Here is a 115343-nt window from a genome sequence, read left to right on the forward strand (position 1 = left end):
TGTCCTAAAATGTCATCACCTTTCCTTTCATCTTAACTCCGAACCTTACTTTTAATCTTTGAAGGGATTTACCCTCTGACGGAATACCCCTCAATAGATTATCCCTAACATATCTTCTTACTCTCGTGCTTGCATATCTACCGTTGCTCTTCCTACTATTAATCTCTTATTCTTATCCTTCTTTATTACTCCTCTCCGGCTAACTTATCGAGCAACGAATTGGATAAAGCTAGTTTAGCACTTACCGATCAGCCTTAATAAAGAGGTCAATATCTTGCCAGATCTTCTTGAACTCATTTCAGTTATCCCTATTTGTAGAAGAGTTCACTTTTTGATTCTTCAGGGTGAATTTTGCTTTCTTAGAGGGGCTTACTATAGTATTTATATGGCTGTAGGGGGGATTTATTTTATCTGACCGGAGGGAGTAACCTTCACTGCTTATCTCGGGATAAGAATTAATAGTAAATATTTGAGAGGAGGTTAATACGAAATACTGATTCTTACTTACTTACGCCCTTCTAGTTGGATTTAGCGTAAAAGCTATGGATTATTCGCCTGGTAAGGAGTGTGCCTATACGCATATGAATAACACGGATGTTAACTCACTTTATACATTAGTACAGCACGCAATTCTAAGAAGCCAACCTGAAGGGCTACCACTGTTATACCACGCGGGGCACCAGCTTATACGGTGGGTAAACCCAGGAGAGAAAAAGATTTTATATCTTCAATGTGGCATTTAATTTCCTTAAATGGACTCTTAACTCTAAAGACAATAAAAGAATTGAAGTAGCTCTCGATTTAACTCACTTCATAATTAAAGACAGAGAAAACTTCAATACTGACAAGGGGGCGGATCCGGCCACTTCATATATGTACGTTAACTCTTTAACGTAACAAATAGCCAAATTAGAAGAGAGAGCTAGAATATATAAGGAATATTATCAGCAAAGAGATGAAGAAGCTCAAAGAATGTCAGCCCTCTTATAGCTGCTGAAGGCGGAAGAGCAGCGTATTCAAGCCATTGAAAGATCTCAGCAATATGGGTTGCAAAAACATCAACAAGAAAGAGAAGAACAGGAAAATAAGCAACAGGCGAAGAATTATTCTCACAGTTATGCGTGCTCTTAATAACACAGCCGAGCAGGTCACCTTAAAATAAGGCTCTCAAAGACAAAGAAAGTCATGTGATGGGGCCTCAACAGAAGAACTAAAACAAAATTTAAGATGGCTCGGTTTGGAGGTGATATAGTAAACATTGAGTCGTCGAGTGCTTGCTTGGATCAAGCCAACTCAACGCCTACAGATCATTTTCCCTAAAAATGCCAGCGTTTAACGCGCTTTCCTTGATCTGTTTTCCGCTATCACTATTTCCCGTAAGTTCCCTTTATAATTTTGGATAGGGTCAATATAGCTAACTATATCTTTCAGGGGGGGCGCACTATGATCTATATAGTGAATAGACTTAACAGCCTTATTTCAGTAAAGTAAACATACGTAACCTAAATATGTTGGCAGTATGATAGTTGTTGATTTCTTAGCCTCCATTGGGCAAGTGTTTATTAATTTTGTCCAGTCAACTGGTCGAGTAGGGTTATTTATCCTGGAAGCCGCCGCACGTCTGTTTCAGCGACCGCTTTATTTTCACCAGATTTTAAAGCAATTTCTCCATATTGGCTATTTTTCATTGCCGGTCGTAGGGTTAACAGCAATTTCTTCAGGGATGGTTTTAGCCTTGCAAAGCTATACCGGCTTTTCTCGTTTCTCTGCCGAAGGAGCTGTGGCGACGGTTGTGGTTCTGTCGATGACTCGTGAATTAGGTCCCGTCTTAGCAGGCTTAATGGTTGCTGGCAGAATGGGAGCCTCTATGGCAGCTGAGATCGCCACCATGCGGGTGACAGAGCAGCTCGATGCCTTAACCACACTTTCTACTAATCCTCTAAAATACTTGGTAGCTCCGCGTATTATTGCTGGCTTATTAATGTTGCCTATTTTAGTGCTGGTGGCCGATGTTATTGGCGTAATGGGCGGTTATCTGGTGTCAGTCTATCAATTAAATTTTAATGCCAGCAATTACTTACAGCAGACCTTAAAGTATCTCGAAGTAAAAGATGTGATTTCAGGGCTGGTTAAAGCGTCAGTTTTTGGGGGAATTATCTCAATAATGGGGTGTTATCACGGATACTATTCTGGACGCGGAGCTGAAGGAGTAGGGCGGGCGACAACAAATGCCGTTGTCTCAGCGTCCATTTTAATTCTCTTCATGAACTATTTATTAACAGCCCTATTATTTGATAAATGAGATGACACTTATGGATCAACCTAAAATTCAAATCCGTAATCTTAAGAAAGCTTTTGGTAGTAAAGTTGTTCTCAGCAATATTAATCTTGATATTAATGCTGGGGAATCTTTTGTCGTCATTGGCGGATCCGGCACCGGCAAATCGGTGCTTATCAAATGCATTCTAGGCTTACTAACTCCGGATGCTGGCCAGATTTTAATTGATGGCGAAGATGTCACCCATGTTCCAGCAAAAAAACGCCAAGATATGATGAAACGATTTGGTATGCTATTCCAAGGTGGCGCTTTATTTGATAGCTTGACCGTGTGGCGCAACATTGCTTTTGGTTTAATGAATGCTCAGGGAGTTAAGGCTGATATTGCCCGTCAGATAGCCCTTGAAAAGTTGCGAGAGGTTGATCTTCCTGAAACTGTTGCGAATATTTACCCAGCTGAATTGTCGGGCGGGATGCAAAAGCGAGTTGCTTTGGCACGCGCTATTGCCGGTAAACCTGAAATGATCTTTTTTGATGAACCCACCACTGGCTTGGATCCCATTGTCAGCAGTACGATTAATCAACTTATTGTGCGAAACGTCCGACATTTAGGGGCGACTGCTTTAACCATTACCCATGACATTAACTCTTTGCGACATATCGCCGATCGCGTCGGCTTGTTATTTAAAGGGGAATTTATCTGGGTCGGGAGTGTTGCTGAAATGGACCAGACTGATAATCCATATGTGAAACAATTTATTCAGGGCCTGCCCGAGGGGCCTTTTACTAGTCTCCAATAATATTCTTAAGAAGAAAAGCTTAAGAGGCATAACTGCCATAAGTTTTAACAGTAAGATTATGGATTTGAGAGTAAGAAAAATATATAAACTTATCTATCTTAAAATCTTGAAACTCTTCTAGTAAATGACCATATTATATTTGCTTACTTGTATTATTGTGCTCCTGATATCTACTCCTGCTCGCTATTAGTAAGTCTCAATATAATATAGCTAAAAATTTTAATGAGAGGCTATAAACAAGATCAAAGATAAGGTGATAAAAAATGACTAAAAAATTAATCAATATTGCTCACACCGTAAAATTTAAATTATTATTAGGGCTATTCTCTTCAGTTTTGGCTATGGAAATGGATAAAGAGAAGAGTGAAAGTTCATCTCCTATCATTTCACAAGAAAGCTCCAGTCCTTTTCCAAACTGGGAACAAAGACCAGCTGACCTTGTAAACTTTATTGATGAGAGCTTTTATAAAGTGTTGCAAAGGTCAAGGAAGTGGGGATTGTATCCTGGAAGTGAAGAAAATGGTTCAGACTATTGCCTTATGGGGATGCCCGATCCTTTACTAATTGAATCCTTAATCTACCATCGGTCACAGCAAAAAACATGGATTTTTATGGATCTCGGGGCAGGTAACGGCGCTTGGGGCAGAACACTTGCCAGCTATTTAACGCGTACTTTTGAAAAAGAGTTAGCAAGCGGCACAAAAGCTTTCCATATTATTAGCCTTAGTGGCGATATGGGGTGTTTGCAAGCAGGTCCTTTAAGAGAGCAGCCATCATTATATAATGTTAAGCTTGTAGACGAAGAGGCTAAAATTAATTTTTCAGCAAACGGCTGTCAAGTTTATGAGTGGAGTTTTTTTAAAATTGAGAACTTAATGCAGAGGGTACCTTCGTTAAAAAGTAAGGTAGATGCAATATTCTCGTTTGCCACTTTCAGACATCTTGCTGATCCGTTAGGTACCTATGCCCAAGCTTACATGTTATTAAAGCCTCAGGGCTTATTGATAACTGACCAACATGTAGTTGCTCAAGTCAACGATAAGTATATGGAAATTGACCAGATTCTTAATCATCTGGGCCTACCTTATGTTACCTTTGCCAGCCCCCTTAAAGGGATAACTACGTGGAAAGAGGACACCAAAACAGATCTTATCTCTTGGCAATATAATAAAATTATGGAGACGCCAGGACGATGTGATACATATTCTACGATCACCTCACCATGTCACGTGCACTTCAGCGCAAAATTAAATGACTTTATAAGTGAAGATACGACGACACTGATTGGATGTAATTTTCCAGGCATGGTTCAGAGAAGACAGCCTCTAACTAATGCGACTTTTAGCTACAATGCTTCAGGATATCATCTATTTGAAACGCTTCTACAACCAGCGGCAGCAAAAGTTTCAAGTTATTTATCGGATGAATCAAATACTACATATGAATATTTTATGTGCGGGATAGAAGTATTCGTTAAATCATATAAATACCTTGTCCCTTATAAATATAAAGTAGAGTGCTGATAGGTAAGGATTATATTTACTATCGAGAAGTTCGCTATTATTTGCGTGCAGTAACCCCTGCTTGTTTTACTGCACCATCTCGATAGTTGAGTCTGAAGAAAAGCTCGTTGCTGCGCTCAGTGAGGTTTTCTCCAATCTATGTCGAGTTTGTCAGGCTTGAAGCGGTTCTGCGCCTTACAAACAGATCAATAAACTCTTTAGAGATAGTATTTTTTCAGGATTCGCCTAATTTACCTCCCACCCTTGGAAATCTATAGGGAAAATAACTACGATGTAATCTGCTTCTTTATCTGTTTTGAAAATACTTCAGAGACTACTATTTTAAGAAACTACGATCGTTTTATCTCTCTTGCTTATTTGCCAAATAGAGATTAAAGAGATAACTGAGCACGCTATAATCCACACGGTCGGGGACGTAGCGCCTAGTCTATTAGCCATTGTCGCACAGATAATAGGAGATAAGCCGCCAAAGGTGGCATTGGCGATATTATAGGTCACTGAGACGCCGGTATAGCGATGGGACGTGGGGAACTGCTGCGTAATAAAGGCTGACCGTGGTCCAAAACAAGCTCCTAGACTCCAGGCAAATAAGATATGGACAACAGCGATCGGCCATAAGCTGGTGGCGGTGGTTGTGATCAGCATAATCGGATAGGCCAGGATCATGCTGCTCAAATACCCCAAAGTAAGGATAGGTGCGCGCCCAATTTTATCTGACCAGCAGGCTGTTAGAAAGGTCGCAGGGAGCATTGCCGTAATGCTGAGGAGTGGGAGTAATGTCACGGCATAAGGGGGTAAACTATCAACAAGAATCTGCTTGGGCAAGTAAATGATTAGAAAGTAATACCCTGCAGAATTAATGGCGAGAAAGGTGGTGCTCGCGAGGAAGATGCGGGGCGATAAACGGTAGCAGTCACTCACCAAAGAGCCAAAGGTTTTTTTTTCTCTAGTCGGGCGGAATTGTGGCGTTTCTGTTAAATCTCTACGCAAGTAATATCCTAAAACACCAAAGATAATTCCGGCCAAAAACGGAAGGCGCCAGCCAAAACTGAGCATTTGTTCATGGGTAAAATTTAGGCTCAGGACAAGAGAAGTTAAAGAAGCGGCAATCATCCCGATCGAACTCCCCATATCGGCCCAGGAACCATAAAATCCTTGCCGCTCTTGAGGGGAATGTTCAATTAAATAAACCACCGAACCACTAAATTCTCCCCCCAAGGAAATGCCTTGCACCATCCGCAAAATTAATAGAAGGCAGGGCGCCCATATACCAATCTGCTCATAAGTGGGCAAACACCCGATAGCAAAAGTGGGTAGCGCCATTAAAGCAATTGATAACAGTAATCCTTCACGCCGTCCGTGACGATCGCCAATATGGCCACTTAAAATAGCCCCTAAAGGTCGCATAATAAAGCCCGTGGCAAATACAGCGTAGGTCATTAGGGTGGCTAAGTATGGATTGGATGATGGAAAGAACTGTTGGGAAATATAATGAGTCAGAAATCCAAAGACGGCAAATTCATACCATTCTAACATATTTCCCGCAAAGCAACTGATCACTATTTTCTTTAGATGGGCGGACATTTTCATAGTGCTATTCCTCAGATGGATATCCGTGCGGGATGTATTGGTGCATAGTATGACATCAATATCAATAAACGGCAAAGTTTTTTGCCCGTTCGCCCTGTTTCTTGCCTCTCTTATCATCGAGAAGGGGAAAACACCTTGTTCCCGTTCGCAATATTTTGCGAATTTACGTCTCATTAATTTTTAGGGAGAAAGTATAGGCAACTTACCGTTAGCACCGCTCTAAGAACACTTAACAATGATCGAGGGGGAAGTTTTTTTGGCCCTGACCCCTTCGGGATAAGGAAGAGATTGTAATAAAGGGATATCGCTAGACCAGTTCTGTCTTTCGACATCTTTAAAGTGAGGTATGGTTACCCTCTAAACCTTATCAACCGAGTAAGCATCCACTCATTTTATTTAAGAGAAGATACAGTGGAACCATAAAACCTTGTATATTTCCCTTCGAACCCATTCCCCTAGCACTTTTATTGAGTTATACTATATCTAACTTTATGGATTTTTTATGTTTATGAGTTTGAGTTTAAAAAGAAGTCTTCCCAATATTTTAACGGCTTTAAGGTTTATAGCTGTTCCCTATGTCCTTTTTCATATTCTCCAAGATAATCTAACAGCTGCTTTTTATTTGTTTGCCTTTGCAGCCATAACAGATTACGTCGATGGATATCTGGCCAGGCATTGGGAGGTAGAGACAAAGTTTGGGCGTATCTTTGATCCGATTGCGGATAAAGCCTTGCTAATGGGATCGTATATTGCGTTAGCTTATACGGGACATATCCCTGAATGGTTAATGTATTTAATTGTCGGGCGGGATGTCCTAATTATAGGCGGTGCTATAATAATCTATCTGTTTAACTTGCCCGTCAGATTAATTCCATTTTTCATTAGTAAAGTTAATACTTTTCTGCAATTAATCTTAGTTGTGAGTATACTAATGGCTGACTTTAATTTGTATGAAGTTTTGTCATCCGAGCTTTATTCGCAATTTATGGAGGGCTTGCTGTATATTACAGCCTTGACAACAATTTTATCAGGTATTGAGTACATTTTTTATTTTGTACGACAGAACTTGCGCGCTGTAAAACGGAGAGGATCATGAACCGTAATTTGTGGCTTTGGACCTTGGCTGCTGCCTTAGTGGCTAGTTTCTATTTTATCAAGAGCTTGAGCGCCATTTTCTTCCCTTTTTTGATGGGAGTTATTGGAGCCTATGCGTTCAATGGTACGGTGACTCGCTTAGGAAAGTATAGGATAAAGCGGGGTGTTGCCAGTGCTTTGACGGTGTTGGCAGTACTGATGACCTTTGTTGTCCTAATTATGGTTTTCATTCCATTTGTGCAGCAGCAGATAGTGACTCTGGCCATTAAAGCACCGCAGCTAGCGGGAAGCTGGTGGCAAGACCTTAAGCCGTTACTTTCTTCCGTTAATGAGCGTATAGGTGCTGCGGCTTCTCCTGATGAATTAAAAGCCAAAGTATCTGAACATGTCGGCGACATTTTTACTTGGTCTTTATCTCTTATCACCAATTTGTTGACCAATGGTATGGCTTTGGCCAACATCATTTCTTTAGTCATCTTGACGCCAATCATTATGTTTTACTTATTGAAGGATTGGCCGCGAATGGTTAAAAGTGTTCACGATTTGATTCCATTTAAATACAGACCCAACGTTATGCTTTATGCTAGCCGCATTGATCAAACCTTATCAGATTATGCCAGGGGCCAGCTTCTTGTCTGTTTGGCGCTAATGGTATTGTACTCAGTTAGTCTGTCACTGATTGGTGTAAATCAACCGATCTTTTTAGGGGTGATGACAGGGTTCTTATCATTTATTCCTTATATTGGTGCCTTTTTAGGTCTGCTCGCAACTTTAGCCAATGGTTTGGCACATTTTGAAGGGTGGAATCAAATTATCTTAATTTTAGTTGTCTTTATTGCTGTGGGCTTAGTGGAAGGTAATCTATTGTCACCCCGGCTTATTGGCGAAAGGGTGGGCCTACATCCGGTATGGATCATCTTTGCATTACTGGCGAGTGCTACCTGGTTTGGCTTTGGCGGCGTTTTGATAGCTCTTCCTGTATCAGCGATTATTGGAGTTATTGTTAGAACCGCTCTCGAATGGTATAAAACAACAAAATATTATACGAACTAGGACGCCAATGCAGCAATTAGCCATACCCTTACCGGATCAGCTGGTTACCGATTCTTCAACCTTGATTATTGAGGCGGCTAATCGGGATGTGTGGGCCTGGTTATCCGCTTGGCCCAGTTGGCCATTGCCGCAGGTAGTAATTGTTGGGGCAAAAGGTTCTGGCAAAACCCACATGGCCAAAGCTTTATCTGCTCAACAGAGAGCGAGCTTAATCAGTCCCAGTGCTGTGATTCATCCGCCTTTGGCGCTGATACAGTCAGCAGATTTAATTCTTATTGATAATTATGAGCAGTACGGCGAAGACTGGTTATTTCATCTCTATAACCTAGCGAAGGAACATCATCGTCAAGTGGTCTATTTTGGCCATACCACGCCTGCCAGTTATTCTTTTAAGATTCATGATCTTGCTTCACGATTGCGCAGTTTGCCATGCTTGGAAATCCAAGAGCCTGATGATTCCCTGTTTCGTAAGCTTTTCCGCAAAGAATTACTCAACCGAGGTATGGTATGCGGTGATGATATTTTAGAGTATATTTATCGCCGCTTTGATCGGTCTTACGCTACGATTCACCATCTGGTAAAATTAATTGATACCTTGACGCTTGTTCAGCAGCGCTCCTTAACCCTCCCTTTGTTAAAAGAGGGTATTGGCGACGTAGAGTAAATTGATTTGATGGTGGAGACTTTAATTAGACTTACTTCAGGAGAGCGGACAGATCCGAGAAACGTCTACAACCGTTATGAGTGTCTCTTTCGTCGGAAAGAATTATTCTGCTCAAAGAATGATTCCTTCTTGCTTAATTTCTTTTAGTTTTTCTAGTTAATGGCGTTCGCGCCTTTTTCCAACTTTAACGGTGGTTAGCCACTCATCCACATTAGGCAACCGCCAGCCCAATGATAAAGCTCTGCTTCGGGATCATTCTCATCCTCAACCGATAAGAGGGGAGTTATGGAGCTTAAAAACCTCGTCAAAGCATTTACTGCTGGCGCTTCTTCGTCGATCGGTGTATCTCTACGACAGGGGTGAGAAGAAGTGGCGGACAATTCAATAAAGTCTTCAACTTGATCGAAAGCTTCTGAATGCGAGATGATGCAGTTCAATAATAAGCATTTAATTGATAAGGCTGTAAAAACGCTCCTTGGCATTATCAAATCCTTTCCTTGAATAATTATTTATAATTTTCAAAAAATTTTAACAGTTTAAGGATAGGAAATACAAGGCGGTAATATTCTTTTCTCGAGTCATTAACCAGCGTTAGCAAAAGCCTATAGGGTAGGAATCGTAAAATTAATACCTTAGTGATTCCTCCGTTATTTACAATGGATACCAGATAAAATGCTGCGCTAAATCTGTTTAGTTGCATTGTTAAGCAACAATCCCTACATTAGAGGTGGAAAACATTTTAAAAGGAAGCTATGACGATGACATTATTAGTAGGAAAACCCGCACCTTCATTTAAGTCTACTGCTGTATTTGGATCTGAATTTAAGCAGATTGAATTAAATGATTATAAGGGACAATACGTAGTCCTATTTTTCTATCCACTTGACTTTACCTTTGTTTGCCCAACCGAGCTCCACGCTTTTCAAGAAAAACTATCAGAATTCAAAAAGCTTGGGGCAACTTTACTAGCTTGCAGTGTTGATAGCCACTTCTCTCATAAGGCATGGTTAGACACGCCGCGGGAAAAAGGCGGGATTCAAGGGATTGAATATGGGATTATCTCTGACATCGGTGGTAAAATTGCTCAAGAGTATGATGTGTTGCATGCTGATAATATTGCTTACCGGGCTCTGTTCTTGATCGACAAAGATGGTATTGTGCGTCATCAAAGCATTAATGATCTGCCGTTGGGCCGCAGCGTTGATGAAGCATTAAGATTGTTAGAAGCTTTACAACATGTGGAAGCTCATGGCGAAGTCTGCCCTGCTAACTGGAATAAGAATAAGCCGGCCATCAAAACCACTCAAGAAAGTGTTGGAGATTATCTAGCGCGTCAGGCTTCTTAATTTGCTTTCTTAAGATGATCAATAAAGAAAGACAGCCCTTAAGCTTAATAATTTTAAGGCTTAGTGGCTGTCTTAAATTTTAGGCAAACCGCAAGATAACCTGATCACGACTGAGATTTTCACCATTTTGGACGCAGATCTCACTAATCACCCCTTCTTGCTGCGATCTTAATATGTTCTCCATTTTCATGGCCTCTATAATGGCTAAAGGCTCCCCTTTTTTAATCTGCTGGCCGACTCGGGCGGGTAAGGCAATAATTGTTCCCGGCATAGGAGCCTTAACCGTTTTATTATCCTGAGAGGAACTTTCAAATTTTAAATGCTTAACAGCAGGCCAGTGCTGGGCATTCACCACATTAACCTCCTGGGTTAACCCGTTAATAGTAAGGAGATGTTTTCCATTTGTGGTAGCATAGCGGCCGATAACCTGCTGCCCTTCGAAAGAAAGGCTGAAAAGCTTTCGCTGATATTTCCATTTAAAGGTTGCCTGATAAGTGCATTCCTCAACTGTTTGGGTGCCGATTATAACCACGTAACGGCTATCAGTTGTTAATTCTTGCCCCAAAATAGCGATAGCGGCCTGAATAAACTGCTTTTGCTCGGCGTCTGTGATGGCCACTTTATCACCGACTAATTCTTCAATCACTTCCTGAATAAAATGGGTGTGATAGTGACCTTCTCGAACTTCCGGGGTTGACAGTAAGCGTAGGAGAAAGTCTTGGTTGGTGGTAATACCACTGATGAGCATTTCTTGTAGATATTGGCTGAGCTTATGGAGAGCTTGCGGCCGAGAGGGTGCATGCGTAATAATCTTTGCCAGCATCGGATCATAGTAAATAGGAACCGTATCTCCTTCCGTGAAACCGCAATCAAAGCGCACCGCCTCAGTTATAGACGGACGAAAGTGAACCAGCTTGCCGGCACTGGGAAGGAAATTAGCACTGGGGTCCTCGGCATAAAGTCTGACCTCTATAGCATGCCCCCAGGGCTTCACATCTTTTTGCTGAATTGTCAGATGTTCACCTCGGGCAATCCGGATCATCCATTCCACAAGATCCAATCCATAAATAGATTCTGTGACTGGATGTTCGACTTGAAGACGGGTGTTCATCTCAAGGAAAAAAAACTCACCGCGCGGTGAGACAATAAATTCCACTGTTCCAGCCGATGTGTAACCCACGGCTTTGGCTAAAGCCACGGCTTGGGTCGCCATAGCTTGGCGCAGCTCTTCTGTAATAAAGGGGCTGGGCGATTCTTCGACAACTTTTTGATGGCGGCGTTGCAAGGAGCAGTCCCGTTCCCCTAAGTGGATGACGTGACCATGGTGATCAGCTAAAATCTGAATTTCAATATGGCGTGGCGTCTCAATATACTTTTCAATAAAAATGCGGTCATCATTAAACGCCGATAAAGCCTCACTGCGGGCGCGGTCAAACCCTTCTTGAAGTTCCGAGTCATCCCGAACAATCCGCATTCCTTTGCCACCGCCGCCAGCAGCAGCTTTTAATAGAATAGGGTAGCCATGGTCGCGGACAAACTCCTGGACTTCAGTTATCGCAGTTAAAGAAGTGGCGCTGCCGGGCACTAAATTCACATCTGCTGCCTTGGCCAGAGCCTTTGCCTCCAGCTTATCACCCATTTTATGGATCACCTCGGCAGAGGGACCAATAAAGATTAATCCTGCCTCACTTACGGCCTGAGCAAACTCTGCTTTCTCTGAGAGAAAGCCATAACCGGGATGGATGGCATCAGCCCCTGACTGTTTGGCAATACTAATAATTTTACCGATATTGAGATAGCTTTCTCGTGACGGAGCCTCTCCTACACAATAAGATTCATCGGCTAAATCTACATGCGGCAGTAAACGATCAACTGTGCTGTAAATTGCAACCGTTTGCAGTCCCATGGCTTTGGCCGTCTGAATAATTCGGCAGGCAATCTCACCGCGGTTAGCTATTAAAATCTTCTTCATGGGGGGAGCTCCTTTGAAAGAAAAGAGGCGAAAAGTCCGCCGTATGCTTCGTGCTTGAAGGTAAGGCGTTAATCAAACTTAAGTCCTAGTCTCTGCCATCGAAAGAGAGAACTGTGTCTTCGGCGTTGAGAGAGACGAGGGATACTAAAAAAGAGGATTGTTACTCCCCTTTTTTCTCCTGCTGTATCCGTTCCTTTTCCTCTAAGGCCGCTTTAATTTGCACCTCTTCCCAGTCTGGGCGTAAGAAAGGAAACAGTTCACTCATTTTAGGGAATAGCCCTAACCGTATTCCTTTGAGCAGGGCGACGGAGCCTAAAGCGACCATTACCCAAATTGGCCAAAAGGCGCCGCCGGTGGTTAGCCATATAATAAGGCAAGCAAAGATAACGACGCCATAGATAATCAGGTTGGTATAATATTCTTTTAATTCACGGATTCTTTCACGGATGTTGTCTTCAGATTCAAACATTTTGGTTGCCTCACTTTAATTATAAAGGAATATTATCATGTTTTTTCCACGGATTATGAAGACTCTTACCCCGAAGCATATCTAGCGAGCGAATTAGCTTTCGCCGAGTGTCACGCGGTAAGATAACCTCATCTATGTAACCTAGTTTAGCAGCAACATAAGGATTTGCAAACTTCTCACGGTAATTTTCCGTAAGCTGGTGAATTTTATCAGCATCTTCCAGCTCTTTGCGGAAAATAATTTCTACCGCCCCCTTGGACCCCATAACAGCAATTTCAGCGGTTGGCCAAGCATAATTAACATCAGCACGAATATGCTTAGAGCTCATAACATCATAAGCCCCCCCATAAGCCTTGCGGGTGATAAGGGTGATCTTTGGAACAGTGGCTTCAGCATAAGCGAAAAGTAGTTTAGAGCCATGGGCAATAATGCCATTTTTTTCCTGGTCAACGCCCGGCAGAAATCCGGGCACATCGACAAATGTGATAATAGGGATATTAAAGCAATCACAAAACCTAACGAATCTGGCTGCTTTACGTGAAGCATTAATATCTAAACAGCCCGCAAGCACTAATGGCTGATTCGCAACAATTCCAACGTTTTGGCCATTAATATGGCAAAAGCCAATAATGATATTTTCTGCCCAATCAGCATGAATTTCAAAAAACTCACCATTATCGGCGACTTTATGGATCAGTTCTTTTATGTCGTAGGGATGCTGAGCATTCTCTGGGATTAACTTATCTAAGGAAGGAATTGTCTCCTCACTTGCTGCTGAAAAGGGCAGTGATGGCAAGGTGTCGCGATTGTTCTGCGGCAGATACTTAAGTAATTGGCGCACTTGGAGGAGGGCCTCATAATCATTGGTATAGCTGGCATGGGCGACCCCCGATTCCTTCGTATGAATACTGGCGCCGCCGAGATTTTCGGCTGTCACCACTTCTCCAGTAACAGTTTTTACAACTTCTGGCCCAGTGACAAACATATAAGAAGTATCTTTAACCATAAAGATGAAATCTGTCATTGCCGGAGAGTAAACAGCGCCCCCAGCACACGGGCCCATCACGACAGATATTTGTGGAATCACGCCAGACGCCAGAACGTTGCGTTTAAAAACCTCAGCATAGCCGCCAAGTGACACTACGCCTTCTTGAATACGAGCGCCGCCCGAATCATTGAGCCCAATAATTGGCGCCCCAACTTCCATCGCTTTGTCCATAATCTTACAAATTTTCTGCGCGTGCATCTCACTCAGGCTGCCCCCCATGACTGTGAAGTCCTGGGAGAAAACAAAAACAAGGCGGCCATTAATTTGTCCATGACCGGTAATAACACCGTCTCCGAGAAAATGTTGCTGATCCAGGCCGAAATCCGTTGATCGGTGCTCAACAAAGCGATCCCATTCTTCAAATGAGCCCGGGTCCAAGAGTATGTGGAGTCTCTCTCGGGCGGTAAGTTTGCAACGTTTGTGTTGCGCGGCAATGCGATCGGCGCCGCCTCCTAATTCTGATTCGGTAAGCTTGGCGGCTAATTGGGCTATTGTTTCACGCATCTCGGATTTCCTCCTGCAATAAGAAAACTTTACCAAAAAACCGACTTATTAAAATTTAAATAAAATGTTTTAAATGTCGCTGAGCGTCGTTCTTTATTCTGTAAAAGCACTAACTCAAAGTTTGGAGGGTGGCTAGAGGAGAAAATGATAAAAAATGATGAAGGAGCAAGGCTGAATTCTGTAACCTTACTCGCGATTAAGGGAACGCTAAATTAGATGTTCCATAATCTGAATGGCGTTAAGAGCTGCCCCTTTGCGCACATTGTCACTTACTATCCATAAATCCAAACCGTGATTAACTGTTGTGTCTTGGCGAATGCGGCTGACAAAGACATCGTTTTCACCCACACTATCCAAGGGAGTGGCATAAATTAAATCCTCAGGATTATCCATCACCGTAATCCCTTTTGCTTTGCGTAGTGCTTGGCGGGCGCTTTCTGGCAAAAGCTCTGACTCAAATTCCACGTTCGCCGCCACACTATGGCCTATATAAACGGGGACCCGCACACAAGTTGCAGTCAGTTTAATGGATGGATCAAGAATTTTTTGGGTTTCAACCCGCATTTTCCATTCTTCTTTGGTGTAATTATCCTCTTGGAAGGGATCAATATGGGGAATGACATTAAAAGCAATTGGTTTGGTGAAGCGTTCAGGCGGAACATTCATGCCGGTGAACAGACCCTTTGTTTGTTGGGTCAATTCATCCATAGCCTCTTGGCCGCCTCCGGACACAGACTGATAAGTGCTGACCACCACCCGTTTTATTTTCGCGATATCATGCAACGGCTTAAGCGCCATTAATAGCTGTATTGTCGAGCAATTCGGATTGGCAATAATGTTGCGCTGCTGGTAAGTTTCCAATGTATGAGCATTAATCTCTGGAATAACCAAGGGAATATCAGAATGCATGCGAAAATGCGACGTATTATCAATTACGACGCACCCTTGAGCAGCGGCCTTAGGAGCATAGTCAGCAGAGATTGCCGCTCCTGGCGAAAAGAGGGCAAAGTCATAGCCTGAAAAGTCAAAGTTTTCTAAGGCTTGGACGGTCAATATATCATTGTCCCCATAGGAGATAGGGCGATTAGCTGAGCGGTTAGAGGCTATAGCTGTAATATTTTTAGCGGGATAGCCGCGTTCAGCTAAGATTTGTAAAAAGGTGCGACCAACATTTCCGGTCGCCCCAACCACAGCAATTTTTATAGAAGATTTTTTCGACATAAGCTTTATATTTCTTGGAGTTTTACCTTCCTTTTATACCTAAATGTTAGTCACTTCTCAAGGGAGAACAAAGGCCTCAATCCCAATGATTCCTTTTAAGATGTTAATATAAAGTTGCTTGTAATTTATTCTTTACTACAGAGTGCTTAGCAATAATAGAGATAAGGAATATAAAATTTTTGTATATTTATACCATTTCGTAATAAAAAACATTAAGAAAAATATTGCCTCAGGTTTATTATTGAAAAATCTTTAAGGTAGGCCAAAAAAACCCAAAAAGGGATCTTTAAATTATTTTTTTACTTCTTAGATGAGAAGCATACAACGAAACATAAGGGAAGTAAATATGAAGAAAGTTTGGAATGCAACAGAAATTGAGTACATTAAAGAAGCCTATGCCCAGGGGAAAAGAGAAAAACTTATTGCGCATGAGCTAGGTCGTACAGAATCTAGCGTAAGTAAAGCAATAACTCGGTACAAGATTCGCACCAAAAGAGATTACTCTATCCTTAGCCGACAAAGCACCTCTAAAGCGAGCGCGGGACGCAAAGTAAAGCCGACAAAGGTCGTTCGTCCGCAGATGACGTTTAATGGTACAGCATGTAATTGGACGTCTGCTGACGAAGTTTTAAGATATCTGGGAGAAAAAAGCTCCCAGTTTGAAATTAGATACCGGAATTTTACCCCTGTTTACATTTTTCAAAACCGTGAGGTTTCTTTAGCCAAGGTTTTAATGGAAGCCAACAAAATTCGCCTCGAAGAAAATCAGCCCATCTTCCACTTAGAGGAGGTAACTGAATAAATAAAGGCAAATCGGATGGCAAATCAGAGTTATAATTCATGGTTGCATCAAAAACGACGAGATTTAATAGGGAGTGACGATTTTACGCCTAAGAATTATGGGCATCTTTTGTGGTATTGGGGAGTAATAGATGATAAGTTTAGGCTGTTCCTTAAAAAGTATGGCCGCTTAAGAGGGCTGGTCCTGGCCAGCCAAGGCCGAGTGGTGGTCTGGACAAACAATCGCCATCTTTATCCGGGTAAAGGAAGTAGCATCAGCGAGAAAGATGCTGTTAAGCTTGAACAGCAATGGCGCCAGCTTATAGAAAGATGGGACGTTAAAACGATTGCTTTTTTAGATTGGTTAACGCAGGAACCAATTGATTATAATGCAACCAAGCAGGAAATAGTAAAGAGATTTCATTCCTATTCCCGCAAAAAACTTCCTTCGGGAAGACAGTAAATATGCTATTATATATAAAGCATGAGATAAATGTCGGAGAAAGCGATGAGATTTTATACTGGTTTCATCACATTTTCACTAATATGGTGGATTGTCTTGTTTATGATTTTACCGATTGGCGTACGAGTGCTGGAAAATACAGATACTGGTTTTGCGGCTAGTGCTCCTGAGAATCCCATGATTGGTCGTAAGATCATAATTACCACAGCGATAACAATTCCTTTATTCTTTATTGTAAAATGGCTAATCGATACAAATATATTAGGTATATAAAGATTAAGCATTTATCCACTAATTTGCTAGTACAGTGGAAAAAAAGGATTAGCATCATTTTTACATGAGACCCCATGAGATTATTTATACTTTTGATGAGCGTCCTGCAGCTGTCGTGGGGCCAAGTAAATTTTCAGCCTTCCTGGATTGTTGGTTTTAATCCCATTCAGCCCATTGATGACTTTATTCTTGCTCCGAATGATATTATTTTTGATTCAAGTAAAGGTGCTGTGATGCCCCGAATGTATCGCAGTCCAATTTTTTTCCAGAATGCACGTCCGCAAGAGTTTAACCTTGCAGGCTTTAATCAGCTCCACATCTCAGGCAGTGCTCAGTATTCTTGGTTAGAATTAAAGGAGCTGTTAAACCATATCCATAAGCGTCACAAGATTCCCTTTAATAAAATATACATCATTGATCTGCGTGAAGAACCCCATGCTTTTATTAACGGATCAGCTGTTAGCTGGTTTTATGGTCCTCTTCATGTTCAACAGAATCGTGCCTCCCAAGAGATCATTGACTCTGAATTAAAGCGGATTAATCAAGTCCGGGCCTTTCCGATGGTTTTCATTAACTCTATTCAAAAATCAGAGCGCGGCGTGCCAAGTGCTAAGAAAACGGAGATCTTTCCTGTTGAGGTCGTGATGCGTGAGCAAGAGGCTGTTAAGAGTTTTGGAGCTCATTATATTCGCCTGCCTGTCACCGATCACTTTAGACCCGAAGAAAGGGATATTGATGATTTTATTACCATGGTTAAGGCATTGCCTGCGGGCGTGTGGCTTCACTTTAAATGCCGAGGGGGAAAAGGGCGGACGACCACCTTTATGACCCTATATGATATCATTCAGAATCCCAAAGTGAGTCTTGAGCACATCCTAGCTCGGCAAAAAGCTCTGGGCGGAACGGATTTATCACACAATAAACTATCAGTGGGTAAAGAATGGAAATATAGGCTCGCTCAAGATCGAATTAATATAATCCGTGTTTTCTTCGAGTATCGGCATGCGGCCGACGGCTGGGAGCATATGAGATTTTCTGATTGGGTTAAAAAACATGCAAAGTATTTAGGCTATTTAGGTGACCAGTTTGAGGTGGAATAGGCCGTCGGTGTAGCCTCGAAAGAGAGCAGAGATAGGACAATTAATCACTAAAGAGTTTATGGAAATCTGTATCCCCACTCGTGACAATAATACCCATAAATACAAAAATGGTTCTATGATTACTTTGGTGTGATCCTCTCAATATCTTAGGGCCGCGCCTTTAAGTACCAAAGCAGTGATGCAAGGGGGGTGCAGCGATGTTTTAGCGAGGATGATTGCAGAGGATCTGGCTTATGGCCTATCACCTCTTAAAACGGCCGGTAGGAAAAGATTTTATGCTGGACAAGTTGCAAATGCTTTAGTCCTAGATAGGCATTGCCATTCTCAGAAGACAAGAAATATCCTTTTGGCGTTATAAAATTGGTGAAATATCCTGTTGCTCTTTAAAGTATTGGTCTAGTATTGTATCTATCTACCTGTAGTTCTAAATGTAAAACATTTTATTAAGGAGGGCCGCTTTCCTCTATGATTGATATTTCTTAAAGCCGGAGACGGCATTAAATAAACTATTTTAAATTGAATTAGATTGTATAACGGAGAACTACTATGGTTGTAATTACGGCCAAGCATGTGTTTGCCTGTATTTTCGATGCTGCTCGCAGCTTTAAGAGAGCTATCGCATTTATGGTATTCTTGGCTATCTGCTGGGCAATTGATTTCTCTCTTCACCCTTACTTACAAAAGTTACTGTTAGATGGGATCGCTAATCCCCAGGGAAGCGTTTTTGAAGCCGTGGGTGTGCCGGCAGCATTATATGTCTTATTATCCTTTACGATGTCGACAATTTATAGAGGCTATGACTATCTAGTAACAATAAAAATGATTCCAGAGATGCGTAAGTCTGTGTCGCAGCGATATATCTCCAATCTGTTAGGACAGAGCCATACATTTTTTCAAAATCAGTTTGCGGGTAGTATGGCAAACAGAATCAATGACTTATCTTCTTATGTGCCTGAGGTTATTCAAATTCTAATTGATCGCTTTTTAAGTCAATTTTTAATGTTAGGAATCGCTACCTATACTTTGTGGACAGTAGCTCCCATTTTTGCTGCATTAATGCTGGGATGGACAATATTTTTTATTTGTGTCTCAGGGTTATTGTCGAGCAAGCTAACGCGCCTTTCTGATGCGTGGTCGGAATGCGGCTCTATGATTACTGGGCGTATGGTGGATGTTCTCTCCAATGTTATGGCTTTACGATTGTTTGCTCGTAAAAGATATGAATACGACTATGTGTCCCAAAGTTTTGAGGCAGCCAGACAAGCTGAAAAGCGTTTGAACTGGAGCTATTTTTGGGTGTGGTTTGCTTATGGATACTCCTTTGTTATCACCTTAGCCTTTAACATGTATTTCTTGTTAAAGAAGAGAGAGCTGGGAGAAATTACCGTTGGCGATTTTGCTTTAGTGCTCGGGCTAAATGTTGCGATTGTCGATATTTTGTGGCAGTTAACGCGAGACTTTTCTTATTTTACAAAGTTTTATGGTAAGATCTCACAAGCCTTACGCGTGGTGTTGACTCCAGTTTCAATTCAGGATACTCCGCAGGCCAAACCTTTGCTTGTTCAGCAAGGAAAGATTGAGTTTAGAGATGTTGTCTTTTGCTATAAACGGACCGATCCCTTGTTTAACCATTTATCGGTTACCATTCCAGGGGGACAAAAAGTGGGGCTGGTTGGATATTCGGGTAGTGGTAAAACGACGTTCGTAAATTTAATCTTACGGTTATATGATGTCACCACTGGAGAGGTCCAACTCGATGGCCAGTCTTTAAAAGAAGTAACATTAGAATCCTTATATCAATCCATAGCCATGATTCCGCAGGAGCCGTCTTTATTTCATCGCAGTGTCATTGAGAATATTCGGTATGGTAAGTTAGATGCCTCCGATGACGATGTTATGGAAGCGGCTAAAAAGGCGCACGCTCATGATTTTATCATGCGCATGACCGAAGGTTATCAAACCATGGTAGGTGAGCGGGGAATAAAGTTATCCGGCGGTCAACGTCAACGTATTGCCATCGCCCGTGCCATCTTAAAAGATGCTCCCATTTTGATTCTTGATGAGGCCACCTCCCAGCTTGACTCGGTCACTGAGACATATATCCAGGAATCACTCTTGCAAGCAATGCAAGGCAAGACAACTCTGGTAGTAGCCCACCGTTTATCAACGCTGCTGCAGATGGATCGCATTTTGGTTTTCGATAAAGGCCGCCTCATTCAGGACGGGTCTCATGCTCAGCTTCTCACCCAAGAAGGGCTGTATAAGCAGCTGTGGGAGAAACAAAGTGGGGGGTTTTTACCAGACAAAGAGGGGCAATAAGGAGAAAGGGATCCTTTCTCCTCTAACGATATAAGGATGTTAGTCTCTGCTTAACAGTGGAAATAATGCTAAGGTTTCCAAGGCGGGCTTTATTTCTTTAAGAGCGGCAGCGGAAAGCAATTTAAAGGCCTCGCCTTTATCTTCCTGAGAAAGAGGAGATTTGTTTAGGATAAAAATTGCCAGAGCCGTCTGACCACAGGGATCGCCAAGGTCACTTGCAAATTTTATGTATTTTGAACTTTTTTCTTGGTCAAGAGGGAGCCCGTCTCCTGTGTTGTAGGCTTTGCCGAGGACAGTGTAAGCAAAAGGTAAACCATTTTCCGCAGCTTGGGTCATCCATTCAACGGCTTTTTGTTCACTGTGCGCCACGCCACGGCCCCGCAAGTAGCATCTCCCTAGGGCAAGTTGGGCGTCTGCTAATCCTTGGGCTGCTGCTTGTTGATAACAGGTGGCGGCTGCCGCAAGATCCTGAGAGATGATATTATTATTGCTTTGTTCGTATAGTCTACCCAGTGTGTATAAGGCTTCCCGATGGCCTTGTGCTGCTGCCTTTTTTAAATTATCAACAGCTTTAATCTGATCTGAATAGGGTAGATAACCTCTAAAATGGAGTAAGGCTAAGTGATATTGAGCAATGCTGTCGCCTTGGTCGGCTGCAATTTGCAGATGCTTTTCGCCATTAACAAGATCTCGATTTAAGCTGTCGGCATGGCTATAATAATATCCCAGAATCTGGTGCGCAGGAATATGGTCTTGATCTGCGGCCCATTGTAATAGTTTAATTCCTTCCTCTTGCATCTCAGAGATTTCTTCCTCCGATAAGTCTTGTAGGTGCTCTGATGATGAAAGAGATAAAGTTAACAGATTCTCGCCCATCTCAGTAATGGTGTTGAGTGAGAGTCCTTCCAAGCTCTCAGGAAAGTCTAAAGGAGTTATGTCAGCACCAGGATGCTCAGATCCACTCATAAGCTTTTGCTCGCTATTACTTTCCATTGCTAAGGCGATAGGCTTGGTGAGAAGAGTTAAGGAGAGTAAGAAGGCAATTTTTATCGTTTTCATTTATAGTAAATCCTCAGTGGTTTAGGTTAACGGAATAACCGCTATTATTATCACTAATTAAAGACAATTTTTACTAAAAAATTTTAGAGAGAGGAAGTTTAATTTCATACGGATGGGGGCAGGACTGCTCATTGTTGTTTGTAGTGCTGAGTAATTATAAGAAAATTAATTTATTAAGAATGACATACTTCCTCGCCGCATCAGAAAACCTAAGGAAGATACAGAGTCTAGAGTTGCTCAGAATCACGTAAGAAAACAGCTATCAGGGAGAACTTAGTTCAAGATTTCTTAGGCAGTTTAAAAACTAGAAAATTTATGATGGATTTTTAAGGGCAGATGGCTTAAAAAATACAAAAGGGATTCTGTATTGCAGAATCCCTTAGGTTTTGAATGAGCTCTGAGGAGGAGTAGCTCATTCAGGCTTCGTAAAAGCAGTTCTTGGAGGAGGAATAAGAACCACTTTCATCTACGCAGATCCGCGGAGGGTTTCGGAGGATTATGATCTCGGACCTGCGGTATCATCGGATACAAAAGTTATATAGGGATAACATTTTGATTATGCAATACTTTTTTTATTTAAGAGTTACTTTTTGTTGTATGAGAAGAATTTTGTGATGGATTGCTAATAAGTTAAAGATAGCATTTTCATCTAATTAATACTTGGTAATTAATCTTCTTCAACGGGAAAGTAAAGACTCTATGAATAAATGGGTACGGTGTATTGCGCTGTGTTTAGCGCTGGCGACAAGTTTGTGCGCATATGAGAATATAGAACAAGAGCTGTGTGAGTATATTAGAACTTTATCGCCTTATGCCCCTACCTGGGAAGAAGAACGGAAAGAACATAATTTTTATAAAGCCAAATCGCTTCCGGAGATTGTTAAGCTCAAGTCCTCTTTTCGTTTAAGTCGCTTAGCAGAGTACCATAGGCTTCAATATCAGTACTTTGCGAAGCTTGTAAAGCAGCTCCAGAACTCTGATGCCCCTAACCTCAAAGTTATTGGAAACTTTTTATCTGAGAAGTTGCTTTACGCGTCTCATTTTCTTCAGGCATCAATTATAAATTATATGATTGATCGGTTTGATGAAGCGGCCGAACCTTTAGCTGCTAAGGCTTTCTATTTTTATCGGTGTGAACTTAACCAGATTTGTCACGCGATCATTCATTATACCCCAGTGAGCCCCCTCTCTTTAAATGCTCCCTATAATGGCTGGGGGGAGGACAGTTGATATAGAGATTAGGTGAGAGCTTGACGGGGATATGGTTTAGCCTTTTCCAATCTAAAATATAAATACTTAAAAGATTTAAATTAATAGGCAATAAAAAAGAGACCTTGCTAAGCAAGATCTCTGAAGTAATGAGGGTGAGCAATATTCAAAAGCTGCTCGTTTTTCTTCTTGTTGGAAAGGAGCCCTAGAGGAGCAATGGGCTGCTTTCGTATCCCAGCAAAGCAACTGTAGTAGGAGGGGGTAAGAGTTGCCATGCTAGGAATCCCTACATAGCAGTTATATGGGAATGAATTTTTATTATTACAAGGTTTTTTTTAAGACATTTATTTTTTCTCTAAGCTAGCCAGTAATCCGCTGCAAGAATTAATAATATTGTTGGTGTACTTTGCTTAACGAGGCAGAGTTTTATAAAATAAAATTATTGTTATATGTTTTATTTAGAGAAATGAATGCCAAAGTCCAGTCGACTGGTGGTGATAATCTTGGGGGCCCTTATGGCTTCTAGTCAAGCCTTGGAACGGCCAGTTTCCTATTTGCAAGTGGCAAACTTTGTTGATAAGTTTCCGTTGTCAGCCCCCAGTTGGCCTAACTCCTTGCCGGAGCCTGTATTCTTAAAAGATATTGAGTTACAACAGCCGGAATTAGAGAGGCTCCCTCTCGAGCCTGGAGGGGATATGATTGCCCTTGGAGAATATTATTCCCGTCAAAATGAATGGTTTCAAAAGATGGTTTGGAATTTCAATGTCTCAGGCTCAAGTAAGATTTTTCAAATTGGCCAGTATCTTTATAGTGATCTAGAAATTAGGTTCAGAGCTTTAGAAAAAGCAAGGGTGAACTATATAATTTATGGGCATCAGCAACGGCATAAAGGCGAGGCGACTCAGCGTTTCTATGAGGCAAGGCAGCACTTTAATCAGGTGTGTCATGCTATCGCTGAGGTCGCGCAGATTGAGCAAAATACTGCTATCAACTCAAGACTAATAGAAAAATATGAAGCATGTGTTCAGAAAGTTGCGGCCATGCTTTTATCTGATAAAAGCCTAAGTTCCACTATTGGGGCAATCTTAAAAGCCAGGAACTTTGAGAGCCCACTTGGTTTGCCTGAATTATTCACAAATTATTTATTCGATGTCCTCTTAACAGAGGGCAAGTTTATCACTGAGCAAGATCTTATGGATATCCATGAGAAACATTCGTCGGCTTTAACCACCTGGTCACAAGCCGTAAATAAATATCAGTCACTTATAAGTAGCTCTTGTAAAGTAATGCCAGCGCCAGTTAGCTTTACTGCCCCCTCGATTATCCCGCTCTATTTCGAACTGATTGGCAAAGAGGCGGAGACTATTACTCAACAATTCATGGCGTGGGTCATGGTTTATGCCCAACCCTGCGAAGAATGGATGAAATGGGTTAATCTTTAAATCTGTCCTTGTAAGCACGCCAGAACACTTAAAGTTGCTTTAATATTGTACGCTATAATCAATCGGCGGCTGGAAAGCTAATCCAAGGGAGGAATATACTGAGCACAGCAGAAACATGGCCTTAACCGCTGTTCCTATGCTCAGTATTAAAAATGCCTATCTACATTACCAAACGTAGTCGATGAGTTGCTGTCATCTGGTTAAAGTGATCCTTAATACCCAGAATCTCTTTCAAGACTTCAAGAGAGCTGCCTTCGAAGAAGGAGAACAATAAAGGAAGACCAATATGGATTCGATTAAAGATAACAATGTTGGCTTCTTCGGTATCCTTGACATGACAAATCTTCTTAGCTGCTTCAAGAGCGTCGAAAAAGCCCCCAATTTCATCGATCAAGCCATTATGCTTAGCTTGCAATCCCGACCAAACCTTTCCCCCTGCCAGCGCTTCTACAGTCGCTGGTGGAAGTTTGCGGCCTTCAGCCACTTTGCGAATAAAGTTAGCATAAAACCGGTCTAAACTTTCTTGGATATAATTCCACGAAGATTCATTAAAATCTTGAGTGGTCGACCACATGGCCGCATTGTTACCAACTTGTACCTGATCCCAGGTAATACCATAATTTTCTGTCGCTTTTCTAATGTTGGGTTTCAGCATTGCGATGCCAATTGATCCTGTTAAGGTTAGGCCATTGGCGTAGATTTTGGTGGCTGGTGCTGCCATATAATAGCCCGCGGAGGCGGCAACGTTCCCCATTGACACAATGACAGGAATACCTTTGTCTACCGTACGTTTAACAGCGTGGTGGATAACTTCGGCTCCCGATACAGCACCACCAGGCGTATTAATTCTGAAGATAATAGCCTTAACATCTTTATCCTTTATGGCGATTTCAAAAGCTTTATCTAATGATTCGGGAGAATAAGGATCATTGATGTTGACAGTACTGGCCCCAGCAGGGACCACTTCGGCATCCAAGAAAATAACGCCAATCTTATTTGGGGCCGGAGGGCGCTTGCTTTGCGGGCTGTAGGCTTTATCAGTCACAAAGGCCAAGTTTTGTCCTAAGTCAGCCTTAATCTTGCCCTTAATCTCATCGCGATAAATAAGGGCGTCAAGAAGTTTGTGCTCAAGCGCTTGAGGGGAATGGTGGGGCGCTGTATTGACTAAATTAATATAGGTGGGCAGATCGATGCCCCGGCTAGCGGCAGTTTTTTCTTGGACATGAGTTATGATAGAAGTGAGAACATCGGATAAATTGGCTTTCACTTCTGGGGTAAAATTATTGCGAGTATAGCGATCGACCACTCCCTTATGCGCATTACGGCGGGCAAATTGAATGTTGACTTGTAATTTGTCAAGCAGATCCCTTAAAAAGAAGGATTCTAGAGAGGCTCCAATAATGCTGACAGGGCTATGCGGTTGCATGTAAATCTTGTCAGATACGGAAGCCAAATAATATGCTGACGTTCCATTAGATCCATCGCCAAAGGCATAAGCAAAAGTGTAAACTTTCTTATTGGTCTTGCGGAACTGTTCTAAAGCATGGCGTAATTCTTCAGCTTGGGCCGCACTAAAAGAGTTTCCTGTAATAATTAAGCTAATTGCTTTAATGCGTGAATCACCTTTTGCATCATTGATTAAGTCAATAAGTTCAATGAGGGATTGAGTGCGATATTTCTGAAGCTGCGAGACGAGACTTGTGGGCAGGTTAAAGTCTGTCATTGGTAAGCCCCCTACCTCAATCTGTAATACTGAAGCTGAGGTTATAGCATCCGATTCTGGATCAACATGGCTGGTATGGACCAGCTTAAAGTAGCCAATAACTGCGGCAACCACCACAATAAATCCGATGACCGTAAAAATGGAGCTGAGAGTGCGACGTATAAACTTAAGCATATTCCTACCTACAATTTTAACCTTTTAATTGTTCTCCACATTGCCCACGCCATCTTAGGAAGTGGTCTGCGATAACTAAGTTTACCATAGCTTCGACAATAGGGACAGCGCGGATTCCTACACACGGATCATGACGACCATTAATGGATAAAGTCACGGGCTCGCCATCCTTGGTAAGGGTTTGGCGCGGTTGGGAAGTTGAGCTCGTCGGTTTTAAGGCGAGACGACATACAATATCTTGACCCGTGGAGATTCCCCCAACAATTCCCCCAGCCTTATTGGTTTGATGCTTCGAAGGAGCGGCTGATGCCATCTCATCAAAGCCAGTGGCTGCAGTTACACACGCAAAGCCGTCCCCCAGTTCCACGCCTTTAACGGCATTAATACTCATCAAGGCCTTAGCCAGGTCCGCATCTAATTTGTCATAAACAGGTTCTCCCAATCCTGCGGGTAAGCCTTTAGAATGGGACTCAATAAGAGCTCCGACGGAGCGTCCTTGCTCTTTTATGTCCTGCAGATAAGCTGTCCAAGAGGCAATAAGCATTGGCTCGGAGCAGAACAGAGGGTTTTCTTCGTAAGATTCTCCATTCCAAGGTGCGGAAAGTTTTTGGGTGCCAATTTGCGTAACACTGGCCACCGTCTTATAGCAAGGTAAGGCGCTAACCAAAACTTGGCGCGCTATTTCGCCTGCAGCGACCCGTACCGCTGTCTCACGTGCTGACGCTCTACCGCCACCGCGATGATCTACATGGCCATATTTCATGGTATAGCTGTAATCGGCATGGCCAGGACGGTAAACATCTTTGTATTTTTCATAATCTGATGAGCGTTGATCTTGATTATGAATGATAAATGACAAGGGAGTTCCTAAGGTTTTTCCCTCGTAAATGCCAGATAAGAGTTGAATTTTATCGAGCTCTTGCCGCGCTGACGTCAATCCATGGCTCGCCCCCGGTTTACGCCTATCTAAGGCGCGCTGGATGGCGTCAGTGTCTATCAGCAGTCCAGGTGGAACACCATCGAGAACGCCTCCAATCGCAGGACCATGACTTTCGCCCCAGCTGGTGAGCGTTAACGCCTGTCCGATGGTGTTACCGGGCATTAATTTTGCTCTACGCTTAGATCAGGCGCATCAATGGCTTTCATGCCAACCACATGATAACCGCTATCCACGTGATGGACTTCTCCGGTTACACCGGCTGAGAGATCGCTTAATAGATAGACGCCAGCACCGCCAACATCTTCTAAAGAGGTGTTGCGACGCAAAGGAGAATTAAACTGATTCCATTTTAAAATATAGCGAAAATCGCCAATACCCGCCGCAGCTAAGGTCTTAACGGGACCGGCAGAGATAGCATTAACGCGAATGTTGTCAGCTCCTAAATCAACGGCCAAGTAACGAACACTGGCTTCCAGAGCCGCTTTAGCTACACCCATCACGTTATAATGGGGAACCACTTTTTCTGCCCCGTAATAAGTTAAAGTTATGAAAGCGCCACCACTGTTCATGTGCTTTGCGGCTTCCCGGCAGGTCTCGGTGAAGGAATAGCAAGAAATGTTCATGGAGTTCAAGAAATTGCTTCGGCTGGTGTCGCGATAGTGACCTTTTAATTCATTCTTGTCAGCAAAAGCAATAGCATGGACCACAAAGTCAAATTTTCCCCATTTATCTGCAACTGTATTAAATGCTTTTTCAATGTCACCTTCTTTAGAAACATCACATTCAATCATGAAATCTGAACCCAGTTCGCTCGCCAGGGGTGCTACTCTTTTTAATAAAGCTTCCCCTTGATAAGTAAAAGCAAGTTCAGCTCCTTGCGCCGCTAGAGCTTGGGCCACTCCCCATGCTAAAGAGTGGTCGTTGGCAACCCCCATAATAACGCCACGCTTTCCGGCCATCAGTCCAGTTTTTGTCATTCTCAAATCCTAAAATAAGAAATTAATTTTTGCGATCAGTATAACTTTTCAAAAGTAGTCTGTCGATTTTTTTTATTTCCCTTTGAAAGCCTCACAATAAATACAGCAGCGTGTTAATAACCGATTATGCAGAAAAGCAGGCTGGGGAAGATTAATAAGTTCCAAATTTATTAAGATGCTATTCTATTAAAATTATGCTCTAATTTTACTATATAAATAGAGTGTTTTTGCCGTTAATTTAAGTTTTTACTCAATCACAAGATAGTTGAGGCAGGTCATGGAAGTTTTGATGGTAAATTGTTTGGGGAAGCCCTTATGGATTTGGTTGCTTTTTATTGTACTAATTTTAGGATTAATAGCATTCGATCTTGGACTATTTCATCGTAAGCAAAAGGAAGTGACCATTTCTCAGAGCCTTGGCTTAAGCTTGTGTTATATTCTTATTGGATTAATGTATGGGGCGTGGATCTGGTATTATATGGGAGATAGTAGTGCTAGCGAATATTTAACAGGTTATCTGGTCGAAAAGACGTTATCTCTTGATAATATCTTTGTTATTTCCTTAATTTTTAGCTATTTTGGCGTGCCGCAGAAATATCAGCATCGAGTATTGTTTTGGGGAATTACCGGGGTGATCATACTGCGCGGCTTTATGATTGCCTTAGGGGCCGCCTTAATTGAAAAGTTTGAGTGGATTGCCTTTGTATTTGCTGTTTTCTTAATTATAACCGGCGTTAAAATGCTTGTCATGGAGAGCAAGGATCCAGATTTAGATGCCAATCCTTTTTTGAAATGGATGCGCCGTCATCTGCGGATTACGCCAGAATTGCATCAAGAAAAATTCTTTGTGCGCTTAAATACTGGACCTGACTCCCAGAAACAGTTATGGGGGACCCCCTTATTGTTGGCTCTAATAATTATTGAGTTAGCTGACATCATTTTTGCTGTCGATAGCATTCCAGCCGTTTTTACAATTACCCGTGATCCTTATATTGTTTATACCAGTAATATCTTTGCGATTTTAGGGCTGCGGGCCTTATACTTTGGTTTGGCGGCGGTGATCTCGCGCTTCTACTACTTAAGGTATTCTCTCGCTCTCGTCTTAATATTCATTGGCTGCAAACCCTTTTTGGCTTGGTGGCTAAATGAAGGGAAGTTTCCTGCTGAACTTTCTCTAGCGATTACCCTTGGATTGCTTGGAGCCGGTATTGTTGTTTCACTGTTTAAGACCAGTCCCGCTAAGAATTCTCAGCAATAATCGTCCTATTGCGCCCGGCATTCTTGGCTTGGTAAAGGGCGCCATCGGCCTTTTCTCCTAAATTTTTAACAGTTGTGCTGTGCTCAGGATATGTTGCAATCCCAATCGAAACGGTAATAGGAGGTAAGGTTTGTGTTAGATTCTTAATAACAAGGGTGTTGATCGCTTCTCTTAATTTCTCGGCACGCTCAAAAGCAATAGCCTTACTTGCACCAGGCATAATGATCGCAAATTCCTCGCCGCCCATGCGACAGGCGATATCTGTCTCACGAATATGTTTGCGAATAGCGCTGCTGACTTCTTGAAGCACCACATCCCCGACATCGTGGCCAAAAGTGTCATTAAAACTTTTAAAATGATCGATATCAAGGGCCAGCAGGCTTAAAGAATGGTCTTTGCGTTCAGCTTTGAGCAATTCTATCTTCATGTTTTCATCAAAATAGCGGCGATTAAACAGATCAGTAAGAGGATCATGCATTGATTGTTCATGCAATCTTTCTCTCAATTTTATATTGGATAAGGATAAAGAAACGTGGTCGGCAAAGCTTGAAGCTAACCGCTTGAAAGCAGTTGCATGAAAATCAAAAGAATTGTTTGGCGAATACAAGGTTATCAATCCAATCAGCTCTCCTTGGGCCGTAAGGGGAATGCAAGCGAAGCCCGCACTGTCATCCATTTCATAATGATAACAAGGGATGTCGTTTTCAAAGTCGATGGCTATATAAGTCTGACCACGCCGCAGGCCCCAGCAGTCCTCTTTGCGAATGACATCCGTACCTTGACTTGTCACCTCTCCCCATTGAGCAACCAGTTCCATATAATTGCTATCAGGCGAGGTTAAATACAGAAATCCTGGAGTATTATTGAATAGTTTTTCAGCGAACTTTTCGATGGGTGTCAGCGCCTCTGAAGTGGTTAAGCAAGACTGCAGAACCCCATTCATTTGATTGAGTTGCTCGGTGACGGAAGTATGAATTTCTAATTCTTTAAAACGGCTTTCTAGTTCTTGGTTAGCATTTTTTAATTTTTCTTCATAACGCTGGCGCAGCGTTACATCTTCTATTTGTGCAATAAAGAAAGAGTCTTCGGGGTTGGGAGAAGCAAACATCGCTAAGGAAGAAATGGTTTGGATAATTTCTCCAGACTTTGTTAATAGCGGACTTTCAATGACAAAGTTGGTCATGCCTATTTCTGACAGTTTTGAAAAGGGCAATGCGTTATCAATGCGCAAATGTTCGGGAAGAATCTTTTTAAGGTTTCGTCCTTTGAGTTCCGATTCATGATAACCCAGCATTGTGCATAAAGACTGATTGACCTTATTAATTGTATTTTTAAAATCGAGGACCATCATGCCGATGGGGGCATGATCAAATGAATTTCTGAAAACCTTCTCACTTTGTGATAAGCGCTGCTCATAAATCTTTTGCTCAGTTACATCGCGGATAATTGCGATGAATAACTGTCGGTGGCGAATGACGAGATCCTTAAATTTGATTTGGGCATCAAAGGTGGTCATATCACAACGGGTTGCTTTAATTTCCATCCATTGATTAGCCTCAGAGTTAAGATAATTTCTAATGTCTTCTATCTCTAAGTTGAGTAATTTTGATAAGGTTATGGATTCAAAATTGTTGCGTTCATACTGAAAAATTTGCAAGGCCGGTAAGTTCATCGACTCAATTTCGCCGTTCTCTTGAAAGACGATAATGCATTCGCCAATATTATCGATGATAGCCCGGATCCGTGACTCACTTTCCATCAACATACGTGCCGATTCAACGGCATCTTTTTCAACTGTAACTGCACGACGGAAAATTGGCATAATATGCCAGTTTAGCATATGCATGAAGAAAAGGATAAAGAAGACGATCACAGGTAGGGCAATATAAAGCCTTTTCAACAGTGCTGCTTCTATCTCTGAAATATCCAAGTTGACAGCAAAGCTCAAACCTAAATCTTTAATATTTTCGACAATCGCCACTATCTTAGACGTCTGTGTGGTGGGATTGAGTAAAACAGATCCAGAAGAAGAATAAGCAAAAGCTTCGCTATAAAAGGAGGGCGTAGGCTTGCTTTTATCCATTGCCGGATGGGCAGCAATACATTTGGACTGCTCACCATCGCCGCGGCCACATAAATATCGCTCCTCCTTAGAAAAGAAAATGTCTCCATTGGCTCCTTTATAAGGAAGAAGCTTCAATGGTTTCTGAAATCTAATAGTCCCTAGTAGTTTGCCTTGAGATAGGAGCGGTATCTCAAATTCAATATACCAACGTTTATCATAAACGAGATGCGTCCTGACCGCAGCAATAACTTTTAGTCGTTGAATCGTGTTTGTAATAAAACTGCCTTCAGAGAATCGCTTATTCCCATTCGGCTCTTTAATTTCGACAGCATTAAAATCTTGCGACTTACTCAAGAAATCAAGCTCATCCAGAATCCGTTTGTCAATTTTAGGAACTTTCTGCTGTTCTAAGTTGCTATTAAGGGCTTTTAAGAGGCCTTGTATTTCGCTAACCTCATTCTCAATATCATTCTTAAGGACAGCAGCTTCAAGAGAAGCATAGCGTTCCAAAGACGCTTTAAGGAAAGACTCATTTTGAGCCGCCAGCAGCATTGCTCCCAGAAATACAGCTGACATGATTGCTTGGGAGAGCATTGAAATTGTAAAGAAGCGAATTTCGCGATCTTCTTCGCCGCTTTCTTTCTTGTTTGAATCTCTGTTATCTCCCCAAGCAATAATCATCCCGATATTGACGAGAGTTAAAGCAATGCCATAGGGCAACGGCATAGAAAACTGGTTAAGCCAGGTGTAAATGAGGCTGAATTCATGAAAGGAGAGAATGATCCCCAGAATAGCAAAGAAAAGTAAAATAAAATTAGTGGTCTCGAGATAAGATAATTTACGGTTGGTGATGGGATGGGTGCTTTGCAATAACAAAAAGCCGGCAATTAGCCATAAAAGATGCGGGTAAATATTCATTGAATTGCGAAAATAGGTCGCAAATTCCCCCGTCGGAAATAGATAAGCATACACAGAAAAATTGAAAAGGATCAGAATGCAGATAACAGTTGAGACCAGAATAACACTAGCTGCTGCTGCTTGTTTAAGGCGATAGGTAAAGCGGCGATAAGGCAACGACTTAAGGGTAAAAAATAAGCCGGAAAACAGTAATGATAACAGGGCAATAAACCCCAGCGGATTGCGATAAACAAAAAAAGTAATTAACAGCTTGCTGGAAATAATCCACCCAGTACCAACTATTGATCCAATCAGCAATAGCAGCAGGCCGATGATCAGATACATATTCTTTGCTCTTATAGTCTGCATTGTGATCTGGAATCTCTTAAAACAGGTTAGGGACTCTTAGGAATAACACGCGGCGTATGATCCTCAGCTATGGCAACGAAGGTAAATAGGCCCTCAGTAACTTTTAACACATCAACAGTGAGTTTGCGGCGAACCCAGGCCTCAACTTTGACAGTAATTGAGGTCCGGCCAATCTTAACAATTTCGGCATAACAAGAAACTTCGTCGCCAACAAAGACCGGTTTGTGGAAAGTGAGCGCATCAATAGCCACTGTTACCGTGCGGCCTTCCGCGCGGATGGCAGCCACAATGCCGCCTGCTAAGTCCATTTGTGACAACAGCCAGCCGCCAAAAATATCGCCGCCTGGGTTAGTATCCCGGGGCATCGCTATGGTTCGAATTGCTAAATGTTGATTTTTAGGGATAAAAGTCTCAGCCATAATTTATCTAAACGAATTGCTTTGAATTATAGGCTCACTATATATGGATGAGGGTTAAAGGAAGATTAAGGAGAACTAACACAGGCGATAAAACTTAAAACTTTTTTATGCCACACGCCTCTTGTCTGATGGGGAAGAGGGGTATAGAATGTAAAGAACGGTCTTGAAAACATCTCTGTTTAAAGCCATATCTTTATAAACTTAATTTATTTGTTGATGCTAATGTCTGATTTATTTGGTCAAAATGCGGCTACGACTGCCAAGTCCGATTATACTGCCAAAGATATTGAAGTTCTCGAAGGGTTAGAGCCGGTTCGTAAGCGGCCTGGCATGTATATTGGCGGGACCGATGAAAAGGCAATGCATCATTTGGTTGCTGAAGTTCTAGATAACTCGATGGATGAAGCCGTGGCAGGCCATGCCAATCGTATTGAAATCCGTCTTGAAGCCGGTAATATTGTTGCCATTAAGGATAATGGTCGCGGCATTCCCACTGACCCCCATCCCAAGTTTCCGGATTTATCTGCCTTAGAAGTGATCTTTACCACCCTCCATTCGGGAGGAAAGTTTAATAGCAATGTTTATGAAACCTCGGGGGGATTACATGGTGTTGGGATCTCCGTCGTCAATGCCTTATCTGAGATGGTTGAAGTGCAAGTGGCACGCTCGCGCCAAGCCTGGCGTCAAAGCTTTTCCCAAGGAAAGCCCACCTCTACACTTGTCGCCGATGAGGGGATGACCAACTGGCGGGGGACGATCGTGCGCTTTAAGCCCGATCCGGAGATTTTTGGCGATATCTCTTTTAAACCGCAAACCCTTTATCAGATGGCCAAAGCTAAAGCTTACCTTTTCAAAGGAGTAGAAATTAATTGGTGGTGCGATCCGTCTTTGCTTGCTGAAGACAGTGATATTCCCAAAACGGCGAAGCTGCATTATCCCAAAGGCTTGGAAGACTTTCTCCAGTCTGCTGTCGTTGGACAAGAAACCCTCGCTGAAGAAATCTTTGCCGGTGAGGCGGCCTTTACTGGCGGCGCTGGTAAGGTTGAATGGGCGATTACCTGGCTAACCGCGCCGGGAGAAGATGGCTGGTATTCAACTTTCTGTAATACGGTGCCAACACCCCAAGGCGGGACCCATGAATCAGGCTTCCGTCAAGCGATAACGCGCTCTTTGAAAGAATACGCAGATCGTGTCGGCAATCGCCGTGTCAGCCAGATTACAGCAGATGATGTGTGTGGATCGGCGGCTATTGTCTTATCTTGCTTTATTCCGCAGCCACAATTTCAAGGCCAAACCAAAGAAAAGCTTGTCTCTGTTGAAGCCACGCGCTTTGTTGATACTGCGGTCAAAGACCGTTTCGACCATTGGCTAGGGAGTTACCCTCAGCATGCCAGCGCTCTGTTAGAACATATTCTCACCCGGGTTGATGAACGGTTGCGACGCCGTCAAGCCAGAGAAGTGGCGCGTGCCAGTGCGACAAAGCGCTTGCGACTGCCAGGAAAGTTAGCAGATTGTACTTCGAATGAAGCGGATCAGTGCGAAATCTTCCTCGTCGAAGGAGACTCTGCTGGTGGATCCGCTAAGCAGGCCCGTAACCGTAATACTCAGGCTATTCTACCGTTGCGCGGTAAAATTTTAAATGTGGCTTCGGCCAGCTTAGATAAAATGCGGGCTAACCAAGAGATTTCAGACCTGGGTCTAGCCTTAGGATGTGGCTTTGGCAAGGACTGCGATCCAGGTAAGCTTCGCTATGGTAAAGTTGTCATTATGACCGACGCTGATGTCGACGGCGCCCATATTGCCTCCCTGTTGTTAACCTTTTTCTTCCGCGAAATGCGTCCTATTATTGATGCCGGGAATGTGTATCTAGCCCAACCCCCCTTATTCCGCATCACCTATGGGGGAAAGACTATTTATGCACAAACAGAAGCAGAAAAAGACCGGTTAATTAAGACCCAGTTTAAAAATGCGGCTAAAGTTGAGGTTGGTCGCTTTAAAGGGTTAGGCGAGATGCTGCCGGCACAGCTGCGGGATACGACCATGAATCCAGAAAAGCGTACTTTACAACGGGTGATTATTTTGCCCGATGAGAAGTTAGCAGACTTTGTTGATCGCTTAATGGGAAAGAATCCTGAAGCTCGGTACAATTTCATTTACGAAAATGCTGCTCTGGTCGGCGATGTAGACTTATAAGCTTCTACATTTCCGTGGCCAGGCCTAAGAGAGCAAATGGGCTGGGGTGGTATCTGATATCTTTTGGCTGAGAAGTAAAAATTTTCATCAAGTCCCTCCTAAAATTGCTCGGCATTTATGCGGGTTTAATCCTGCCACCGACACAAACACTAGGGTTTTAGGCGTTAATAGAAGAGAAAGCATTGCATCTTACGTGGTTTCGCGTTACCAATAAGAAATATATGAATAACGAATGGGATGGACATCATGTCGGAGGCTCAGGAAAAGTCATTGCCCGTAGGGGGGGCAATAGGATCAAGTGATCCATTTAAATATTATAATAAAGATCAGCTTGTTAAAGCTTATACTCAAATGCTTTTAATTCGCCGCTTTGAAGAAAAAGCCGGCCAACTGTATGGAATGGGACTTATCGGCGGCTTTTGCCACTTGTATATCGGACAAGAGGCGGTCGTGGTCGGCATTCAATCAGCGATGCAACCTCAAGATACAGTAGTGACCAGTTATCGCGACCATGGCCATATGTTGGCCTGTGATATGGATCCGCGGGGTGTGATGGCCGAATTGACCGGGCGTGAAGGGGGATACTCCCGCGGTAAAGGTGGCTCAATGCATATGTTTAGTCGCGAGAAAAACTTCTTTGGCGGCCATGGGATTGTTGGGGCGCAAATCCCGATTGGAGCAGGCATGGCATTTGCTCATAAATATAAAAACGATCAAGGCGTTTCTATATCCTATATGGGGGATGGAGCTGCTAACCAAGGCCAAGTCTACGAAGCTTTTAATATGGCAGCATTGTGGAAACTGCCAGCGGTGTTTGTGATTGAAGATAACCAATATGGGATGGGAACCTCCAACCGCCGGGCTTCTGCCTCGACAGAATTCTGGAAACGCGGTGAGCCTTGGGGGATTCTGGGGCGCGAAGTAAATGGGATGAACTTATTTGCTGTGCGTGAAGCCGCTGAATGGGCGATTGATCATGCCAGATCTGGTCAAGGGCCAACCTTATTGCACGTCAAGACTTATCGTTACCGTGGCCATTCTATGTCGGATCCAGCTAAATACCGAACAAAGGATGAAGTTGAAAAAATGCGGAGCGACCATGATCCGATCGAAGCCGTTCGCGCTTTCCTTCTTGCTCAGAAAATGGTAACAGAAGAAGATTTAAAAGGGGTTGAAAAGGAAGTCAAGAATCGGGTTAATGATTCTGCAGAGTTTGCTCAGACTTCGCCGGAACCCCATGAGTCTGAATTATACACTGATATTCTTATTGATAATTAAGGTGATGCCATGACCCAAGTAATGACTGTACGTGAAGCTTTGCGCGATGCCATGGCTGAAGAAATGCGCCGTGATGAAAATGTGTTTTTGATGGGCGAAGAAGTGGCCGAGTATAATGGCGCTTATAAGGTAAGCCAAGGCCTGTTAGACGAATTTGGAGCTAAGCGTGTTATTGATACCCCGATTACTGAGCATGGATTTGCCGGCTTAGCAGTTGGGGCCGCCTTTTTAGGATTGAAGCCAATTGTCGAATTTATGACTTTTAACTTCTCCATGCAGGCTATTGATCACATTATCAACTCAGCAGCGAAAACCCTGTATATGTCCGGCGGCCAAATGGGCTGCCCCATTGTTTTCCGGGGTCCTAATGGGGCCGCCGCCCGTGTCGGCGCTCAGCATTCCCAGTGCTATGCCAGCTGGTATGCCCATTGTCCAGGGCTTAAAGTGGTATCGCCTTATTCGGCGGCGGACGCTAAGGGATTACTAAAAGCAGCCATACGGGATCCTAATCCCGTGATCTTTTTGGAAAATGAGCTGATGTACGGCCGGTCCTTTGATGTACCAACCGATGAAGATTTTATTTTGCCTCTGGGTCAGGCAGCAGTTTTACGGGAAGGCAAGGATGTTACGATTACGGCCTTTTCGATCACTGTTGGCATGGCCTTAGAAGCTGCTGACATTCTCGCCGGCGAGGGTATTGAGGCTGAGGTGATTGATTTGCGGACAATTCGGCCATTGGACAAAGAAACGATTATTCGCTCGGTGATGAAAACCAATCGTCTGGTGACCGTGGAAGAAGGCTGGCCCTTTGCTGGTGTCGGTGCTGAAATTGCTATGATGATCTGCGAAGAAGCCTTTGATTATTTAGATGCTCAACCCATACGCGTTTGTGCTGAAGATGTGCCTTTGCCGTATGCTGCTAATTTAGAAAAACTGGCTTTGCCCAGCGTCGAAAAGATTGTTAAAGCTGCCAAAGCTGTTTGCTACCGATAGGAAAATAAAATGCCAATTAAAATTTTAATGCCTGCTTTAAGCCCGACCATGACAGAGGGCAATCTAGTGCGTTGGTTGAAATCTGAAGGGGATAGTGTTAAGCCAGGACAAATTATTGCCGAAATTGAAACTGATAAAGCCACTATGGAAGTTGAAGTTACTGATGAAGGCACCTTGGCTAAGATTTATGTCGCTGCTGGCAGTGAAAATGTCAAAGTTAACACTCTGATTGGGGCTATTCTGGAAGAAGATGAAGATCCATCAGCATTAGAAGGATTAGCGGCGGCAGCTCCAGCCGTTACAGCGACTGCGCCTGCTGCAGCTGCAAAGGATAATTCCTCTTCAGCCCCTCAAGCAGTTAATTCTGGCCCGGTAAGGGCATCGGACGAGCGCGTATTTGCCAGTCCGCTGGCACGACGCTTAGCGGATCAAAATAATATGGACCTCAATTCTATTACCGGGACAGGGCCCCGAGGACGTATTGTTAAGGCTGATATTGAGGCCGCGGCTTCAGCACCGCGAAGCGGGGCTCAAACTATGCCATCTTCTGCCCCTGTGGCTTATGGCGATGCGGCCTATATTGAGATGCCACTCAATAATATGCGCAAAGTTATCGCTAAAAGATTAACGGAATCCAAACAGCAGGTGCCACATTTTTATCTGACTGTTGATTGCAACCTTGAGGCACTTTTGAAGCTGCGCTCTGATCTGAATGCTCGTCTTGAAGATAGCAAATTATCCGTCAATGACTTTATTGTTAAGGCGACTGCGTTGGCATTAATGAAGGTTCCAGCGTCTAATGCTTCCTGGCATGAGACGCATATTCGCCAGTATCAAGCCGCTGATGTTTCTGTGGCAGTAGCCATTGAGGGCGGGCTTGTTACGCCTGTGGTTCGCAGTGCTCACTTGAAATCCCTGAAAGAGATCTCTGCTGAGGTTAAATCATTAGCTGAGCGGGCGCGGGCAGGTAAGCTCATGCCCGAAGATTACCAAGGCGGATCCTTTACAATTTCTAATTTGGGTATGTACGGAATTCGCCAGTTTGCGGCCATCATTAATCCCCCCCAAGCATGTATTATGGCAGTCGGGGCCGGTGAACAGAGAGCCGTTGTGGCAGAAGGGCAAGTAAAAATTGCAACCATGATGACCTGTACTTTATCTGCCGATCATCGAGTGGTTGATGGGGCAGTGGGGGCCAACTTCCTGGCAGCCTTCAAAGAATTTATTGAAGACCCATTAAGGCTCCTAATCTAGGTCTAGAGGACAGGATAGAAAGAAGCTCAGGCCATTTAAAGGGCACCTGAGCTTTTTTATTGTCCAAGGATGAGCCCGATGGCCTAGGTGTCCAGATAGAACCAATGCTGTACAGCAACTCATTCCTCTAATACTAAAGCGAAGCGAGCTGGATAGCCTTAAGTTTTATCCAGGCCTCATTCCTAAACTTCCCCTTACTGATGCTCAGACTGCGAAGCTCTAGCATAATAAGGTGAGGACTGTCTAAACCTTAAAGAGCGCTCGTTTAGCAGCTCTCGTTTCAGCTGTTCATTTTCGTTCTTAAGGACTTGATTGGCGACGCTAAGCTGATAAACTTGATTGCGGGCTTGCTCAGCCTCAGCTTGAATGTTGGAGATCTTGTTACACAGATGGGTGAAGAAATCAAACATGCCCTCTTTGCTAAGATTTAAGAACTCAGTTAACAGGGGAGGGGTAGCGTCGCCTTCACTTTGCGATCTAGCCTCTATGGCAATAGCTGGCTTAGTTGCTTGCTCCAAGACCGATGGCGGTACCTCCTCTGTCCCAATAGCGGTTGTTAAATCTGTTACCATTGATGACTCACTAACAACATCTTCTGCGCTCTTCTGGGTGGATGAACGTTGTTGCATATCAGCTTGAGAGGCCTCACTCATCACGCTGCTGCGACCAGGCTCTTCCGTTTGATGAGACAGGACATCAGCCTCATGGTGCCTGGTTAACTGTTCCTCAGAGATTGCAATATTAGAAAGATCACTTTCTTGCTCACTCTTAATATCGACAAGATTAGAAAGTGATAACTCTACGGTTGGTTCTTTGTCCGGACCTTGAATTTCTACTGTTTTCTCAGCGTCGACAGCTGCCGTATTCAATAGTGCCTCTTCTTGAACTGCTATTTGAGCGGTTGCGTCCTCGTTAGGATTAATTGAGGTCCTAGCAGCAATAGCTGCGTTGGCGAGGGCAGCCTTCTTCCTGGCTCGTCGCTGATTGCGGTTGTTCCCTTTCTTGGGTGGTTCGGTGCTGCTCTGTGGGGAACTAGCCGTTGCTGGCTCGGCACTGATAGGGGCAGTCTCCTTGTCTGAGCTCTGCGAATTTAAGAGCAGCTGTTCTCCGGCAGGCTGGTGTCTTTGGTCTGTCGCATCTACTTTGTTGGTTTCACCAGAGTGAGAGGCATTAAGACCTTGTGGCTGTTCTCTGGGAGAAGACTGATCTTGCTGAGCAAAGCCTTGGCTATCAGCAAGTTTGGAACTTCCTGACATCTGGGCGTTCGGTTGCTTAGATGTTATCTTTTTGTTCCTCTTCCCCCTTTTTTTGCGGCTTGTGCTTTTTGTAGCTTCCTCAGAAGTATCCTCAACCTTGAGGACTGGTAAGGTAGATTGTTGAGGAAGGATATTAATCTCCCTTGTATGCATAAGCAGCGATAGAATTGTTTCTTCCGGTAAGAGGATATCTGCAGCCACAGCTAAGTAATTCGAAAATTCCTGCTTTAAAATAGGTGAGGCTTTGGCTTCGATCTGGGCTTGGTGAAGGCTAACTTGGTGTATTTTAGGCTGAAGCTTCTTTAATTCTAAGATGAACTGCTGCTTTTTAAATTCTTTGTCAGTTAATTCTAATGTGCGAAAAACATCAAAAGCATTCTTATCCGACATATGCTGCTTGAGCTCATATAAAATGCGAAGACTAGGTTCTTTAAGATCCAGCCAGAGATTAACAGCTGTCAGATCAACTAAAAGCTCCAAAGGGGCAAAAGGATTGGCACAGCATTCTTCAAGCTTATCTTTTAATTCCTTTAATTGTTTGGTTATAGCGAGCTCTTGGGCCTCTTTGTATTTGTGAACTAGGCTATCCATAAATGGTTTAGCAACAGAATAGCGAAGCTCTTCATAGAGATATCTCTTGAGGTGATTTTCTGGCATAACATTTTCTAGCAAGGAAACAACGCTCTCTAGCTCTGAGAGCGAATAATGGTGCAACACTAAAGGGAGAATCTGTTTCCGAAGGGCCTTTTCTCCTAGAACTTGATATCTTATGTCATATGCATCTTCACCATCTATAGTGCCCGTTAAATCGGTTACAGAAAAGCATGCATTTAAGTAGGCTTGTGCTGCGGCATAATATTGCTGCTTTTTGAAAGCATCCTTTCTAGCTAGCAAATGACCGAAGCGGACACATTCTTCTAGATTGCCGGTAGCATGGTTAAAGAGAACTAAGGTATATAAAACTTCCTCATTAATAGGCTTTGCTGCCACCTTATCGAAGAAGATCTTTGCTTGCTCTGGCTGTGAAGCTGCCCAATAAGTCAGCCCAGCTCTTGCTAGCTGCAATTGTTGCCGCAGAGGGTCAGAGCAGTCCGTCAGCGCAAACACAGTGGCAAGTTTGCCCCAGATTTCTGTTTTAGAAAAAGGATCACGTAGAGCTGGTGAGGTCTGTAAGTTGTTGATAATCTGATGATAACGATGTAGAGCAGTTAAAGGCTTATCCATAAAAAACTTGACAATATAGTCAACACGGCCATCAACAAAATCTGTGAGTAATCGAAGAACATTCTGGCGTGAATAAACATTCAGAAAAGAAAGATCGAGGTCGGAGGATAGCATAAGGGTAGCATTGTGTAGCGGGCTTATTTGTTGCGAAGAGGCCGCCATACTAGGAATATAGGTGGGGGTTTCAACCGCAGTGGCACTGGAAAACGCGAAAAGCGCAGGACTCAAAAGTGAGCCAAGTAAAAGAAGTGTTTTCATGGTGTGTCTCTTATTTTTAGGGGCTAGGCTGCCGTTGTTATCATATCAATTGCTGCTCATTTAACTTACCCCACTAGTATAACGTCGGAGAGAGGTAAGTTTGAAGCTATTTACTTATAAAATATCTTAATATTATTTAAGGACGAGAGCGCCAAGTTTCCACTCATTTTTTACCTTAAATGTGATTTTGGCCAGGGGGTTAAAGGAGCCTAGGATAGGTCTTATCTTAATTGGCAACTCAAGAGCCAAGCAATTAAAGGAAAGGGGGGGGGGTAAGCTTGTACAGCTATCAGGAGGTTAGGGGAATGCTAAGGCGAGATATAAAGGGGGTAGGAGTAAAATTATGCTGCTCCCTTGAGGTATTTGTTAGTAGGGGTAGTAATGATGACGGGGTCTGTCGGGTAATGTAATCACCGGCTTTCTGTGGTAAGAATCAGGTAATATAATCACCGGCTCTCTGTAATGAGAATAATGAGGCTTTCTCTTTTCAAGAACAAAAGAGCCAAACTTCTTGCCGCTAACGCGGCGAGTATAAATACAGACCTTCTTAAAGTCATGGGATCGTTCAGCGATCTCAACAATGGCAGGCTGGGTCGACTTAATGGCGAAGCCTGGTTTTTGCCGATGCTTTATTTTATAAGTGACGCCATCTATGGTCATAGTTGCGTAATCATTATTGAGAGTCTCGCGAAAAGCTTGCGGGTCTAAAGCGGGGCACTTAGCTTCAACAGTTGCAATAATTAAGGGTAAAACCAACAGATATCGTGTCATTTGCGTTTCCTACCTTTCCTTAACCATAAAGCTTAAACTGTACAAAATGCTAACCGTGCAAAAAGAATAATAGTGCACAAGGGTTAATAATATCTTAATAGTTTTAAATTCACCTCTTTTAATAATAGAGGGCTTCTATCTAGAAATACCCGTGCCACCTGCTGTTATGAGCTCTCAGAGCTTTTTGTCCTAAACCCTAGGTCGACCAATCACGCTTCGCTAGTAATGGCGATGCCTTCCATAAGGTCCAGGATGAGGGCGCGGGCCGAGAATGACAGGACCGCCATAAGCGAACGGTGCCGGCCGATAAATTACGGGGGGTCTGTCCTCATACATAAGCGGTGGGGCGGAATCTTCTACAATAACTACCCTTTTCTTTTTGGCCTGGTCTTCGGCGTGCATATAAGTTTTTCTAACTTGCCGCAGTGTAAATGTCCCTAATTTCACATTGCCAATCATCCGCGAATACCGGCATATTTTTTTGCCGTCGGCTTCCTTCTCTCTCATCTTTAGAAGCGGCGGAGACGAAGACTGGATGGTATAGTTAGGAATTTTCCGTTTGTAAATTGAGTAAAGCTTGCCGTCTATAATGGCTTCCTCTTTATTGCTATGAAGAATGTCCGCAAACTCTTGTAAGGTAAGGTTAGGGCAGCGGGCCTGACTCAGGCTTAAGGCTAGGGTCAGCGTAAAAAGAATTCTTAACATTACGATCGTCCTCAATTGGCTGTGGTGGGATTAGTATAAGACAAGGAGTATTAATAATTTATGAGGACTGTAAGATTAAGGTTAGCCTACTAGAATCTACTCGATGGACTGAGTCACTCAAAGGTCAATTTCCCCTTTAAAGACAACTGTAGCTGACCCAGACATCTGGATACCCTCAGCAGTTACCACAATATCGAGGTTGCCACCCAGTTGTTTGACCTTGACGGGGCCGTGAATGAGATGGCGCTGGTGCGCTAAGGCGGCGGTGGCACAGGCTGCCGTACCGCACGCGCCAGTATAGCCGGCACCGCGTTCCCATGTCTTAAGGTCGATGTGCTCAGGCCAAAGTTGGGCAATTGAAACATTGACCCGTTGCGGAAAGGCAGGATGGTATTCTAGCTGAGGGCCGATAGCTTCAATGTCAAGGTGATCAATCCCCGTCACAAAGGCAATCAAATGTGGATTGCCGATATCAACGGCCCCCCATGGACCGTGCTGAGAGGGGAGTAGTGGTGCTTCAATGTCAGCCACGCTTGCGGCCCCCATATTAATGGTGGCGATGCCGTGGTCGTATTGACATGTGAGAGTCCGGCTTCGTGTCTTTAACTTAATATCTGAGAAGTGTGAGGTATCTTGGGCAAGTAAGCTGATAACAGCACGGCTACCGTTGCCACAAGCTTCGGCTTCGCTGCCATCGGGATTGTAAAACTGTACAGCGATTTCATGAGCCAGCGCTTGACGCTGGAAAAAGATAACTTGATCACAGCCGATGCCTAAGCGTCGATGGGCAATCTGACAAATCTGGTGGGAATGAAGAGGGGGCTGTTCAATGATTACAAAGTCATTACCCAGGGCTTGGGCTTTGACAAAAGGGATCGCCATAGCAGTTCTCAAGGAAGAAAAGGTGGTGCTGAAGACAGGAGTCGAACCTGCGACCTACTGATTACGAATCAGTTGCTCTACCAACTGAGCTACTTCAGCAATATATTCAACCTATCAAATCTGAAGATTCTGTCAATAGTGATCTTTATCTAAGGCGCATTCAATCTGTACTTTTGGTCGTATTCCTGGTATTATTCCAAGAAATTGATATTAGAATAAAGAATTGCGTATGTCCTCGATGATTGAGTCGCCCGCCGACCTTAAAGAATTTATTATAAAGCTTTTAGACGATAAGAAAGCAGAGCAGATCGTGACAATTGATCTCAAAGGTAAATCGTCTATTGCCGATTTCTTGCTGATTGCTTCCGGTAATTCCGCCCGTCAGGTCGGCGCTTTGGCTGATTCTGTATATCGTGAATTAAAGGGAATTGGACTTAAGCCCAAAATAGAAGGTATGCCGCAATGCGACTGGGTTATCGTCGATGCCGGCGATATTGTGGTCCATTTATTCCGTCCTGAAGTTCGCAGTTTCTATAATCTGGAAAAAATGTGGGGTGTTGAAGTCCCTCCTTCGAGCTCTCTTTCCGTTTAGATGAAGATCCGTTTAATCTGCATTGGCACCCTCAAGAAATCGCCAGAACTTGAGCTCATCAATGAATATTTGAAGCGTTGCCGCTGGAAAATTGAGATTAAGGAACTGACGACGCGTTCAGATTTAACTGGCGAGAGCCTGAAACAATTTGAAGCCGACCAAATTCTGGGTCATCTTGCAGATAGTATACCTTTAATTGCTTTAGATGAACGGGGGCACAACCCCAGTAGTCGAGAGCTGGCTAAAACTTTCCAAGAGTTACAGAATACGGGTCATTCGCAGGTCACGCTCTGTATCGGCGGGGCCGATGGCCTACATCAATCGGTTCGTGACCGCGCTTGGCAAATGATCAGTTTTGGCCGTTTAACTTGGCCGCATATGCTGGTGCGAGTGATGCTCATGGAGCAACTGTATCGCGTTCAACAAATCCTCTCTGGTCACCCGTATCATCGGGATTAAAGAGAACCCCTTCTTTAAGAAGTGAGGAGAACAAAAGTGTTTTAAAGAGAAGATCTGCTTTAATTATGCTGTTTAAGCCCTGGCTAGCGCAGCTGTTCAACTCTTAAGTAAGAGTATCTTTTCTTCAGTGTCTCTTTTCAGAAGGTCTTTAAGAGAGAGGCGGACACAAATAATTACTTTTAATACTCAATCCGATGGCTAAAACGCTTTACAAGCTCTTTATTTCGCTTAGTAAGAGAGTTATTTTTCAGTATTAATTGTTTAATAGTAGGATTTTCCTGAAGAAGATTCAAAAGCTTTACATTTAAAGTATTTTCGCCATATATATAGTCTCCGTAATAGACACCAGCAAGATCATTACTGCTTAAATCAAGGTAAGTCAGCGTAAAATTATCGGTAAGCCCCTGCTGAATTAAAATCTTTACACCTTCATCATAGATATTATTCGTGGCTAAATTAAGATATTGCAGCTTAGTATTTACTTTTAATGCTGTAGCTAGACTTGGCATTCCTTTATACTGCAGCTTATTCATACTCACATCAAGACGAGTAAGAGAGGGGTTATTCATCAGCAAGTCAGCAAGAGATTTTATTCCTTCAGGACCAATCTTATTACTAGCTAAACTTAAGTGTTTGAGAAAAGTGATGCCTGTGAAGGATTCAACAAATACTTTGATCCCTTCAGGGCCGATATTATTACTAGCTAAATTTAATCTTTCCAGAAAAGTACTGCCTGTGAAGGACTCACCAAATACTTTGATGCCCTCCGGCCCTAGAGTATTACATTTTAAGCTTAAATGCCGAAGCGATTGTGTCTCTTTAAGGGCCTCTAAAAGAATCTTAAGTCCCTCTGGCGTTAGGCTTACAGAGTTAAGCTTAAGGGTTTTTAAATTTTTATTGCTCTTAATATAAGCGGCCAGGCCTTTAATACTCTCAAGGCTTAGAGGATTATCGCTTAGGTCAAGGGAGCGGAGAGAGGGATAAGATTCTAAAGAATAAATAATGGTTGCTAGTCCTTTTGAATCAAGGTCCAGTTTTGCTAACTTTAAGCGCTGTAGAGTCATGTTTGACTTAAGCGCTTGCATAATTACTCTAACACCATCCCCCCCCAAGCTGTTGATTTTTTAAAACCAGGGTAGTCAACAAAGGAGCTGAGTGAAGAATGTTCGCAACTAACGGGGCATCTTGCTCCGGCATTTTATTATTAATTAATTCTAAAGAGTTTAGGTTGCCTAGATAAGGAGTATTAGCTAAGTAATTCATCCTTGCAAGAAACTTTGATCTGAATGCACTAAAGGCAAAGTAAAGTTCCCTAATATTAAAAATAAAGCGACGTGTATCTATAGGAAGGCTTGACAATTGCTTAGCTTCCTCAATGGTGTTTAGGTGCACGACCCTCCTTAAATAAGGAAATCTTGCTAACTTTTCTTGGATTGCTTCTTTATTTAAGTCTGCCACTTTCAGATTAAGAAAAGTGCGTGATGCTTCCCTCAGATCTTTAGTCAGCTGGTTAGTAAACTTAGAGGTTAAAGCTAGTTGCCCTAAAGTCTGAACATCGGTAAAAGAACAAATATGGTGCAAAATTTCAGGTGGAAGCTCCAATTCATCTTGTTCTGTCGCCATAGGCATCAATGCGGATGATTCTTCTTGAGTTTCAATGGCCATGGGGTGAGGGCCCGATTCATTGGGGTTTAAAATCTCTGATGCGCCAGCTAGGGAGGTAGTAATTACTGATCTGAGAAGGAGTAAAGAGAGGGCATTTTTCATTATAAATTTTCCCAATAAAATAGTTGAACGTAAATTACTAGGAATACGTTAAATTTTAATTCTTAAAATTCTAGGGAGCTACTAAAAGGGAATAATAATAGTAAAGTATAAAAAGGTAAAGCTTTTTAATTATTAAAGGCAAAGTGATTTTTTAGTAAGTCGTATATTATTGCTCAACGTCACAAAACATTCAAAAGACAGCGCAATAAGAATGAGCAGCCTTAAAATTAAAACGCCCATTAATGATAGGTCATCAATGAGCGTACTGTTATAACTGGAGCTCAGATTAGTCGGTCTTAATCTTCACCACGCCATGGCGTTTCTTGCCGGCTGAGAGTTTGACCATCCCATCCGCATTAAGGTGGCTGGAGGTCACTGTTAAGTTGGGATCAGTTAACGCAGCATCGTTGATCTTTGCACCATTTCCCTGAATTAACCGACGGGCTTCACCTTTTGAAGCGGCAAGATTGAGCTGAACGAACACCTCAAGGATAGGAAGGCCGTTTTCGAACTCCGCTTGGGAGATCTCAATGGCTGGCAGGCTTGATAAGTCTCCCGAGTTCCCTTGTTCAAAGAGCTGAGTAATGGTGGCATGAATCTGCGGTAATACCTCTGCCCCATGCGCAAGGGTCGTTGCCGCATCAGCCAGAACCTTCTTCGCATGATTGATTTCAGATCCCTGTAGTTGCTCAAGCTTCTCAATCTCGCTGAGCTCAAGCTCAGTAAACAGGCGTAAATATCGGCCGACGTCCGCATCCTCAGTGTTGCGCCAGAACTGCCAATAATCATAGGCGGGTAACCGGTCGGCATTCAACCAGACGGCACCGTTGGCAGTCTTACCCATCTTGGCGCCGCTGGAATTGGTGATCAAGGGCGAGGTTAAGCCGTAAACTTCTTTGCCAATAACACGTCGGGTTAATTCAACACCATTAACGATATTGCCCCATTGGTCAGAACCTCCCATCTGTAGAACGCAACCATACCGGCGATTGAGTTCCAAAAAGTCGTAGGCTTGCAGAATCATATAGTTAAATTCTAAAAAGCTTAAGGGTTGTTCTCGTTCTAAACGAAGCTTGACGCTATCAAAGGTGAGCATACGATTGACGGAAAAATGGCGACCAAAGTCTCTTAAAAAGCCAATGTAATTAATCTCGCCTAGCCAATCGGCATTATTGAGCATAAGGGCCGCATTAGCCCCGCTGCTAAAGTTTAAGAATTTCTTAAAGACACGGCTGATGCCGGCGATATTGTGCTGAATGGCGTCATCCATTAACAGGTTGCGCGCATCATCACGGCCAGTAGGATCACCAATCATCGAGGTGCCACCCCCCATCAGCACTAAGGGGCGATGGCCACACTTTTGCAACCAACGTAGCATCATAATTTGTACCAGGCTTCCCACATGCAAGCTATTGGCAGTAGCATCAAAGCCAATATAGGCCGTTATTGACTGGCTATTGGCCAGGTTGTCTAAGGCTTCCATATCGGTGGCTTGGTGAATAAAACCGCGGGACTTGAGTATCTGTAAAAATTCTGATTTCATAATGGCAGCTTCTTACTTAACAATTTTTTATTTTATCATATATCAAAGGCTTGCTAAATGGAACCAATTTGGGCGCTGGGGTTAATGAGTGGTACCTCGCTGGATGGTATTGATGCCGCGTTAGTGTTAACAGACGGTGAACACATCTATGAGATTGGGGAAAGCTTATATCTGCCTTATGACTCACAGTTCCAAGAATTATTAAGAACGCAATTGGGGCGGCAGTTCCCTGATCCATCTGTAGCCCAGGCCTCGACCCAGCGCCATATTGAGGCTGTCCATAAACTCATAAATATGACGACTAAGCCCCTTAAGCTCATCGGCTATCACGGCCAAACCACCTTTCATGCGCCACCCATAACTGTGCAAATGGGGGAGGGAGAAATGTTAGCTCAAGCAACTGGGGTGCCGGTGGTTTATGATTTTCGTACTGCTGATTGTCAAGCCGGAGGACAGGGCGCTCCTTTAGTCCCGGTTTATCATCAAGCTTTATGTGCTGGCCAAGCACAGCCCTTGGTCGTCGTTAATATTGGCGGCGTGGCCAACTTAACCTATATTGATGATAATATTCTAATTGCGGGCGATACTGGGCCCGGTAACGCTCTAATTAACGATGTCATGATGCGGGACTTTGGCCGCTGTTTTGATGAAGATGGCTTGCTAGCGCTTACGGGTACAGTTAATCAAGAAGTATTGGCAAGGTGGTTGCAGCATCCTTATTTTGCTCAACCCTTTCCTAAATCCTTAGATCGCAATCATTTTAGCCCGTTTATTGAGGAACTTCAGGGGGCTGAGGCAGTGGCTACCTTAACCGCCTTAACGGCGTCTTCAATTGTAATGGCTTTAAAGCTGTTACCGCAGTTGCCGCAAAAGCTCTATGTCTGTGGGGGGGGTGCCAAGAATAAGACGGTAATGCACTGGCTGGGCCTGCATGTAGAGAGTCTACTGAACTCCGATATGATTGAAGCCCAAGCTTTTGCTTTCTTGGCTGTGCGTGTCTTAAGAGGATTGCCGACATCTTTTCCCCTGACCACCGGCTGCCATAAACCTGTGTGCGGTGGACAGATAGCTTATCCTTAACCGCATTATTCAAGGGTTTAGAAATAATTGAGACTTATCAGCCAACTACGAAGTGTTGGCTGTAAGTATGGTGATGATTTAGCTCAATTGCTCAGTAACCTTTCTCGCGCCGCTCGCAGTTTAACAAAATCATCGCCGGCATGATAGGACGAGCGTGTTAAGGGGGAGGCGGCAACCATTAAAAATCCCTTGCCCCGCGCCATGGTCGCATAAGCCTCAAACTCTTCAGGGGTAATATAGCCCATAACCGGATGGTGCTTGGGAGTCGGCTGTAAATATTGACCAATTGTCAGGAAATCGACGTTTGCAGCTCTTAAATCATCCATAACTTGATAGATTTCTTGCTTGGTCTCTCCTAGCCCCACCATCAGACCGGACTTAGTGAAAATGGAAGGATCTGATTCTTTAACTTTTTCTAACAAGCGAAGGGAATGAAAATATCGTGCTCCGGGACGGACTTGGGAATAAAGGCGCGGAACGGTTTCTAGATTATGGTTATAGACATCAGGACGCGCTGCGACAATATGCTCTACCGCACCTTCTTTGCGTTGAAAGTCAGGGGTGAGAATTTCAATAGTGGTGCCTGGTGAAAAGAGGCGAATTTGGCGGATAACGCGGGCAAAATGATCAGCGCCACCATCGTCCAAGTCATCCCGGTCAACGGAGGTAATCACCACATGCGCCAGGCCCATCTTAGCGACGGCTTCCGCAACACGTTCGGGTTCATGGGGGTCCAGTAGATCTGGCCGGCCCGTTTTCACATTACAAAAGGCACAGGCTCGGGTGCAGGTGTCTCCTAAAATCATCACCGTCGCATGCTTTTTTTCCCAACATTCGCCAATATTCGGACAGGCGGCCTCTTCACACACTGTATTTAATTTATGTTCACGCATTAAATTAGCAGTTTCGCGGTAGCCGCTCGAGATAGGGGCCTTGACGCGGATCCAGTCAGGTTTGCGTTGATACGGTGTGGAGGAAGTCGTTGTCATGAAGAAACTCCTGAATTAGATGTGAATGGTTCGACCAAAGGCATTAAGAACCGATTCATGCATCATCTCTGATAAGGTCGGATGTGGGAAAATCGTGTGCATTAATTCAGCTTCTGTGGTCTCTAAAGTTTTAGCAATACCAAACCCTTGAATCAACTCAGTAACTTCGGCACCGATCATATGGGCTCCTAAAAGTTCGCCTGTCTTAGCATCAAAAATGGTTTTTACCAGTCCTTCACTATCCCCAAGTGCAATTGCTTTACCATTTCCTAAATAAGGGAAGCGGCCAACTTTTATTTCTTTGCCCGCCGCTTTGGCTTTTTCTTCGGTTAATCCGATGCTGGCAATTTGCGGCAAGCTATAAGTACAGCCAGGAATTTTGGATTTATCGAGAGGGTGAACGGTCGCGACATTAGCGATCTTTTCAACACAAATGATTGCTTCATGGCTGGCTTTATGAGCAAGCCAAGGTGCCCCCGCCACATCGCCGATGGCATAGAGACCCGGTTCTGCGGTCTGGCACCATTCATTCGTCACAATTTGATTCTTCTCAACTTTTGCTTTGGTGTGCTCTAAACCGAGATTTTCTGTGTTGCCAATAATGCCAATGGCGAGAATCACATTCGAGGCGTCGAGAGTTTCTTTGCCCTTGGCCGTTTTGGCTTCAATACGGGCTCCGGTTTGGCTCTTTTCGACCTTATCGACGGTTGTTGATAGCATAAACTTAATGCCCTGCTTCTCGAATGCTTTGAGAGCAAGAGCAGAGATCTCAGGATCCTCTTGCGGCAGAATACGGTCAAGCATTTCGATGACCGTCACTTCAGCGCCCATGGTGCGATAAAAGCTGGCGAATTCAATACCGATGGCGCCAGATCCAATAATAACCAAGGATTTAGGCATGGTCTTTGGCGTCATCGCATGCCGCGCTGTCCAGATAAGGTCACCGTCAGCCTCTAAATGGGACAGGGTGCGAGCCCGGGCTCCAGTGGCCAAGATAATATGCTTGCCTTTAATATCTTCAGCTTTTTTGTCCTTTGACTCGACGGAGATCAGGCTGTTTCCTTTAAGTTTGCCGTGGCCTTCAAACACCGTGATTTTATTCTTCTTCATCAAGTGCTTGATGCCTTGAGCCAATTGGCCGGCAATTTGTCGAGAACGCTCAATGACCTTATCAAGCATCACTTCGGGCTTGGCGACTTTTAGGCCAAATTCATGGGCATGATCAATTAAATGCTTTACTTCTGCTGTTCGCAGTAAGGCCTTGGTGGGGATGCAGCCCCAATTTAAGCAGACACCACCCATATGCTCTTTTTCAACAATTGCTGTTTTCAATCCTAATTGGGCGGCTCGGATAGCGGCTACATAACCGCCAGGACCCGCACCAATCACAACGACATCAAATTCTTGCATTTTATTAACGCCCTTTATGGTTTAAACTTAATTATGATATAGCACAAAAAAATCCCTAAACCCCAGCATAAATCGAGGTTTCTTAAAATGACTGACCAGATCGCCCACGTTTTGGTTGTAGATGATGACCGCAGATTAAGAGAATTATTAACTAAATTTTTAAAGGATGAAGGCTTCCGAGTGCAAGCGGCAGCTACAGCAGCAGAAGCGAGAATCCAACTCGCCTCGCAAAGTTTTGATGTGGTGGTCCTTGATGTCATGATGCCGGGGGAAACGGGCATCGAATTCACCACTTCCCTGCGAGAGGCGGGCAATCAAATTCCGATACTATACCTGACTGCCAAAGATACAGTTGACGATAGAATCAAAGGATTTGATAGCGGCGGTGATGACTATCTGCCTAAGCCCTTTGAGCCAGCCGAGTTGATCTCCCGTCTTAAAGCTATTTTAAGGCGCTTGGCGCCGCGCACCACCACAACGCCGGCCTCTGAACTGGTTTTTGGTGATCTGGTCTTTTGTGTAGAGGAAGGAATTCTGCGGCGCCATGAAGAACAGATTTTTTTATCTTCGACAGAGATCATTTTGCTCCGTACAATGGCGTTGTCCCTGCGACAACCGTTCTCGCGCCAAGATTTAGCTCAACGGATTGGCCACCGGGTGACTGACCGTGCAGTGGATGTACAGATTACGCGGCTGCGAAAGAAAATTGGTGATGATTCAAAGCAGCCCCGTTTTATCCAAACAGTTCGCCATATAGGATATGCTTTATGTCCCGATTCTTAAAATTTCGTCCTTCAAATTATATCAAACGTCTGCTACCAAAAAGCCTGTTTGGCCGCTCGATCATCATTTTAATGGCCCCCTTAATCATGGTGCAGATTATTCTCAGCTACATTTTTTTTGAACGCCATACGGATGCGATTTTAGATTCTTTAGCTCAAGGAATTGTCGGCGACATGCAGATGGTTTGCGATTTAGTGGACTCGGGCATGGACGACAAGAAGATTGCTAAACTCGCTCAACAAAATTTTGATTTTAAGGTGGTGATTGACCCTCAGGGCAAGGTTGTTAAATACGGTACTTATAAGGATAGATGGCTGTATCAATATATGGTCGAACAGTTAAACTCGCGGCTAAATCATTTATATTTCTTACGGATTTTTGGGGATGTCATCCATATTGAAATCCCCCATGAGCGCGGAGTGATCACCATTGAGACACCGCGCAAGCGTCTTTATAGCCGCACCACGCACCTGGTGATCATCTGGACAGCAGTTTCTGCCTTATTACTGTTTATTGTTGCCTCCTTATTCATGCGTAATCAGATCCGTCCTATCCGCCGTTTAGCCGATGCAGCAGAGAAGTTTGGTAAAGGGTCAGATGTTCCTTTCCGTCCTGAAGGGGCCACTGAAGTCAGGAAAGCAGGGATAGCTTTTATGATCATGCGCGATCGTATCAATCGTTATCTTCAAGAGCGTACCGAAATGCTCGCCGGTGTCTCCCACGATTTAAGAACGCCGCTAGCGCGCATGAAATTACAGTTGGCAATGATGAAAAAGGATTCTGAAGTCGATGACTTGCAATCAGACGTGGACGAAATGCAGCGAATGGTACAAGGATTTTTAGATTTTGCCAAAGGAGTCGGTCAAGAAGAAAATAAAGAGGTTGCCATTAAAGAAGTGATTGAGCAAGTGGTAGCAGGAATTCGTTATTTACCCCTTACCGTCTCAGTGGTGGGAGATGAGACCATTACCCATCCATTAAAAATTGAACTCTTTAAGCGTTGCTTAACTAATTTGTTGTTAAATTCGAATAGATACAGTGATCAGGCTCGTATTACCATTGATAAGTCAGATAAATTCTTGACAGTAATAATTGATGATAATGGGCCCGGCATTCCCGAATCAGAGCGTGAGAACGTCTTTCGTCCGTTTTATCGCTTAGATCCGGCACGGAACCTGGATTCTGGTAGCGTTGGCTTAGGGATGACAATCGCTCGCGATGTTATCCGTGGCCATGGCGGCACTATGGTTCTCGATGATAGTGATCTAGGGGGGTTGAGAATTATAATAAAAATACCATGTTAATATTTGTGGTATTCTTATTAAAATCTTGACGGTATAAAACTGAGTTGAGACAATTTTGATAAGGTTTTTAAATAGGAGAGTGGCATGTCACAAAACCCGTTTCAAAGTATGCAAGACATGATGAAAGACATGTCGCAGAAAATGGCAAGTGGTATTGACAAGGAGAGTATGATGCTGAGTCATCGCAAAAATATGGAAGCATTAACAGAAGCAAATCGTATGGCTATTGAAGTCATGAAGTCCATTACACAATTACAATCTCAATATGTTAAGCAAACATTTGAAGATATGGCCTCAATTATGAAGGATAGCATGGCCCATCCTCCAGCTTCAAAAGAAGCTGTTGCAAAGCATGCGAATCATGTCAAATCCCAAGTTGAAAAAGCTGTCAGCCACAGCAAAAATGTTGCTGGCACCATTGCCAACTCCCAAAAGGAAATCTTTGATCTGATGCACAAGCGTTACAGCGAAAGCATGTCAGAGATGATTGATCTACGCGAAAAGAATCGCACCAAGCACTAATCTTAAGTTAGCTGTTCTATCAAGACCCCTGCCTAAATTTGGTAGGGGTTTTTTAGTGAGTGCTGGTAGAGGCTCTTAATAAGCACGGGGAAGTGCGAGCCATAGAAAATAAATGCATATTTTATTAAGGTGATCCAATTTTTCTGTAATCTTCCAACTTTTACATTAAAGTTTAACTATTATTTAAAATTTTACCTGTATCTTTAACTTGATTATGGAATAAAACGGAGAGCAGCGATGGTGAGTCGTAGGAAATTTAGTTGGTCAGCTTTAATGGTTACTGCTGCCTGGGTAAGCTTCGATAGTTCTGCCCTGAATGCTCAACAAATCAATCCTCCTAACCGTCCGCATCCTAATCCAAAGATGGCGGCTCCGTCGTCGCAGCAGATGCCGCCTCAAAAAGCTACTGCTGCCAGCCCTCAAGGCAATCAAGATGATTATGCTTCAGAGTATCAAGATCTTTTGGAAGATAAAGAGGACGATATTACTGTTGAGCAGAATGGACAAAATACAGATGACATTCAACAGTCAGTTAAGCAGAAGAATGAGCCGGTAAAAGCTGAGCCTAAGAAACCGGGAAATGAAGTAAAAACGAGTTCTGCCAGCGGCCATCCAACCGCCCATCATCCTGTGGCTCCTGATAAGGAGATGGAGGCTAAATTTAAGGATATGCATTCTAAGCTAAAGGCAACTCATCCGCAAGAAGCCAAGAAGCTGGAAAGTGAGTATCATGCCAGTGCCGATAAGAGCGCCGTTCTCGCTAAATGGAGTCAAACGGCCATCGAATCTCAAGATATGTTAGATGCCGTCGAAGAATTACATGCTATTTATCAAGTTCTGAAGAACATTAATCTGGAGGCGGCTGAGAAATTTGAGAAGCGTGTTCAGGCGGAGAAGGATCCGCGCAAACTACTGGTCTATGCACACGGGTTACTTCTCAAATCACTTAAAGATCGCAAAAGCCAAATTGCAACAGCTCGCTCAGAACTTACCTCCATTTCTACCATTCTCGAATATGTGGATCACAAGAAAGCCGAAGAAATCTTAGCTTTTGAAAAGAGCAGTAGTGATCCGCGGGACCAGCTCGATGAAGCTTATGATCTGCTTCTCGATACCTTGGAGAAAGCCCACAAAGAGGTTGGCCTAAAACCTGTGGAATAAAGCGGGGCGGCCTATTATAAGCTGCTTTAGGGTGGCTTCAGTTAAAACGTAGATCCTCTTGCCTTAAGGAGGACAGTGCCAAAACCGATGCGACCTGAGTTAAGGTTGCGCTAGATCCTGCTTTTATTAAAAGAAGATGATTATAAATTAAATATAAAGCTTAGCCAGAAGCTAGGAAATCTATTATCGGTCTGCCGGGCCCAAAGCGCGCCGTTTTCCTCCTTACGGCAAACACGAATCAATCTCTAGCGCACCTATACAGTGCCGAAATGAAAACTTTTCCTAAACTTATTGCAGTAAACATTCATGCTTTTATAGTTGCATCGATTTTGTCTGAATAAAGCGTCTACGCGTCAGGGCAGAGGCGTTATTACCGTAAAGGCTTAAGTTTTTCAATTTTAGATTAACTTCTTTTAGGACTGCCAGTGCGGGTAATAAGCAAGGATCCAAGCGGCCAAGAAAAAACTTTTTATTTAAATCTGGAGGAGAAAAAGAATAAATGCTATATATTCCTAAATAAAATTATAACTGCTATCGGCAAACTATATTGTCTTAATCTTGACTAATTTACATTATTAGGGCCTTAAACTGTGGCATCTGTGATGCCGGCGATAAAAGCAATAATTAAGATAAGCGGTTAAATATATGCCAACTATATAAAAATAACTCAGTTACAATGGGGTTCAGCATGTTTACCAAGGTGATAAACTATAACTACAGTTCTGTTTTTGGCTGGTATTTTAACACAACTTTAAACCTTAAACTTTTGATGCGTCTGTTTCTAATTCTAATCCTTTGCTTAAACCCCAAGATTTATGCTATGGATTGGCCCCCTGTTGCTAACAGTGAAGCGGTGGCGGACACTGATGATTATCCCGTCTCCCCTACAACAGCCCAAGCTTTATTAGATATGGTGGCATGGGAGTCTAGCATAGGTCAGCCGCTTGCTCTGTCCCCCCTTAAGCATAAAGAGCCAAGCTCTCAAGAAGAAAATACGTCACCTTTAAAAAAGCCAAGATTGTCATTTGAAGAAAGTCAGGTAACTGAAGCGGAAAAAGAGGTGCTCGTCCAAGAAGAGGAAGCTGAACCTGAAATTACGCTCAGTTTGATGGCCCGGGGGATCGCCCGCCGTAATCTGGACTATGTATATCAAGGAAAGCTATTTTCAACCTATGCATGGCATGTGAAAGCGGCCTCTGATTTGCAAAGGCTGGTTAGCGAGCCCGCTACTGAGGATGAGCCCACTAACTTCTTAAGAATGCGAGTAGATGCGATCTTTCTAAAGCCAGGAGGCTTAAAGCCGTATCGTAGAAAGTATAAGATTAATTATACTTTCACTAGTAAGAAGGTAGATCCTAGAGATAGGTCTTCCTCTAAGTTCCCCATCCTTACTCGCAGCCAGCTTGTTGCTGATTCTACAAATTCTGAGAGAGTGAAGAAGCACATTAAGGAGCTTCTGGCGAATAAGGGGCGCGGACAAGAGTATAGTGAGCGAAATCGTTTCCAGCACACCGAAGTTACCGCACTTCTCTATCTCTTGGAAAAGGATGATTGGCTAAGCTCTCTTCTCGAGGGGCAGCAAGAGCAGAAGGGGAACTTGGTCTATCTGGTAATTAACTTAGTGTCTTATTACGACCCTTGTCCAAGCTGTTCAAATATGGTGCACGACTGTTCGCAAAGGGACAGCTATTTCAATAAAAAAGTGACTAAGAAGTGGATGCGCCATTTAAAAAAAGAGGCAGAATCTGAGGCAGAACAGGAACAGCTCGGGATATTCTTTGGTATTTCTGCTCTCAAAGAATATAAATCGTCTCGAGCTTTATTGCAGGCTTTATATGCAGATCCTATATCCTTAGAGCACTTCGCTCAAGGGGGCTACTTTGCGCAAATGCATTTAGATATTGGCCTAGAAGCGGCCGCTGTCGCCCCCATTTATACGACTCGATGGTTTATTCAGCCGACTGCGGCTACCTTAGAAGAGGAAGCTCTCCCTTTCAGTCAGATCAGTGAAGAGCAGAGTTATGATACACAAGCTGCCTTATACTTTGAGAAGATATTTAATGGCGGAGAGGAATCTAAAAAGTTCATCTCTCGCCTGCGGAAGAATGTTCCGGACCTCATTCCTTTGGCAGACAATCGCCCGGAATTAACTGAAGAACAGATTCGTAACAACAGAGGAAAGTTTATTGATAAGTTTGTTGAGTATAAAGAGAGGCAGGAGCAGGGGGCAAGCTCACAAGAACAAGAAGGGGCTCCGTCTAAAATTTTGAATCGTCTTATGGGGTATCTTATATCATATAGAGAGTTTAAGAAGGAGCATCATATTCTCCGCCAATACCTTGAAACCGATCTGGCTAAAATAGGCGAGAGTAGCAAGGGTCAACGAGACTCTATTCTGGGTATATACACTAACAAAATGCTGCATAAAACCAATATTATGGATGCTGCTTATCTTTTAAAATTATACGGTTACCTTTACTTAGGTGACAATGTTAAGGAGGATGATATTCCTAACAATATGAAAGATTTAAAAAAGAAACCTAAGAAAGTGGAAAAGAAGGAGAAAGATTTTTTAACTGAGCTGCAACGTATGCAGAATTCTTATAAACAGGGGACCCCTAATGAAATACTTGGGAAAACTGCGCGGCTATTAGAGAAAGTAATGCGAACGGGCAGGTTCCATCTTGAGAGAAAAAAATATTATTGGAAGAAGAAATAGTATGCCCTGTTGCGAGGTAACTTATATATTTCCATTCAAGCAACTGTAAAAGTTTAGTCTTGTTCTGCTAGGCACCCGTTTGTCGGTCATGAGTCTACCTGCAGATTAAGTTGGAACCAATTCATTTAGGGGGGATATTTGAGGGAGAGGGCTTTCCTTTTTTCTTTAATCCCTATTCCCTCGCAGCTCCTTATCTTTACTGTAGCCTTTGCACTCTTCAAATATCTTGGGCAGCATTAACTGCTAAATCTGAACTTTGTACAGAGATTCTCTTGCTTCTCCAATAACCTTCAGCAAATGCCTGATCGCTCTTAATTCTCACTTCTTTTCCAAGTGCATCGTTGGGGGTGCCATTACGGTAGGGGCTGAATTTTATAAAGGTTCATACGCTCAATAGCCACAGCACACTAGTTAATCTTACACACTAGAAGCCAGAGGGACTAGCTCCCGGTAACCGATCAGCGGTTGGAGGGTAAAATAGCAAACCTCCCCAAGGGGAGGTTAACATCATGATGGATAACGACGAAAGTGCGAGCGTTAAACTTGCATAATATCTTTTTGTTTGGAGGCTAAAATTTCATCAATCTTCTTTATATGGGCATCGGTTACTTTTTGCACCTCATCGGAGAGACGGCGATGCTCATCTTCAGAGATCTCACCATCTTTTTCGCTCTTCTTCAGGCTTTCCATAATATCACGGCGCACATTGCGAACGCTGATTTTGGCTTCTTCTGCATACTTGGCAGCGACCTTGGTTAACTCTTGACGCCGTTCCTCATTCAAAGGCGGAAGCGGAATGCGGATCAATTGCCCGTCAACAGCTGGGTTCAGCCCTAAGCCTGCATCACGGATAGCCTTCTCGACGGCCTTAATCATTGAATTATCCCAAACTTGGACCGTTAACATGCGGGCTTCGGGCACATTGATGTTGCCGACTTGGTTGATCGGGGTTGGGCTTCCATAAGCATCTACTTTAATGGCATCAAGTAAGTTAACTGAGGCACGGCCAGTACGGAGCCCTGAAAATTCTCGGTTCAAGACTTCAATGGCGCCATCCATACGACGTGCGGCCTCTGTAATACGTTGATCAGTCATAGGAAATCCTCTTTGTAAATTATGCTTCTGATATTAAAGTATACTTGCCTTTACCAGCAAGAACGTTGGCAAATCCATTTTGTTCAAAAATAGAAAAGACAGCAAGAGGAAGCTTATGCTCCCGTAATAAAGCTACAGCAGTGGCATCCATAACGCCTAAGCGATCAGCCAAAATGTCGCTATAGGATAAATGGGTATAGTGCTGAGCATCTTGATGCTTGACTGGATCTTTGTCATAGACACCGTTGACTTTGGTGGCTTTTAATAACAGATCACAATCCATTTCTAAAGCGCGCAGTGCAGCAGCCGTATCTGTGGTGAAAAAAGGATTGCCAGAACCCGCTGCAAAGATGACGACCCGCCCTTTTTCCATATGAGAAATAGCTCGGCGTCTGACATAATCTTCGCCGATGGCTTTCATGGGGATAGCTGTCATCACTCGGCAGACCATAGAATTCTGCTCAACAGCGTTTTGCAGAGCCAAGGCGTTGATCACAGTGGCCATCATGCCCATATAGTCACAGGTTGTTCGATCGATACCTAATACTTGGGAGCCTTTATCGCCGCGAAATATGTTGCCACCACCAATAACGATGCAAACTTGAACGCCAGCTTGTGTTGCCGCTTGAATGTCAGCTGCAATCTTGTGCAGCATGCGATTGCTGAGGTTTTGGGGGTGCCCCGCCTCATCAATATCAGCCAAAGCCTCCCCAGAGATTTTGAGGAGGACTCTTTTGTAAGTCATTGAGTCCTCTCTTAGTTTAGCGAGTGCCAGATGCTTGTGCCGCAACTTCTGCTGCAAAGTCTGACTCTTCTTTTTCAATCCCTTCTCCAAGGGTGTATTTGACATAGCCAGCTAGTTTAATGGGGGAGCCCAATTCTTTGCTTGCTTGATCGACCACATCCGAGACTCTCGATTGACCATCGAGAACAAAGGTTTGTTCTAACAGAACAACTTCCTCGTAGAACTTACGGACGCGACCTTCCACCATCTTTTGAATGATCTCTTCAGGGCGGCCGGTGGCACGAGCTTGTTCAATTAATACGGTTCTTTCACGCTCTAACGCTGTTGGGTCAACTTCTTCAACAGTCAACGCCAAAGGATTGGCGGCTGCAATATGCATGGCAATCTTTTTACCCAGTTCATTAAGCTTGTCAGCTGGAGCTGCAGATTCTAAAGCAACTAAGACACCAATTTTACCTAAGCCCGGGGCTGTGGCATTGTGAATGTAGGAGCTGATAACACCTTGAGAAACGCTTAAGCTTTGAGTGCGGCGTAGATTCATATTCTCGCCAATGGTGGCAATCAAGCGGGTGATTTCACCTTCAACAGTATTGGCATTGTCGTATTGTGCTGTTTTAAGAGCGTCAACACTGTCTGTACCTTTAAGAGCAATCTCAGTAATATTGCGGACCATTGCTTGGAACTGTTCATTGCGCGCAACGAAGTCTGTTTCCGCATTGATCTCAACAATTGCACCTTTGGTTCCGTTGGTGGCAACACCAACCAAGCCTTCGGCAGCTACGCGGCCAGCCTTCTTAGCGGCAGCGGCGAGTCCTTTTTTGCGAAGCCAGTCAATTGCTTCTTCAACATTCCCATTAGTTTCGGTCAACGCTTTTTTGCAATCCATCATGCCGGCGCCAGATTTTTCGCGCAGTTCGCGAACAAGAGCTGCAGAAATTTCAGCCATAATCATCTCCTGAATATAGTTAGTAAAAAATAAAGCGAATCAATTCAAATCGAAAAGAAATAATGCCCAAGCCTGGCCTGGGCGTTAAAAACTATTCAGCGTGTTCTTCAGACGCGAGCATTTCTGCAGGTAATTCTGCAGCCGCACCAATATCAATACCGGCACTTGCCATTTCTGCTTGAAGACCATCAAGAACCGCCCCTGCAACAAGTTCACAATACATCTGAATGGCGCGTTGAGCATCATCGTTTCCAGGGATAGGATAGGAAACACCAGCAGGATCGGAGTTGCTGTCGAGAACGCCAACTACAGGAATTCCTAAGCGGCGTGCTTCTTGGATGGCAATTGCTTCTTTATTGGTATCAATAACGAACAGTAAATCAGGTAGACCACCCATATCGCGGATACCGCCTAATGCTAATTCTAGCTTGTTATATTCCCGTTGAAGATCAAGTTGCTCTTTCTTTGTCAGACCTTGGCTGTGCTGATTCAGGCGCTCTTCTTGTTCTTTCATGCGCTTGATTGATTGGTTAACTGTTTTCCAGTTTGTCAATGTACCACCCAACCACCGATGGTTAATATAGTACTGACCACACTTTAAAGCAGCTTCTTTAACCTTTGCGGAAGCTTGAGGTTTTGTTCCGACAAATAGAACACGTCCACCGGCCGCAACAGTGTTGCGAATTGCCTCAAGGGCGCGGTGAAGAAGGTTAACAGTTTGCTCAAGATCAATAATATGAATATTGTTGCGAACACCAAACAAAAACGGTGCCATCTTGGGGTTCCAACGGCGTGTGTGGTGACCATAGTGAATACCAGCTTCTAATAGCTGGCGCATTGTAAATGTTGGCAAAGCCATAATTTAAGTACTCCTTTTCCGGTTATACCTCCACAGGAGAGTGACTAATGTTTATTAGCACCGGACGGTCTAGATGGCTCTCCCATCTTTACCACTCCTGTGTGTGGATTCCCCTGCATAATATCACTTCCTTGCTTAAACTGCAAAAGAAAAAGCTTGATTTTTAAATCTTACCCTAGGCCGGTTTAATCAGGAGGGCGCGGGCCAATATAATAAAATGCAAGAACACTAGTTTTCCCGTTGTCTTCTTGCATTTTTCTTTCGCAACTCTCTGGTGGGATGAGCGCTATGGCTTATCCGTGCTCATCTTATTCCCTAGACAAGAGCTTAGTTGGAGGGAGGCGCATTTAATACACCTAGCGCTTTAAGGAGGCTGACTGAACCGATTTCAGTTAAAGTGACCTTGTCTGAAGCTATATCAATATCCCAAGCTGCTTCTTGCAATTCCTCAGGGATAACAGCTTGAATCACATTGTACAGTTGCATGCCTTGTTGCAGCTCAGCGTTAGCTTCTTTGAGAACCATCATGATTATGGTGCTGGGGAGAAGATGACGATAAAATTCTGTCAGCATTCCTTCTTTGGGAAGATCAATGAGGTTTTGATAGATAAGCTGTGAATGCCGATCAAATACGACGGGCTCACTCAGGCCAATATCAGTGCCTAATACGTTCTTAAGATAACGACTTTGGTGCACCCGTTGCTGAATGACTTCATTAGGACTCATGCCAATCAATTTTTTAAAGAACATATTATCGCCTGGGCATACAGCTTCAACCATACGCTTAAGAATCGTATTAGTCCAAAATGGGACGCCCGTTAAAGCTTGAGGGACGGGGGGATCCGGGGGTAAATACGAAAGCTCTTGCGGCGGGCTGAATCGGCTGAGGTGGCATTGGGGCTATTGACGAGCCCCATTGTGTTGTTGGTAGGAGAATCTTGCTGTTCTGCTTGAAGGTCCATTTTCTCTGCATCTGAAGCTTTTACTATGCTCAAGAGAACGCTCGCTAATGCAAGCACAGAGACGAAGTATTTTAAGTGGTTATTCATTAGTAAATCCTTATGACTTCCAGAGATCGTTAAGCAGGGATGCTTAAAATAGCACAGTTTATGCGCCTAACCCCTCCTAGGGTGACTCGTTTGCCAGAAGTAAAGGTGGCATGGAGTCTTCTAGGGAGGAATCGAGCAAACTGTTCTTACTTATCGATGCTAAGGGTTATGGTGCCTTACATTAAAGGCTGCCTGGCCAAGAAAACATTCAGTCTTATGAAATACTATGTTGGAGAAATGACAAAGCCCTATAGATTAAATATAGGGCTGTTCTCGTGTCTAATATTTATCTGAGAGGGGAAAAATCAGCTTACTTCAAACAGGTTGCTATTCTTCAACCATGATAAGAATTTCTTTTTATCCTTAGTGATATCTTTAGGATAGAATGCCTCTTGGCTCACTTCAAACACTGCCTCAGGATTCTCGCTGAGAGAAAGCATTTCTTGAGAAGCTTCTGGCAGATATTTACGGATATGCAGCGTCCCTTTCTGCTTCACAAGGAGAGGGCGTTTCTTATCCGTTGTCGATTGCTTTGTTTTATGTTGAGCAACTTGAGAAGCGCGGGTGGAAGAACTTACTGCTTCTGCTTCGAATTTGTTTAGGTTTGTTAATAGCAGCTCTTCTTCAGCCTTTAGCTGATTTTTTAGCTGCTCCGTCACAGCTTCCTTCTTAAAATTTTTCAAGTTGTCGAACAAAAACTTTTCTTCAGGTTGTAGACGCTTCTGTAGATCCTGGATCACAGCCCCTTTTCTGAACTTCTTTAGGTTGTCAAATAGACGTTCTTCTTCCGGTTTCAAGAGCTCTTTTAGCCGTTGGATGGTTTCAGGTGAGGCTGGTTTCTTCTCTTTTTTTCAAGCGCAGCAGGGCGTTCGCCTTGGCTATAGTCTTCATTCTGCCAAGCTTGCTGCTTTCCTGCGCTTTCACTTAAATTGATAACTCCTGTACCTATAAACTCAACGGTGTCTGCAGGATTATCATACTTAGTAATTGTGGCTTGTACAGCGTTAATTGATAAGCTGGCAAGAATGGCAAGGGTCAAAAACTTTTGGCGCATTATGCGGCCTCCTTTATAATTATTTTTTAAGGTTTACATCCCTAATATAGGAATACCTAATATTAATTTCCATAATTCTTTTATAGAAAATCATGCAATCTATATAATATAAAATTATATATAAATTAAATGTTTAGAATTTTCTCAAAATGAATTGTCAGATGAATAAAAAATTATTTAAAGAGTGTTTATTAGCCAGCTGATCGCTTTGCTCGGATAACGGACTTAAGCTGAAGGTACCTTCAGGTCTAAGCTTTAACTATACAGTGTCCGAGTCATGATCATGATTAATCTTTATGACTATATAAATAGGTCTATATAAATTACGATGGAGGAGAGATGACTTTAAAACTTAAGAAAGCAATAATGCATAACCATAAGACCACTCTACTATTTTCTCGCAAAGTTTATGTGCTGAGTTCTCTGCCTCATAAAGGGCTTAAGGGGAAATTTAAAGCCATCGTCTGTACGGGAATGCTCTGTTTGACAACAGCCTGGTGTCAAGATATCTGCCAAATTTCCAGCTTTGATGAATTTCCTTGGGATCGATTGGGAGATAAGGAGGCCGACGAAAAAAAGATCTTTATGTTCGATATTGATGGTACCCTAATGCGAACGGATATATGGAACACAACTTATACCGTTCTTACCAGCCAACCCTATGAATCCTTGACGCAAATATGGTCGCTTCTTTCTGGGGGAGGAAAAAGAGGTGTGCTCGACCTTGGAACACGTTATGAGTTGTCTACCCTAATTGATGATCGCTTTCCGGCCGCCCTTGATGCTTTAAGGGAAAATGGTCATATTGTCTGGAATTATACGAATGTATATACGGGGAAATTATATGATACTACTTATGAGGCTCAGATCGCTTATAAGTTAGATCGACTGAAAATTAATCGTAGTCCAATATTAGTGGACCATGAACCGCAAGAGCGGGTTGAGCTTGCTCTCTATGGCGAAAATAAGCCCGCTCTTTATAAGGGGATCCTATTTAATGCAAAAAAGAGTAAATCGGGCGTATTTGAACAGTCATTTCTTCCTTGGCTGCGAGCTAATGAGTCCTATAAGGAAATCTCGCATATTGTTTATACTGACGATATTGCGAAAAATGTCTATGAAATCGGCGATGTATGCGAACGCCATCAGGTAAAGTACACCGGATTCATATGTGCTTTTCCTTAAAGCATCGCTTCCAGAATTGGTGAAATTTAGGAAGAGTTAATGGTGGAGTCCTTAATTGTAAACACAGTTAGGGGGCAATCGCTTGCCTCTTATTTACTGCCATTTTAAAAGTCTCATTCAAGCCAAGACCTATAAACTAAAGAGGCTTAGGCTGAAGTTACCTAAGACCCCTTTTAAGAGTTGGCTAATTAACTATTACTGATTTGTTCCAATAATGGGGATGAATGATTTGTTCGAGGTTTCCTCTGGCGGGTTGTTGTCTAATTTTATGGATCATCTCCTTGTTAGTCGCCATTATTTGATCGGTAATTTCAGCGTATCCATAAAAAATCTTACCTGTATATTCTGCTAAGGTATTCTTGAACTGTATTATTTCTGGCAGATAGCATTGAGCAAGCAGGAAGGCATTAAAATCGTAGGTCTTTGCTAGTTTGTCTCTTTGAATCTGAGAGTGAATAACTTCAATGTCTTTCTCCGAGAGAGCGGTAACGTCAAGAATTGTGTGATTGTGGACTAAATTCCTAATAGTCATAGCTAGCTGTGCTCCTTGGATGTCCGTTAATGACATAATCTGAATATTGCTAAAAGGAATCATTTTTAGTTGTCTTGCGGATTTATCTTCAACCATAAAATGCCAGTCTTCTAAAAAAGCATCTGCGTTTAAAATAGTCTCAAAGATGTTACCTAAGATGCGGTTATATACTTTTGTTCGCAACAGTTTTGTCCCCAGGTGACGTTTGAGTTCCCCCTTAAATTGCTGGAATATTCCTATACCTTCTAACATGTTTCTGGCAATCCACTGGGATTTAGCTATTGCTTTAAGCATTGTGGGGGTGGAAACACTTTGATACTTAATCTTAAAGCTTTCATTAGCATAAAGTGAGCACAATACTTGCTTAACTGATGGGCTGTTTGCTTCTTTCTCAATTTCCTTTTGGGCTGCGCGTAAGCTATCTTCTGCTTGATCCACAAGATCGTCGATTGAAATTGCTGCAATAAAAATATCAGCATAGTGCTGAACAATATAAGAATGGTTCTGCTTAATTAAGTCTGCTAATTTAGCCTGGATGATGGTTAATTCAGGTTTTCTAACATCCTCAATCTTGGGACGGGAGGAAGAAAGATAACGACCAAGCTGATCAGGGGTCATCCGAACATACAGCTCAATAATTTCTACTTCCTCTAGCCCATAGGCAAGAATAGATCTACTTAAAGTGGCAATATCATCCTTATAACAAGTTATTGTTAAGTCTTCAGACCGCTTATTTCGCTCTGATAAGGGACGTTTACGTATAGACAGCGTGTGGTTGCTGCTCGTTAGACATTGTCGAGAGTCATTGCCTGTGTATTCCATTATAATAGCGTTATTAATCCTTAAAGGAATTTCTGAGGGCTGGCTCGCTCGATAGGAGATGCTTGTGCTTACGCTATCATAGCTTTGGCTAAGCATACCTTTTTCTAAAGGTAAATTTCTGGGGCGGCACTTTAGTTGTTGCGACTGAGCCAAATTAAGCTCTAGAAACTTAGTGTAGTCTGGGTGTTGCTGGCTTGCAACGGAGGTAGGCTTGGATAGGATAGGTGAGGCTTTCATATCACCAGTAAAGTTATCAATGATACGACTGTGGGCATAATGGTGTGTGGAAAACTGCCCGGTCTCGCGAAGAGTATTTAATATGCTATGCTCATTTAAAAAATTAGACAGTCTGGAAATTGAATGGGAAAGGGGAAGTGGCTGCTCAACTTCTCCGCCATAAAGTAAGCTCTTCGAATAAGAGACAGAAAGTATTAAGGAAGTTAACAAAAATCTCATCATCATCACCTAATTTGGGGTTGTCTTAAAATTTAGAGCTAAAAAGATGGCACATAAATATAGCCTATGAAAGGTCTCAGATTTTTAACGTCACTATAAAATGGGATGGTTACAAGTCTTAAACAATGTTTAAAATTGGCTTATTTTTTTCCTCGAAATAGATAGGAAATTTATTAAATATGTAATGCTTTAGGGGGCTTAAGTATTTTGGCTCGCCTCGATAGCTATTATTTGCCTTTATTGGACGTCCTTGAGCCTAAATGTTTGACTCTCTGCCTTGTATGCTTACCGAATATATCATAGAAGAGGTCCCTTATTTTCAATGAGAACAGTAAAGTGTTATCTGCGTAAGCAGGAATATTTTTTTATCCGTTTCCCCCCTCGTCTAATGCTTACCGTACGGTTCGAGTGTGTCTGCGTTTTCAAGCAGCTATCTAGGATTTTACAGCAATTCATCCCTAAGCTTGATAAAGTACTGATGTTTCCTGTTAAAGCTTATTGCGGTAGTTTGGCGCGGACTTGCAAGGATTTAATGCTTTAAGAGGCAAAGTTAATTTTTCTATTCTCACCTTTCCACAATTGAATTGTAGTTAGTATTTTTATATATTTAAAAAGATAAGGAATTTTATCTAAAGTTTTATATTATACTTTATCCCTCACTCTTGGCTCCGGAAAGGAAGAAAATAGAGATGTCTAAAAAGTGGCTTTCCTTAGCGTTCTTATCCTTAACAGGATGCCATGTGCCTGAAGTTCATCAAAAACTGCCGCCTGTACCTAAAAAGTGGCTGGGAAGCTCTGAGAGTCAGTCAAATGCTGCTAATCCGTCTCAGTTAGCACAATGGTGGAAACAGTTTAATGATAACGATTTAGATTGGCTAATTAACCAAGCGTTGCGTAATAGTCCTGACTTATCCCAAGCTGCTGCAAGAATTGAGGAAGCGCGAGGGCTGGAGAAAACAGCGTTTGCTAATCTCTTTCCTAATTTTCAAGCCCACGCTGACTTAAATCGAGGTAAACAATTATTTATTGGACCTATTACAGGCAAAAGTTATGAGGCAGGTTTTGATGCAAGCTATGAAATTGATTTATTTGGCAAAAATCGGGAAGCCTACACTGCAGCTGAAGCCGAGATTTTAGCTACCCTTAAAGACTCTGACTGGACAAAGTTAAGTGTGATTGCTGAGATCGTCCGTACTTATTTATCTATGCGCGCGGCAGAAAAGCAGGTGGTACTCTCGGAGAAGAATTTAAAGATTCAAGAAGAAACTTTGGCCTTAGTCACAAAACAACACCAAGCCGGAGGAGCGAGCGAATTTGACGTAGAACGCACGGCCTTACAAGTTAATCAGTCAAAGGCACGGATTGCAGATTATCGGCGTCAACAAGAAATTTATATGCTCTCGCTCACGGTCTTAACGGGGCTTACGGCCGACGCCATCAAAGCGCATCTTAGCTCGGCTAAAGAAATTCCAGGCCTCAATTTAAAAGCGATAGCTGAGGCACCGGCCTTAATCCTCGCGCATCGTCCCGATGTCACGGCGGCAAACTTACGCTTTACTCAAGCAACGTCTCTTAAAAATTCTCAGGTGGCAAATTTCTTCCCAACCTTAAGTTTAAGCAGCTTATTCGGTTTATCGCGAACTTTGCTGGTTAATACCAGCTCAGTTTGGAATCTGGGTGCAACGGCAGCTATCAATTTATTCGATTTCGGTCGTATTCAAGGACAGATTGATGCGGCTTCTGCCCGTGAAGTGCAGGCATACGAAGCATGGCGTAAAGCAATTTTGCAGGCCCTTCAGGATGTAGAAACGGCTCTCCATAATATTAATCGTTTTTATGAACAAAAAGTTTCTCTTGATCAAGCAAAGAATAATGCGGGTAGGGCCGTCAAGCTTTCACAAGTGCGTTATCGTCAAGGGGATAATTCTCTTCTAGACGTGCTGGACTCTCAACATCAGCTTATTGAGGTCGATAAGTCCTTAATAGAAGCTGAATGTAACTATGTTATTTCAATTGTTGCTCTCTATAAAGCACTTGGCCAATATTAAAAGGAAATCGTCATGGAAAAAAACAGAAGATCATTGCAGGATTTATTAGTGCTCTGGTTCTGGTTGTGGGCACGGCTTGGCTTAGTCAATGGGGAAAAGAGTCAACAGATGATGCAGCCATTGAGGCCCATGTGATCAAGATTTGTCCTAAGGTTTCGGGGTATATCACAATTCTGCATGTGGATGATAATCAGTCGGTAAAGAAAGGACAAATTATTGCCGAAATTGATCCGCGTGATTATCAGCTGCGTGTTCAGGCGGCGCAAGCTAATCTAGCCTCAGCCAAGGTCTCTTTGGAAAATGCTAAGACCAATGCTAAGCGACAGCTTGCTATTGGTAAGGCCGCAGGAACTCAAAAAGAAATTGATAATGCCTTAACCGTGGAAGCGACAGCTAAAGCAACAGTTGATAGTGCTAAAGCTCAGCTGGCTTTGGCTGAAAAAGATTTAGCAGATACTAAAATCTTCGCGCCTCAGGATGGGGTCGTTACTCTTCGCAAAGCTGAAGTCGGCGCCTATGTGTCTATAGGCGAGCAGCTAATGATGCTTGTCGGCACAGAGCGTTGGGTTGTTGCTAACTTTAAGGAAACCCAATTGACAGATATGCGACCCGGCCAAGAAGCCTACATTGAAGTCGACGCCTATCCTGCTCTAGAACTCAAGGGGTATGTGGATAGTATTCAAAGAGGCACAGGAGCACGCTTTTCCGTATTCCCGCCTGAGAATGCTACAGGGAATTTTGTTAAAATTGTGCAACGAGTGCCGGTGAAAATTGTCTTTAAGGAGCAGCTTCCTCAAGATGTAGTGTTGGGCCCCGGCCTCTCTGTGACGGCAACGGTTCATACTTCTAAAAAGGCTAAGTCATGACGCGCGCCCAAGCTAATCCTTGGCTTATTGCTGCGATCGCTAGCCTTGCTACCTTTATGGAAGTATTGGATACTACAATTACTAATGTGTCTTTAAAACATATTTCAGGGGCCTTGGGCGCTGGTGAAGATGAAAGCACCTGGGTGTTAACCTCTTATCTTGTTTCTAACGGCATTATCCTGCCCTTGTCTGGCTGGCTTTCTGATATCGTGGGACGTAAGCGCTTCTTCATCGGCTGTATTTTAGGGTTTACTGCCACTTCCTTTTTGTGCGGCGCGGCCACTTCGCTGCCAGCATTAATTTTTTTCAGAGTTCTACAAGGCCTTTTTGGCGGCGGCTTACAGCCCACTCAACAAGCGATCATCCTGGATACCTTTCCTATTGAGAAGCGAGGCACCGTTTTTGCTATTACCGGGATTACGATTGTTATTGCACCAATTCTAGGGCCAACCTTAGGCGGCTTAATTACTGATAATTTTTCATGGCGATGGATTTTCTATATTAATGTGCCAGTCGGGATAATGGCTGCCTTCTTAGTGTGGCAATTAATCCAGGAGTCGCCTTCACTTAGGGATACAGCCGCTAAGGTTGATATCATGGGGCTGGGCTTAGTGTCTTTGGGGCTCGCCGCGCTTCAGATCGTGTTAGATAAAGGACAACAGGAAGATTGGTTTGCTAGTCCCTTTATTATTACCTGGGCTTTAGTTTGCTTTGCCGCCTTAGGGGTGGCTATTATATGGTTAGTCGGTCAAAAGGAACCTATTATAGATCTATCCTTGTTTGAGAATTGGGCGTTTGCTTCGTCTTGTATACTCATCTTTCTGGTTGGATTTGTTTTATATGGAACCAATGTAATTCTGCCGTTAATGCTTCAGAGTTATTATGGTTATGATGCTACTTTAGCTGGGTTAGTTCTATCGCCGGGGGGATTGATTCTGCTCGTCTTAATGCCTTTATGCGGTAAGCTTATCGGCAAGTTCCAAGCTCGCTTTTTGATTATGATAGGCTTTGCTTTATCTGCCGCTGGTATGGTTCACTCCATGTCTTTTAATCCACAGACGGATTTTCATACCTTCCAATGGATACGAGTTGCACAAGTCTGTGGTTTGCCCTTCTTGTTTATATCCGTCAGTACGCTCGCTTTTTCCACCATTCCTAAGGAGAAAAGCAATAAGGCGTCTGCCTTATATGCTCTTTCGCGTAATATTGGCGGAAGTGTCGGAATTGCGGTGGTGACCACTTATGCGGTTCGTCAGCAGCAAGTTCATCAAAATTTTCTCTCTGAACATTTAATTCCCGGCCATGCCCCTTTTGAAAATCTGCTGCAAAAAGCAGTAACGGTGACAAGAGATATGGACCAGGGCATGGTAAAAATTTATCAGATGTTACAAAAGCAAGCGGCCCTTAAAGCCTATATTGATACCTTTGAACTGTTAGGATATATCATGGTAGCGTTGATCGTGTTTACCCTCGTGGTGCTACCAGCAAACCGTCCCGCTAATCAAGAAACTCCAATCGGTCATTAAATAAGTCTTCTTGCAAAAGTAGAAAGTAAATCCCTTAAGAGGGAAGCTTTCTAATAAATTCACGCAAAATTTTTCCACTATTATTGCTTAAAATGTGTTGTAAGGTTTTTCTTTATTGTAAGAACACAGTTTTTTCCTAATTAAGGATAAGTCCATCCCTCTGAGGAATCTGTTTATATCTAACTTTATGTTCAGGAGCTTATAATGCCGTATGCTACTAAATCAGACTTGCCAAGCTCTGTGCGAGACCATTTGCCACCCCATGCCCAAGACATTTACCTGCAAGCCTTTAATCATGCTTGGGAGGAGTATCAGAATCCTGAAAAAAGGCGACAAGATAGTTCTCAAGAAGAAACGGCTCATAAAGTTGCTTGGGCAGCAGTAAAAAAGCAATATACCAAACAAGACGATACATGGGTTCCTCGCTCTAATAGTTAGGAATAGTCGAAGGGGGATAAGGTAAAGGCCGCTAATGGTGAGAATGTGAGATAAGGATAAAGGTTATGGGAGTTGATATTGGTTATCATGCGATCAAGCCAAACATAATTTATGAGGAACTTATTCCTTATTTTATGGGTAAAACAGATAATGTCGATCGCTTGCTGCGTCAGCTTGCCCGGGTATGGAAGAACCGAATTATAGCTAATAATTTTTCTACTTTAATTAGTTCTACTATTATTGAGAGTAGAGAGCAGCTGGCACTCTTTGAGCGCTTGAAGCGTAAAATTTTTTCTTCCTCATTTCCTTATTTTAATCCGGATCTGCATATTTGGGGACGGCCTTTCTTTACGGTGGAATTGGACAAAGACCGCATGGTTGACATAATTACCCGCTTTACCACGGCCGTAACAGATCAAGAAGTTCTTTACATCATTAAATCTCAAGCAGATCTGCTTGGGAAAAGTCTTTTCGATAATATTCTGCCGAAGATAAAAGATTCCTTAGACGAAGTGGTTCTCGAAGATCTTATAAATGATTTAAGCTCAATGGTCCAAAGAATAAAGGCTATGGTCGAAGCCGCAATCTATAAAAATCCGTTTATGGGCGAAAATGGTGATAAAGTTGATCTCTGCGATGAATTAAGCAATCCTTTTAAATTGATTGATCTTCTTGCCCTGGGGACGCCGGCTTGGATGGATCATGGAAATGTTTCACCCTCACTCCTTATTTTAGAAGCAGGCTTAGACTTCCCTCCCTATTTTAATTATTCACGCTGCTTAATGGGGGAAATTGGCAAAAAAGTTAAGCTGCGCCGCTCAAGGATTATTGAGGAAAACTATTGTTTAGGTGTTGTCGTCTATCCGGAAGATATGGCCACATTTCTGCAATTTATTGATCAGCATCAGCGCCGTTTTAAAGAGATCCTAATTAAAAAAGATTGGTCTTCGACTGATATCGAGTTATCTCTGCAAAAGATGAAAGAGGCCGTGTGTTTCTGCCTTAAAACTCAAAGTCTGTTTGTAGAATCAGCAGATATCTTCTGTCCGTTTAGTGGCCATATTCCCTAGGCCTTCTGGCCACTTAAATAAGGGACAGTTCCGATCCTTTCAAGAACTCTGACCTATAAAGTTAGGTAATCTAATATGTTCCCTGCAGAAAGCGAAGAGGATTCATCTTCTCCCGCTTAAAGATCTAGTCTGCAAATAAAGAGATCAATTTAGACCACGGGCAGTTCGCCACTTTGCTAGCGTTACATTATCTACTGTGGCATACCAGGCCTGGGCTTGCACCTTATCTGCTTGGGTACCGATCCCATGCTCTAGACAGTAAGCAAAGTTTAAAATAGCAAAAGTATGCCCTTGCTGGGCCGCGCTTCTATAATTATTGAAAGCCGCCACCTCATCTTTGCTTCCATTAAGGCCTTTTTCCTGAATCCAGCCTAGACTGTTTTGGGCCGCAGCATACTTCTGGTTTGCCGCTAAATGGTAGTAATAATAAGCGTGACTATAATCTTTTTTCCTCTCATACAGGCATCCAGCGTTATACTGAGCCCTTACATTACCTTGGTTGGCGGCTGCGCTAAAATAGGAGATCGCTGTTGCTGTCTCCGTGGGATTTTTAGCATAGTAACAGCCGAGATGATATTGCGATTCTTCATGACCTTGAGCGGCGGCCTTTGTCCACTAATAAACAGCTTGGCTAACATCGGGGCTAACAAGCCCTTGACCTTGATAAAACATTACTCCCAAATTATATTGGGCGCTGGTATGGCCTTGAGCAGCCGCTTTTTGATACCATTCCCTGGCCCGTGCGAAATCTTGAGCCACCCCTTTGCCTTGCTTGTACATAACCGCTAAATTGTTCTGCGCTTCTGCGTGACCATAAGCAGCGGCTTTCTCCCATAAAACAACCGCTTCTGCAAAGTTAGGGTCAAGCTCTTGAGCGTCGCTAAACATACACCCTAAATTATAAAGGGCCTCAGCCTGGGTTGATAGGCCCGCTTTGTGCCGCAAAGAGGCGGCCTCTTGTTCATTGCGGGGCATGCCATTACCCTCAGCATGCATTATTGCTAATCTTAAAAGAGCAGGAAAGAACTACCTATTCGCAGCTTCTTGATAATATTTTATAGCCATACCATAGTCTAGGATATCAAAATAGGGATTCTTCCTGATTTCTTTTAAATACATCTCTCCTATATCAAAAAAGGCTTGTCTAGCTGGGTAGAGAAGGGGCTCTTTGCCTTCTGAGAGGTTGGCAATTTCTTTCTCCTGTTTAAGGATCGCTGTAAGGTGTTCGAATCTCTCTGCACTTTTTAAAGGAATAAGTTGTGCTGTCCCCCAAATATCTTTGCAAAATTTGTTATCGGTTAAGATCAGGGCTTTGAACGCTTTGGAAACTTTTGCCAAGGAAAGGGGGGCATTCGCTGGTAGAAAATCCAGAAGATGAGACTGAAGTTCTACTGGTAACTGCTGTAGGGTTGTGCTTGATGCTTTTAACAGCGCTGTTGTATGCGGGGCTTCATTACCGGAGGGAAGGTTATAGCCTAATCCTTCTGGGCAATTGGGGAGCGTTGTTCCCCCATTCTCGTCCTTAATCTTTTCCAGGCTGTGGCCAGAAAAGGTAGATAAACTAGAAACTAGTAACCCTAAAGTAATATTCTTAAAATTGACCATATAACCGCTCCTAGTATTTATTAACATCTACCCTTGGTAGATAGGAGTTTGGCAATAGGTATTCAATATTAATTAAATAATATAAGAAGATGTATGTAGTTATATTTAGGAAAAAAGTAACTTAAATGTAACCTTGGTAAAGCATGAAGATATTGTAGTATTGATTAATCCTTTACTGCCGTTTAAGCGGATAATGCTGAGGGGGTGCAGCTCCATTATAGGTCACCGCTTATTCGTTCCACTCTCCAGTACATGGCTATTAAAGTATAAATATTGAAAGTAATTAGGGTGGTAAGTATAATGCTTTGAAATTATAGAAATTGTGATAAAAAATGAAAAAGACAATAATAAAGAGTATAATGCGTGTAGCTTTAGCTGGTTCTACCCTTACCTATTATGGAACAGCGATGGATTGCCAGGGACCCAACGAGATAGAAAGCGGCTCACGTAAAAGGAAAGCAGCTGAGCTTGAATCCCCTGCTGAAACAGCTAAAATCGTAGAGGAAGATTCTATAAAAAGGGCACGTTCTACAGAGATAAGTTCTTTTGAAACACTGCTCCTCCAAGCAGACGCAAATAATCCTCAGGCTCAATATGAACTGGGAATTGCATATCAGCAAGGTAGGATAACTCCTAAAGACCTCGGTAAAGCCTTCGCGTGGCTACAGAGAACAGCTGAGCAAGGCTATGCGGCAGCGCAGTTTAAGTTAGCTAATTGTTATTTTACGGTCAGTTGGAATCAGTCCATCTCAGGAATCAGCGTTTGCTACAGGTGTACCCTCGATTAGGCAATGGTTAAAAGGCGGGAACCGTTTATCATTAGGTATAGCCGGGGAAAAGGGATACCTTGAATCAGTCAAGATTGCCTTTCCTAGAAAACTGTAGACTGTTCAAATCTCTTAAATGTCAAAGCCTGGGCTATCACAAAATAGAAGCTTGGGCTTTTTTATGGTGCTTGCTTGAGCTAAGCAAGGGCTTCAGTACACTATCCTTTTATACTTCTGCTCCATTAGCAGGAGAGATTTATGCTACCCAATAATTTATTATTTTCTAAATTAAACAGCAACTTAAAATGTAAGTATTGAAAATAAATAGATGAATTAATACATAACATAATATGTAGTTTATTATAAAATGTCGGAAAAGAGTATGAAGAAGACAATAGTAAAGAGTATAATGTGTGCAGCTTTGGCCGGGTCTACCCTTACTTATCAGGGAGCAGCTATGGAGCCCCAAAGCCGTGAAGAGATGGAGATGGAAAGCGGCTCTCGTAAACGCAGCGCAAATGAGCTTGAAACTGACGCCCCCGCAAAAGGAATTCTAAAGGATTATTCTATCAAAAAGCGACGGTTTACAGAGAGCAATTCTTTTGAAGCACTGCTCCTTCAAGCAGAAGCAAATGATCCTCAGGCTCAATATGAGTTAGCGGAGATCTACAAAAAAGGTGAGATAATTTCTGAAGATCAAGAGAAAGCCTTTGAATGGTTCAAAAGAGCAGCTGATCAAGGACATGCTGAAGCCCAGTTCAGGCTTAGTAATTGCTATGTCATAGGGTATGGGGTTACCAAAGATTTAGAAAAGGGCCTGGCTCTGTGCGAGAAAGCAGCTGAGCAGGGGCATGTTGCAGCCCAATTCATAGTCGCCAGGTCTTACTTCCGCGGAGAAGGCGTTAATAAAGATGTAAAGCAGGGGTATGCTTGGGCAGAGAAAGCAGCGGCACAGGGTTATGCCAAGGCACAATTGATCTTGGGTAACTGCTATCTTACAGGTTTTGGGATTGAAAAAGATGCAGGAAAAGCTTTCTCATGGTACCAGAAAGCAGCTCATCAAGGCGCAGCTGAAGCTCAATATAAATTAGCTGAATGTTATGACAAAGGTTACGGTGTCGCTGCAGATCCTGCCCAAGCAGTTGCTTACTACCAGAAAGCGGCTGACCAGAATTATGCTGTAGCCCAATATAAGCTAGCGGAATGCTATCACAAAGGTCATGGGGTCGCTGCAAATCCAGAGCAAGCCTTTACGTGGTACAAGCAATTAGCCGATCAAGGACATGCTAAAGCACATCACGGAGTTGGTTTATGTTACTATGAGGGGCAGGGCGTCATACGAGATCGTAGGCAAGCCTTTGACTGGTTTAAGAAGGCCGCTGACAAAAAATATGCTGAAGCCCAGTATCAGCTAGCACAGTGTTACCACGAGGGTGAGGGTGTGGCTCAAGATTCTGCCCAAGCCTTTGCTTGGTACCAGAAAGCAGCGGAGCAGAATCATGCCAAAGCGCAATATCAATTAGCAGGATTTTATGCTAAAGGGCAGATTGTCGATCAGAATCTTGCCCAAGCCTTTGCTTGTTATTACAGAGCAGCTAGCCAAGGATATGCTGAAGCCCAGTATCAGCTAGCGGAATGCTATCACAAAGGTCATGGGGTCGCTGCAGATTCTAGGCAAGCAGTGGCTTGGTACCACAAGGCAGCAGCCCAAAATCATGCTAAGGCTCAAGTTGAACTTGCGTTATGTTATTATACAGGTCATGGGGTTACTGCAGATCCTGTACAAGCCATTAGCCTGTGCCAGAAAGCAGCTGAGCAAGGATTGGCTGAGGCACAGTGTAGGCTGGGTAACTGTTATCTTTCAGGTTATGGGGTTGAAAGGAATGTAGAGAAAGCCTTTGAATGGTTCAGAAAAGCAGCTGATCAAGGACTGGCTGAGGCGCAGTATAGGGTTGCTTATTGTTACGATAATGGTGAAGGTGTTGCTGCAGATCCGGTGCAAGCTTTTGAATGGTATAAGAAAGCTACTGAGCAAAGATATACTGATGCGTACTATCCTGTAGGCTGTTGCTATCTTAACGGTAAAGGTGTTGAGAGAAGTCTTATAGAAGCTGTCAAATATTTTGTGCAAAGTAATCAAGCTGAAGCTTTTACAGCATTGCGCCAAATCCTCGGTCCTCTTAAAAAACTAAACGGGCCAGAAGAGTCATCTTTTGAGGAAAGGGTTCAGGATTTAAAGGAACTTACAGATAGACTTATTATTGAGAATGATATTAAGGCTGGTTTCCAAGTGACCCATTTAGGGCCTCGTCAAAGGGAGGACCTAGAGCGTTCAGCCTTATATCGAGGTGTAAGTGATCTGGGGACTGCCCTATCTGATATTTTACATGCTATGAATTTACCTGGATTTATGGTCAAATTTGCCCAGGTACCTTGTGAATTCGCGCGTGAAGACAAGCATAAATTAGATTTCCTAAAGACTTACGAATCTGAGCACAATTTAACCTGCTTTGGTAAAGAGGCTGTGGCAAAAGGTAATCTATTGGAGCGATTGCTAATGGAGCAAAGACCTAAACATTCAAGAAATTACACCTCTATAGTTGATCGTGTTAAAGAAAGAATAGAAATAGAAACGACGACTGCTAGTCAAGTTGAGGCTAAAATAAAAAAGCTTGATACTAAGATCCGTAAAATGACGGATAAAGGTAGGCCTAGCCCAGAAAGGTATCAGCAAGAAATTCTTAATCAAGCGCAGATCTATGGCATACCGGCAGAAGACATTCTCTCATTCTTCACTAAACACGATCCTCAGCAGCACCTAGAAAGCAGTAGAGCAAAGCGTAGCCATTATCTTAAGAAGAAAGTACTTTATAAAAACGCGTTACAAAAGCTGCAATCATCTATTGCATTTTTGAATGAGCAAGTGACTATTATAGAATATATTATGGAGAAGCTCCCTAAACTTTTGCTAGATACATTACATCTGAGAAACCAGCATTTGATGACTCTTTATCCAGACTTAGCCTCAAGGGAGGAATCTGCGATAGACTTTCAGACATATATTCATAATAGAACATTCAGACACTATATGCCGGGTGGATGGTTATATTAATAGAATATTCACTCTTACTTTTAATCTAAATTAGATTGCTTACATAATAAAGCTCAGGCTATCAAGGTTAGTAGCCTGAGCTTTCGCCATCTTTGTGAGCAATTAAATTCGCAGTAAGAAAGATCGGGGGTTAAAAGAGCTCAGTTTGCCTATTAGGGATGGTAAGTTCAGAAGAGAAACTAATAGAAACAATTGAATAAGTTTACTGCAAATTGGAAGCAAAAAATAATGTAGTGGATCTCGTCTAACGGCCCTACGTTAGAGGAAAACTGGTCTGCTGGCCATCTCGTTGGGTAAGAATAAAGTTAGCTCTAAAACAACAAGTCAAAAGGGTGGGAGTGATAGCCGATAAGAATTAGAACGGCTTGCAATATCTTTTAGTGAGAGGATTCACTTGATAAAGTTCTATCTTATGAGAAATCAATACTTATTCTGTCTTAAAGTAGATATCAAATTAGGATATAAATATTGAAAATACACAAATGAATTAATATATAATGTTTAGTTTATTAAAAAAGTTGAGTAAGAAAATATGAAAAGGAACTTAGTAAAGAGTATGATGTGGGCAGCTTTAGGGTGCTCTACGCTCGCTAGTCTGGGAATAGCTATGGACGACCCTTCCAAGGATTCATTGGCAACTGCTTTAAACTCTCCTGAGTCAATTGTAGCAGATATAAATATTGTTAGAGAAGCAGACGGGAGAAAAAGCGATCAGAAGCGGAAATTAGATGCACTTGATTTTCCTTCTCAAACAGAGGCAATCGCCGAGGAAAGTGCTGAAAAAAGGCTGCGGTCCACAGAGGAAATTTCTGTTGAAGAACTGATCGAGCAGGCACAAGCAGGCGACCGTGAGGCGCAATATAGACTAGGAACCGTCTATCACAAAGGTAAGATGAAGCTTGATTCTGACGCAGCTAAGGAAGCAATCCGGTGGTTTACCAAAGCAGCAGATCAAGGCCATGCCAAGGCACTGTATGAGCTAGGCGGCTATTATTACAGTGGTGAGAGTCTCGAGTATGACGCTGAAAAGGGCTTTAAATTAATAGAAAAAGCAGCTCAAAAAAATTATGTTGTAGCCCAGATCACGCTAGGCGATTACTATCTGTTGGGAGGCAGTGATTATGTTGATATAGATCTTAAGAAAGCCGTTTTCTGGTACAAGAAAGCAGCTGCTCAAGGCGATTGTGACGCACAGTTTAAGCTTGCTGAATGCTACACGAAAGGAACAGGTACCCGTAAGAATAAAAACCAAGCCTTTCAATTGTACAGAGAAGCAGCCGAGCAAGGGCATCTAGAGGCGCAGTACACTGTTGGCCGGTGTTATGCCGAAGGACGAGGGGTGGCTAAGGATCTTAATCAAGCTTTTGCCTGGTTTAAAAAAGCTGCACTCTCAGGGAGTGAGGAGGCACGTTACAAGGTAGGCTGCTGCTATCGTGATGGTTATGGCGTGAATAAGGATGTGATTGAAGCCGTTAGGCATTTTCTTCCCGCAGATGAGTATGGAAATCTTATAACGTCTCATTACGTGGGACACTATATAGGTTTTCCAGCACTGCGCGAGGTTTTAGGACCTCTTAAAAAATTGACAGGGCCAAGTGAGACTTTTTTTGAAAAGTGGATGCAGGATTTAAAGCAATTGATAGCGAAGCTTATAAAAGACAATGACATTAAGGCGGATTCCCCAATGCCCCATTTCTGGCAAGGCCGAATAGAGAACCCAGAACTCTTAGACTTGCATCAAGCGTTAAGTGACTTTGGTATTGCCCTATTTAGCCTCTTAGATGCTGTAAATTTGCCTGGATTTATGGTTAATTTTGCGACAGTACCCTTCGAGTTCGATTATAAACCTAATCATAAATCTGATTTCTTAAAGGCTTATCTATCTCCTTTTTCATATAATGGATACTTAACTTGCTTTGGTAAAGAGGCTGTTGCAAAAGGTGATCTATTGCATCAACTGATGGAGCAGCAAGACGAACAAGATTCAATAAGTTATACTCAGGTCTATGATCTTATTCAAAAAAGAATAGAAATAGAAACGATGAGTGAAAAAGACACTCAGGTTAATACAACAATACTTGATACTCTGATCCGTTCTATAGGAGAGCTAAGGGGCTCTGGCCAAGAGACGTATCATCAAGAAATGCTTAAAGAAGCTCAAAGTTATGGGATTTCTGCTGAGGACATTATGCCCCTGGAGAACAGTCCTATAAATCCTATCAGTTACCTTAAGAAAAAAGTACATTACGAGGAATTGTCACAAGAGCAACGGTCATATCTTGTGTTTTTAAAAGAGCAGATGACAATGTTAAAGCAAATCAAGGATGGTCTTTTTAACTACTTATGGAAATCAGTCCATCTAAGAAATCAGCGTTTGCTACAGGTGTACCCTCGATTAGCTAATGATTAAAAAGAAGGGGGTGTTTTTCGTCTGACCGATAGGTAGGAAAGGGATACCTTTAAGAAGCTAAGCGTGTAGGGGTTAGAGGGCTTTAGACGGTTTAAATCTCCTAAATAACAAAGCCCGGGCTATCACAAAATAGAAGCTCGAGCTTTCTTGCTATCCTGCTGAAGATTAGAAGAAGGCTCAAGAAAAATTCATTATTAAGCAAGTTAGGCAATGTTGCCCGGTTACTCAGTAAATATTTTCCATCGCGATTATTTTACTCTAATATTTTTCCATATTGTCTTCATAGATATTGGTAATAATAAATTTAGTACCCATATAAATTTTTATGTACAAGAATTATGGAGTAAAAATAATGAGTAAAACGTCCTCCCGTGTTATGGGCTTGATGGTTTCTATTTCTTTTTTAAGCTTCGCCCGCGCAGCAGTAATTCCTGCGGGCGAACAAGACTTAGTCATCGCGGCTCACCCTTCTTCTGGTGAGTTGCCAGCTAAAACTTTAGCAGAGATAGATTTGTTGGCAGAGCCAGCAGCTAAGGCTTCTGCGCCTGACGTTGCTTCTTCTAGATTTGAAGAAAAAGCTACGGGTGAGAGCCAAGTGAGCAAGCCGATTCAAGTCAAGACTCGCGATTGGGGGACAAAGTATAATGCTGTTGCGGCAGTGTATGGTCAAGTTCAACAAGACCGCGCGAGTTTAAAGGCCTTAAGGGGGGCGAATATTGCCCGCTTGCAAGAGGTATCAGCCCAAGATAACCCTAATTATTCTGAGTTAATGCAGACAATAACCGAGCAAACAAAGGATTATATTAGAACTATTTTAGCTGAAGAAGTGGCCAAGTTAGGCGCTGCTCCCTGCCAGTTCTCTGTTATGTCCATGGGATCAATGGCCCGTGAAGAATCTGGCTTTTTTACTGATCTAGAAATTGCTTTCTTGCTAGAGAAAAATTCTCCTGAGGCGCAACGTTATTTTAGCAAGCTCTCGCAACGCTTGGCGGACCGGATTTATCTTTTAGGTGAACACCCCAGCGTTGGTGGTAAAGGGCTGCGGGTAGATGAAGCTGATAACTCCCCGATCCATCTGACGTTTGCGAATCGTTATGCGGATCCAACACAGGTTAAAGAACGCCTGATGAGTGCCATAAAAAACCGTGAATTTAATAAGATTCCTGTTGAAGGTGATCGGTTGATGATTGCCAGCGTTGAAGAATTTGCGCGCTACTCGAGTCCCTTTTATATAGATGAACTTAAGAATCAGAATCGCCAAGAGTTACGCGAATTAAGGCGCAAACTAACCCGGAAGATATTTTTCAAGAATCTTTACAATCGTGCTAATCGTCATCTGAGTAAAAAAGAAATCTATGAAAATGCTGTCCGTTGGGTTGACCAGATGGTGCGCCCTTATACCGGCAAAGAACAGAAGCATATTGAAGATTTGAGCAGCCTTACCCGCAATACTGTCCATTTGTTTGGCGACAAAGCTGTCTATAATACCTATCTGCAAAAGCGCGAAGCCATATTAGCTGATAGCCCAAAGAATCATCGCTCTATGGTTGAAAATCGTCGCCAGGAAATTGCCCGCGACAAAATCTTGGACGACTTAAAGAAGTACGAAGCCGATGTCGACGGATTCTTAGCCCAGAATAAAGTGGGAGAAAAAATAGATCTAAAAAGGCAATTTTACCGTCTACCAGAGCAAATATTAACCAATCTTAGTTTCTATTATAATTCCCCAACCCAAAATACTTTAGGGATAGCTTCATTTTTAGAACAGAAAGGTATTATGGGGCAAGAGTTGGCTCAAGACGTGCAAGATCTGATGAACTTTTCTATGGGATTACGGCTGAAAAAACAGAGCCGTCTTGGAAAACAAGGTTATGCAATTTATCTGGATCAAGAAGCCTTTGAGAAAGATTTAAAAAAGTTAACCACGGAATTGAATGGCTTAGAGAAGGTTAAAAATCTGTTGATTAAAGCTGGCGAAGATGCTTCTGCGATCGAAAAGGTTGACAATAAGATGATAGAGCTGCGTCATAAAATTGATGAGCACAATAAGGTTGCGCCTGGATTAATCATTGATGAGCAAGATATTCAGCTGATGAATGAAAAATACATCCCCATTTTACAGCGCCTCTATCACGCTTGTATTGAATGGGTTAGTGGTAAGCTTAATGCTTTTAAAGCGTAAGCTGAGCCTATGAAAGCTATAAATCCTTTTAAGGAGACTCGCTAAAACTTAAGGCAGGTGACCGCCGTCATTGCTGAGAGTCTCGGCGCTGAAGAAGCTTAACACCGAAAGGGAAGGGGGAGTGTTTGCTAAAAGAAAATTATACTTTTTCTGCAAACTTTTTGATAACTTCTTCTTCCTTTGCTCTGAGCTGGTGATCCTTTTTTCTGCGGTCAGCTTTACTGAGCTCTTACAGACTGAATAGAGTCAGGAGGAGGGGAGAGGAGATAAGGCTTAGGTCTATAGGATAGGAGTCCCCATCATAAGCACCATAGGACTCCAGATCTCAAAAGGAAGATCATGAAAAGGGCTGCATCTCGGCAGCCCTTTAGTCTTTCAGTTTTCAGCTGAAGGGTATATGGCTATCTTGTACCTAACTATGAATACCCTCTCTCAGCTGGGTATTAACCCCAGAAAGATTTTACCAATGTGCTCAGACCCCGATAAACAGTTTTTAAAGCTGCAGTCACTAAATTGGTAACTTTAGCCCAACCGCTCTGAGGTTTCTGCTCCACAGGGGCATGCTGCATCTTAGCACGGTATTCCTGCTGACGTAGTTGAAACTCTCTTTCGACTTTTGGTGCATCACAATTTGGTGTGTACTTTAAGTTCTCCATGTTAAAGACGTCTAAGGACTTCTTTTTAGGATGATGAAGAGAGAGCTCTTCTATATCTATGCGGGATGCATTATAGCTAGCACTCAAATCCAGCGATTCATCAAGTAACAACTCTTTCAAAGCGTCTTGATCAGCAGTATTAAGATGAGCAAGGGATCTTTCCAGGGGGTCCCTTGGTTCTTCTTTCATTTGGTGGCTTCCTATACCTTCCACTATCGGTGAGTAAGTGGTCTCTGCGGTCGGGAAAGCCCAGCTATATCCTATGACTAATGCCATAGGTACAGCCTTATTTACCCATTTCTTCATTTTTGTTCTCCTTTCTATTTTTTCTGGAATTCTAGGATTCCATTTAGAACCTTTTTTAAAGGTTCTCCTAACACAAGCTTTTGGTAAAGCTTGGATTAAGCTCAAGTAGACACTTTAAATCTTAGGATCGCTTGAGATTTAATGGCCTCAATTATGTCTGTGTTCTGTTGTTGCACTAAATCAAAGATTTCACTATATCCGTAAAAAAGCTTATCTTTATAGTCAGGCACACCATTTTTGAAATGGATTAACTCTGCAAGATGGCTACTAGCAGCACTTACTGCATCAAGGTCCTGCACGACTTTTCCTTTATTCTCATGGATACAAGTGTGAATCTTTATCAGATCCTCTTCGGATAAGCGGTCAAGCCGGTTGTTTAATTCTGAACCTTGAATCGCTTCTGCTAAGTAGAACGTAGTAGAATCATCTTCTTCTCCATAGAAATTAGATGTTTTCCCCATAAGTTCAAAGCCTTCTGCAAATGCTACTGCAATTTCCATATCTTCTCGACTTGTTTCCTGATAAGGCTGTAGTAATTTCTCAAAGAGATAGGTTTGAATGGTGCTATATACGCGACTGCGCAGTTCAGTGTTGTCTAGGACTCTTCGCAATCTTCCACGGAATTTTTTAAAGATATTTAAGCCAGGCAGAATTTTCTCCTTGAAATTGTCTGCCCTAATGTAGGCATGCTGGATGTCAACCTCAGAAATACTTGGGTAGCGCGTCTTAGTTTTATCAATCTGTAACCGTATCTCTTCATGTTTTTGAGTCTCAGGTCCGTACTTGCCCAGAATCGCCTCTGATAGCGGTATCTCCCTGTACTCTTCAAGCGCTTGAAGAACCTCAAAAAATTCTGGGTCTGCATAAATAAAGCTCCGGGCATGGAGTCTGATCAGTTCAAGCTCGCTTCCTTTAGTAAAAATCAGTATTTTTTTCTTAAGAAGTTCTAATTCTGGTTTCCTTGCTTCTTCAAGGCGAATCATAGGGCTGCGTACATGCTGCTGCAGTTGGTCCCCTGTCATCCGCTGGTGAAGATTTATAATCTCTGCGTCTTCTAATTTATAAGCCAGAAACGATGCTTTTAGAAGATTAATGTCGTCAATATAGGTGGTCTTGTAGGCCTCAATATAGGCCTTAATAAGTCCTGTAAATAGGTCGCTATCTCTTAAGACTGCTTCTGCTTCCTCATAGGTTTCAGGCTGCGCTTTTCCATTGACATAACCTTTAAGGTACTCGGAGAGCAAAGTATCATCTTTTGCCGCGCACTGTAAAAGCTGTAGCTCCGCTGAAGAGAATTTATGAATAGAAGACCTTAAACTTAGGGCTATTATTTCTTTTACATCCGTAAAGTCAACCATGTAACGGAACATGTTACTAAAATTAAAGTGACCTAGGATTTGGTAAGCGGAGGCAAAGGCGTTCGGAATCTCAACACCATAAATTTGGTATGCCGCCGTCAGTTCTTTAATTGCTTCAGCGTTTTCTGCCTCAATTTTACTGGCCTCGGTAAGTGTGGCCTCAGTTTTTGCAAAGCAGGCCTTAAGAAATTCAATCTCTTTCGCTTTAAGTTTAAATGATGGATATTTGACAATATTATTTAGCAATGCCTGTTGCCTTGGAGTAAGTGATTGGCCACCACCTTGCTTGGCTGCCAATTCACCAAGAATTATCTTTATCTCCAAGCTTTTTTCTTGATCAGCATCTTCTTCTGAAACATCCAGATCTTTTCTAAAAAAGATACGTTTTCCCAATTCACCGATAAAAGACCTTTCAGATAAACGCGTTCTAAAGTCATAATCCTCAGCATAAATGATTTTTTCTTCAGCAGAAGGTTCGGGGTTTAAGTTATAAAGAACATGTTCTTCGCGGGTTAAAGGAATTATTGTGTAAGAATAATATTCCATTAGATTGTTGAACCGTTTGATAATCCGATCCTTTACCACCTTTGTTAGAGAGGTGGAAAAGGAGGTCACGAGTTGGGCTGCAATATATTGACCTGTGCACAGACCCATAAACGCTAAAGGAGAACCCAGAAGTACCGGATAGCCAATCGCTGCGCCAACACCTAAACCAGCAGTACCCGCCAGGGAAGCACCGAACAATTTAGTAGTATCAATAATTCGTTGATTCTCATGAATATTAAATAGGGTAATGTCACTGGCTTTATTGATAACCTTTTCGCTCGTAGTTGTCAGGAGCTTGGTAAAAGCTTGGCGCAGAAAATATTGCATTTGCGGCCGAAAATATTCCCAAATTGATTGGTATCCACCTTCTTTTGGTAGCTTTATAGAAGCAACTTTTTCTGTTTCTAGAGGTGTCGTCGAGAGATCCTCCCTCTCTTTGCCTTTGGTTTCTGTGTCAATAACGGTGATAGATATAAAGTCCGCTTCTGCCTCATTTAACCCTGTCTCTGCCTTAACTTCTTTATCTGATTCAGTTTCTGGCGCTAGGCAAGGTAAAGAGGCTTTCTGTAATGGTGCCGATCCATCACCAGTAACGTGATAAAGATAGGACTGGCTGTGACTAATTAGGGGACCAATTATATCCTCGACACGCCCTTTAATAGATTGACCAAAGGCTTTATGATGAAGACTAATGATAAAGTTAATAATCATTTCATCTACATGATATTGGAGATAACTGTTCACAGGCCCAAAGTCGAGCAATGAAATCAGCGCTCCTTTAACGGGGATATCGGGTATAACCTTTTCTGCTAAACAGCGGAAAACAGATTTATCTAAATAAATTGGCTTGCCATTACTATCGATAAAGGGCTGCTTCAGGCAAAATTTATAGATCAGAAAGCTCATACTATTGCGTAATTCTTCGACCAAAGGACGTAAAGCTTCTATATTAAATTCATCTGACTGAGGATCAGTATTCTTTATATGACGGCTCAGATAATGCTTGTTAAAGCTTTTCATATAAGCTTCAAGGCTATCAGTTACTAGAGACTCTAAACCTTTGTGTCGGAATTGATGATAAGTTTGATATAGTTTCTTTCCATCCGTCTTAATTGACTCGGTAAAGCTTTGAGCGCCGCCCCATAAGATTTCCCTTGCTAATGAAGAGGGAGGGGAAGCATTTTGCACGGCACTACTTAAAGAGTGAACCATGAGGAGGGGATCATGCTCCTCTTTGGATCGGCCCTGCTTGAAGCCAGAGGTCGAGCACGAGGGCGCTACATCCTGGCCAAACCCGGTGCTGGAAGATAGACTTAAGAGTGTGGCACTAAATAAAAGTATGGTTGAGTAAGACTTGCGAAAAGACATAAACCGTCACCTTAAATTTGATCTTTTTATTGTTTCTATTCTTTAGCCTCATGGTCTGTAATAACCTAATAGTTAACCAATAAACCAAGCTATAAAACCTCTGGCTTATTTTATAAGATTGTTAAGAGATAAGCTGTTATGGACTCAAGGTTAACAGCATAAATAATGGTAAGCTATTGCATATGCATGCTTTCTCAAGATACTCATATTCTTAGCTCTTCTTATCGTAAACTAAGCCTCAGTTCTAAGGATTGAGAATATACCTGAAAAATTAAAAATCAAGAAAATATTAAGACGGAATTTAATATTTTTAGTAAAATTTCACCTGTAGTGAAAGACATAAAAATTATATTTTTACTAGTCTAAGAATGTGATCTTAATCAGACAAAGTAGAAGGTAATTATTAAGAATATACCCTGTTATTTGCTTAAGGGTGGCTCTTATTATTTTTGCCCCTTACAATTTGTGGTAAGCAAAATACCCTTCCTGATGATAAGAATTCCTAGATTATCTGTGAACAAGACAGTATTGAATTGCTTAGATTGGATAATGCATTAAATGCAAGGTATATCCTAACTCTTCGAATCCATTTATAACTGCTGCTTCTAAATAAGAGCCAATCGCTCGAGGGCTATCGTCAACAATGACTAAATGGCCGGGAGAAAGCCGCACTTCTTGTAATAATTGAAGCATGTGTGCCCCCTTGTTATGTCCAATAAAAGCATAACCATTATGATAGGCTAGTAAATGCTGATCACAAGTTTTAATCACACTATGATCAAGGTCTGGCTGATCTTTGAGATTTATTCCTGACCAGGCAATCATCGCATTGACCTTTTTCTCTGTTTTACTTTTTAGCTTTTCAGGGTTAAACGTACTTAATATCGAAGAGATATGCTGATTTATTGTGACATAATCAATTGCGTCTTCTGCATGGGGAAGCCGTATATTCATTAAATCAGAGTGCATTTTTAACTGGTGAGCGTATTTCTTCAATTTGACATCAATAACAGGGGGGCGAGCGGTGGTGACAAGCACAGGGATTTTATGCCTTTTCCAGCTTTGAATAATCTCTGGGGTCTCTTGATCGCGCAAAAGTGTGTCAACTTCATGTTCTAAAAGCATACGTTTGCTGTGACTACAAACCCAAGAGCCGTCATATTTCTTTTGGCGCCAGGCACCCGGGGCATTAATGGTGTCGTCCCAGTCCGTAAGGACGCTTACTTTTGCCGACTTACTTAACTCTAAAACTTTACTATGTACAGACGCATATTGAGTTATTGTCGTAAAAGTATGGGGTTTGCGGCTAAACGCAGACGTAGCTCGGACTCCCAATTCATGGGCCGGCAAGGAAGTTCCTAGAAATGCATATCCGATCACAATGATCCCTAACCACAACTTCTTATAATCCATAACCATTATTTAAAGCCCCATCCTTTGAAAAAATAGTAAATTTTTGTAAAATTATTCTTAACAATAAAGAGGGGCGCTCGGCAAGGGCTACATAAAAGTTTAAACTTAAGCTTATTCCTTCTGCTTAACAATAAAGCTCCTCCAACAAGCCGCTGTAATAATAAGTAATCTCCATATCGCAAAAGGAGGCTTGAAAGGCATATTGGGCAATTGTATAACCGTATAGAAGTTTTATTTAAAATTTGAGGAGAATAAGCGTGATCAAGAACTTTATGAAGCACTTAGAAGATCATCAAGTTAGATTTGTTGATTTCCGCTTCACAGATATCTTGGGGACCTGGCATCATATGAGCTTTCCTGTCGAAGCGGTTGATGAAAGCTTGCTGACTGAAGGAATTTACTTTGATGGATCCTCAATTAGTGGATGGCGCCAGATCCACGAATCTGACATGGTTATGATGCCTGACTTTTCATCAATTCACCTCGATCCTTTTTCCGCTCAAACAACTCTAATCGTTATCTGTGATATCTATGATCCTAGATCAAAGTCTCCTTACAACCGCGATCCTCGCTCGATTGGTAAGCGTGCTGAAGCGTACTTGCAAGAGGATGGAATCGCCACAAAAGCTTACTTTGGTCCTGAGGCAGAATTTTTTGTTTTCGATGGGGTCCGTTATGGGGTTCAAGAAACAAAAGCGTTTTACGAGCTGGAGTCTGATGAATTTCAAGCCAACAATCACTTAGCAATGAATGAAAGAAGTCATGGCCATCGTCCTTTACCCAAAGGTGGATATTTCCCGGTTATGCCTATTGATTCCTTACATGACATGCGCTCAGAGATGCTAACGGCTATGCAGCAGATGGGGTTGAAGATGGAAAAGCATCATCATGAAGTTGCCCCGGCTCAGCATGAACTTGGATTCCGTTTCGGGGAGTTAGTAGAGACCGGCGATAATATTCAGATCTATAAATATGCGGTTCGTAATGTGGCACATGGTTATGGGAAAACGGCAACCTTTATGCCGAAACCGATTTTTGGTGATAACGGATCAGGAATGCATGTTCATCAATCGTTGTGGCATAATGGCCAACCCTTATTTGCAGGCAATGGCTACAGTGGCCTGTCAGAAACGGCACTGTATTATATTGGCGGCATTTTGAAACATGCCAAGGCTTTGAATGCCTTTACAAATCCCAGTACCAATAGTTATAAACGACTTGTGCCTGGCTATGAGGCTCCGGTGATCCTGGCCTATTCTGCGCAAAATCGTTCTGCCGCTTGCCGCATTCCTACCGCCACTCATGAGAAAGCAAAGCGAGTAGAGGTGCGCTTTCCGGATCCCTTAGCCAATCCTTACTTAGGTAACGCTGCCATGCTTATGGCTGGGCTGGATGGAATCCGCCATAAGATACATCCGGGCGAGGCCTGCGACCACAATCTTTTTGAAGAATTGGATATTGCGGCTAAACTGCCCTCCATGTGTGGTTCCTTGCGGGAAGCTTTAGAAGCGTTGCAGACTGACCATGACTTTTTATTACAAGGCGAGGTCTTTAGCACAGACTTAATTGAGGGGTATTTGGAGCTAAAGTGGCAAGAAGTCTCTTTGTATGAGCGAACGCCCCATCCCTTAGAGTTTATGAAATATTATACTTGGTAATAAAGGAGGCTCCTTTGGAGCCTTTCTTTTTTACTCAGTCATGCTGAGCGATTCTTGAAAAAATATGTTTGGCATCCTGATTTCCTAAAGGAGATAATACGGTTTCCTTTTTAAAGGGGATGGTCATGAAATTATTTAATATTTTTCAATAGCGGCCCTCTAACCCCCTTGTTATCACAGTTTTAACCGGATCCCAAGCTCGACCACGCGCTTATGGGGGATCTTGTAAAATTCTGTGGCGTTCAGAGCATTTTTGGCAAGCCAGATGAACAGACGCTCGCGCCAGGGAGACATATGGGCTGAGGTGCTAGCAATCGGAATACCACGGCTCATGAAAAATGTTGTTTCCTGCGGATCTATTTGCAGCCCAAGATGATCACATCTATCAAATATACTGGTCACGTTAGGCGTTTCAATGAACCCAATAAAATAGATGACCTGGTAAACATTACAACCCATGTCATTAACATAAAGCTTTTCCGTATAATGAACTCTAGGGACATCTCGTGTAATAACTGATAAAATGACAACTTTTTCATGCAGCACCTTATTATGTCGAAAATTAATTGTGAGCGAGGTCGGCTCACTGTCAGGCGTAGAAGACATATAGACCGCATTACCGGGCACTCGGATCGGAGGGTTGGCACGGAGGGCTTTAACAAAGTTGTCTAATGTCTTACCCGATTGATGGATTTGGTTGCTTAAAATATCTCTACCTTCTTTCCAAGTGGTCATAACGGCCCACAATGTCATCCCAATAATAATGGGAATCCAGCCGCCCTCGGGAAGTTTCATCAAGTTAACAGTAAAAAATGAGATATCTATGGTTAAGAATAAACCAAAAATGCTAACCAACTTCCACCGTGGCCATTTCCAGCGGGTGGCGGCTAAATAAGCGGTCATTAACGTGGTGATCACCATAATGCCAGTGACCGCCATGCCATAAGCAGCTGCCAATTTAGTTGACGATTTAAAGGTAGAGACCAAAATCAGGGCCATAATTAACAGGGACCAATTCATGGTGGGAACGAAAACCTGACCAATGGTTTGGCGTGACGTATGGTTAACCACAAGGCGGGGAAGGTACCCTAATTGTACCGCTTGCCATGTCATGGAGAAAATGCCCGAAATGACCGCCTGAGAGGCGATCACGGTTGCAATGGTCGCGATAATAACTAAGGGTAACGTGGCCCAGGAGGGCGCAAGAAAGAAGAACGGATTCGATTCTGCTCCGGTATGATGGAGCAGTAAAGCTCCCTGACCGAAATAGTTTAGAATTAAGCAGGGAAAAACAATAAAGAGCCAGGCACGGCGAATGACTGTTTTGCCGAAGTGGCCTAGATCGGTATAAAGTGCCTCCGCCCCCGTGATAGCCAGGACGACCGAGCCTAGGATTGCCAAAGAATATACACCGTGCTCAATAAAAAAATAGTAACCGTAGATAGGGTTGAGAGCATAAAGGATATCTGGTTTTTGAATAATATGATAAAGCCCTAAAAGACCCAAAATTAAAAACCAGACAACCATGGCAGGGCCAAATAGCCGACCAATTGCCTCGGTTCCCTTATCCTGAATCATAAACAGGATAACCAGGATAACTAACGCAAAAGGCACAACATAGTCACCAAAGTTGGGAGAGACAACAGTTAAACCTTCAACGGCACTTAAAACTGAAATTGCCGGCGTGATAACAGCGTCTCCATAGAATAGCGCCGCTCCAATCATGCCGACCGCAAATAAGCATTTCTTAACCTTCGGGGTGCCGCCGCGCATACTTAAGGAGAGAAGGGATAAAGTTCCACCCTCACCATTGTTATCTGCCCGTAATACAAAACATATGTATTTAAGAGAGACCACCAGCGTAACTGACCAAAATATAAGAGAAAGGATTCCCATAATCATGGAGTAATTGTGAGAATACGGAGATTGCGCCAAGCAATCTTTGATAGTGTATAAAGGGCTGGTACCTATATCGCCAAAGACGACACCGATGGCCCCCACTAAAAAAGTATTGTTTGATTCTCTGTCTGCTTGTGTCAGAGACATCGGCTTTTTGCCTCCACTTAGGATAATTTGCAATCCATACTAAAAATGCTTAGTCGTTATTGGCACTATACCTTAATACCCTTTAACCAAATCTTAAAATTCATAATCAAAAAAACTTAAAATTTATAAAAATTAGGTATAGTCTATAAGCAAGGTCCCATAAGTTTGTGGTTTTTAAATGGCAGATAAATCTGAATCATCGGTACATAAGCATCCCTTTCATCTTGTTGATCCTAGTCCGTGGCCTCTAGTGACATCCTTGGCTGCATTTGTGGTAACTTTTGGTGCTGTCCACTATTTTCACGGTGGCGCTAAAATGACTATGCTCACTGGCTTTCTGATGCTCATCATTTCAGCGGGCTTATGGTGGCGGGATGTAATCCGGGAATCAAACACCAAAGGGATTTATACGCCGCACGTGCAAACTGGCCTAAGAGTGGGCATGATTCTGTTTATATGTTCAGAAATAATGTTTTTTGTGGCCTTCTTTTGGGCTTACTTTGATGCGGCTCTGTTCCCTAAAGAAGCCACGGGTGGCGTTTGGCCCCCTAAAGGGATAGAGACCCTTGATCCTTTCCATCTTCCTTACTTTAATACATTGCTCTTGCTTGCCTCCGGAACCACAGTGACCTGGGCTCATCATGCTTTGCTGGAAAATAATCGCAAAGGTGTCCTACAGGGATTAGGAATGACAATCGCCTTGGGGTTAACTTTTACATGTGTTCAGGCTATCGAGTATGCCCATGCTGGCTTTTCCCTCAACGGCGGTATTTATCCTACCACCTTTTATCTGGCAACTGGTTTTCATGGCGCCCATGTTATCATTGGCACGATCTTTTTGACAGTCTGTTGGTTTAGAGCCTGGCGTAACGAGTTTACTCCCAATGCCCACATTGGTTTTGAATCGGCCGCTTGGTATTGGCACTTTGTCGATGTGGTTTGGCTGTTTTTATTCGTATCCATTTACTGGTGGGGCTACCGGCCATTTATGAGCTAAAGCTAACTCTCTTTACTGTATTTTACGGGCGGCTCTAGGGCCGCTTTTTTACTGGCAACAACAATGCTGTTTGTCTTTATCTTCTTCCAGATATTCCCTCTAAACGATGGGCATTAAATTACTTCTTTACCCTGACGTGGACCGATATTGCGCCTCTGCTAGGTGTCTAAGCGCTTTCAACAGAGGTATTCGCTAAAACGCTGGGTTTAGGTCGTCTTTAATAGAGTTCAGCGGCACGCTTCTCAAAGGCTCTAATCATCCTCGCGACAGCTTCAGAAAACACGGGTGCGAGTAGGGCTTGCAAGGTAGAATTCTTGAATTCAAAATCAATATAAAAATCTATCTCTGTTAGCTGCTGATTGAGAGGGGTTAATGTCCAATGGTTATTCAGATAGCGAAACGGGCCCGTAAAGTATTCAATATCGATGCGCTCCGTCGGGGTTAAGTGAACCCGGCATTTATAAGGATAAGTTAAGAATTTGTAACCAATGATAACATCTGACATAAATGAGTTGTCGCGATGATCGTAGGTATTTGCAGATTCAACCCAAGGTAGAAAAATCGGATAATTTCCCACATCAGCAATCAAATGGAAAAGCTGGTCCGATGTATAGGGAAGGATTTTCTTTTCAGCATGGGTGGGCATCCACGACCTCATTTATATGGTTGGAAGTATCAATTTCTAATCACATTTACAGTGTAATGCTGAACCGTTCTGCATTCTATAGATGAGATAACTTTATTAATGAGCCAGTACGTCTGCTACCAACATTTAAGTAGGCAGCAGTTAACCACTGGGTCTTTAATGGTTTAAGGTTCTTTAGATTCCTCAAGGATTCTCGTAATGGCCTCCTGCAAGGGCAGAACTTCTTGGGCTTGGCTGCCAAGCCGCCGTATAGCAACACTGGTCTCTTCTGCTTCGCGTTTGCCAACGACCAATAAAATGGGGACCTTCTTAAGCGAATGTTCCCGAACTTTATAGTTAATCTTTTCATTGCGATTGTCGAGAGTGGCTCTAATATTCGCAGCCTTTAAGCGTTCTACCACTTCTGCGGCATAGCTATCAGCTTCGGAAGTAATAGTAGCGACGCAAACCTGCACAGGCGACAGCCAAAGCGGGAACTTGCCGGCATAATGCTCAATTAAAATGCCGATAAACCTCTCAAAGGATCCTAGAATAGCCCGATGTAACATAACGGGGCGATGTTTTTTTCCATCCTCGGCAATATAAACGGCGTCAAGACGCTCCGGTAAGACAAAGTCCGCTTGTAACGTACCACATTGCCAATCCCGGCCAATGGCATCTCGCAGAACGAATTCTAATTTAGGTCCATAAAAGGCACCTTCACCTGGGTTTAGAGTAAATTCTAGCCCCGAGGCAATAGCGGCTTCTTTAAGCGCCGCTTCAGCTTTATCCCAGATCTCATCAGATCCTGCTCTTTTTTCGGGACGATCGGAGAATTTAATGCGAATATCCTCAAAGCCGAGATCACGATACACCTCTTTTAAGAAATCACAGAAAAGCTTAGTCTCGCTAACAATTTGTTCGGGCGTGCAGAAAATATGAGCATCATCCTGCGTAAAAGCACGGACCCGCATAATACCATGCAGGGCTCCAGAGGGTTCATTGCGATGGCAAGAGCCAAATTCAGCCATACGCAGGGGTAAGTCCCGATAACTCTTAATGCCTTGCTTAAAGATCTGGACATGACAGGGGCAGTTCATAGGCTTGACCGCCATGGCTTTATCTTCCGCTTCTACCACAAACATATTTTCACGGAATTTTTCCCAGTGGCCTGAGGCCTCCCAAAAACTCGCATCCAGGATTTGTGGGGTTTTAACTTCGACATACTGACGCTGCTCTAAACGCTTGCGCATAAAGTTTTCGAGAAGACGATACAAGGTCCATCCATGCGGGTGCCAAAACACTGATCCTGGTGCCTCTTCTTGGACATGGAAGAGATCAAGTTCATTGCCGAGACGGCGATGATCGCGTTTTTCTGCTTCTTCTAGCTGTAGGAGGTAATCTTTTAGCTGTTGTTCTGTTGCCCAGGCCGTTCCGTAGATACGCTGTAACCGTTCCTTGCGATGATCCCCACGCCAATAGGATCCTGCCACGGACATCAATTTGAAAGCTTTGCCGAGACGGCCCGTTGAAGGCAGGTGAGGGCCACGACATAGATCAATAAAATCTCCTTGGCGATAAAAGCTAATGATTTGTCCTTCGGGAATGTCACTAATAATCTCAGCCTTAAATTTCTCTCCAATAGATTCGAAGAATTTAATTGCTTCTTCCCGTGGCATTTCTGTGCGAATAATGGGCTCGTCGCGGCGGACAATTTCATGCATGCGGGCTTCGAGTTTGCTGAGATCATCAGGGGTAAAAGGGGTTGCACGGTAAAAATCATAATAGAACCCATTTTCAATGGCAGGTCCTATGGTGACTTGAAGATCGGGATATAATTCTTTGGCCGCTTCAGCGAGAACGTGCGCCGCATCATGGCGTAAAAGCTCTAACGCCTCAGGGTCATTGCGTCTGACAATTTCAATAACAGAGCCATGGGGAATAGGTGCTGTAAGATCGGTCATGTGCCCGTTGACCTTAATAGCAACTGCGTCTTTTGCGAGCGAAGATGATATGCTGGCTGCAATTTCTAGACCATTGTGAGGCGACTCGAATTCGCGAACGCTTCCGTCTTTGAGTTTAATAGCAAACATGGCTCATTTTTCCTGTATAAGTAGTACACTTAAAGGTATACAGTAATTTGAGGGCAGGAGTCCATGGTAAATTGTGGATACCTGCCGTCTTAATAAGCTTTATATAGATGCTTTTTTCTAACTTACGTCGAGTCTGTTACTAGTCAGATAGACTAACTTCTTAACTGATCTTTCCATCTGCCCTTTTTCCCATACTAGGAGAGGTTTGTTCAGTTGTCATTTTGGAATAGGCTTTAAGCGTAGGGATGACAATTTGGGTAGAAGGCATAGCCTTTTCTAAGATTTCCAGAAGATCATCTTGGGCTAAGGCAATACAGCCGCGGGTCGGCTCATAGCCTTCGCGCGCTACATGAATAAAGATCGCACTGCCATGATTGGCTACGACCGGCAAACTATTATGGGTCGTAACAACAATTAAATTATAGATATCGTCATCACGCCATAGTTTTTCATGACTGGCGTTATAGGGGAGGCGAATGTGATTGTTGTAACGTGGGTTTCTAGGGTCATCGCACCAGCCATCATGTTTATCCAGCATACGACAGGTAAGGCGAGTGGTGGGGGCTTTGCTAAACTTATCAGGCCGATAAAATACGTAGCGAAGTCCGAATATTCCTACCGGTGTCGCTTTATCACCCTCCACTTTATTCTCTTTAATTCCTCCGCTTCCAGTAGCGCAGGTATACTCTTTTTGCCCAAAAGTGAGTGTTGTTGGAGATGTCAAAACTAGATTTGCCATAACAGTTACCTCTTGGATGATCGTTAGAGTGAGGCTCGTTGAAAATAAATACCCTATGTTTCTCTCCTAGGAGGAGAGGTAAGTGACTAATTTCATCAGATAGAAAGGGGATCATCGATCCCCCTTTTTGCAAAGAGTTAAGCTTTAATCTTCGCCGTGGGCTTTAGAATAAGCAGCCACACCATCAAACATATTTAACTTTTCAATATGCATCCATCGGTAGTCCTTTTTTACTAAACTGATCAGGTTAAGGATGTCTTCATCCGTCACTTCCCGATTCGCATCAGTAGAAATAAAACGGCAACGGAAGCAATCAGTTAAATCAGGTTCTGTTCCATGAGCATTGGGATAAACTTTAACGCCACGATTTGAGATCATTTTCAGCTTCAAGTTGGCCGAGCCAGCAAGATCAGTAAGCTTCTTGCCCATTCCCTCGAGATTGTTGTGAGCTTCAATAAATAGATCTACACCTGCCACGCTCCGAGATTTGACCTCAATTGCTTTTTGGCTGTCTTTAATCTTAGGCATATTGATGGGTTTGTAGGCACGGCGTGTCCATTCTGGATGAGTTCGGCCAAAGTTATCAATGATAGCTTTGGTAAACTCAGTGGTGGAAACAGAGCCCGCATCGCCATGAACATCCCGGGTATAGGTTTTATCGATTCCCAAAGTAACTACCAAGGCTTGCTCAATCATATCTGCAGCCTCAAACTCCCCAATATAGCGCAGCATCATTACTCCTGAAAGTAACACAGCTGTGGGGTTAATTTTATTTTGGCCCGCATATTTTGGTGCTGATCCGTGAACGGCTTCAAAGATGGCAAAGTTATCGCCAATATTAGCGCCCGGCGCAAAGCCTAGTCCCCCAATTAGTCCGGAACCGAGGTCACTGAGAATATCACCATTCATATTGGTGGTAACGATGACATCAAATATCTCGGGCATCTTAACCAGCTGGTGGGCACAATTGTCAACAATGATGTGCTGCGCTTCAATTTCCGGATACTCTTTGGCAATTTCTTCAAAGGTACGTTTCATCATGCCTTCGGTTGCCTTCATAATGTTGGCTTTCGTGGCGCAATGGACAAGCTTGCGTCCTTCTGAGCGCGCAAATTCAAAGGCTAGGCGAATAATTTTTTCACAACCCGGGCGCGAAATTAGCTTTAAGCATTGGGCCACATTCGGAGTCTGCATATGCTCAATACCGGCATACAAATCTTCGACATTTTCACGGACGATCACAAGATCAATTTTACGGCCAGAAAAAGGAGTTTCTACCCCCGGAAATTCACGAACTGGACGAATATTGCCATAGGTTTCAAACATCTTGCGTAGAGTAACGTTAGCTGACTTTTCACCATGTCCTACGGGCGTCTCTAAAGGTCCTTTCAGCGCTATCTTGTTCCGCATAATCGAATCAATTGTTTCTTGAGGAACGCCAGTTGATAAGCCTTTCTTAAATACTTGAGCGCCCGCTTCACAGCTTTCCCAATTAATCTTGACGCCACTAGCATCAATAATTTGCCGGGTCGCATTAGTTACCTCTGGGCCAATACCATCGCCTTGAATTAAGGTAATTGTATGTGATTTTGACATTTAACAGCTACTCCTTACAAAAAGATAAAACTTTATTGAAATCTTATCATTGTTAAATTTACTACGCACTGTTTTTTTACGGATTAAAGTTACCATATGATATATAAAGTAAAAATAGTATTAAGGTTAGTTAGGTTTTGTCACCCCCATGCCCATTATTTTTCAAGAAGAATTTTTTAAACTAAAAAGTAAACGTAAGCGTGCGTTAGGTTTGGATGTTGGTAATAAAACAGTTGGTATGGCCGTCAGCGATGCGACATGGCTTATCGCCAGTCCACTTACGCTTTTAAAGCGAAGCAATTTGACAGCCGATAGTAAATCTTTGTTTTCTATCTATCAGCAATATGATGTCTGCTGTATTGTTGCTGGCTTGCCTTTGAATATGAACGGCACACAAGGGCCGCAAGCAGAAGTTGTACACACTTTTATTGACTTCCTTCTTAAAATTCAGGATATTCCTGTTTTCTTGTGGGACGAACGTCTTTCTACGGTTGCAGTGACACGCACCCTATTAGATGCTGATTTATCGCGAAAACGTCGCTCTGAAGTCATAGATAAGATGGCGGCTACCTATATCCTGCAGGGAAGTCTAGATCTATGCCGCACGCATGAAGGATAAGTTTTCGGAAACAGAACTAAAATGCGGGAAGCTAGAGGCGATGCAATCTGCCCCTTGAATGATGATAGGATTGCGAGCAATCATTCCCAGAATATACAAAGCCATTGCGATCCGATGATCCTTGAACACATTGATGGTCACGCCTCCAAAGATAGGCAATCCAGACGTACCTTTGACAATCAACGTATCATCATCGACCCGTACCTCAATGCCACACGTGCTCAAATTGCGAAAGATTCCTTCTAAGCGATTGCTTTCTTTATAACGCAGCTCCCTTAAGCCGCGGAAGATGGACGTTCCTCTGGCAGCCGCTGCTGCTACTGCCAAAGCGGGGTATTCATCAATCAAGGAAGGGGCCTCTTGAGCCTCAAGGGTAATTGAGTTAAGGGTGTTAGATTCGATGCGTAAATCAGCAATCTCTTCACCACATATTTGGGTGCGACGCAGAATGGTTACCTTCGTTCCCATCATTTCTAACACTTCAAAGGCGCGACGTCGATATGGGCTCCAGTTAATCCCTTCGATGGTAATACAGGAATGAGGGGTAATTGCTGCTGCAACTGCAAAAAATACAGCAGCGGAGGGGTCTCCCGGAACAGTTATATTTTTAGCAGCATAATGACATTTGCCGACCACGGATAAGGTTTGTCCTCCAGATGCATGGCTGGTTGTTGTTAAGGGGATTCCCAGATAATCCATTAATTTTTCTGTATGGTCGCGTGTCTTGAGGGGTTCATGGACAGATGTCACCCCCTGGGTATTGATGCCAGCTAATAAGACTGAGGATTTAACTTGGGCCGACGGAATGGGCATAACATAATGTAGGGCTGCCGGTGTGCTGGTGCCCCGAATGGTTAATGGTAAAGTTTCATTAGTATTCGTCTCAAAGGTTGCTCCCATCTCTTTGAGAGGAAGGATCATCCGTCGCATGGGGCGTTGAGATAGGGATGCATCACCGTAAATGGTAACGGCAATAGGAAAAGGCGTAATGACCCCCCCTAATAGGCGAGTGGTCGTGCCTGAATTTCCAAGATACAGCGGGTTTTTGGGCTGAGTCAGATTGGTGCCCCCAAGGCCATGGACTAACCGTTTGCCGGCGCCTAAGTTCTCAATTTTTACTCCCATCGCTTCTAAAGCGAGTTGGGTATGTGCCACGTCTTCCCCGGTATTAAGACCGTCAATTTCAGTTATGCCAGTGGCAAAGGCGGCTAAGAATAGGGCTCTGTGAGAAATTGATTTGTCGCCGGGAATATCCTTATGAGCAACCAAAGTCCCGCGCAGGTGGCTCTGACGATAAGAAATCAAGGTGTTGTTTATGGCCATGTGCTTGACTCCTTTTTATTCCTAATTTGGCTAAAACTCATTAAAGAATAAAAAAAATCTAGCGCAACACTTTTTATCTTTGACAAAAAGCGTTCAGGCATGTCAAAACTTATGTCAAGTATTTTATGGTATTTAAAGGAGTTTTCCGTGGTAAAATTAGAATGGGGAACCAAGCGTACTTGTCAGAGTTGCGGCTCTCGTTTTTATGATTTGCTCAAATCACCCATTGTCTGCCCAAAATGCGGGTCAACTTATGAAATTATTGCAACGACGCGCCGTGGCCGTAAGTCATCAGTAAAGACAGTTGTTGATGAAGAAGTTCTGGACCAAGATGTTGAGTTAGATGATGCTGACGATACTCTACTGGACGACGAAGATGATTTAGATGCTGATCTGGATGAGGTCGAAGTAGAAAGCGACGATGACGATCGGTAATCAGCCTGCATTAGCTTGTGCTATTGAAGCCTCACCTATAAGTGAGGCTTTTTTAATAAGCTCTTACTGATTTAATCCTATTAAATTCTTTTGTTTTGCTGGATAAGAAATAATGGAGATCTGTTAATCTTTCCCTAACTATGATGAGGTATTAATACTTTCATCACGGAGATGTTTTTATAAGAAAGGGAGCGGAGATATGAAATTATTACAACCTATTACTATCGGTGATCTAAGCCTCCCGAACCGTATGATTATGGCCCCTTTAACCCGGTGCCGTGCCACTGAGGTAGGGCGTATACCTAATCAACTTATGGCAGAATATTATGCGCAACGTTCCACCGCTGGCTTGATAATCTCGGAAGCAACTTCAGTGAGTCCCATGGGAGTGGGCTATCCTAATACTCCAGGGATCTGGTCGCCAGATCAGGTTGAAGGATGGAAAACAGTTACTGAAGTGGTCCATCAAAAAGGGGGAAGAATATTTCTACAGCTTTGGCACGTTGGCCGTATCTCTCATCCTAGCTACTTGGATGGCCAGCTTCCCGTGGCGCCCAGTGCCATTGCTGCCGCAGGACATGTGAGCCTAGTGCGTCCTAAAACCTCTTATCCTGTTCCCCGCCCGCTTGTGCTCGAGGAAATGGCGCAGATTGTTGAGGACTATCGCCTTGCCGCAATCAATGCCCAAAAAGCGGGGTTTGACGGGGTGGAAATTCATGGGGCTAATGGTTACTTATTAGACCAGTTCCTACAAGATAGCTCTAACCACCGACAGGATATTTATGGGGGAAGCATTGAAAATCGAGCCCGGCTTATGCTCGAAGTCACCGATGCCGTTATCTCTGTTTGGGGAGCTAATAGAGTTGGGATGCATCTATCCCCCCGCGGAGATGCACATAGTATGGGCGATAGTAACAAATTAGCAACTTTTAGCTATGTCGTTCAACAATTAAGTGACAGGAATATCGCTTTCATTTGTGCCCGTGAGCATGTCGGCGAAGGACGGATTGGGCCCCAGCTTAAAGCGCTTTTTAAGGGTGTTTATATTGCCAATGAGAATTTGACCGCCGATACGGCTGAAGAATTACTGGAGAAGAAGGAAGCTGATGCTGCCGCCTTTGGACGGGCTTTTATTGCTAATCCTGATCTGCCTCGGCGAATTGCCAATCATGCGCCTCTTAATGAGGGGAGACCTGAAACATTTTATGGTGGAACTGCTGAAGGATATACGGATTACCCCTTTATGGATGACTAAGACAAGATTGCTACTAAGGAGAAAAGGCAGTCAAAGCTACATTGGCGCTCTTTGTTGCAACTATTAGCTATCATAAACAATCATTCCTGATCTATAATTAGAGGTATAGACACTTAAAAAATTGAAAAGTATGTTCTCAAAGTTTGAACGAATGATTGCTTTCCGGTATCTACGCTCTTCGCGTCAGGAAGGATTCATTTCGGTGATTGCGTGGTTCTCTTTTATTGGTATTGCCTTGGGGGTTGCCACCCTGATTATTGTTATGTCAGTGATGAATGGATTTCGGCAAGAGTTATTGCAGCGGATTATTGGAATGAATGGCCATATAGCTATAAATGCTATTGGACGGCCCTTTGAGGACTTTGATAAGGCTCTTAAAACTGTGCAAAGAGTTGCAGGGGTCGTTCAAGTTTATCCCGAGATAGATCGCCAAGCGATGTTAATGTTCCGCGCTCAAGCGCGAGGTGTACAGGTTCATGGGATGCGCCCTGATGACCTTAAAAAGCGCGAATTTATTCGCAATAATGTTATTGATGGTAGTCTGGATCAGTTTGGCGTCTTTGAGCATGATGGCATTAAGACGGAAACAATTGCAATTGGAGTCTCTCTGGCAAGTAAGACGGGGATTTCAGTGGGAGATCGGGTAAGCTTAATGAGCCCTGAGGGAACTTCTTCAGCTTTTGGAACTTTGCCGCGACAGAAATCATTTTTAGTGGCGGCCATTTTTAAAGCGGGAGTCTATCAATATGACTCTGCTGTGGTCTTTATGCCCCTTGAGTCGGCCCAATCTTTCTTTCGCCTTGGAGCGGGGATCACTAATCTTGAGGTTTTTGTGGATAATCCAGACCGTGTAGGACACAGATCTTTTCAGATCCAGAGTGCTTTAGGGCCAGATTTCCAATTGTTTGATTGGCAGAATTCAAATAATACTTTATTCCAAGCCGTGGAAGTCGAGCGCAATGTTATGTTTATTATCTTAACATTGATTATCTTGATTGCAGCTTTTAATATCTTGTCCAGTTTGATTATGCTGGTCAAAGATAAAACCCGTGATATTGCCATCATGCGCACCATGGGTGCGAGTCAAAAAAGTATGATGCGTATTTTTTTCTTAACAGGCTCTACTTTAGGCTTGGTGGGAACTGTTTTAGGGTTGACCTTAGGATTAACCTTTGCTTTAAATATCGAGCATATCCGCCAAGCTTTGCAATCTTTGACGGGGACCAACTTATTTAATGAAGAAATTTACTTTTTGACTCAATTGCCCTGCAAGATTGATCCCTTTGATGTCATTGTAACCGTAATTACTGCTTTAATCTTAACTTTCCTGTCCACGCTGTATCCTTCCTGGCGCGCAGCACGCCTGGATCCTGTAGAGGCTTTAAGACAATGACCGATCTGACCTTAAAACTTGATTCAATAACTCGTTCCTTTCAACAAGGGGATGAAATCCTCACCGTCTTGAAGGGGATCAATCTTCAAATTAAGAGAGGCGAGATTGTGGCGCTTGTTGGCCATAGCGGGGCGGGCAAGTCAACCCTTTTACAGATCGCGGGCTTACTAGAACCCCCCAATAAAGGACAGGTCATTATGGCTGGACAGGATACTGCTCAATTATCGGAGGCGCAGCGCACCGCTTTAAGAAATCAATTTGTAGGCTTTGTCTATCAGTTTCATCATTTGTTGCCTGAATTTAGTGCTGTAGAAAATGTTATGATTCCGCAGCTTATAAAAGGGACTGGCTTAAAACAAGCTCAAGAGCGAGCGGTCGATCTTTTAACTAAGCTTGGGTTATCACATCGTCTTGACCATCGCCCTAAAAAACTTTCGGGCGGGGAGCAGCAACGTGTCGCCATTGCTCGGGCTTTAGCAAATATGCCTAAAATATTATTAGCTGATGAACCGACCGGTAACTTGGATTATGCTACATCTGATATTGTGTTCAATCAAATGGTGCAGCTGGTAAAAGAAACGGGCATGTCAGCTCTTATTGCTACCCATAATCCCGATTTGGCCAAGAAAATGGACCGCATTATTGAGATTAAAGCCGGTACCATTGCATGAAGGCATCTTATCTTCACCTTAAATCTATAGACTGATTTAGGATGCGAGAGCTAAGAGACAATTAATTGTCTGTCAAAAGTGAGCTGGGGCGCTTAAACTTAAAAGAAAGCATCACGTCTTTTGTACAAGAGGGTGATAATGTAATCCATTCTTCTCGCCCTTCCCTTAAGTTCCTTATACTTTCTGCTAAAGTCCGTATAATAAGGGTAATTCGATAAAATTCCAAGAGGAATAATAAAAAACTTTTAGACTTATTATTCCTTACTTCCCCGTCTATGTTTCACTATGAATTTATCTAAACTCTTATGGAGATTTTCTACAATGTCTCGAACTTTTGTTAAAAATTTCAGCTCTTTATTTCTATTAAGTACTTATTTGATTTCCCTATCTCCTGCATACAGTAATGATGATTCTAGCGTATCAGACTGGGAGGTGACGCCGCTTGATCGGGCGGATTGCATATGGGACCTTGGAATAACCCGTGAAGAGATTCCTTATCAGCAAGCCGCCCTAGAAATTCTCAAGAAATTAGGTGATGAGCAGCAGAGTGAGAAAGCAAAGAAGAAATATATTAAAAAGGTGATAGAATATTTAAGTTATCATCCTCTCCCTACAGAGGAAAACGTCACTGTCGCCTCTTCATTAGTCTGTCTTCTGCCCTCTAGATCCCAAGCGTTTTCTGCACAAGAGTTTAAAATTGCATTAAAGCAGGATATTGAGAATTTATATAATGAATTACTTACTTCCATAAAAAACCCTGGCAGTCCTGAGAAAAGCCCTACCCTCGGGAGACGCTCTTCAGATCTTGGTCGATTAGAAACCCCTTCTTCTCCAGTAGGGAGTCCGCCGCGCCAATATTTCGATATTCTCCGAGGACCTGATAGTCCACGCATAAATATAGAGGAGGAGGTTAAAAAGCTAAAGCTTAACTACTATTATGCAAGCTTCATAGAAATACTGGGAGAAGATGCCTCTGCGCTTCGCAAGAATATCACGCAAAGGGCAAACAGTTTATCTTCCAGGAGTATAAGTACCCTTCATAAATATAAGTTACGCTACCTTAGAGAAGTAAATCAGAAACAATTTGAAATATTAATGGAGTTGGCAGAAAACATTTTATCCTCTGCCAAAGATACTTCACAGCCAGATCTAGCAGCAGCCCTGACAAAACTAGCCGGCAAGATATATCTTAAATTGGCGGAAAATGCCCGAGAAGAATATAAAAACAATAAGCTCAAACTTGTGGAACATCTTCACAGCTATTATGATCAGGCCTGCAAGAGAGCTGCGTCCCGTCAGGCTTATTATTTGAAAGGCGAGCTATATGAAACCTATAAAGATAATTATAAATCTTGGAATTCAAAAGCTTGGGATGCTTATGTAGATGCTACTCGTAAAAAAGAAGGTTCTGCTTCTACGATGGACCAAATAGAAGATGATTTTACTTTTGAAGGGGAGCAAGTAGAGGATGAGGGGTATTCACTAGCTTATCATAAAATTGCAGTCGTTCATGAAGATGCTGAGAATCCTTTTAAAGTAGAAAAAGATGAAGCTGAAGCCATAAAAAATCATGCATTTGCTGCTAGAAAGGGGCACCCTATATCTCAGTATCGTCTTTACCATTATTATACAGAAATAGGGGAAAGCGATATTGCTATCAGGCTGCTGGAATTGGCCGCAGAAGGAGGTTATGCTCCTGCTCAAACTGACCTAGGGGTGCATTATTTAAATAATAATTGCAAAGATAACTCTTCTTATACTAAGGCTGCATACTGGCTCAATAAAGCTGTTCAGCAAGAGCAAGCCAGGGCCTATAAATATCTGGGCCGAGTGTATGAGGAAGGGTTGGGCGTCGAAAAGGATTACGATACGGCTTTCTCTCATTACCGGCATGCTTATAAGCTGAATTCTGTTGAGAGCGAACAAGATACTGAATTAGCTTTAAAATTGGGCCAATTCTATGAAAAGGGTTATACTCAAAAAGGAGTAGATGCCCAAAAAGCTTACGAATATTATTCTATTGCTGCCGAAAATGGTAGTCCACAAGCTCATTATTATCTAGGAAAACTATATTTTTATGGTAAAGATTTTAAACGGGACAGAGCTTTAGCTTTAGAGCATTTCCACAAAGCACCGTTAACAAGTGAAGTAGCTTTATTGTTAGGTATCATGTATCACTTTGGCTTAGGTACAGAGGTAAACATTGCCGAAGCAAAGCATCATCTTGAATATGCAGCTAATAGTAATGATATTCAGGCGATTGAATTCTTAGCTTACATTCATCAAAAGGGATTAGACGGCAAAGTTGACCAAGCTAAAGCCTTCGCCTTATGGGAAAAGGGGGCTGATTTAGGGAGTGCAATTTGTGCAGTTCAAGCTGGTAAACATTTATATAAAAGATGGAAAAAGAAGGAACCTCTTTCAGAATGTTGGAAGAAATCAATAAGTTACTTTGAGAAAGCTCCTGAGGACCCTGATGCCTTATACCATCTGGCTTATATGATAGAATACTATTTTAGCGCAAGTAATGATGGCCCCGAAAAAAGTGAACTAGATAAGGCTTATGCAGCGTATGATAAGGCTGTAGAAAAAGGGCATGCAGGAGCACTGATTTGGAAAGCTGAACAGTATGAAATGCATCCCTTAATGGAAGAACAGCGAAAAGCTGTGCCCTATTATGAAAAGGCCGCGAGTAGAAACTACGTTAAAGCATGGTACCTTTTAGCGAGAATATATGAGGAAGGGGTATGTGGAATGGAACAAGATCTTGAAAAGGCGTACGAATATGGAGAGAAAGCAAGAAGTCTATTTAAAAAGTACACCTTTTTACAAGATACTGCGCCCCTTATAGAAAAGGGCTCCCAGCATGCGTTAAATGTTATTCAAGCTAAAGCACAACAAGGTAACCCTTTTATCCTTGCTTATTTGGCACGGTTAGGCGAGACAGCTTCTTACAGTAATGGAGACTATCGACAAATAATTGGTGATTATAGAGAAGCTGCAAAGGGAGGGAGTAGATCTGCTGCTCGCCGCTTGGAAATGCTGGAAAAGTATAACATACCAGTGTTGATTCAAGAGGAGAATAAGGAGCCTAGGGATAGTCGCCGCCTAATAATAAAAAGCAGACAGGTAAATAAAGGAGATCCTTATAAAACTCGTCATCAGAAAGATAATCCAAAAAAGATGACCCAAGCTATTCGGCTGGGCAAGATATCACTTTCATTTTCCAACTCGTCATATGCACCGAGTGGCAGTGAGAATAGCCAAGATACTTCCGCTCAAAAAGTCTTTTCATTGTCGATGGAGTCGATGTCTATAACTTCCGATATTCCACCGGTAAGAAAGGTGGAGCAAGAAACACAATCTACCTCTGAGCAGGATAATGCAGCAGACTCCTCCACCCTGCTCTCAGAGCAAACAAAAAAGGCACTCATAGCGTTATCTAATTCCACTACTATGATTAAGAATGAAGATCCTAGTGTGGCCAATAAAGTTGCTATCATTAGCGTCAATAAGCCTGTGAGAAATTTAAAAGATTCTTTAACTGAAGAAAAGGAAGAAGGCACAAGCAGCGAAGGTACCAGACAGTCGAGGTAGCTTTAGCATTTAATTAAGGGAGCTAGAGTGTAAATTAGGGCTCTAGCTCCTTTTAAATGGACCCGTCTCTCTGCTTGCCAACGCCACAATTTCTAAGTATTTAAACTTAGAGCTATAAAATTATCGTAGCTATGTCTTGAATTGTATTCTTTTTATAAGTTTATCGTCCAAGGCGTACTTTCTCTTTTGCTTCCTCAATAAACCCATACCCTTTAAAGCTAACGATGCTAACGAGGCATCCACACTAATAACAGACTTAAGTGAGATCTTTTTTAAGAGGATGCTCTTTAGAATTAAGCTGCTTGCTTCAATAGCAGTTCCCAGCATGATTAATGGGGGAGGATAACCATCTTACTCTTTTGGCTCATTAATTATCGCTAAGACTTTTAATAGTCCACCTTTCTAAAGGAGGATTCCCGGGCAAGATATGGTAGATACCGCAATTACCAGCGCGTAGATCTGGCTGCCCTAAAAAAGTGGCTAACGCGATAAAGACACCACCATGAGCCACAATCAGGGGCGGGCGGTGCTGCGGTGAACTATTCAGGATCTCAGTTATAGTTGCTAAGACACGTCTTTCAAACTGAAGCCATGTTTCCCCTCCCGACGGTAATTGATCACCATCCGAGGCTGTCAAGAAGCAAGCATGAGGACGGCCTTGTTTATCGCCCCAGTGACACTCCATTAAGCCTGCATGACGGATAATAGAGTGCTGATGATCCATGTTTACGATTTCAGCTGTTTGTAAAGCCCGCTTAAGTGGGCTGGAATAAATCACTGAAAATTCAGTATCCCTTAATAATGGCCGAGCTAAATGAGCTTGGTGCAACCCTGTCTGGTTAAGTGGGATATCCATTTGACCCATAGTTATATTGTCTTTATTCCAATCAGTTTCACCGTGGCGCATAAAATAAAAAGATTTTAAGGGAAGGGGGAGAGCAGTCATGTTTTATCCTTTTGTAAATTTATGTAGGTTATAGGCTAATCCTCGCCCCTTGTAAAGACTAAGCTGCACCATAATTAGCAGCCAAATGATGTTTTTTAAGAGTGTGAGTTTTGGCGGAGGCCAATTATAGAGGTGTTACTCATATTCACGCGCTTAGGTAGTATGCAAAGTCGAGGTATATGCTTTAGCTCTTTATAGCAGAACGCTCTGATATCTGTGAAGAGGGCGAATGCCTTATAACGAAGCTTTAATCTTTATGGGGATGATGGCAATGATGCCGCCAATCAGTCTGAATACATTTAATATAATCCTCATAACCTTTTAGGCGAGCTTCAGGAGGTAACTCCTTAAAGATAATGGTGCGAGCGTTTTCTTTAAAATCTGTTGTCAGCTCACCCGAAGGAGCGGTCTGGTGATAAGCGGCGACCAAAGAGCCAGTGGCATTATCAGAGTAGCCCGCCCCACAAGCAATAACTTTATCCTGAAGTGATTGATTATGGATCATCGAAGGAGAGGTGCACCCTGCCAGAAGGTTTGTATAGAAAAAGAGGCCTAGAATTTTTACTGCCCTCATCGGGAATTTCTCTTATTGCTAACTATTCAATCTTTAAAAAATATCTTGTCCAGTTAGAGAATTATCTGAGAAACGTTGATCATTTTTATACTTGCACGCAAATTTAGCCTATCTGGTCATTTTTGTTGTCTAGCTGATCCTAGCTTGCTGTCAATACGTTAGATTCTAATCTTTTGCAAGCTATTGTAACTGCTAATAGACTCACCTGTCAGCAAGCGCAGGCGTAATAGAAAAGGTGTTTATTACAATATATTTCAATGCATTGATAAATAATTTAGGGGGGAGGGAAAATAACTCTCTCCTTGGTTTTTTTATACTTATAGTTAGTGTTCTTCAGCATATACATTTTTTGTGTTTTATAATGCTACAGTGTAGTATGCTTAATATCTTTATACCCCATAATTGCCTTACTAGTAATTGGTGTTCTGGGAGACAGCTGCTTTAGCTGTTGTGAATGATGAGATCTAGAAACTTGATAAGTACTAAATACATGCTAATTGGTGTACTGGGGGCTATTTTATCGCTTCAGGTAGGCTGTTCTCGCTCATTTGGGTGGTCGGAGCGCGTGGATGCGGCGACCATCGCTGATAGTTGGAAAACTTATGCAGAATTCTTTGCCTCAGCAAATAGTATTCCTTTGAGCAAAGAACAATTTATCAGCCAGTTACAGAAGGGGACTTATACTCAAATGTCGATTAGTCACTTTCTTAGCTTGCCCGTTGAGAATCATCGCCTTGCCCGTTATCATTCGGCTCAAACGGCAGAAGAAGCTTATCCAGAGTCAGACCGTCCACGTCAAAACCAGGACATTGATTCTGTAAATTATTTTTTATCCTCGATCGCGCCTGTGAGTCCCATCACAGTTGCCATTATGATGGATAAAAAAGGAAAGACACGCCTCATTAAGTTGGATGGCGTCCACCGGATGATGGCCGCCAACATACTGCAACACGACCTGCGAGTTTTATGGATTAATTTGAGGGAAATCTAAACACCCTAAGCTTTTATCCTTTATCTAATACCTTTCTCTGTGGAAAGCAGGCTCCTAGGGTGCTGAAATTAGAGTCCCTTTAATTAAGGCTTAAAACAAAGTAAGAGTTACAAATTTAAGTCAAGCATCCCTTCGGTTTCGTTACCTCTCCGCTTTAAAAAATCGTCTATTAAAAGTTAAGTTTTATAGGAGTCAGTGGCTCTTTTTCAGGATCTCTACATGGATTAGCAAGTCTTGTTATTCTGTTAGGAGTCAGACTTTGCGGCCGGTTAGGACTTAGATTTGGCACTCTGTTAGGGCTTAGATTCTCTTTATTCTGTTTAACCTTCTCGGTCTCACCTTTAATAGTTTCTAGGACACTCTGATAAAGGGCAAATTGCTTTTTCTGCTTAAGGAGTTCTTGGGTGGTCGCTGCCAATTTCTGTTTCAAAGATTCTAACTCCGCTTTTAACTTCTTCGCTTCATCATCACAACTTCTTCGCTCAGCTTCCACTTTAGCAAGGTGCATTGCTTGTTTCTCTAAGGAATCCTGTTTCTGAGTTATTAATTCTTGAGACGCTGTCAGCTGTTGTTCCAGAGTATGAACTTGGTCAGAATGAGCCGCTTGGACGGCTTGTAAGTGCTGCTGTTGAGCTTGCAGCTGCGTGGTCTTGTCTTCTAAAGCTTGCTGGGTCGGGCTTGCAGTTGTGTGGTCTTCTCCGTTAGAGCCTGTTGGGTCGTGGTGGCTAATCCTTGTGAATCTCTTAGCTGCTGCTCCAGGGTGTGAACTTGTTCAGAATGAATAGCTTGGAGCTCAATCAAATATTGCTGCTTTGCTCCCAATTCACTTTCTAACTTGGCAATGCAAGCCGTTTGTTTGTCAAGATTCTGTTGTGCGCTGGCGGCTAATGCTTGTGATGCTGCAAGTTGCTGCTGTTTTTCTTGGAGGTCACCCTCCAATTGCAGAAGGCGTTTATAGCTTTCTGCTAAATCGTGCTGCTTTGTTTTTGCTAATTCTTCTTGGAGTGCTAATTTCTCTTTAAGATGGTGGATTTCTTCCTTGCGAGATTTATGTAAAGCTTCTAATTGCTGATGCTTTTGTAGAATATCTTGCTCAGCTAAGCTGAGGTGTTGTTGCGTGGTTATTAGGGTCTCTTGATTATTGGTCGCCGCTTGTCTCAAAGCTATAATCTCTTCCCGCAGTATGCTAGCTTCTTGATCATATTGATTCTTCCTTTGTCCAAATTTTAATTTCTTAGTATTAAACCTTTCTGCAGCCGTTCTTAATTGTTGCTCTAAGGCTGAGATCTGTGATTGGCCCGCTTTGTAATCAGCTCTGACAGAGGTTAGCTGCTCTTCATGGGTTCTAACCTGGTTTCCCAATTGATGGAGGTGTTGCTGGTAATCGCTGAGCTGAGCGCGAGCCAGCGTCAGCTCTGAGTTTTTCTGATTAAGTTGTTCTGCTAATTGCTGTATCTGAGAGTTGCTATAGGAAGCTGAGAGTTGTTTTATACGGAACTCATTAATCCGGTATACTTCTAGTTTCAGATCTTTAACTACCATATTAAAGGAAAGACCAGGAAGGCAAGAAATGTCTGGGCGCTCTTTGGTGGCATATTTAAACAGGAGTAATTGCTGATCTCTTGCGCTTAGGCCTTCTAGTTGCTTAAAGTCAAAAAGAGGATCGCCTGTGGTGGCAGCATACTCATACAGCTTCAAATGCTGGTCTGTTGCCTCAGCACAATGGCTATTATTGGTAAAGTGATGCTGCTCCGCTCCCTGGCTAAGTGTACTTACCAACGGAAGCCATACTAAATATGCTTTTCTCATCTTTATATTCACTATTTAAATTGCTGATTAATTAATGAGCTCTAATCTGGACAAATGCCGTTTAATAAACGGCATTATAGAGAGTCGTCTCAAACACCATAGCAAAATTTCAGCATAAGAGAAGAAATATAAGGCTTAACCTTAGTGGATACCCATTCTGTCGAGGCAGATTGAAAAACTGTTCTCGATGCTTTAATGGGACCATAAGAGGAAAACCGATATTCCAATCCTATCCGAAATTTATTAATTGCTTTATCAATACCTATACCGAAAAGAGGGGCAAGTTTCCATTTGGATTTTAGGAAAGTTTTAAAACCATTAATCTCTCCTGAAATGGCGTCGACATTTTCGACAACATAACTATATTTAAATCGACTTGCTTCAACGCCTAGTAAACCATAAAGTTGTAAGGAATTGAATAGCTTGCGTCCTATGCGGCCCACAAAGCTGGTGGTGAGTTGACGATTAAGTTTAAGATCCAAACGGCGCTGCAAAGGACCTGAGCTTAGAATTAAATTGGGATCTGCCGCTGTATTTTTGATCTGGCAATCAACGTTACCCTGGCCTATTTGAAACTCTGGACTTATAAAGATTGATCTTTGAGGTAAGGTATAAACTGTCCCTATAAAGGCATAGCCGTTCATTTTATCAGCCCTTAAGGAGTTACCATTCGAAAAAATAAGGTGGCTGCCAGCATGGTTCGTTATCACTCCATAGCTTCTTCCGCCGACATGATCCCAAGAAACAGCTAAGCCTGTGTAAAGATTGTTAAGAGTTGAAGCTTTGGTTGGTTCTATAGAGAAAAATAAAAAAGCCAATGCAAAATATGATGAAATATATCTTAATTTCATTAATATTTCCTTTAATTTAATAATGTTGGGATAAAGTTAGTTTAATTCAAAATTTAATTTGTTAATAAGTGTTTAGGTAAATCGTCGAAAATTATAACAATATTTTTATTTTTTGTCAATAATTTTAGTAAAAAGAATTTTTTAATCTTAATATTTTTCTTAAAAAAGATATTAAGACATCATAGTTCTTTTAGACCTTCAACGTTAGTTAATTGCACATATCAACAGTCAGCATAATCTAAATAAAGATAAGTTTTTCCGACCGTCGGCTATTCTTCTACTGAGCTAGAAGGGTAAATAGTGTGTCATTCTAATTATATTTTACTAAAATTAGAGATGCACAAGCACATTAATGTCTTTACTCTCTTGTCCCCAAATTTATGGTTTGGAAAACACAGAAAGCAATAGCCTTTGAGAAGGAAATGTTATCTCTTATAATTATGTGATGAAATCTATAATATTTATAAACGCACAATATTACTACGTGAAAAATTTATTAAATTTCTCGTATTTTTTTTGACAATACCTGGGGGTGGTATGCTATGTGATATAAAGATAAATTAGTAGGATTAACATCTTAATTAAATGTGCCGTTGTTTTGTGTATTTCTCTCCTTTAATCTTCTATGTATATAGTCGTTTCGGCCTTTTTCGGCGTACCCTTGTTGTAGTTTTAATTCTTGAGCTGTTAGTGCGATAGGAAAAGGAGCTAGTGATGGGGATATTAACGGTACTAGGTACTCTGCTCGGGCTTGCTGTTTCCCAAAGCTGGGGCTGCCAAGAAGCTAAGAGTTACGAGCAGAGACAAGATTATTGTTCTGCATTAAAAGAAATTGCCAACCTTACTTTCATGCAAGACTGGGAAAAACTATCTCCCCGCCAACGCCAGCTTATGGAAAGTGAAGCAGAAGCGGCGCAAAAACAGGCAATCAAGCTAACGATATTAAAAAATGAAACTGAAGCTAAGAAATATTTCTTAGGTGCAGCTAATAAAGGTTCTGCCGTAGCCATGTCTTTATTGGGAGGCATTATCGCAGCTGAAGGGAACTATTTAGAAGCCTTCTATTGGCAAAGATTTTCTTTAATAATCTCATGTTTGCTGAATAAGTCGACTATGCTGCCAGTAAATAAAATGAAGGAAATGGCTGAGAGTGCTAACTGTCCCCCGCTGATCAAGCCTTATGTGCAAGAATTACGAAAGCTTAATATGGGGAAAATTAAAAGGACGCTTTCTTCCTTAGACGGCATGGCGCAAAGAGCACACATAATTAATGACTATCTTCTTCTGCCTGCATCAGATTATTGTCTGGATATGAGCATAATTGAGTGCCACTACCAAGCTATTTCTCGGCTCAAAGCTTTAAGCCCTTTGGCGACTTCGCGAGATAAACTGCAAGACTTGCGTCATCTCCTCACCATAACAAAGCCATCTTCCTCATATTATTCTTCTCAGGAAACCCTTAAAGAAACTTCTAAAATACTATGCTCTCATGCTTACTCCTTATTAAATGGTAAAACTGCTCTCGATGAAAATGGGCAGACAGTTAAAGAGGCTGAAAGAAACGAAGTCGCGGCTCGAATTTATCGGCGCGTAGGGACAGTTCAAGCAAGATTTGGTCTCGCTGAGGCGATCTATATGGGACAGGTTTATACTGATGAAAACACCCATTCCATTGTCGAAGGGCAGCGCTATAAAGTGGTAGCACGGCTGCTAAGGCCGATAGCAACAGCGGATGCTTATTGTCGCTTAGCTCAATTAATTGAAAAAGGATTAATTGACAAGGATGAGAATAAGCAACGGATTTTGAAAGGACAGCAATATAATGTTGCCGCCCGCCTTTACCGACAAGCAGGAACCCCTCTCGCTCTAGGTCATTTGGGATACTTAATGGAAATGGGCCATATTAATACTGATGAGAAGGGAAGGCTTATCTGTGAAGCACAGAGGTATTACCAAGCGGCACAGCTCTACCGACAAGCAGACATCCCCTCAACCTTACATAATTTGGCAAGATTGATTGAACAGGAAAAGATTTCTCTTGATGAAATTGGCCATCCCATAGCTGCTGGACAGTATGCTAACGTTGCTGCACGTTTATATCGGCAAGCAAGGATACCCTTATCCTATTATTATCTAGCCTCGCTTATTGCCGATGGTAAAATCCATGAAGATGCAACTGGAAAACCCTTCCCCGAAACAAAGCGTTATGAAATTGCGGCTAAGATCTTTAGGGAGTCAAAAATGCCTGCAGCTTTGTTTTGTCTAGCGCTACTGCTTGAGGAAGGCAAAATCTGCACGGATGAAACAGGGCAACCGATTATAGAGAGCCAGCGATCTATTACAGTCGCGCGCTTATATAACCTATCTAATACACCTAAGGGTATTCATAATATTGGAGTTATGATTTACAGGGGTCAGCTTCTTACGAACGAAAAAGGTCAACCAATTCCGTCAGGAAAACGTAATGAAGAAGCAGCACGCCTTTATCGGTTGGCCCGAATACCCGATTCCTTACATAACTTAGCTTCGCTTGTTGCCA

Annotated in this window: 93 protein-coding genes, 1 tRNA gene and 2 pseudogenes (1 of these 96 running past the window's edge); 47 read left to right on the forward strand and 49 right to left on the reverse strand. The window is 42.7% G+C overall.

Annotated features, from left to right (window positions below):
- Positions 1-1519 precede the first annotated feature (1519 nt).
- From HMO_RS0110515 to HMO_RS0110525, 3 genes are all read left to right on the forward strand, one after another.
- A complete protein-coding gene (locus HMO_RS0110515) occupies positions 1520-2302 on the forward strand; it encodes an MlaE family ABC transporter permease (RefSeq protein ID WP_010302643.1) in 783 nt (260 codons plus the stop codon).
- Between the two features lie 10 nt (positions 2303-2312).
- Complete coding sequence (locus HMO_RS0110520; protein WP_010302647.1) at positions 2313-3077, forward strand: ABC transporter ATP-binding protein; 765 nt, start codon at positions 2313-2315, stop codon at positions 3075-3077.
- 263 nt (positions 3078-3340) lie between these two features.
- Entirely contained in the window at positions 3341-4600 is a 1260-nt protein-coding gene (locus tag HMO_RS0110525) for a methyltransferase domain-containing protein (protein WP_010302649.1), read from the forward strand.
- Between the two features lie 321 nt (positions 4601-4921).
- Here the strand turns inward: HMO_RS0110525 and HMO_RS0110530 are convergent, their stop codons facing one another.
- On the reverse strand, positions 4922-6307 hold the full coding sequence (locus HMO_RS0110530; protein WP_175282120.1) for an MFS transporter: 1386 nt from the start codon (positions 6305-6307) through the stop codon (positions 4922-4924).
- 385 nt (positions 6308-6692) lie between these two features.
- Between HMO_RS0110530 and pgsA the strand changes: the two genes are divergently transcribed.
- From pgsA to HMO_RS0110545, 3 genes are read left to right on the forward strand one after another with little or no spacing between them, the layout of a single operon-like run.
- Entirely contained in the window at positions 6693-7286 is a 594-nt protein-coding gene (gene pgsA / locus HMO_RS0110535; RefSeq protein ID WP_010302656.1) for a CDP-diacylglycerol--glycerol-3-phosphate 3-phosphatidyltransferase, read from the forward strand.
- On the forward strand, positions 7283-8338 hold the full coding sequence (locus HMO_RS15765) for an AI-2E family transporter (protein ID WP_010302659.1): 1056 nt from the start codon (positions 7283-7285) through the stop codon (positions 8336-8338). Before pgsA ends, HMO_RS15765 begins: the two co-directional genes overlap by 4 nt.
- 7 nt (positions 8339-8345) lie before the next feature.
- Positions 8346-9002, forward strand: a complete 657-nt coding sequence (locus HMO_RS0110545) for an HdaA/DnaA family protein (RefSeq protein ID WP_010302662.1) — start codon at positions 8346-8348, stop codon at positions 9000-9002.
- A gap of 194 nt (positions 9003-9196) precedes the next feature.
- On the opposite strand, the gene HMO_RS0110550 is transcribed toward HMO_RS0110545, so the two are convergent.
- Positions 9197-9484, reverse strand: coding sequence for a hypothetical protein (locus HMO_RS0110550; protein ID WP_010302664.1), 288 nt, complete (start codon positions 9482-9484; stop codon positions 9197-9199).
- 276 nt (positions 9485-9760) lie between these two features.
- On the opposite strand from HMO_RS0110550, the gene HMO_RS0110555 reads away from it, so the two are divergent.
- Positions 9761-10348 (forward strand): peroxiredoxin, encoded by a 588-nt coding sequence (locus HMO_RS0110555; protein ID WP_010302666.1) that lies wholly within the window; start codon positions 9761-9763, stop codon positions 10346-10348.
- Between the two features lie 79 nt (positions 10349-10427).
- On the opposite strand, the gene HMO_RS0110560 is transcribed toward HMO_RS0110555, so the two are convergent.
- The 4 genes from HMO_RS0110560 to HMO_RS0110575 all read right to left on the reverse strand — a co-directional run bounded on the left by HMO_RS0110560 (position 10428) and on the right by HMO_RS0110575 (position 15562).
- On the reverse strand, positions 10428-12320 hold the full coding sequence (locus tag HMO_RS0110560; protein WP_010302668.1) for an acetyl/propionyl/methylcrotonyl-CoA carboxylase subunit alpha: 1893 nt from the start codon (positions 12318-12320) through the stop codon (positions 10428-10430).
- A 160-nt stretch (positions 12321-12480) separates the two neighbouring features.
- Positions 12481-12789 (reverse strand): 2TM domain-containing protein, encoded by a 309-nt coding sequence (locus HMO_RS0110565; RefSeq protein WP_010302670.1) that lies wholly within the window; start codon positions 12787-12789, stop codon positions 12481-12483.
- A gap of 19 nt (positions 12790-12808) precedes the next feature.
- Positions 12809-14341 carry an acyl-CoA carboxylase subunit beta gene (locus HMO_RS0110570; protein ID WP_010302672.1) on the reverse strand — a complete coding sequence of 511 codons (1533 nt, stop codon included), beginning with the start codon at positions 14339-14341 and terminating at the stop codon, positions 12809-12811.
- Positions 14342-14548: 207 nt separating this feature from the next.
- Complete coding sequence (locus HMO_RS0110575) at positions 14549-15562, reverse strand: aspartate-semialdehyde dehydrogenase (RefSeq protein WP_010302674.1); 1014 nt, start codon at positions 15560-15562, stop codon at positions 14549-14551.
- Between the two features lie 346 nt (positions 15563-15908).
- Between HMO_RS0110575 and HMO_RS0110580 the strand changes: the two genes are divergently transcribed.
- From HMO_RS0110580 to HMO_RS0110605, 5 genes are all read left to right on the forward strand, one after another.
- Entirely contained in the window at positions 15909-16364 is a 456-nt protein-coding gene (locus HMO_RS0110580; RefSeq protein ID WP_010302678.1) for a hypothetical protein, read from the forward strand.
- Positions 16365-16379: 15 nt separating this feature from the next.
- Complete coding sequence (locus tag HMO_RS0110585) at positions 16380-16805, forward strand: hypothetical protein (RefSeq protein WP_010302681.1); 426 nt, start codon at positions 16380-16382, stop codon at positions 16803-16805.
- Positions 16806-16835: 30 nt separating this feature from the next.
- Positions 16836-17078 (forward strand): DUF1467 family protein, encoded by a 243-nt coding sequence (locus HMO_RS0110590; RefSeq protein ID WP_010302683.1) that lies wholly within the window; start codon positions 16836-16838, stop codon positions 17076-17078.
- Between the two features lie 74 nt (positions 17079-17152).
- The gene (locus HMO_RS0110595) at positions 17153-18178 is read left to right on the forward strand and encodes a protein-tyrosine phosphatase family protein (protein WP_029448909.1); all 1026 of its coding nucleotides are present in this window, start codon (positions 17153-17155) and stop codon (positions 18176-18178) included.
- A 546-nt stretch (positions 18179-18724) separates the two neighbouring features.
- Complete coding sequence (locus HMO_RS0110605; RefSeq protein WP_010302689.1) at positions 18725-20497, forward strand: ABC transporter ATP-binding protein; 1773 nt, start codon at positions 18725-18727, stop codon at positions 20495-20497.
- Positions 20498-20536: 39 nt separating this feature from the next.
- Here HMO_RS0110605 and HMO_RS15770 read toward each other — a convergent pair whose 3' ends face one another.
- On the reverse strand, positions 20537-21556 hold the full coding sequence (locus HMO_RS15770; protein ID WP_010302691.1) for a tetratricopeptide repeat protein: 1020 nt from the start codon (positions 21554-21556) through the stop codon (positions 20537-20539).
- Positions 21557-22255: 699 nt separating this feature from the next.
- Here HMO_RS15770 and HMO_RS0110615 point away from each other — a divergent pair.
- Positions 22256-22786, forward strand: a complete 531-nt coding sequence (locus HMO_RS0110615) for a hypothetical protein (RefSeq protein ID WP_010302693.1) — start codon at positions 22256-22258, stop codon at positions 22784-22786.
- Positions 22787-23235: 449 nt separating this feature from the next.
- Complete coding sequence (locus HMO_RS0110625) at positions 23236-24207, forward strand: hypothetical protein (RefSeq protein ID WP_010302698.1); 972 nt, start codon at positions 23236-23238, stop codon at positions 24205-24207.
- A 160-nt stretch (positions 24208-24367) separates the two neighbouring features.
- On the opposite strand, the gene sppA is transcribed toward HMO_RS0110625, so the two are convergent.
- From sppA to fabI, 3 genes are read right to left on the reverse strand one after another with little or no spacing between them, the layout of a single operon-like run.
- Complete coding sequence (gene sppA, locus HMO_RS0110630; RefSeq protein WP_010302701.1) at positions 24368-26104, reverse strand: signal peptide peptidase SppA; 1737 nt, start codon at positions 26102-26104, stop codon at positions 24368-24370.
- 16 nt (positions 26105-26120) lie between these two features.
- Positions 26121-27206, reverse strand: coding sequence for a chorismate synthase (gene aroC, locus HMO_RS0110635; RefSeq protein WP_010302702.1), 1086 nt, complete (start codon positions 27204-27206; stop codon positions 26121-26123).
- Positions 27206-28021 carry an enoyl-ACP reductase FabI gene (fabI, locus tag HMO_RS0110640; RefSeq protein ID WP_010302705.1) on the reverse strand — a complete coding sequence of 272 codons (816 nt, stop codon included), beginning with the start codon at positions 28019-28021 and terminating at the stop codon, positions 27206-27208. The genes aroC and fabI overlap by 1 nt, the downstream gene beginning before the upstream one ends.
- 277 nt (positions 28022-28298) lie before the next feature.
- On the opposite strand from fabI, the gene HMO_RS0110645 reads away from it, so the two are divergent.
- Complete coding sequence (locus HMO_RS0110645; RefSeq protein WP_010302708.1) at positions 28299-29279, forward strand: TerC family protein; 981 nt, start codon at positions 28299-28301, stop codon at positions 29277-29279.
- On the opposite strand, the gene HMO_RS15775 is transcribed toward HMO_RS0110645, so the two are convergent.
- Together HMO_RS15775 and HMO_RS0110655 are read right to left on the reverse strand one after the other, a co-directional pair.
- Positions 29260-32610: a sensor domain-containing diguanylate cyclase gene (locus tag HMO_RS15775; protein WP_083821298.1), complete on the reverse strand. Its 3351-nt coding sequence runs from the start codon at positions 32608-32610 to the stop codon at positions 29260-29262. The genes HMO_RS0110645 and HMO_RS15775 overlap by 20 nt on opposite strands.
- A gap of 26 nt (positions 32611-32636) precedes the next feature.
- Positions 32637-33029 carry an acyl-CoA thioesterase gene (locus HMO_RS0110655; protein ID WP_010302715.1) on the reverse strand — a complete coding sequence of 131 codons (393 nt, stop codon included), beginning with the start codon at positions 33027-33029 and terminating at the stop codon, positions 32637-32639.
- 222 nt (positions 33030-33251) lie between these two features.
- On the opposite strand from HMO_RS0110655, the gene parE reads away from it, so the two are divergent.
- The 4 genes and pseudogenes from parE to HMO_RS0110680 all read left to right on the forward strand — a co-directional run bounded on the left by parE (position 33252) and on the right by HMO_RS0110680 (position 38747).
- A complete protein-coding gene (parE, locus tag HMO_RS0110660; protein ID WP_010302719.1) occupies positions 33252-35222 on the forward strand; it encodes a DNA topoisomerase IV subunit B in 1971 nt (656 codons plus the stop codon).
- 246 nt (positions 35223-35468) lie between these two features.
- Positions 35469-36500 carry a pyruvate dehydrogenase (acetyl-transferring) E1 component subunit alpha gene (pdhA, locus tag HMO_RS0110670; RefSeq protein WP_010302722.1) on the forward strand — a complete coding sequence of 344 codons (1032 nt, stop codon included), beginning with the start codon at positions 35469-35471 and terminating at the stop codon, positions 36498-36500.
- Between the two features lie 12 nt (positions 36501-36512).
- A pseudogene (locus HMO_RS0110675) lies at positions 36513-37493 on the forward strand (pyruvate dehydrogenase complex E1 component subunit beta); the annotation flags it as partial.
- A 9-nt stretch (positions 37494-37502) separates the two neighbouring features.
- On the forward strand, positions 37503-38747 hold the full coding sequence (locus HMO_RS0110680; RefSeq protein ID WP_010302729.1) for a pyruvate dehydrogenase complex dihydrolipoamide acetyltransferase: 1245 nt from the start codon (positions 37503-37505) through the stop codon (positions 38745-38747).
- Between the two features lie 194 nt (positions 38748-38941).
- Here the strand turns inward: HMO_RS0110680 and HMO_RS0110685 are convergent, their stop codons facing one another.
- The 5 genes from HMO_RS0110685 to HMO_RS0110705 form a co-directional block, all read right to left on the reverse strand.
- Positions 38942-41485, reverse strand: a complete 2544-nt coding sequence (locus HMO_RS0110685; protein WP_010302732.1) for a hypothetical protein — start codon at positions 41483-41485, stop codon at positions 38942-38944.
- Positions 41486-41851: 366 nt separating this feature from the next.
- Positions 41852-42256 (reverse strand): hypothetical protein, encoded by a 405-nt coding sequence (locus tag HMO_RS0110690; protein ID WP_010302735.1) that lies wholly within the window; start codon positions 42254-42256, stop codon positions 41852-41854.
- 219 nt (positions 42257-42475) lie between these two features.
- Complete coding sequence (locus tag HMO_RS0110695) at positions 42476-42961, reverse strand: hypothetical protein (protein WP_010302740.1); 486 nt, start codon at positions 42959-42961, stop codon at positions 42476-42478.
- 117 nt (positions 42962-43078) lie between these two features.
- Positions 43079-43843: a diaminopimelate epimerase gene (dapF, locus tag HMO_RS16210; protein ID WP_010302744.1), complete on the reverse strand. Its 765-nt coding sequence runs from the start codon at positions 43841-43843 to the stop codon at positions 43079-43081.
- 23 nt (positions 43844-43866) lie between these two features.
- A tRNA-Thr gene (locus HMO_RS0110705) sits at positions 43867-43942 on the reverse strand.
- Positions 43943-44072: 130 nt separating this feature from the next.
- On the opposite strand from HMO_RS0110705, the gene rsfS reads away from it, so the two are divergent.
- Both rsfS and HMO_RS0110715 read left to right on the forward strand, forming a co-directional pair.
- A complete protein-coding gene (rsfS, locus tag HMO_RS0110710; protein ID WP_010302749.1) occupies positions 44073-44435 on the forward strand; it encodes a ribosome silencing factor in 363 nt (120 codons plus the stop codon).
- Positions 44436-44894 carry a 23S rRNA (pseudouridine(1915)-N(3))-methyltransferase RlmH gene (locus HMO_RS0110715; protein WP_010302752.1) on the forward strand — a complete coding sequence of 153 codons (459 nt, stop codon included), beginning with the start codon at positions 44436-44438 and terminating at the stop codon, positions 44892-44894.
- Between the two features lie 179 nt (positions 44895-45073).
- On the opposite strand, the gene HMO_RS0110720 is transcribed toward HMO_RS0110715, so the two are convergent.
- The 3 genes from HMO_RS0110720 to tyrS all read right to left on the reverse strand — a co-directional run bounded on the left by HMO_RS0110720 (position 45074) and on the right by tyrS (position 48204).
- A complete protein-coding gene (locus tag HMO_RS0110720) occupies positions 45074-45979 on the reverse strand; it encodes a leucine-rich repeat domain-containing protein (RefSeq protein ID WP_010302754.1) in 906 nt (301 codons plus the stop codon).
- A gap of 7 nt (positions 45980-45986) precedes the next feature.
- Positions 45987-46661 (reverse strand): F-box protein, encoded by a 675-nt coding sequence (locus tag HMO_RS0110725; protein ID WP_010302757.1) that lies wholly within the window; start codon positions 46659-46661, stop codon positions 45987-45989.
- A 286-nt stretch (positions 46662-46947) separates the two neighbouring features.
- Entirely contained in the window at positions 46948-48204 is a 1257-nt protein-coding gene (tyrS, locus tag HMO_RS0110730) for a tyrosine--tRNA ligase (protein WP_010302762.1), read from the reverse strand.
- A 57-nt stretch (positions 48205-48261) separates the two neighbouring features.
- On the opposite strand from tyrS, the gene HMO_RS0110735 reads away from it, so the two are divergent.
- On the forward strand, positions 48262-49284 hold the full coding sequence (locus HMO_RS0110735) for an anhydro-N-acetylmuramic acid kinase (RefSeq protein ID WP_010302764.1): 1023 nt from the start codon (positions 48262-48264) through the stop codon (positions 49282-49284).
- 83 nt (positions 49285-49367) lie between these two features.
- Here HMO_RS0110735 and lipA read toward each other — a convergent pair whose 3' ends face one another.
- Positions 49368-50273, reverse strand: a complete 906-nt coding sequence (gene lipA / locus HMO_RS0110740) for a lipoyl synthase (RefSeq protein ID WP_010302767.1) — start codon at positions 50271-50273, stop codon at positions 49368-49370.
- 15 nt (positions 50274-50288) lie between these two features.
- Entirely contained in the window at positions 50289-51683 is a 1395-nt protein-coding gene (lpdA, locus tag HMO_RS0110745) for a dihydrolipoyl dehydrogenase (protein ID WP_010302771.1), read from the reverse strand.
- Positions 51684-51770: 87 nt separating this feature from the next.
- Here lpdA and HMO_RS0110750 point away from each other — a divergent pair, with 87 nt between their 5' ends.
- From HMO_RS0110750 to HMO_RS0110770, 5 genes are all read left to right on the forward strand, one after another.
- On the forward strand, positions 51771-52466 hold the full coding sequence (locus tag HMO_RS0110750) for a response regulator (protein WP_010302774.1): 696 nt from the start codon (positions 51771-51773) through the stop codon (positions 52464-52466).
- Entirely contained in the window at positions 52451-53770 is a 1320-nt protein-coding gene (locus HMO_RS0110755; protein WP_010302777.1) for an ATP-binding protein, read from the forward strand. Before HMO_RS0110750 ends, HMO_RS0110755 begins: the two co-directional genes overlap by 16 nt.
- Positions 53771-53854: 84 nt before the next feature.
- Positions 53855-54292: a phasin family protein gene (locus HMO_RS0110760; protein ID WP_010302780.1), complete on the forward strand. Its 438-nt coding sequence runs from the start codon at positions 53855-53857 to the stop codon at positions 54290-54292.
- A gap of 237 nt (positions 54293-54529) precedes the next feature.
- Positions 54530-55453: a hypothetical protein gene (locus HMO_RS0110765; RefSeq protein WP_010302783.1), complete on the forward strand. Its 924-nt coding sequence runs from the start codon at positions 54530-54532 to the stop codon at positions 55451-55453.
- Positions 55454-56141: 688 nt separating this feature from the next.
- The gene (locus tag HMO_RS0110770; RefSeq protein WP_010302786.1) at positions 56142-58172 is read left to right on the forward strand and encodes a hypothetical protein; all 2031 of its coding nucleotides are present in this window, start codon (positions 56142-56144) and stop codon (positions 58170-58172) included.
- Positions 58173-58709: 537 nt separating this feature from the next.
- Here the strand turns inward: HMO_RS0110770 and frr are convergent.
- The 8 genes from frr to HMO_RS0110810 form a co-directional block, all read right to left on the reverse strand.
- A complete protein-coding gene (gene frr / locus HMO_RS0110775; RefSeq protein WP_010302789.1) occupies positions 58710-59267 on the reverse strand; it encodes a ribosome recycling factor in 558 nt (185 codons plus the stop codon).
- A gap of 19 nt (positions 59268-59286) precedes the next feature.
- Positions 59287-60012: a UMP kinase gene (gene pyrH, locus HMO_RS0110780; RefSeq protein WP_010302792.1), complete on the reverse strand. Its 726-nt coding sequence runs from the start codon at positions 60010-60012 to the stop codon at positions 59287-59289.
- Positions 60013-60028: 16 nt separating this feature from the next.
- Entirely contained in the window at positions 60029-60958 is a 930-nt protein-coding gene (gene tsf / locus HMO_RS0110785; RefSeq protein WP_010302795.1) for a translation elongation factor Ts, read from the reverse strand.
- Positions 60959-61049: 91 nt separating this feature from the next.
- The gene (rpsB, locus tag HMO_RS0110790; RefSeq protein ID WP_010302800.1) at positions 61050-61817 is read right to left on the reverse strand and encodes a 30S ribosomal protein S2; all 768 of its coding nucleotides are present in this window, start codon (positions 61815-61817) and stop codon (positions 61050-61052) included.
- Between the two features lie 327 nt (positions 61818-62144).
- Positions 62145-62567 carry a hypothetical protein gene (locus HMO_RS0110795; protein ID WP_029448934.1) on the reverse strand — a complete coding sequence of 141 codons (423 nt, stop codon included), beginning with the start codon at positions 62565-62567 and terminating at the stop codon, positions 62145-62147.
- A 68-nt stretch (positions 62568-62635) separates the two neighbouring features.
- Positions 62636-62866, reverse strand: a complete 231-nt coding sequence (locus HMO_RS0110800; RefSeq protein WP_010302815.1) for a hypothetical protein — start codon at positions 62864-62866, stop codon at positions 62636-62638.
- A 305-nt stretch (positions 62867-63171) separates the two neighbouring features.
- On the reverse strand, positions 63172-63663 hold the full coding sequence (locus tag HMO_RS0110805) for a hypothetical protein (protein ID WP_010302830.1): 492 nt from the start codon (positions 63661-63663) through the stop codon (positions 63172-63174).
- An 8-nt stretch (positions 63664-63671) separates the two neighbouring features.
- Entirely contained in the window at positions 63672-63920 is a 249-nt protein-coding gene (locus HMO_RS0110810; protein ID WP_010302833.1) for a hypothetical protein, read from the reverse strand.
- 339 nt (positions 63921-64259) lie between these two features.
- On the opposite strand from HMO_RS0110810, the gene HMO_RS0110815 reads away from it, so the two are divergent.
- Positions 64260-65105, forward strand: a complete 846-nt coding sequence (locus tag HMO_RS0110815; protein WP_010302836.1) for a DUF2608 domain-containing protein — start codon at positions 64260-64262, stop codon at positions 65103-65105.
- A gap of 184 nt (positions 65106-65289) precedes the next feature.
- Here the strand turns inward: HMO_RS0110815 and HMO_RS0110820 are convergent, their stop codons facing one another.
- Positions 65290-66921 carry a hypothetical protein gene (locus HMO_RS0110820; protein ID WP_175282121.1) on the reverse strand — a complete coding sequence of 544 codons (1632 nt, stop codon included), beginning with the start codon at positions 66919-66921 and terminating at the stop codon, positions 65290-65292.
- A gap of 683 nt (positions 66922-67604) precedes the next feature.
- On the opposite strand from HMO_RS0110820, the gene HMO_RS0110825 reads away from it, so the two are divergent.
- The 5 genes from HMO_RS0110825 (at position 67605) to HMO_RS0110845 (ending at position 72863) form a co-directional block, all read left to right on the forward strand.
- Entirely contained in the window at positions 67605-68963 is a 1359-nt protein-coding gene (locus HMO_RS0110825) for an efflux transporter outer membrane subunit (RefSeq protein WP_010302840.1), read from the forward strand.
- Between the two features lie 65 nt (positions 68964-69028).
- Positions 69029-69829 carry an HlyD family secretion protein gene (locus HMO_RS0110830; protein WP_010302843.1) on the forward strand — a complete coding sequence of 267 codons (801 nt, stop codon included), beginning with the start codon at positions 69029-69031 and terminating at the stop codon, positions 69827-69829.
- Entirely contained in the window at positions 69826-71355 is a 1530-nt protein-coding gene (locus tag HMO_RS0110835; RefSeq protein WP_010302845.1) for a DHA2 family efflux MFS transporter permease subunit, read from the forward strand. The genes HMO_RS0110830 and HMO_RS0110835 overlap by 4 nt, the downstream gene beginning before the upstream one ends.
- Positions 71356-71559: 204 nt before the next feature.
- The gene (locus HMO_RS0110840; protein ID WP_010302847.1) at positions 71560-71793 is read left to right on the forward strand and encodes a ChaB family protein; all 234 of its coding nucleotides are present in this window, start codon (positions 71560-71562) and stop codon (positions 71791-71793) included.
- A 65-nt stretch (positions 71794-71858) separates the two neighbouring features.
- The gene (locus HMO_RS0110845) at positions 71859-72863 is read left to right on the forward strand and encodes a hypothetical protein (RefSeq protein ID WP_010302848.1); all 1005 of its coding nucleotides are present in this window, start codon (positions 71859-71861) and stop codon (positions 72861-72863) included.
- A 144-nt stretch (positions 72864-73007) separates the two neighbouring features.
- Here HMO_RS0110845 and HMO_RS17585 read toward each other — a convergent pair whose 3' ends face one another.
- From HMO_RS17585 to HMO_RS15790, 4 genes and pseudogenes are all read right to left on the reverse strand, one after another.
- Positions 73008-73388 carry an SEL1-like repeat protein gene (locus tag HMO_RS17585; protein ID WP_083821299.1) on the reverse strand — a complete coding sequence of 127 codons (381 nt, stop codon included), beginning with the start codon at positions 73386-73388 and terminating at the stop codon, positions 73008-73010.
- 90 nt (positions 73389-73478) lie between these two features.
- Positions 73479-73838 carry a tetratricopeptide repeat protein gene (locus HMO_RS15785; protein ID WP_175282122.1) on the reverse strand — a complete coding sequence of 120 codons (360 nt, stop codon included), beginning with the start codon at positions 73836-73838 and terminating at the stop codon, positions 73479-73481.
- Positions 73815-73871: pseudogene (locus tag HMO_RS17690) on the reverse strand (hypothetical protein); the annotation flags it as partial. The gene HMO_RS15785 and the pseudogene HMO_RS17690, both read right to left, overlap by 24 nt.
- Positions 73872-73889: 18 nt before the next feature.
- Entirely contained in the window at positions 73890-74468 is a 579-nt protein-coding gene (locus HMO_RS15790) for an F-box protein (protein WP_010302855.1), read from the reverse strand.
- Between the two features lie 359 nt (positions 74469-74827).
- On the opposite strand from HMO_RS15790, the gene HMO_RS0110855 reads away from it, so the two are divergent.
- From HMO_RS0110855 to HMO_RS0110880, 4 genes are all read left to right on the forward strand, one after another.
- Entirely contained in the window at positions 74828-75256 is a 429-nt protein-coding gene (locus HMO_RS0110855) for a tetratricopeptide repeat protein (RefSeq protein WP_010302856.1), read from the forward strand.
- A gap of 361 nt (positions 75257-75617) precedes the next feature.
- Entirely contained in the window at positions 75618-78347 is a 2730-nt protein-coding gene (locus HMO_RS15795) for an SEL1-like repeat protein (RefSeq protein WP_175282123.1), read from the forward strand.
- 556 nt (positions 78348-78903) lie between these two features.
- Complete coding sequence (locus HMO_RS15800) at positions 78904-80757, forward strand: tetratricopeptide repeat protein (protein WP_175282124.1); 1854 nt, start codon at positions 78904-78906, stop codon at positions 80755-80757.
- Between the two features lie 352 nt (positions 80758-81109).
- Positions 81110-82939 carry a DUF294 nucleotidyltransferase-like domain-containing protein gene (locus HMO_RS0110880; protein ID WP_010302867.1) on the forward strand — a complete coding sequence of 610 codons (1830 nt, stop codon included), beginning with the start codon at positions 81110-81112 and terminating at the stop codon, positions 82937-82939.
- Positions 82940-83382: 443 nt separating this feature from the next.
- On the opposite strand, the gene HMO_RS0110885 is transcribed toward HMO_RS0110880, so the two are convergent.
- The 3 genes from HMO_RS0110885 to HMO_RS0110895 all read right to left on the reverse strand — a co-directional run bounded on the left by HMO_RS0110885 (position 83383) and on the right by HMO_RS0110895 (position 88592).
- A complete protein-coding gene (locus tag HMO_RS0110885) occupies positions 83383-83901 on the reverse strand; it encodes a hypothetical protein (RefSeq protein WP_010302870.1) in 519 nt (172 codons plus the stop codon).
- Positions 83902-84002: 101 nt separating this feature from the next.
- On the reverse strand, positions 84003-87173 hold the full coding sequence (locus tag HMO_RS0110890; RefSeq protein ID WP_010302873.1) for a hypothetical protein: 3171 nt from the start codon (positions 87171-87173) through the stop codon (positions 84003-84005).
- Positions 87174-87710: 537 nt separating this feature from the next.
- Positions 87711-88592, reverse strand: coding sequence for a hypothetical protein (locus HMO_RS0110895; RefSeq protein ID WP_010302876.1), 882 nt, complete (start codon positions 88590-88592; stop codon positions 87711-87713).
- Positions 88593-88858: 266 nt separating this feature from the next.
- Between HMO_RS0110895 and glnA the strand changes: the two genes are divergently transcribed.
- Positions 88859-90244 carry a type I glutamate--ammonia ligase gene (gene glnA, locus HMO_RS0110900; protein ID WP_052572036.1) on the forward strand — a complete coding sequence of 462 codons (1386 nt, stop codon included), beginning with the start codon at positions 88859-88861 and terminating at the stop codon, positions 90242-90244.
- Positions 90245-90418: 174 nt separating this feature from the next.
- Here the strand turns inward: glnA and HMO_RS0110905 are convergent, their stop codons facing one another.
- Positions 90419-92290: a potassium transporter Kup gene (locus tag HMO_RS0110905; RefSeq protein WP_010302882.1), complete on the reverse strand. Its 1872-nt coding sequence runs from the start codon at positions 92288-92290 to the stop codon at positions 90419-90421.
- Between the two features lie 178 nt (positions 92291-92468).
- Here HMO_RS0110905 and HMO_RS0110910 point away from each other — a divergent pair, with 178 nt between their 5' ends.
- A complete protein-coding gene (locus HMO_RS0110910; RefSeq protein ID WP_010302883.1) occupies positions 92469-93287 on the forward strand; it encodes a cytochrome c oxidase subunit 3 in 819 nt (272 codons plus the stop codon).
- Between the two features lie 217 nt (positions 93288-93504).
- Here HMO_RS0110910 and HMO_RS0110915 read toward each other — a convergent pair whose 3' ends face one another.
- From HMO_RS0110915 to HMO_RS0110930, 4 genes are all read right to left on the reverse strand, one after another.
- A complete protein-coding gene (locus HMO_RS0110915) occupies positions 93505-93933 on the reverse strand; it encodes a type II toxin-antitoxin system RatA family toxin (RefSeq protein WP_010302885.1) in 429 nt (142 codons plus the stop codon).
- 164 nt (positions 93934-94097) lie between these two features.
- Positions 94098-96005, reverse strand: a complete 1908-nt coding sequence (thrS, locus tag HMO_RS0110920; RefSeq protein WP_010302887.1) for a threonine--tRNA ligase — start codon at positions 96003-96005, stop codon at positions 94098-94100.
- A 160-nt stretch (positions 96006-96165) separates the two neighbouring features.
- Complete coding sequence (locus tag HMO_RS14770; RefSeq protein WP_010302888.1) at positions 96166-96744, reverse strand: L,D-transpeptidase family protein; 579 nt, start codon at positions 96742-96744, stop codon at positions 96166-96168.
- Between the two features lie 144 nt (positions 96745-96888).
- Positions 96889-98340, reverse strand: a complete 1452-nt coding sequence (locus tag HMO_RS0110930; protein WP_010302892.1) for an NADP-dependent isocitrate dehydrogenase — start codon at positions 98338-98340, stop codon at positions 96889-96891.
- Positions 98341-98488: 148 nt separating this feature from the next.
- Between HMO_RS0110930 and ruvX the strand changes: the two genes are divergently transcribed.
- Positions 98489-98959, forward strand: a complete 471-nt coding sequence (gene ruvX / locus HMO_RS0110935; RefSeq protein ID WP_010302895.1) for a Holliday junction resolvase RuvX — start codon at positions 98489-98491, stop codon at positions 98957-98959.
- Here the strand turns inward: ruvX and aroA are convergent.
- Positions 98936-100282 carry a 3-phosphoshikimate 1-carboxyvinyltransferase gene (gene aroA / locus HMO_RS0110940; protein ID WP_010302897.1) on the reverse strand — a complete coding sequence of 449 codons (1347 nt, stop codon included), beginning with the start codon at positions 100280-100282 and terminating at the stop codon, positions 98936-98938. The two genes, ruvX and aroA, sit on opposite strands and share 24 nt — an antisense overlap.
- A gap of 111 nt (positions 100283-100393) precedes the next feature.
- Between aroA and HMO_RS0110945 the strand changes: the two genes are divergently transcribed.
- The 5 genes from HMO_RS0110945 to HMO_RS0110965 all read left to right on the forward strand — a co-directional run bounded on the left by HMO_RS0110945 (position 100394) and on the right by HMO_RS0110965 (position 107633).
- A complete protein-coding gene (locus HMO_RS0110945; protein WP_280956263.1) occupies positions 100394-100717 on the forward strand; it encodes an FYDLN acid domain-containing protein in 324 nt (107 codons plus the stop codon).
- A 199-nt stretch (positions 100718-100916) separates the two neighbouring features.
- Positions 100917-101972: an alkene reductase gene (locus HMO_RS0110950; protein ID WP_010302903.1), complete on the forward strand. Its 1056-nt coding sequence runs from the start codon at positions 100917-100919 to the stop codon at positions 101970-101972.
- Positions 101973-102102: 130 nt separating this feature from the next.
- Positions 102103-103365 (forward strand): lipoprotein-releasing ABC transporter permease subunit, encoded by a 1263-nt coding sequence (locus HMO_RS0110955; RefSeq protein WP_029448963.1) that lies wholly within the window; start codon positions 102103-102105, stop codon positions 103363-103365.
- A complete protein-coding gene (locus tag HMO_RS0110960) occupies positions 103362-104036 on the forward strand; it encodes an ABC transporter ATP-binding protein (protein WP_010302905.1) in 675 nt (224 codons plus the stop codon). The genes HMO_RS0110955 and HMO_RS0110960 overlap by 4 nt, the downstream gene beginning before the upstream one ends.
- A gap of 321 nt (positions 104037-104357) precedes the next feature.
- A complete protein-coding gene (locus HMO_RS0110965; RefSeq protein WP_010302906.1) occupies positions 104358-107633 on the forward strand; it encodes a tetratricopeptide repeat protein in 3276 nt (1091 codons plus the stop codon).
- Between the two features lie 367 nt (positions 107634-108000).
- Here the strand turns inward: HMO_RS0110965 and HMO_RS14775 are convergent, their stop codons facing one another.
- Together HMO_RS14775 and HMO_RS0110980 are read right to left on the reverse strand one after the other, a co-directional pair.
- Positions 108001-108579, reverse strand: a complete 579-nt coding sequence (locus HMO_RS14775) for a histidine phosphatase family protein (RefSeq protein WP_010302908.1) — start codon at positions 108577-108579, stop codon at positions 108001-108003.
- 247 nt (positions 108580-108826) lie between these two features.
- Positions 108827-109153 carry a hypothetical protein gene (locus HMO_RS0110980; RefSeq protein ID WP_010302911.1) on the reverse strand — a complete coding sequence of 109 codons (327 nt, stop codon included), beginning with the start codon at positions 109151-109153 and terminating at the stop codon, positions 108827-108829.
- A gap of 454 nt (positions 109154-109607) precedes the next feature.
- On the opposite strand from HMO_RS0110980, the gene HMO_RS0110985 reads away from it, so the two are divergent.
- Positions 109608-110144 carry a hypothetical protein gene (locus HMO_RS0110985; protein ID WP_139016877.1) on the forward strand — a complete coding sequence of 179 codons (537 nt, stop codon included), beginning with the start codon at positions 109608-109610 and terminating at the stop codon, positions 110142-110144.
- Positions 110145-110313: 169 nt separating this feature from the next.
- Here the strand turns inward: HMO_RS0110985 and HMO_RS0110990 are convergent, their stop codons facing one another.
- From HMO_RS0110990 to HMO_RS0111000, 3 genes are all read right to left on the reverse strand, one after another.
- Positions 110314-110652 carry a hypothetical protein gene (locus HMO_RS0110990; RefSeq protein ID WP_010302917.1) on the reverse strand — a complete coding sequence of 113 codons (339 nt, stop codon included), beginning with the start codon at positions 110650-110652 and terminating at the stop codon, positions 110314-110316.
- Positions 110653-110801: 149 nt separating this feature from the next.
- Positions 110802-111953, reverse strand: a complete 1152-nt coding sequence (locus HMO_RS0110995; protein WP_010302919.1) for a coiled-coil domain-containing protein — start codon at positions 111951-111953, stop codon at positions 110802-110804.
- 89 nt (positions 111954-112042) lie between these two features.
- Positions 112043-112804 carry an outer membrane protein gene (locus HMO_RS0111000; RefSeq protein ID WP_010302922.1) on the reverse strand — a complete coding sequence of 254 codons (762 nt, stop codon included), beginning with the start codon at positions 112802-112804 and terminating at the stop codon, positions 112043-112045.
- 714 nt (positions 112805-113518) lie between these two features.
- Here HMO_RS0111000 and HMO_RS0111005 point away from each other — a divergent pair.
- Positions 113519-115343 carry the 5' portion of a hypothetical protein gene (locus tag HMO_RS0111005; protein WP_010302925.1) on the forward strand. 1607 nt of this gene lie beyond the right edge of the window, so 1825 of the gene's 3432 nt are visible here — the first part of the coding sequence; it begins with the start codon at positions 113519-113521; the stop codon falls past the right edge of the window.

The sequence above is a fragment of the Candidatus Odyssella thessalonicensis L13 genome (genome assembly GCF_000190415.1).
GTDB lineage: Bacteria > Pseudomonadota > Alphaproteobacteria > Paracaedibacterales > Paracaedibacteraceae > Paracaedibacter > Paracaedibacter thessalonicensis.

Bases quoted from the DNA above. Each gene is read 5' to 3' on its own strand.
- HMO_RS0110515 (WP_010302643.1), top strand. From the start codon at position 1,520: ATGATAGTTGTTGATTTCTTAGCCTCCATTGGGCAAGTGTTTATTAAT.
- HMO_RS0110520 (WP_010302647.1), top strand. From the start codon at position 2,313: ATGGATCAACCTAAAATTCAAATCCGTAATCTTAAGAAAGCTTTTGGT.
- HMO_RS0110525 (WP_010302649.1), top strand. From the start codon at position 3,341: ATGACTAAAAAATTAATCAATATTGCTCACACCGTAAAATTTAAATTA.
- HMO_RS0110530 (WP_175282120.1), bottom strand. From the start codon at position 6,307: ATGATAAGAGAGGCAAGAAACAGGGCGAACGGGCAAAAAACTTTGCCG.
- pgsA (WP_010302656.1), top strand. From the start codon at position 6,693: ATGTTTATGAGTTTGAGTTTAAAAAGAAGTCTTCCCAATATTTTAACG.
- HMO_RS15765 (WP_010302659.1), top strand. From the start codon at position 7,283: ATGAACCGTAATTTGTGGCTTTGGACCTTGGCTGCTGCCTTAGTGGCT.
- HMO_RS0110545 (WP_010302662.1), top strand. From the start codon at position 8,346: ATGCAGCAATTAGCCATACCCTTACCGGATCAGCTGGTTACCGATTCT.
- HMO_RS0110550 (WP_010302664.1), bottom strand. From the start codon at position 9,484: ATGCCAAGGAGCGTTTTTACAGCCTTATCAATTAAATGCTTATTATTG.
- HMO_RS0110555 (WP_010302666.1), top strand. From the start codon at position 9,761: ATGACATTATTAGTAGGAAAACCCGCACCTTCATTTAAGTCTACTGCT.
- HMO_RS0110560 (WP_010302668.1), bottom strand. From the start codon at position 12,320: ATGAAGAAGATTTTAATAGCTAACCGCGGTGAGATTGCCTGCCGAATT.
- HMO_RS0110565 (WP_010302670.1), bottom strand. From the start codon at position 12,789: ATGTTTGAATCTGAAGACAACATCCGTGAAAGAATCCGTGAATTAAAA.
- HMO_RS0110570 (WP_010302672.1), bottom strand. From the start codon at position 14,341: ATGCGTGAAACAATAGCCCAATTAGCCGCCAAGCTTACCGAATCAGAA.
- HMO_RS0110575 (WP_010302674.1), bottom strand. From the start codon at position 15,562: ATGTCGAAAAAATCTTCTATAAAAATTGCTGTGGTTGGGGCGACCGGA.
- HMO_RS0110580 (WP_010302678.1), top strand. From the start codon at position 15,909: ATGAAGAAAGTTTGGAATGCAACAGAAATTGAGTACATTAAAGAAGCC.
- HMO_RS0110585 (WP_010302681.1), top strand. From the start codon at position 16,380: ATGGCAAATCAGAGTTATAATTCATGGTTGCATCAAAAACGACGAGAT.
- HMO_RS0110590 (WP_010302683.1), top strand. From the start codon at position 16,836: ATGTCGGAGAAAGCGATGAGATTTTATACTGGTTTCATCACATTTTCA.
- HMO_RS0110595 (WP_029448909.1), top strand. From the start codon at position 17,153: ATGAGATTATTTATACTTTTGATGAGCGTCCTGCAGCTGTCGTGGGGC.
- HMO_RS0110605 (WP_010302689.1), top strand. From the start codon at position 18,725: ATGGTTGTAATTACGGCCAAGCATGTGTTTGCCTGTATTTTCGATGCT.
- HMO_RS15770 (WP_010302691.1), bottom strand. From the start codon at position 21,556: ATGAAAACGATAAAAATTGCCTTCTTACTCTCCTTAACTCTTCTCACC.
- HMO_RS0110615 (WP_010302693.1), top strand. From the start codon at position 22,256: ATGAATAAATGGGTACGGTGTATTGCGCTGTGTTTAGCGCTGGCGACA.
- HMO_RS0110625 (WP_010302698.1), top strand. From the start codon at position 23,236: ATGCCAAAGTCCAGTCGACTGGTGGTGATAATCTTGGGGGCCCTTATG.
- sppA (WP_010302701.1), bottom strand. From the start codon at position 26,104: ATGCTTAAGTTTATACGTCGCACTCTCAGCTCCATTTTTACGGTCATC.
- aroC (WP_010302702.1), bottom strand. From the start codon at position 27,206: ATGCCCGGTAACACCATCGGACAGGCGTTAACGCTCACCAGCTGGGGC.
- fabI (WP_010302705.1), bottom strand. From the start codon at position 28,021: ATGACAAAAACTGGACTGATGGCCGGAAAGCGTGGCGTTATTATGGGG.
- HMO_RS0110645 (WP_010302708.1), top strand. From the start codon at position 28,299: ATGGAAGTTTTGATGGTAAATTGTTTGGGGAAGCCCTTATGGATTTGG.
- HMO_RS15775 (WP_083821298.1), bottom strand. From the start codon at position 32,610: ATGCAGACTATAAGAGCAAAGAATATGTATCTGATCATCGGCCTGCTG.
- HMO_RS0110655 (WP_010302715.1), bottom strand. From the start codon at position 33,029: ATGGCTGAGACTTTTATCCCTAAAAATCAACATTTAGCAATTCGAACC.
- parE (WP_010302719.1), top strand. From the start codon at position 33,252: ATGTCTGATTTATTTGGTCAAAATGCGGCTACGACTGCCAAGTCCGAT.
- pdhA (WP_010302722.1), top strand. From the start codon at position 35,469: ATGTCGGAGGCTCAGGAAAAGTCATTGCCCGTAGGGGGGGCAATAGGA.
- HMO_RS0110680 (WP_010302729.1), top strand. From the start codon at position 37,503: ATGCCAATTAAAATTTTAATGCCTGCTTTAAGCCCGACCATGACAGAG.
- HMO_RS0110685 (WP_010302732.1), bottom strand. From the start codon at position 41,485: ATGAAAACACTTCTTTTACTTGGCTCACTTTTGAGTCCTGCGCTTTTC.
- HMO_RS0110690 (WP_010302735.1), bottom strand. From the start codon at position 42,256: ATGACACGATATCTGTTGGTTTTACCCTTAATTATTGCAACTGTTGAA.
- HMO_RS0110695 (WP_010302740.1), bottom strand. From the start codon at position 42,961: ATGTTAAGAATTCTTTTTACGCTGACCCTAGCCTTAAGCCTGAGTCAG.
- dapF (WP_010302744.1), bottom strand. From the start codon at position 43,843: ATGGCGATCCCTTTTGTCAAAGCCCAAGCCCTGGGTAATGACTTTGTA.
- rsfS (WP_010302749.1), top strand. From the start codon at position 44,073: ATGTCCTCGATGATTGAGTCGCCCGCCGACCTTAAAGAATTTATTATA.
- HMO_RS0110715 (WP_010302752.1), top strand. From the start codon at position 44,436: ATGAAGATCCGTTTAATCTGCATTGGCACCCTCAAGAAATCGCCAGAA.
- HMO_RS0110720 (WP_010302754.1), bottom strand. From the start codon at position 45,979: ATGCAAGCGCTTAAGTCAAACATGACTCTACAGCGCTTAAAGTTAGCA.
- HMO_RS0110725 (WP_010302757.1), bottom strand. From the start codon at position 46,661: ATGAAAAATGCCCTCTCTTTACTCCTTCTCAGATCAGTAATTACTACC.
- tyrS (WP_010302762.1), bottom strand. From the start codon at position 48,204: ATGAAATCAGAATTTTTACAGATACTCAAGTCCCGCGGTTTTATTCAC.
- HMO_RS0110735 (WP_010302764.1), top strand. From the start codon at position 48,262: ATGGAACCAATTTGGGCGCTGGGGTTAATGAGTGGTACCTCGCTGGAT.
- lipA (WP_010302767.1), bottom strand. From the start codon at position 50,273: ATGACAACGACTTCCTCCACACCGTATCAACGCAAACCTGACTGGATC.
- lpdA (WP_010302771.1), bottom strand. From the start codon at position 51,683: ATGCAAGAATTTGATGTCGTTGTGATTGGTGCGGGTCCTGGCGGTTAT.
- HMO_RS0110750 (WP_010302774.1), top strand. From the start codon at position 51,771: ATGACTGACCAGATCGCCCACGTTTTGGTTGTAGATGATGACCGCAGA.
- HMO_RS0110755 (WP_010302777.1), top strand. From the start codon at position 52,451: ATGTCCCGATTCTTAAAATTTCGTCCTTCAAATTATATCAAACGTCTG.
- HMO_RS0110760 (WP_010302780.1), top strand. From the start codon at position 53,855: ATGTCACAAAACCCGTTTCAAAGTATGCAAGACATGATGAAAGACATG.
- HMO_RS0110765 (WP_010302783.1), top strand. From the start codon at position 54,530: ATGGTGAGTCGTAGGAAATTTAGTTGGTCAGCTTTAATGGTTACTGCT.
- HMO_RS0110770 (WP_010302786.1), top strand. From the start codon at position 56,142: ATGTTTACCAAGGTGATAAACTATAACTACAGTTCTGTTTTTGGCTGG.
- frr (WP_010302789.1), bottom strand. From the start codon at position 59,267: ATGACTGATCAACGTATTACAGAGGCCGCACGTCGTATGGATGGCGCC.
- pyrH (WP_010302792.1), bottom strand. From the start codon at position 60,012: ATGACTTACAAAAGAGTCCTCCTCAAAATCTCTGGGGAGGCTTTGGCT.
- tsf (WP_010302795.1), bottom strand. From the start codon at position 60,958: ATGGCTGAAATTTCTGCAGCTCTTGTTCGCGAACTGCGCGAAAAATCT.
- rpsB (WP_010302800.1), bottom strand. From the start codon at position 61,817: ATGGCTTTGCCAACATTTACAATGCGCCAGCTATTAGAAGCTGGTATT.
- HMO_RS0110795 (WP_029448934.1), bottom strand. From the start codon at position 62,567: ATGTTCTTTAAAAAATTGATTGGCATGAGTCCTAATGAAGTCATTCAG.
- HMO_RS0110800 (WP_010302815.1), bottom strand. From the start codon at position 62,866: ATGAATAACCACTTAAAATACTTCGTCTCTGTGCTTGCATTAGCGAGC.
- HMO_RS0110810 (WP_010302833.1), bottom strand. From the start codon at position 63,920: ATGCGCCAAAAGTTTTTGACCCTTGCCATTCTTGCCAGCTTATCAATT.
- HMO_RS0110815 (WP_010302836.1), top strand. From the start codon at position 64,260: ATGACTTTAAAACTTAAGAAAGCAATAATGCATAACCATAAGACCACT.
- HMO_RS0110820 (WP_175282121.1), bottom strand. From the start codon at position 66,921: ATGATGATGAGATTTTTGTTAACTTCCTTAATACTTTCTGTCTCTTAT.
- HMO_RS0110825 (WP_010302840.1), top strand. From the start codon at position 67,605: ATGTCTAAAAAGTGGCTTTCCTTAGCGTTCTTATCCTTAACAGGATGC.
- HMO_RS0110835 (WP_010302845.1), top strand. From the start codon at position 69,826: ATGACGCGCGCCCAAGCTAATCCTTGGCTTATTGCTGCGATCGCTAGC.
- HMO_RS0110840 (WP_010302847.1), top strand. From the start codon at position 71,560: ATGCCGTATGCTACTAAATCAGACTTGCCAAGCTCTGTGCGAGACCAT.
- HMO_RS0110845 (WP_010302848.1), top strand. From the start codon at position 71,859: ATGGGAGTTGATATTGGTTATCATGCGATCAAGCCAAACATAATTTAT.
- HMO_RS15785 (WP_175282122.1), bottom strand. From the start codon at position 73,838: ATGCCCCGCAATGAACAAGAGGCCGCCTCTTTGCGGCACAAAGCGGGC.
- HMO_RS15790 (WP_010302855.1), bottom strand. From the start codon at position 74,468: ATGGTCAATTTTAAGAATATTACTTTAGGGTTACTAGTTTCTAGTTTA.
- HMO_RS0110855 (WP_010302856.1), top strand. From the start codon at position 74,828: ATGCGTGTAGCTTTAGCTGGTTCTACCCTTACCTATTATGGAACAGCG.
- HMO_RS15795 (WP_175282123.1), top strand. From the start codon at position 75,618: ATGAAGAAGACAATAGTAAAGAGTATAATGTGTGCAGCTTTGGCCGGG.
- HMO_RS15800 (WP_175282124.1), top strand. From the start codon at position 78,904: ATGATGTGGGCAGCTTTAGGGTGCTCTACGCTCGCTAGTCTGGGAATA.
- HMO_RS0110880 (WP_010302867.1), top strand. From the start codon at position 81,110: ATGAGTAAAACGTCCTCCCGTGTTATGGGCTTGATGGTTTCTATTTCT.
- HMO_RS0110885 (WP_010302870.1), bottom strand. From the start codon at position 83,901: ATGAAGAAATGGGTAAATAAGGCTGTACCTATGGCATTAGTCATAGGA.
- HMO_RS0110890 (WP_010302873.1), bottom strand. From the start codon at position 87,173: ATGTCTTTTCGCAAGTCTTACTCAACCATACTTTTATTTAGTGCCACA.
- HMO_RS0110895 (WP_010302876.1), bottom strand. From the start codon at position 88,592: ATGGTTATGGATTATAAGAAGTTGTGGTTAGGGATCATTGTGATCGGA.
- glnA (WP_052572036.1), top strand. From the start codon at position 88,859: ATGAAGCACTTAGAAGATCATCAAGTTAGATTTGTTGATTTCCGCTTC.
- HMO_RS0110905 (WP_010302882.1), bottom strand. From the start codon at position 92,290: ATGTCTCTGACACAAGCAGACAGAGAATCAAACAATACTTTTTTAGTG.
- HMO_RS0110910 (WP_010302883.1), top strand. From the start codon at position 92,469: ATGGCAGATAAATCTGAATCATCGGTACATAAGCATCCCTTTCATCTT.
- HMO_RS0110915 (WP_010302885.1), bottom strand. From the start codon at position 93,933: ATGCCCACCCATGCTGAAAAGAAAATCCTTCCCTATACATCGGACCAG.
- thrS (WP_010302887.1), bottom strand. From the start codon at position 96,005: ATGTTTGCTATTAAACTCAAAGACGGAAGCGTTCGCGAATTCGAGTCG.
- HMO_RS14770 (WP_010302888.1), bottom strand. From the start codon at position 96,744: ATGGCAAATCTAGTTTTGACATCTCCAACAACACTCACTTTTGGGCAA.
- HMO_RS0110930 (WP_010302892.1), bottom strand. From the start codon at position 98,340: ATGTCAAAATCACATACAATTACCTTAATTCAAGGCGATGGTATTGGC.
- ruvX (WP_010302895.1), top strand. From the start codon at position 98,489: ATGCCCATTATTTTTCAAGAAGAATTTTTTAAACTAAAAAGTAAACGT.
- aroA (WP_010302897.1), bottom strand. From the start codon at position 100,282: ATGGCCATAAACAACACCTTGATTTCTTATCGTCAGAGCCACCTGCGC.
- HMO_RS0110945 (WP_280956263.1), top strand. From the start codon at position 100,394: ATGTCAAGTATTTTATGGTATTTAAAGGAGTTTTCCGTGGTAAAATTA.
- HMO_RS0110950 (WP_010302903.1), top strand. From the start codon at position 100,917: ATGAAATTATTACAACCTATTACTATCGGTGATCTAAGCCTCCCGAAC.
- HMO_RS0110955 (WP_029448963.1), top strand. From the start codon at position 102,103: ATGTTCTCAAAGTTTGAACGAATGATTGCTTTCCGGTATCTACGCTCT.
- HMO_RS0110960 (WP_010302905.1), top strand. From the start codon at position 103,362: ATGACCGATCTGACCTTAAAACTTGATTCAATAACTCGTTCCTTTCAA.
- HMO_RS0110965 (WP_010302906.1), top strand. From the start codon at position 104,358: ATGTCTCGAACTTTTGTTAAAAATTTCAGCTCTTTATTTCTATTAAGT.
- HMO_RS14775 (WP_010302908.1), bottom strand. From the start codon at position 108,579: ATGACTGCTCTCCCCCTTCCCTTAAAATCTTTTTATTTTATGCGCCAC.
- HMO_RS0110980 (WP_010302911.1), bottom strand. From the start codon at position 109,153: ATGAGGGCAGTAAAAATTCTAGGCCTCTTTTTCTATACAAACCTTCTG.
- HMO_RS0110985 (WP_139016877.1), top strand. From the start codon at position 109,608: ATGATGAGATCTAGAAACTTGATAAGTACTAAATACATGCTAATTGGT.
- HMO_RS0110990 (WP_010302917.1), bottom strand. From the start codon at position 110,652: ATGCACCTTGCTAAAGTGGAAGCTGAGCGAAGAAGTTGTGATGATGAA.
- HMO_RS0110995 (WP_010302919.1), bottom strand. From the start codon at position 111,953: ATGAGAAAAGCATATTTAGTATGGCTTCCGTTGGTAAGTACACTTAGC.
- HMO_RS0111000 (WP_010302922.1), bottom strand. From the start codon at position 112,804: ATGAAATTAAGATATATTTCATCATATTTTGCATTGGCTTTTTTATTT.